The organism is Enterobacter sp. ECC-249, assembly GCF_043965265.1.
GTDB classification, from domain to species: Bacteria; Pseudomonadota; Gammaproteobacteria; order Enterobacterales; family Enterobacteriaceae; genus Enterobacter; species Enterobacter quasiroggenkampii.
Genome location: NZ_CP143660.1, coordinates 4,252,268 through 4,367,610, shown reverse-complemented (window position 1 = coordinate 4,367,610; position 115,343 = coordinate 4,252,268). Strand labels below are relative to the sequence as shown.

Genomic DNA, 115,343 nt, shown 5'->3' with positions numbered 1-115,343 from the left:
CTGAGAGCGCCGTCGTCAGAAAAGCGACCGCGAGAGAAAAATTACGGGACATCTTACACTCCGTGTCAAAACGAGCCCGCAACGTAACGAATGTTGTTCCTGTATGCAATCAGTCAGATCAGGAAAGTTCCTGAAAGTTCAGATGATTATTCGGCCACCAGCGGCTCGCCGCATTTGACGCAGCGGTAGGTCGCCTCGCCGCGCACCACGCGATTATGGCGACGGACGGTAAGCTGGTGCTGCTGGCACTGACAGCGGTAGGGGAAGGTATTGCGGCGTACCGATTCCAGCTCGAACTGATGCGTGCGGCGGGCCGGAACGCCGAGCACCGCCTCCATCATCCACTTCCACTCTTTTCCATGCGGCGCGACGCGGCCAAAGTGCTTCCACACCAGCAGATGCGCCAGCTCGTGCGGCACCACTTCCTCGATAAACGCCTGCTGGTTTTCCATCATCAGCACCGGGTTAAGGCGGATCTCATACGACTCAAGCCAGGCGGTACCGGCCGAGGTGCCACGCTGCTGGTAGACGAGTTTTGGTTCAGGGTAGTTGCGACCGAGCTTCAGGTTCGCCTGGGCGAGTTTTTCCCGCAGGCTGCGCATAATGGCCTGCTGAATGGCGATGGGGAGACGGGGAGCTTTCATAGGGGCAGAGCATAAAGCGCGAAGCGGGGAGGTGCAAGGGGCACCTCCCGAGTGAGGATTAGTCGTGGGCGCCGATTTCGCGCAGAGGACGACCTTTCATCAGGTTACGTTCAATATGTTCCAGGGACACATGTTTGGTTTCTGGAACCAGCCAGATGGTCAGAACAATAAAGAAGATGTTCAGACCGGCGTAGACCCAGAAGGTGTTCGCGTTGCCCAGGGTATTAAGCATGGTCAGGAACGTTGCGCCGACGATCATGTTGGCAATCCAGTTCGTTGCGGTAGAGCAGGTGATACCAAAATCACGCCCTTTCAGCGGCTGGATCTCAGAGCACAGCACCCAGATCAGCGGGCCGGCGCTCATCGCAAACCCGACGATAAACATCAGCAGCATGCCTACCGCAAAGTACTGGGCGGTTGGGGAGTGAATGCCCACATGCATCATGGTACCGAGGACGCCCATACCGGCCGCCATTACCAGGAAGCCCAGCGTCAGCGTTGGCTTACGTCCCCAGCGGTCTACCAGACCGATGGCGATAAAGGTCGCCAGCACGTTGGTCAGACCCACGATAACGGTCCCCCACATCTGCTCGGTAGTATTGGTATAACCCGCCAGCTCGAAGATTTTTGGCGCGTAATACATGATGACGTTCATCCCGGTGAACTGCTGCATCACCTGAAGCAGCACGCCGAGGAACACCGCGCGGCGGAAGTTGCTGTTCTCTTTAAACAGCGCCCAGCCGGACTGTTTGACCTTCAGGCTTTCGCGGATCTCTTCCAGCTCGTTTTTCGCTTCTGCGCTGGTATCGCGCAGGCGAAGCAGCACGCGTTCAGCATCAACGAAGCGCCGTTTGGCGGCGAACCAGCGCGGGCTGTCCGGCAGGAAAAAGACGCCAATCAGCAGCAGGATGGCCGGGATGATAATCACGCCGAGCATCCAGCGCCACGCGCCGCTGTAGCTAAACGCCGTATCAGAAAGGTACGCGCCCAAAATACCGATGGTGATCATGAGCTGGTACATCGAAATCATACTGCCGCGGATTTTCTCCGGCGCGATTTCGGACAGGTAAAGCGGGGCGGTATAAGACGCCACGCCCACGGCAAGACCGAGCAGCACGCGGGAAACTAGCAGGACCTCAACGTTAGGCGCTGCGGCAGAGAAGAGTGAGCCGGCAACGAACAGGATCGCGCCAATCATCAGGCTCTTTTTACGCCCGAGCTTGAAGGAGAGCCAGCCGCTGCCGACGGCCCCGACGGCAGCGCCAAACATCATTGAGCTGACCACCCACTCCTGAGTGTGAGCGCTGATCTGGAACTCGTCAGTGATGAAAGGTAATGCACCGGCAATGACGCCGATATCCAGGCCAAAAAGTAATCCTGCCAGGGCGGCGAGGAAACAGACAAAGAATGTCATCGCCTTGTTGGACGTACGCCCCTGTTTTTTATTGTCAGGCATTATGCCCTCCAGTTGGGTTATCAGTTTTATTGATGTAAAGGGTAGGTGAGCGACCCGTAAAAATATGTGAGATTAATCACATAGGTGTAATCGGTTACACTAACGTACAACCGTAAATATAATTAAAGCTTTGAAAATATAGAGGTAAACGAGGTGATATGCATCGCGAAAGAACACATTTCAGACTTAACTGAAAGGCGATGTAACAGCAGAAGAAAGACGATCATGCAAAGAGAATAATCTGAAAGCGAAGTTTGTCCGGTGCGGTGTAATCGGTTCCAAATGGTGCGCCTTTCAGCCGGGTGGCGGCTGCGCCTTACCCGGCCTGCAAATACCGTAGAATCCGTAGGCCCGTGCAAGCGAAGCGCCGCCGGGCGAGGATGATCGCACAAATGCAAAAGGCCAGCCCGAAGGCTGGCCTTTTAAAAGCGATGTCAGTCGATTACTTCAGACCGGCAGCTTCACGCAGCAGAGCGGCTTTGTCGGTTTTTTCCCATGGGAAATGTTCACGACCAAAGTGGCCGTATGCAGCGGTTTCTTTGTAGATTGGGTGCAGCAGATCCAGCATCTGAATCAGGCCGTATGGACGCAGGTCGAAGAACTCGCGCACCAGCAGCGTCAGCTGTTCTGAAGGCACTTTCTCGGTACCGAAGGTTTCAACCATGATGGAGGTTGGCTCAGCCACGCCGATAGCGTAGGAAACCTGGATCTCACAGCGGTCAGCCAGGCCGGCGGCAACGATGTTTTTCGCCACATAACGTGCCGCGTACGCCGCAGAACGGTCAACTTTAGACGGATCTTTACCGGAGAACGCACCGCCGCCGTGACGCGCCATGCCGCCGTAGGTATCAACGATGATTTTACGACCGGTCAGACCGCAGTCACCCATAGGGCCGCCGATAACAAAGCGTCCGGTTGGGTTGATGAAGAATTTGGTCGCAGAGCTCAGCCATTCGGTCGGCAGAACCGGCTTGATGATCTCTTCCATCACCGCTTCCTGCAGGGATTTCTGATCGATATCTTCGGAGTGCTGAGTAGACAGAACCACCGCGTCAATACCGACGATTTTGCCGTCGTCGTACTGGAAGGTGACCTGGCTTTTCGCATCCGGGCGCAGCCACGGCAGGGTGCCGTTTTTACGCACTTCAGCCTGACGCTGCACCAGACGGTGTGCGTAGGTGACCGGAGCTGGCATCAGCACATCGGTTTCGTTGGTTGCATAGCCGAACATCAGGCCCTGGTCGCCCGCGCCCTGTTCCAGCGGATCGGCACGGTCAACGCCCTGGTTGATATCCGGAGACTGTTTGCCAATCGCGCTCAGTACCGCGCAGGAGTTGGCATCAAAGCCCATATCAGAATGCACATAGCCGATCTCACGCACCGTATTACGGGTGATCTCTTCGATATCAACCCATGCGCTGGTGGTGATCTCACCGCCAACCAGAACCATGCCGGTTTTGACATAGGTTTCACACGCTACACGCGCTTTTGGATCCTGCGCCAGGATCGCATCCAGCACCGCATCGGAGATTTGGTCAGCAATTTTATCAGGATGTCCTTCTGATACGGACTCGGACGTAAACAGGTGTTTTGCCATGTTTTATTTCACCTAAGAGGAATTTGGTTAGCTCAAGCTGCTGTGTGGAATAGCCAAAGGAGATAATTCTACCAAGGCCTGCAGGTTTTTGACACTGGCAGTATGAGTGTTAATCAGTATAGATGGATTAACATCTGGATGGCTATTTTAGGTCACTTCTTCGCCCGATTTCCAGTTTTTTTTGACTAACCTCTCGCTCGGTTGAAATTGCTGCTGGAAATAATTCCTGACGGCTCCGTCAACGCGCACATTTATCTTTTGCTTTTTACCCCTGTTCTCGGTATAAAACGCGGCGCGCGGCTCATATAAAATAAGCGCTCGATGAACTCATCGTGTCGCCACTTCCAGCCGGGTTAAGCAGTGAACTTTTAGCTTTGGCTTGGGGTCCGTTTCAGCAGAGGCGGCCGTGGAGGTGATACGAGATAATGAACCATCGTTTTCCGCTAATTCAGCGCAGCCGTTCTGGCGCGCATTTGATTCCCGCAACCCGCATTTCTAGTCTGCAAACCTGCCGATGTTATACCCATCTCGGCGCTTCTCAGGATTCCAGGGCCGGTCACGCTTTGTGAAAACTGAACAAGGGCGCTCTTGTTAATACAAGAGTTTTCTCGTGGTTTCGCCGAACCTTGTCATACAGAGTTCGGATACGTGTTTTACAATGATATGAATAAGAAACCGGTCGCACGGTCTGGTTTTCAGCATACTCTGCTGGGAAACGGAGCCGTTTATGGGTTGTTATCGCCGTATAACGCTGCGATAGTAGTCAACTGTTTTACACTTAATACAAAGAGTTGAGGTTCGCTATGTCTGACGACATGTCTTCTTTTTCGCCTTCGTCAGCGGGCGAACAGGGTGTACTACGTTCTATGCAGGAGGTTGCGATGAGCTCCGAGGAAGCCAGCAAGATGCTGCGCACTTACAATATTGCCTGGTGGGGCAATAACTACTACGACGTCAACGAGCTGGGCCACATCAGCGTCTGCCCGGATCCGGACGTTCCTGAAGCGCGCGTGGATCTCGCCAAACTGGTTAAAGCCCGTGAAGCTCAGGGCCAGCGTTTGCCTGCACTGTTCTGCTTCCCGCAGATCCTGCAACATCGCCTTCGTTCTATTAACGCCGCGTTCAAGCGCGCGCGTGAATCCTACGGCTACAAAGGCGACTACTTCCTGGTTTACCCGATCAAGGTGAACCAGCACCGCCGCGTGATTGAATCCCTGATCCACTCCGGCGAACCGCTGGGCCTGGAAGCGGGCTCCAAAGCGGAACTGATGGCGGTTCTGGCACACGCGGGCATGACCCGTTCAGTGATCGTCTGTAACGGCTATAAAGACCGTGAATACATTCGTCTGGCGCTGATTGGCGAAAAGATGGGCCACAAGGTCTATCTGGTTATCGAGAAGATGACCGAAATTGCTATCGTACTGGAAGAGGCCGAGCGTCTGAACGTGGTGCCACGCCTTGGCGTGCGTGCGCGTCTGGCGTCACAGGGTTCCGGCAAATGGCAGTCCTCAGGCGGCGAAAAATCCAAGTTCGGCCTGGCGGCGAACCAGGTGCTGCAGCTGGTGGAAATCCTGCGCGAACGCGGTCGTCTGGACAGTATTCAGCTGCTGCACTTCCACCTCGGCTCGCAGATGGCCAACATTCGCGATATCGCCACCGGCGTGCGCGAGTCGGCGCGTTTCTACGTTGAGCTGCACAAGCTTGGCGTAAATATTCAGTGCTTCGACGTGGGCGGCGGCCTGGGCGTGGACTATGAAGGGACCCGCTCGCAGTCTGACTGCTCCGTGAACTACGGCCTGAACGAATACGCGAACAACATCATCTGGGCTATCGGCGATGCCTGCGAAGAGAACGGCCTGCCGCACCCGACGGTGATCACCGAATCCGGTCGCGCGGTGACCGCGCACCATACGGTGCTGGTCTCGAACATCATCGGCGTTGAGCGCAGCGAAACCACCGAAGCGACGCCGCCGGCAGACGATGCCCCGCGTTCCCTGCAAAGCATGTGGGAAACCTGGCAGGAGATGCACGAGCCGGGCACGCGTCGTTCCCTGCGCGAATGGCTGCACGACAGCCAGATGGACCTGCACGATATTCACGTGGGCTATTCTTCAGGCACATTCAGCCTGCAGGAGCGCGCGTGGGCGGAGCAGCTTTACCTGAACATGTGCCATGAAGTGCAGAAACAGCTCGACCCGAGCAACCGCGCGCACCGTCCGATTATCGACGAGCTGCAGGAGCGAATGGCGGATAAGATTTACGTCAACTTCTCGCTGTTCCAGTCGATGCCGGATGCCTGGGGGATCGATCAGCTGTTCCCTGTTCTGCCGCTTGAAGGGCTGAACCACGCCCCGGAACGTCGCGCGGTGCTGCTGGACATCACCTGTGACTCCGACGGCGCAATCGACCACTACGTTGACGGCGACGGTATCGCAACGACGATGCCAATGCCGGAATACGACCCGGAGAACCCGCCGATGCTGGGCTTCTTTATGGTCGGCGCGTATCAGGAGATCCTTGGCAACATGCACAACCTTTTCGGTGATACCGAAGCGGTGGACGTGTTCGTGTTCCCTGACGGCAATGTTGAAATCGAGCTGTCCGATGAAGGGGACACCGTGGCGGACATGCTGGAATACGTTCAGCTGGACCCGAAAAAACTGCTCACCCAGTTCCGCGACCAGGTGAAAAATACCGGTCTGGACGATGCGCTCCAGCAGCAGTTCCTGGAAGAGTTTGAAGCGGGTCTGTACGGGTACACCTACCTGGAAGACGAGTAAGGCATCCACCTTTCCCCTCACCCCAGCCCTCTCCCCAAAGGGGAGAGGGTGTTCAAATTCCCTCTCCCCTTTGGGGAGAGGGTTAGGGTGAGGGGCAAAGACCACACAATGCCCTATACTCACTTGAACCCGTATGCATTACCGGCGATAATTCGCCCTAATAAGCGATTTACGAATCAATCCCTTCCTCGTCGGGTTTAACGACGCGGAGGGGATTTTTTTTCATCTGTTTTTAATGTATCGACTTTAAAAGAGGTCAGGACATGAGCACTTTAGGTCATCAGTACGATAACTCTCTGGTATCTAACGCGTTTGGTTTTTTACGCCTTCCGATGAACTTCCAGCCGTACGACAGCGACGCGGACTGGGTGATCACCGGTGTGCCGTTCGATATGGCGACATCTGGCCGCGCGGGTGGTCGTCACGGCCCGGCGGCGATCCGCCAGGTTTCCACTAACCTGGCCTGGGAGCACAACCGCTTCCCGTGGAACTTCGACATGCGCGAGCGCCTGAACGTGGTGGACTGCGGTGACCTGGTGTACGCCTTCGGCGACGCGCGTGAGATGAGCGAGAAGCTGCAGGCGCACGCCGAGAAGCTGCTGGCTGCCGGTAAGCGCATGCTCTCCTTCGGCGGCGACCACTTCGTGACCCTGCCGCTGCTGCGCGCCCATGCGAAGCACTTCGGTAAAATGGCGCTGGTGCACTTCGATGCACATACCGACACCTACGCGAACGGCTGTGAGTTTGACCACGGCACCATGTTCTTCACCGCGCCGAACGAAGGTCTGATCGACCCGAACCACTCCGTGCAGATCGGTATTCGCACCGAGTTCGATAAAGACAACGGCTTCACCGTGCTGGATGCGGGCCAGGTTAACGATCGCGGCGTCGATGACATCATCGCTCAGGTGAAGCAGATTGTGGGTGATATGCCCGTGTATCTGACCTTCGACATCGACTGCCTGGATCCAGCATTTGCTCCGGGCACCGGTACCCCGGTAATCGGTGGCCTGACCTCAGACCGCGCCATCAAGCTGGTGCGCGGCCTGAAGGATCTGAACATTGTCGGGATGGACGTGGTGGAAGTGGCGCCTGCGTACGACCAGTCCGAGATCACTGCGCTGGCCGCAGCGACTCTGGCACTGGAAATGCTCTACATTCAGGCTGCTAAAAAAGGCGAGTAAGCCTCGCCTGGCGTGAAAAAAACCTCTCCATGGAGAGGTTTTTTTATTGCCTTTAGAACACGTTAAACGGGTATTCCACGTAAGCGCGGATCTCGTCCCCACCCACGTTGTACTCGCTGGCGTTGCTGGAGACGCGCAGCACGGAGTAGCGCAGTTTCAGTTTCAGATCCTTCGCTGGACCATCCTGCACCTGGTACTGGATCTGGTTAAACCACTCGTGCTCTTTGCCGTTGCTGGTTTCAGAGGTTTTGATGTTGTCGCCACGCACATAGGCGGTGGTCCAGCTCAGGCCCGGCAGGCCAAGGCCGCCAAAGTCCAGACCGTAGGATGCCTGCCAGGAACGCTCATCCTCGCCGTTAAAATCAGACCAGTAGGAGTTCGCCAGCCAGATGGTGTTACCGCCGTCACCCACGCCGCCCTGGTCGCGATAGCCGCCGTAGTTGTAGCCGGTACTGCCGCTGCTCTGCTGGTACGCCACTTTGAACGTATGAATATCCCAGATGTAGCTCGCCGCCAGGCTCCAGATAGCGTTGCTGCGTCCCGTGTCGAGGCTATCCGCGTAACCCTGGTCCAGACGGGAGTTATAACCGTTGAAGTCGAGTACCAGCTGCTGCCCGGTGCTGAACGGCTGTTTGAAGTTCAGGCCCAGGTACTGCTTGTTCATCACCTCTTCATTATGAGAGGCGTAAAACGCGCCGCTGAACTGGTCGTTGAACTGGTAGCTCGCGCCGCCGAAGGAAAGGCTTTTCAGTCCGCTGTCGTGGCGGTCATCGCTTTTACGCTGCTCGTCGGTGAAGTAACCCGCGTTGATTTCCAGGCCGTCGATCTCTTTCGAGGTAAGCATGGTGCCGGTGTAGCTTTCGAACAGCAGGCGAGAGCTGTCGGCATTGACAATAGGCAGCTCAGGACGCTGATTTCCGTAGCTCAGTACGGTGTTGGAGATGCGCATTTTGGCGGTAGCGCCAAACTTTGCCAGATCGGATTTTGCCCGGCCATCCTCTTCCTGTTTAAAAAAGTCGATGCCGCCTGCGCCGCTTTTGCCGCGGCCGCCGTCCAGACGCACGCCGTATTGAGCAATACCGTCCACACCAAAGCCCACCAGCCCTTCGGTATAGCCAGATGCAAACGTGGCGATGATCCCCTGACCCCATTCGGCTTTGTCCTGCTGGCCCTGATGGTAGTCGCGGCTGATATACGCATTGCGGAAAAACAGATCCAGATGGCTGTCGTCAATAAAACCCTGGCTGTCGGATTGCTGGCTTGCGGCGGCAGGTAATGCGGCAAATAAGCTTAAAGCGATTAATGATAATTCTTTTTTCACGGAGGGAACGTCTCTGTCTGGATATATTAATTTGAATAACTGCGGGGTGATAATTACCGGAAAAAGTAACCTTTGCAATAATTATGTGACCAGACATTTCAATGCCCTGGTGCAGATTTGGCGGGGCTTTCAGAGGTGTTATCGATACGTGCTGTTAAGTTAACAATTCATGCGAAATAAAAAGGAGGCAAAACTGCCTCCTTCTGAAATTATTTAATTCCGTCTGCGGCCATACGGTCGCGAATATGCTGTGCGCGCGCTTCCGAAGCCGGGTGATCGTCAAACATAGAGCTTTGACGTCCTGCTTCCAGTTTGGCCAGTTTTTCAAAGCTGGTGGCTAAACCGGATGGATTAATGCCGCGTTTGCGCAACAGATCGTAGGAGTAGTCATCCGCTTCGGACTCCTGACGCTGGGAGAACTGGGAGTTCACCAGTTTTTCACCCACGTCGCCAAGCTGTGACTGGGACAGGCTGCCAACGATACCGCCCGCTGAGGCCGCCGCTGCGCGGATGGCATTGGTGCCTAAGGCAACCTGCATCCCTTTCTTCACGTGGCCCAGCGCAACGTGGCCCATTTCATGGCCGATGACCGCTTCCACTTCGTTGTCGGTCATCATATCCATCAGGCCGCTGTAAACGCGGATACAGCCGTTCGCCATCGCGAAGGCGTTGACGTCTTTCGCCATGTAAACTTTGTAGTTCACCGGCTGGCCGTTGATGTTATCGCCCAGCGCGGAAGCAATCTTATTCAGACGCTGCGTGTAGGTACTGCTAGCCGGCGCAAGCGTGGCTTTTCCGTCCATATCTTTACAGGCCTGGTCGCTCAGCGCTTTAACCTGCGCATCGCTCAGGGAATAGGCCTGAAAGGCCTCTGCGCCTGACGTCATCAGACCGTTAGAATCCATATTCTGACAGCCGCTCAGCAGGAGCGTTGTACCCAGGGCCAGCACTATTGCACGCATTTTCATGAGGTTGCTTCCGTACTCGTTAAACTGAATAAAATCCGAAAAATGCACCGTCAGCGAAGCCGGTGTCGGGCTAAGTATAAGGAATATCTGCAGGGCCGGGCGAGCAGATTGCGCAACATGCGAGCATGATCCAGAGATTTCTTAAGCTGCAAAAGAATGGTCCATGTACATGGCATGCCGCTTGGGTTACATTGTTGGCACTTTTTTCCGGCGTAGCCCAAAACGCGCTGTCGTCAAGGGCATGGCCTTTAACAGTCCGATCTGGAGTTAAAATGTCCTCACGTAAAGAGCTTGCTAATGCTATTCGTGCGCTGAGCATGGACGCAGTACAGAAAGCCAAATCCGGCCACCCAGGGGCTCCTATGGGTATGGCTGATATCGCCGAAGTCCTGTGGCGTGATTTCCTGAACCACAACCCGCAGAACCCGTCATGGGCTGACCGCGACCGCTTCGTGCTGTCCAACGGCCACGGCTCTATGCTGATCTATAGCCTGCTGCACCTCACCGGCTACGATCTGCCTATCGAAGAGCTGAAAAACTTCCGTCAGCTGCACTCCAAAACTCCAGGTCACCCGGAAGTGGGCTACACCGCTGGCGTAGAAACCACCACCGGCCCGCTGGGTCAGGGTATTGCTAACGCTGTGGGTATGGCGATTGCTGAGAAGACCCTGGCGGCGCAGTTCAACCGTCCTGGTCACGACATCGTTGACCACTTCACCTACGCGTTCATGGGCGACGGCTGCATGATGGAAGGCATTTCTCACGAAGTGTGCTCCCTGGCAGGTACCCTGAAGCTGGGTAAACTGGTTGCGTTCTATGACGACAACGGTATCTCTATCGACGGTCACGTTGAAGGCTGGTTCACTGACGACACCGCAGCACGTTTCGAAGCCTACGGCTGGCACGTTGTGCGTGGCGTTGATGGCCACGATGCTGACTCGATTAAACGTGCAGTAGAAGAAGCGCGCGCTGTGACGGACAAACCGTCCCTGCTGATGTGCAAAACCATCATCGGCTTCGGTTCGCCGAACAAAGCGGGTACGCACGACTCCCACGGCGCGCCGCTGGGCGACGCGGAAATCGCACTGACCCGCGAAGCGCTAGGCTGGAAATACCCTGCATTCGAAATCCCATCTGAGATCTATGCTCAGTGGGATGCAAAAGAAGTTGGCCAGGCGAAAGAAGCGGCCTGGAACGAGAAGTTCGCTGCTTACGCGAAAGCCTTCCCACAGGAAGCGGCTGAATTTACCCGTCGTATGAAAGGCGACATGCCTTCCGACTTCGACGCGAAAGCGAACGAGTTCATCGCTAAGCTGCAGGCGAACCCGTCTAAAATCGCGAGCCGTAAAGCGTCTCAGAATGCCATTGAAGCGTTTGGTCCTCTGCTGCCGGAATTCCTCGGCGGCTCCGCTGACCTGGCGCCATCTAACCTGACCCTGTGGTCCGGTTCTAAGCCAATCAACGAAGATACTGCCGGTAACTACATCCATTACGGTGTACGTGAATTCGGTATGACTGCGATTGCCAACGGTATCTCCCTGCACGGTGGTTTCCTGCCGTACACCTCTACCTTCCTGATGTTCGTTGAATATGCACGTAACGCCGTGCGTATGGCCGCGCTGATGAAGCAGCGTCAGGTGATGGTCTACACCCACGACTCCATCGGTCTGGGCGAAGATGGCCCGACTCACCAGCCGGTAGAGCAGGTGGCTTCCCTGCGCGTGACCCCGAACATGAGCACTTGGCGTCCGTGTGACCAGGTTGAATCCGCGGTAGCGTGGAAATACGGCGTTGAGCGTCAGGACGGTCCTACCGCGCTGATCCTCTCCCGTCAGAACCTGGCACAGCAGGAGCGTACCCCTGAGCAACTGGCGAACATCGCTCGCGGTGGTTATGTGCTGAAAGATTGCGCGGGCCAGCCTGAGCTGATCTTCATCGCTACCGGTTCTGAAGTTGAGCTGGCTGTTGCTGCATGGGAAAAACTGACTGCCGAAGGCGTGAAGGCGCGCGTGGTCTCCATGCCGTCTACCGATGCGTTCGATAAGCAGGATGCCGCTTACCGTGAATCCGTTCTGCCTAAAGCGGTTTCCGCTCGCGTGGCAGTGGAAGCGGGTATCGCAGACTACTGGTTCAAATACGTGGGCCTGAACGGCGCTATCGTCGGTATGACCACCTTCGGTGAGTCTGCTCCGGCAGAGCTGCTGTTCGAAGAGTTCGGCTTCACCGTTGAGAACGTTGTCGCGAAAGCGAAAGAACTGCTGTAATCGCCATTTTGCCCGGTGGCGCTACGCTTACCGGGCCTACAAATGGCTCGAAAGTAGGCCGGGTAAGCGCTAGCGCGCCACCCGGCTTTTTTTGCGTCATTATTCCACCTAAAATGTGACGCAAGTCATATAGCTCGCTTATTCATCTGGACAGACATTCCTTTTATTCCCCGATTCGCTTATTCTTGCTGAAGCGTTTCAGTCGATTAAATGTTCGACAATTGACCAATCAATCGCAGTTTGTGATAGCAAAGATTCCCCTTCGGGCGTAGCTGGATTACTCTTTCAGCCACCTCAAACTCAGGGATTGCTTTGCAGGAGATCTATGACCGTACGCGTAGCGATTAATGGCTTCGGTCGCATAGGACGTAACGTGGTTCGTGCTTTGTATGAATCCGGACGTCGGGCGGAAATAACCGTGGTGGCAATCAATGAACTGGCGGATGCTACGGGCATGGCGCATTTATTGAAATATGACACCAGCCACGGACGCTTTGCCTGGGATGTGCGCCAGGAAAGAGATCTGCTTTTTGTGGGTGACGACGCTATTCGTGTGCTGCATGAGAACAGCATCTCCGGGCTACCCTGGCGTGAACTGGGTGTGGATGTGGTGCTTGACTGTACCGGTGTGTATGGCAACCGCGAACACGGCGAAGCGCATCTGACTGCAGGCGCGAAAAAAGTCCTGTTTTCTCATCCAGGCAGTAACGATCTCGACGCGACAGTCGTGTTTGGCGTCAACCAGCATGAGCTGCAGGCCGAACACCGCATTGTTTCCAACGCCTCCTGTACCACCAACTGCATTATTCCGGTCATCAAACTGTTAGACGATGCGTATGGCATTGAATCCGGCACCGTGACCACGATTCATTCCGCCATGCACGATCAGCAGGTTATTGACGCATACCATCCGGATTTACGACGCACTCGCGCGGCGAGCCAGTCAATCATTCCGGTGGATACGAAACTGGCGGCAGGGATCACCCGAATTTTTCCGCAGTTCAATGACCGTTTTGAAGCGATTGCCGTGCGTGTCCCGACGATTAACGTCACCGCAATCGACCTTAGCGTGACGGTGAAAAAACCGGTAAAAGCCTGTGAAGTCAACCTGTTGCTGCAAAAAGCGGCACAGGGGGCATTTCATGGTATAGTTGACTATACGGAATTACCGTTGGTCTCAGTAGATTTTAACCACGACCCGCACAGCGCCATCGTCGATGGCACGCAAACGAGGGTCAGTGGAGCACACCTTATCAAGACGCTGGTCTGGTGTGATAACGAATGGGGCTTTGCTAACCGAATGCTCGACACTACGTTAGCAATGGCTGCTCAAGGTTTCAGGTAAGACGCATCGTGCGTCTGCAAAACTTTAAGAATCAACGAGAGGATTCACCATGTCTGTAATTAAGATGACCGATCTGGATCTGGCTGGTAAACGCGTTTTCATCCGTGCCGATCTGAACGTACCGGTTAAAGATGGCAAAGTGACCAGCGACGCGCGTATCCGTGCATCTCTGCCAACCATCGAACTGGCTCTGAAGCAGGGCGCTAAAGTAATGGTCACCTCCCACCTGGGTCGTCCAACTGAAGGCGAGTACAACGAAGAGTTCTCTCTGCTGCCAGTGGTTAATTACCTGAAAGACAAACTGTCCAACCCGGTTCGCCTGGTGAAAGATTACCTGGACGGCGTTGAAGTTGCGGCCGGCGAGCTGGTTGTTCTGGAAAACGTTCGCTTCAACAAAGGCGAGAAGAAAGACGACGAAACCCTGTCCAAAAAATACGCTGCACTGTGCGACGTATTCGTGATGGATGCATTCGGTACGGCTCACCGTGCACAGGCGTCAACCCACGGTATCGGTAAATTCGCAGACGTAGCGTGTGCCGGTCCTCTGCTGGCTGACGAACTGGAAGCGCTGGGTAAAGCACTGAAAGAACCTGCTCGTCCAATGGTGGCTATCGTTGGTGGTTCTAAAGTTTCTACCAAACTGACCGTTCTGGATTCTCTGTCTAAAATCGCTGACCAGCTGATCGTTGGCGGTGGTATCGCGAACACCTTCGTTGCCGCTCAGGGCCACAACGTGGGCAAATCCCTGTACGAAGCAGACCTGGTTGACGAAGCCAAACGCCTGCTGAGCACCTGCGATATCCCTGTTCCAACTGACGTTCGCGTCGCGACCGAGTTCTCCGAAACCGCAACCGCGACTCTGAAGTCTGTAAACGACATCAAAGACGAAGAGCAAATTCTGGATCTGGGTGACGTTTCTGCACAGAAACTGGCTGAAATCCTCAAAAACGCAAAAACTATCCTGTGGAACGGTCCTGTTGGCGTGTTCGAATTCCCGAACTTCCGCAAAGGGACTGAAATCGTGGCTAACGCTATCGCAGACAGCGAAGCGTTCTCTATCGCAGGCGGTGGTGACACCCTGGCAGCAATCGACCTGTTTGGTATCGCTGACAAGATCTCCTACATCTCCACTGGTGGCGGCGCATTCCTCGAATTCGTGGAAGGCAAAGTACTGCCAGCAGTAGCAATGCTCGAAGAGCGCGCTAAGAAGTAAGCCATTCAAGGGCAGGGAAACCTGCCCAATTTTCAGCGCGCTTTTAAGAGCTCGCACCTTTTCTAACGGCCGAAGATACAGGACTAAGCAACATGTCTAAAATTTTTGATTTCGTAAAACCTGGCGTTATCACTGGTGATGACGTACAGAAAGTGTTCCAGGTAGCTAAAGAAAACAACTTCGCTCTGCCAGCAGTTAACTGCGTGGGTACCGACTCCATCAACGCCGTACTGGAAACTGCTGCTAAAGTTAAAGCTCCAGTTATCGTTCAGTTCTCTAACGGCGGCGCTGCGTTCATCGCAGGTAAAGGCGTGAAAACTGACATTCCTCAGGGTGCTGCAATCCTGGGTGCTATCTCTGGTGCGCACCACGTACACCAGATGGCTGAACACTACGGTGTTCCTGTTATCCTGCACACTGACCACTGCGCGAAAAAACTGCTGCCGTGGATCGACGGTCTGCTGGACGCAGGTGAAAAACACTTTGCGGCAACCGGTAAGCCACTGTTCTCTTCTCACATGATCGACCTGTCTGAAGAGTCACTGCACGAAAACATCGAAATCTGCTCCAAATACCTGGCGCGCATGGCCAAAATGGGCATGACCCTGGAAATCGAACTGGGTTGCACCGGCGGTGAAGAAGACGGCGTGGACAACAGCCACATGGACGCTTCTGCACTGTACACCCAGCCAGAAGACGTTGATTACGCTTACACCGAGCTGAGCAAAATCAGCCCACGCTTCACCATCGCAGCGTCCTTCGGTAACGTACACGGCGTTTACAAACCAGGTAACGTGGTTCTGACCCCGACCATCCTGCGTGATTCTCAGGAATACGTTTCCAAGAAACACAACCTGCCGCACAACAGCCTGAACTTCGTCTTCCACGGCGGCTCCGGTTCTTCTGCTCAGGAAATCAAAGACTCCGTAAGCTACGGCGTAGTGAAAATGAACATCGATACCGACACCCAGTGGGCAACCTGGGACGGTATCCTGCAGTACTACAAAGCGAACGAAGCTTACCTGCAGGGCCAGCTGGGCAACCCGAAAGGCGAAGACCAGCCGAACAAGAAATACTACGATCCACGCGTATGGCTGCGCGCTGCCCAGACATCTATGATTACTCGTCTGGAGCAGGCATTCAAAGAGCTGAATGCGGTAGACGTTCTGTAATTTGAGCTGCTAACAGCATCAGAAGGCCCGCAAATGCGGGCCTTTTTTTATGCTTTTTCAATACCCTGCCGGGCCGGTTTTTGTGATCTGTTTGGCAAACCCGGCGCTTTTTGTTTACCCTTTACGGACCTGCCTGTCTCCATGGGGGATGGATTTTGTGTTTTGGTTTAACAAAAGGAAGAATAAATGGAACAACTCGATGTTGTAGACAGCATCAATAACGCCGGTAACTGGCTGGTGCGCAACCAGGCTCTGCTGCTGAGCTATGCCGTGAACATCGTCGCGGCGATTGCCATCATCATCGTCGGGATGATCGTGGCGCGTATCGTATCGAACGCGGTTAATCGCGTAATGCTGGCCCGTCACATTGACGCCACGGTGGCTGACTTCCTCTCCGCGCTGGTGCGTTACGGCATTATCGCCTTTACGCTGATTGCGGCGCTGGGCCGTGTTGGGGTGCAAACCGCTTCCGTCATTGCCGTTCTCGGTGCCGCCGGTCTGGCTATTGGTCTGGCGCTGCAGGGCTCGCTTTCAAACCTGGCGGCAGGCGTTCTGCTGGTCACCTTCCGTCCGTTCCGTTCCGGCGAATACGTTGACCTTGGCGGCATTGCCGGGACCGTGCTGCAGGTGCAGATTTTCTCAACGACCATGCGTACCGTCGATGGCCGCATCGTGGTTGTGCCGAACGGGAAAATCATCGCGGGCAACATCATTAACTTCTCCCGTGAACCGGTGCGTCGTAACGAACTGATTATCAGCGTGGCGTACGACTCCGACATCGATCAGGTGAAATCGCTGATTAGCAACATCATTGCTTCAGACGATCGTATTCTGAAAGACAAAGAGCAGACCGTTCGCCTGAACGAACTGGGCGCGTCCTCGATTAACTTCGTGGTGCGTATCTGGAGCAAGAGCAGCGATCTGCAAAACGTGTACTGGGACGTGCTGGAACGCATTAAGCGCGACTTCGATGCCAACGGCATCAGCTTCCCGTACCCGCAGATGGACGTGAACGTCAAAAAAGTCAAAGAAGCAGAATAACTTCACCCGTAGGCCCGGTAAGCGCTAGCGCCACCGGGCTTTACTTTCATAAGCTCCGCTAATACCCAATTAATATTATCCATTTCCTCTAATGTGATTCGCGCAGTATAGTCTGCTTCCAGAACAACACTGCGAGAAAATCGTCATGCTATCTTATTATTTTCAAGGGCTTGCATTAGGTGCGGCCATGATCCTTCCGCTCGGCCCGCAAAATGCGTTCGTGATGAACCAGGGCATCCGCCGCCAGTATCATCTGATGATTGCGCTGCTGTGCGCGGTAAGCGATTTACTGCTGATCTGTGCCGGGATTTTTGGCGGCAGTGCATTGCTGATGCAGTCTCCGTGGCTGCTGGCGCTGGTCACCTGGGGCGGCGTGGCGTTTCTGCTCTGGTACGGTTTTGGTGCCCTGAAAACGGCGATGAGCAGCAACCTCGAGCTGGCGAGCGCGGAGGTCATGAAGCAGGGCCGCTGGAAGATTATCGTCACCATGCTGGCGGTCACCTGGCTTAATCCGCATGTTTATCTCGACACCTTTGTGGTGCTGGGCAGCCTGGGCGGACAGCTGGACGTTGAGCCGAAACGCTGGTTTGCGCTCGGTACGGTCAGCGCCTCATTCCTCTGGTTCTTCGGTCTCGCCATTCTGGCGGCATGGCTGGCTCCTCGTCTGCGTACGGCCAAAGCCCAGCGCATCATTAATACCCTGGTCGGCCTGGTGATGTGGTTTATCGCTTTCCAGCTGGCGAAAGAGGGGATTCATCACGTTCAGGAATTGTTCAACTAATCCTTGTCTTATGGACAACTGAACAAGACCCGCTAAGCTTGCTGGCATGCGCCCTGTTATTGGGCACTCTTCGCAACATGGAGGAATAACAGTGAAGTTTAAGGTGATGGCCCTGGCGGCATTAGTAAGTTTTGGTGCGGTGTCGGCGCAGGCAAGTGAACTGCCGGATGGCCCGCACATCGTCACTTCAGGCACCGCAAGCGTGGATGCGGTACCCGATGTTGCAACCCTGGCAATTGAGGTGAATGTGGCTGCGAAGGATGCGGCAACTGCCAAGAAGCAGGCTGACGACCGCGTTGCGCAATACCTCTCTTTCCTCGAGCAGAACGGTGTCGGTAAAAAAGATATCAACTCTGCGAACCTGCGTACTCAACCCGATTACGACTACCAGAATGGCAAAAGCATCCTGAAGGGCTACCGTGCAGTGCGTACCGTCGAAGTGACCGTGCGTCAGCTGGATAAGCTCAATGCGCTGCTGGATGGCGCGCTGAAGGCGGGTCTGAACGAAATTCGTTCCGTGTCGCTGGGCGTTGCGCAACCGGAGAAGTACAAAGACGAAGCGCGTAAAGCGGCGATTGATGATGCCATTCACCAGGCGGAACAGCTGGCTTCTGGCTTTAAGAGCAAGCTTGGACCGGTTTACAGCGTGCGTTATCACGTCTCTAACTACCAGCCAAGCCCGATGGTTCGTATGATGAAGGCTGATGCCGCCCCGGTGTCCGCTCAGGAAACTTACGAGCAGCCAACCATTCAGTTCGACGATCAGGTGGATGTGGTCTTCCAGCTGGAGCCAGTTGCAGCACAGCCGAAACCGGCTCAGTAATCTTCAGGCCGGGTAAGGCGAAGCCGCCACCCGGCTTATTTTTTAATCCTGTCTCAACACCTTGTGCCCGTATGCCAGCAGCGCGTCGGTAACGTTGCGCATCATCCGGCTTTCCGGCGCAAAACGGTGCCAGTAGAGCATCCGGCGCTGATACAGCCCCGGCGTCAGGTCAATCAGCTCACCGCTTTTCAACTCTTTCTCAATCTGCAGATGCGGGATCATGCAGCAGGTGGTGCCCTGACGCGCAAGCTGCACGAAGGCTTCAGACGAGTTAACGATATGGCACGGCACGCTGCCAGGCGGCAGATCGAAGTTTTGCTGCAGGAACGCCTGATGCATATCGTCCAGATGGTCGAACGCGACGGCGGGGGCTTTCAGCAGCGCCGCGCGGGTCACCCCGTTCGGGAAGTAGCGCTCGGCAAAGGCTTTTGAACCCACAAACAGGTAATCCAGGGCACCTAGCTGATCGACCAGACAGCTTGGCAGTGCCTGAGGCTGAATACTGACCGCCCCAACTACCTCACCGCGACGCAGGCGCTCCTGGGTACGGGTTTCATCTTCAACCTGTAAATTCAGGCGGATAGGGGAGTCCGCTAATACCGGCGCCAGGGCCGGCAGCAGCCAGGTTGCCAGACTGTCGGCGTTGACCGCCAGAGAGAGCAGCAGCGGCGTAGAGCCCGTTTGTTCGTCACCCAGCCACTCGTCTTCCAGCAATTCAACCTGGCGCAGCAGGGCGAGGAGCTTTTGCCCTTGCTCGGTTGGACGTGGCGGCACGGTACGCACCAGCAGCGGCTGGCCGAACATATTTTCAAGCTGTTTAATACGCTGTGATACGGCGGACTGGGTGATGCAAAGCTTTTGCGCCGCGCGCTCAAAACCTCGTTCACGAATAACTGCATCAAGTGCCTGTAGTGTTCTGTAGTCCGGACGTTTCATTGCTCTGGCTGGCTCCTTAATTTTGCTTATTCTGCACTATGACACAATTTTCCCTTTGTGGCAGACGAATTCCATTCGACGTGTTCTATAATGCGCCCTGAGTTTTCACACGACAGGCAAAACGATCATGACGCAGGATGAACTGAAAAAAGCAGTAGGATGGGCCGCTCTCCAGTACGTACAGCCGGGTACCATTGTCGGTGTCGGTACGGGATCAACCGCGGCACACTTTATCGATGCGCTGGGCACGATGAAAGGGCAAATCGAGGGCGCGGTGTCCAGCTCTGATGCTTCCACGGAAAAGCTGAAAAGCCTCGGCATTACCGTTTTCGATCTCAACGAAGTGGACCGTCTGGGGATTTACGTTGATGGCGCGGATGAAATCAACGGCCACATGCAGATGATCAAAGGCGGCGGCGCGGCGCTGACGCGTGAAAAGATCATTGCCTCCGTTGCGGACAAGTTCATCTGCATCGCCGACGCCTCCAAGCAGGTCGACATTCTGGGTAATTTCCCGCTGCCGGTTGAGGTGATCCCGATGGCCCGCAGCGCGGTTGCCCGTCAGCTGGTGAAGCTGGGCGGTCGTCCGGAATATCGTCAGGGCGTAGTGACCGACAACGGTAACGTGATCCTCGACGTTCACGGTCTGGAAATTCTCGACGCGATTGCGCTGGAAAATGCCATCAACGGCATTCCCGGCGTCGTGACCGTAGGGCTATTCGCCAACCGTGGCGCGGATGTGGCGCTGATCGGCACCGCTGACGGCGTGAAAACCATCGTAAAATGATCTGACGGGGGGAGTCCTCCCCCCGCTAAAAAATTTTTGAAACGCTAAATTCGGTGACTTGTGTCACGTTTTTATGCCTCTTTTGCCGATCCTTCCGCGTTTGTAAATTTCCATAGCATTTTCATCTGCCATTTTGCGCTGTATGACTTTCCTTCAGCGTGCCGACGCAAACGTTCATATTGCTGCAATAGTTTTTTTTGATATGTTGGCTACAGCGGATTTATATCCAGCACAACATCAGTTCAGACAAAAACAGGGTCGGGTAAATGGCAAAGGTATCACTGGAGAAAGACAAGATTAAATTCCTGCTGGTCGAGGGCGTGCACCAAAAAGCAATCGATAGCCTTCGTGCGGCAGGTTACACCAACATCGAATTTCACAAAGGCGCGCTCGATACCGAAGAGCTGAAAGCGTCCATCCGTGATGCCCACTTCATTGGCCTGCGATCCCGTACTCACCTGACTGAAGACGTTATTGCCGCGGCGGAAAAGCTGGTGGCTATCGGCTGCTTCTGCATCGGTACCAACCAGGTTGACCTGAACGCTGCCGCGAAACGCGGTATTCCCGTCTTCAACGCCCCGTTCTCCAACACCCGTTCCGTGGCGGAGCTGGTGATTGGGGAACTGCTGCTGCTCCTGCGCGGCATTCCAGAGGCGAACGCCAAGGCTCACCGCGGCGTGTGGAACAAGCTGGCGGCGGGCTCCTACGAAGCCCGTGGAAAAAAACTGGGTATCATCGGCTATGGCCACATCGGTACCCAGCTGGGGATTCTGGCGGAATCTCTCGGTATGCATGTCTATTTTTACGATATCGAAAGCAAGCTGCCGCTGGGCAATGCGACCCAGGTTCAACACCTGTCTGACCTGCTGAACATGAGTGACGTAGTGAGCCTCCACGTTCCGGAAAATGCGTCCACCAAAAATATGATGGGCGCGGAAGAGCTGGCTCTAATGAAGCCGGGCTCACTGCTGATTAACGCCGCGCGCGGTACGGTTGTCGATATCCCGGCACTGGCGGATGCGCTGAAGCGCAAGCACCTGGCGGGCGCGGCCATCGACGTCTTCCCGACGGAGCCAGCCACCAACAGCGATCCGTTTACGTCTCCGCTGTGCGAGTTCGACAACGTGATCCTGACGCCGCATATCGGCGGTTCTACCCAGGAAGCGCAGGAGAATATCGGTCTGGAAGTAGCGGGTAAGCTGAGCAAATACTCCGACAACGGTTCTACGCTTTCTGCGGTGAACTTCCCGGAAGTGTCTCTGCCGCTGCACGGTGGCCGTCGTCTGCTGCACATCCACGAAAACCGTCCAGGCGTCCTGACCGCGATTAACCAGATCTTTGCCGAGCAGGGCGTCAACATTGCCGCGCAGTATCTGCAGACCAACTCGCAGATGGGCTATGTAGTTATTGATATCGAAGCGGATGACGATGTGGCCGAGAAAGCACTGCTGAGCATGAAGGCCATTCCGGGGACGATTCGCGCGCGTCTGCTGTACTGATCGTGCGAAGGAAATGAAAAACGGTAACGATAGTTACCGTTTTTTATGTTTTCACCCTCTCCCTGTGGGAGAGGGCTGGGGTGAGGGCATCAGGCTGCACGCCTGTTTCACCACTCCCATAACTTCGATGGCGTCACCACCGCCGGCAACGGCACATCCCATTTTTCTACCGGCAACGCCTCCACGCCCTGGCAATCATGCGCATAGCCCACCGGCTGTAACCCATACTGCTGCCAGTTTTGCAGCGTTCGGTCGTAAAAACCACCGCCCATTCCCAGGCGCTGTCCCTGTTCATCAAACGCGACCAGCGGCGTAATCAGCACATCCAGCTGTGACAGCGGGAGCACATCGCGCACGTCGAGTTTCGGTTCAGTGATTTTCAGACGATTCACCACCAGCTCGCTGTGCGGGTGATAGTGCAAAAACAGCAGATTGCCTTCGCTGAACGGGTGAAGCACCGGCAGGTATACCTTCTTCCCGGCGCGCCAGAGTTGTTCTATCAGCGGCTGGGTGTCCAGTTCGCCGTCAAACGATAGAAACAGCGCAACGGTATGCGCCATCACGACAGGGGGATACGCCATCATACGGGCGGCGGCCTGCTGGGCAAAATGCGCTTGCTGAACGGAGGTTAACGCACGGCGGCGTTGACGAATTAACTGACGGATATCCTGGCGTGAAGCGGAAACTTCAGGGAATTGAGTCATGGTAGTCGGTAGAAGAAAAGAGTGGGAATCTCCGAGATGCCGCCGCAGGCTGTAACCCTTGAACCCTTGGTTCAAGGTGAATGTGTCGTCATAGTTTTAAGGCTTCTCGGACGGACCGAGCATGCTCACCAACCATGGAGCGCCACATTCTTGTGGTATGAAATATCGGCTCAGGGGACTGGCCCGCTTGCGAACATCTCAGAGAAATTTTGTCTTCACAGTTACTCTACCATAGTCAACTGAGAAGTGTTATTCAAACTTAGGTCCCGGTCTTTCGGGATTGCGACCTTGATCAAGCAATGCCTGTTCTATAGTCTGCTGGAGCATTTTAATGCGCTGCTCCATGCTTGCCGCGTAGTCGCGGGTCTTCGCTTTTTCCTGAGTCAGTTCATAGCTGATGTTCAACGCGGCGATGAAAACCAGCTGCTCAGTATTTGTGACTCTAGTGCGTTCTTTTAGATCTTGCAACCGCTGATTCAAATCGTCCGCAGCCTGATTCAAAGCATCCCTTTGTTCAGGCGGACAATTCACTCGCAGTGAACGGCCAAAAATCTGGAGATCGACGGGTTGTGCAGACATGCCACCTTCCTGCTGATTGACTGCGCTGCCTTCGCCTGATGCCCCGGGGGCTGCGAAGGGGCGACACTATAGCTACCCTGATGTGAAGATACAAGCCCTTTTCTGGTATCACCAGGGTCCAAAGTGGTAGCATATCATGAAACTTCCCCCCAATGATGACGAATGCGCATGTCTATACAGAACGAAATGCCTGGTTACAAGGATTTAAACCAGTTACTGAACCAGCAGGGAGTCGGTTTAACCCCTGCCGAAATGCACGGTCTGATCAGTGGCATGCTGTGCGGCGGAAACAGCGACAGCTCATGGCAGCCGCTGATCCACGACCTCACGAATGAAGGGCTGGCGTTTGGTCACGAGCTGGCGGAAGCGCTGCGTAAAATGCACGCCGCCATCAGTGATTCGCTGGAAGACGATGGCTTCCTTTTTCAGCTTTATCTGCCTGAAGGCGACGACATCAGCGTGTTCGATCGCGCCGATGCGCTGGCGGGGTGGGTAAACCACTATCTGCTGGGTCTGGGCGTCACGCAGCCTAAACTGGATAAAGTGACCGGCGAAGCGGGTGAAGCGATCGACGACCTGCGCAACATTGCCCAGCTTGGCTACGATGAAGACGAAGACCAGGAAGAGCTGGAAATGTCTCTCGAAGAGATCATCGAGTACGTGCGCGTGGCGGCACTGCTGTGCCACGACAACTTTACGCGCTCACAGCCGACCGCACCGGAAGTTCGTAAGCCAACCTTACATTAAAAAAATAACGCACAGGAGGGTGTCATGGTTATCTCGAGTCAAGAGTATTCGCGCCGCCGTCAGGCGCTGCTGGCAAAAATGCAGCCGGGCAGCGCCGCGCTGATTTTTGCCGCGCCCGAAGTGACGCGCAGCGCCGACAGCGAATATCCCTATCGCCAGAGCAGCGACTTCTGGTACTTCACTGGCTTTAACGAGCCGGAAGCGGTGCTGGTGTTGATTAAGAGCGATGACACCCACAACCACAGCGTGATTTTCAACCGCGTACGAGACTTAACCGCTGAAATCTGGTTTGGCCGCCGCTTAGGGCAGGAGGCCGCACCGGAAAAGCTGGGCGTTGACCGTGCGCTGGCGTTTAGCGAAATCAACCAGCAGCTCTATCAGCTGCTTAACGGCCTTGACGTGCTCTATCACGCGCAGGGCGAATATGCTTACGCCGATGAGATTGTCTTCACCGCGCTGGATAAGCTGCGCAAAGGCTCGCGGCAGAACCTGTCCGCACCGGCCACGCTGACGGACTGGCGTCCAGTGGTGCATGAGATGCGCCTGTTCAAGTCTGAAGAAGAGCTGAACGTGATGCGCCGCGCGGGCGAAATCAGCGCGCTGGCGCACACTCGCGCGATGGAGAAATGCCGTCCCGGGATGTTCGAATACCAGCTGGAAGGCGAAATTCACCACGAATTTAACCGCCACGGCGCGCGTTATCCCTCTTACAACACCATCGTTGGCGGCGGGGAAAACGGCTGCATTCTGCACTACACCGAAAACGAAAGCGCGCTGCGCGACGGCGATCTGGTGCTGATTGACGCCGGTTGCGAATATCAGGGCTACGCGGGGGACATCACCCGTACCTTCCCGGTGAACGGTAAATTCTCGCCAGCACAGCGCGCGATTTATGACATTGTTCTCGAATCCCTTGAGACGGCGCTCAGGCTGTATCGTCCGGGTACCTCCATCCAGGAAGTGACCGGCGAAGTGGTGCGTATCATGATTACCGGTCTGGTCAGGCTTGGTATCCTGAAAGGGGACGTAGATACCCTGATTGCTGAAAATGCGCATCGACCTTATTTTATGCACGGCCTGAGCCACTGGCTGGGGCTGGACGTGCATGACGTTGGCGCATACGGCACCGACCGTTCGCGCGTGCTGGAGCCGGGCATGGTGTTAACCGTGGAGCCAGGTTTGTATATCGCTCCGGATGCAGACGTGCCTGAAGAGTACCGCGGGATTGGCATTCGTATTGAAGACGACATCGTGATTACCGAGACCGGTAACGAAAACCTGACCGCCAGCGTTGTGAAAAACGCTGACGATATCGAGGCGCTGATGGCAGCGGCGCGCGCATGAGCGTGATTATCGTTGGCGGCGGCATGACCGGGGCCACGCTGGCGCTGGCCATTTCGCATTTGACGCAGGGGCAGCTTCCGGTGCACCTGGTGGAAGCCGTTGCGCCAGAGGCGTCCAACCACCCCGGTTTTGATGCCCGCGCCATTGCGCTGGCGCAGGGCACCTGCCAGCAGCTTTCCCGCATTGGCATCTGGCAGGCCATTGCTGACCGCGCCACGGCAATTAAAACCGTTCACGTCAGCGATCGCGGCCATGCGGGGTTTGTCACCCTGGACGCGCAGGATTACCGAATTGATGCCCTGGGTCAGGTCGTTGAGCTGCACGACGTCGGATTACGTCTGTTCCGCCTGCTCCAGGACGCGCCGGGCGTCACGCTGCATTGCCCCGCGCGCGTGGCCAGCGTGAGCCGAAGTGAAGCGTCGGTCAGCGTGACGCTGGAAAACGGCACCGTCCTTGAAGGCCAGCTTCTGGTCGCCGCGGACGGTTCGCGCTCGTCGCTCGGCGCCCAGTGCGGCGTGGAGTGGCGCCAGCAGCCTTACGGCCAGGTGGCGGTCATTGCGAACGTCGCTACCGCAGCTGACCACAGCGGCAGGGCGTTTGAGCGCTTTACGCAGCATGGCCCGCTGGCGATGTTGCCGATGTCGGACGGGCGCTGTTCCCTGGTGTGGTGTCATCCGCAGGATAAGGCTGAAGAGGTGAAGGCCTGGTCCGACGAACGTTTTTGTACCGAGCTGCAAAAAGCCTTTGGCTGGCGGCTGGGGCGTATTACCCATGCCGGCAAGCGGACGGTCTATCCGCTTTCGCTCACCACGGCATCTCAGTCCATCTCCCATCGTCTGGCGCTTGTCGGTAATGCCGCGCAGACGCTGCATCCCATCGCGGGGCAAGGCTTTAACCTTGGCTTACGCGACGTCATGAGCCTGGCCGAATCACTGGCGCAGGCGTGGAGCGAGCAAAAAGACTGCGGGGCGTATTCGGTGCTGAGTCATTACCAGAAGCGCCGTCAGGCGGATAAAGAGGCCACCATCGGTGTGACCGATGGCCTGGTCCATCTCTTTGCCAATCGCTGGGCACCGCTGGTTGCGGGCCGCAACCTCGGGCTGATGGCGATGGAACTATTCATTCCGGCACGTGACGTGCTGGCGCAGCGGACCCTGGGTTGGGTCGCGCGTTAAGGAGTTATCACCGTGCAAAATGTTGATGTCGCCATCGTTGGCGGCGGAATGGTCGGACTGGCATTGGCCTGTGGTTTACAGGGCAGCGGCCTGCGCGTGGCGGTGCTGGAGCAAAAACAGCCCCAGCCCGTTGCCCCGGATGCGCCGCCGGAACTCCGCGTATCGGCCATTAATGCGGCCAGCGAAAAGCTGCTGACGCACCTTGGCGTCTGGTCAGATATTGTGGCGAACCGCGCCAGCTGCTATCACGGCATGGAAGTGTGGGATAAAGACAGCTTTGGTCATATTGCTTTTGATGATGAAAGCATGGGCTACAGCCATCTGGGTCACATCGTTGAAAACGCGGTGATCCACCACGCTCTGTGGCAGAAAGCACTGCAGTGCAGCGACGTGACCCTGATTGCGCCTGCGCAGATCCAGCAGGTGGCATGGGGCGAAAACGAGGCGTTTATCACCCTGCAGAGCGGCGATATGCTGACCGCGCGTCTGGTTGTCGGTGCTGACGGTGCCAACTCCTGGCTGCGTAATAAAGCCGATATCCCGCTGACCTTCTGGGACTATCGCCATCACGCTCTGGTCGCGACGATCCGCACCGAAGAGCCACACGGCGGCGTGGCGCGCCAGATTTTCCACAACGACGGCATACTGGCGTTCCTGCCGCTTGCCGATCCGCACCTGTGCTCGATTGTCTGGTCCCTGGTGCCGGAGAAAGCCCGGCAGATGCATGAGGCAACGCCAGACGCCTTTAACCAGGCGCTGTGCGTGGCGTTTGATAACCGCCTTGGCCTGTGCACGCTTGAAAGCGAGCGTCAGGTATTCCCGTTAACCGGCCGCTACGCGCGTCAGTTTGCGGCGCACCGTCTGGCGCTGGTGGGGGATGCGGCGCATACCATTCATCCGCTGGCCGGGCAGGGCGTTAACCTTGGCTTTATGGACGCGGCGGAGCTGGTTGAGGAGCTGCGTCGCCTGCATCGCGAAGGGAAAGACATCGGTCAGCATCTCTATCTGCGTCGCTACGAGCGCAGCCGCAAGCACAGCGCGGCGATGATGCTGGCTGGCATGCAGGGCTTCCGCGAGCTGTTTGCCGGGGCGAACCCGGCGAAAAAACTGCTGCGCGATATCGGCCTCAAGCTTGCTGACACCCTTCCGGGCGTTAAGCCCCAGCTCCTCCGTCAGGCGATGGGTCTTAACGACCTGCCGGACTGGCTACGTTAAAATACACGTCATCCTTCAAGCTGCCTCTGCGTTGGCCGCGTCTGCTTACCCCAGTCACTTACTTATGTAAGCTCCTGGGGACTCTCAGACTTGCCGCCTTGATGCAACTTGAATGATTTTGTGTATTGACCCCTGTCACACTTTCTTTTCCCGGCCTCTGCGCCGGGGAAATTCCCTCGTTTGAAATATTCTAATTTCACGTCATTTTTCGCATTAGATAATCTAATGTCGCGTTTTTCTCGTTACGGAAATTCGGCCCGATTTTCCGCACGAAATATCACCATGTGCTAAATCCTGTTAGATCATTGTTAATTTTGTGCGGGGTTAATCGCATTTTTCCAGTGAATAACTCTGTAGGCTTTTTAGCGTTTTTTGGTCATAAGCTAATGTGATGACCCATTTTGCCTTATGGTTAACCGCCGGTTTCGGTGGTAAGTTCAGGTAAAAGAGAACGTTTGCGTCGGTGCCCGAACGCGGGGCCGATACCGGGTTTCACGGTGAATTTTTCAACGAGGACAAGATGGCTCAACAGACTCCTTTGTACGAACAACACGTGTTATGCGGCGCCCGCATGGTGGACTTCCACGGCTGGATGATGCCGCTGCACTACGGCTCGCAGATTGATGAGCACCACGCGGTGCGCACCGATGCCGGTATGTTCGACGTGTCCCACATGACGATTGTCGATCTGCGCGGTAGCCGCACCCGGGAGTTTTTGCGTTATCTGCTGGCAAACGACGTCGCCAAACTGAAGACGCCGGGTAAAGCGCTCTATACCGGCATGCTGAATGCCTCGGGCGGCGTGATTGATGACCTTATCGTCTATTACTTCACTGAAGATTTCTTCCGCCTCGTTGTAAACTCCGCCACCCGCGAAAAAGACCTCTCCTGGATCACCCAACACGCCGAACCTTATGCCATCGACATCACCGTCCGTGACGATCTGTCGCTGATCGCCGTGCAGGGGCCGAACGCGCAGGCGAAAGCCGCCTCTCTGTTTAACGACGAGCAGCGCAACGCCACCGCTGGCATGAAGCCGTTCTTCGGCGTGCAGGCGGGCGATCTGTTTATCGCCACCACCGGCTACACCGGTGAAGCGGGCTACGAAATTGCGATGCCGAACGAGAAGGCCGCTGATTTCTGGCGTGCGCTGGTGGAAGCGGGCGTGAAGCCTGCGGGTCTGGGCGCGCGCGATACGCTGCGTCTGGAAGCGGGGATGAACCTTTACGGTCAGGAGATGGATGAAGGCGTCTCTCCGCTGGCCGCCAACATGGGCTGGACCATCGCGTGGGAACCGGCTGACCGTGACTTTATTGGCCGTGAAGCGCTGGAGATGCAGCGCGAGAAGGGCACTGAACAGCTGGTGGGCCTGGTGATGACCGAGAAGGGCGTACTGCGCGGCGAACTGCCGGTGCGCTTTACCGATGCTGACGGCAATCCTCGCGAAGGCGTGATCACCAGCGGTACCTTCTCCCCGACGCTGGGCTACAGTATTGCACTGGCACGCGTGCCGGCGGGGATTGGCGAAACGGCGGTGGTGCAAATCCGCAACCGCGAAATGCCGGTCAACGTAACCAAACCGATTTTTGTTCGCGCCGGTAAGCCGGTCGCCTAATCATTTTTATCAGGAGAACTTCAATGAGCAATGTGCCAGCAGAACTGAAATACAGCAAAGAACACGAGTGGCTGCGCAAAGAGGCGGACGGCACTTACACCGTAGGGATCACCGAGCACGCGCAAGAGCTGCTGGGCGACATGGTGTTTGTTGACCTGCCTGACGTGGGTACGACCGTTAGCGCGGGCGACGACTGCGCCGTGGCGGAGTCCGTAAAAGCGGCATCCGATATCTACGCGCCGGTAAGCGGTGAGATTGTGGCCGTTAACGACGCGCTGAGCGATTCGCCAGAGCTGGTTAACAGCGAGCCTTATGAAGGCGGCTGGATCTTCAAGATCAAAGCCAGCGACGAATCCCAGGTTGCCGCGCTGCTGGATGCGACCGCGTACGAAGCACTGTTAGAAGACGAGTAAGCCATTACCCTCTCCCCTTTGGGGAGAGGGTAGGGTGAGGGGAACAGACGACACCTTCACCCCAGCCCTCTCCCTAAATGAGAGGGAGAAAACACATTCACTGCACGTTTCAGGAACCATCGCTCATGACACAGACTTTAAGCCAGCTTGAAAACCGTGGCGCCTTCATTGAACGTCACATTGGGCCGGATGCTCAGCAACAGCAGGAGATGCTGAAGACGGTTGGCGCGGATTCATTAAACGCACTGATCGGCCAGATTGTGCCAAAAGACATCCAGCTTGCCACGCCGCCTCAGGTGGGGGAAGCCACTACGGAATTCGCCGCGCTGGCGGAGCTGAAGGCTATTGCCGGCCTCAACAAGCGCTATAAGTCTTACATTGGCATGGGCTACACCAACGTGCAGCTGCCGCCGGTTATCCTGCGCAACATGCTGGAAAACCCGGGCTGGTACACCGCTTACACCCCATATCAGCCAGAAGTTTCCCAGGGCCGTCTGGAAGCGCTGCTGAACTTCCAGCAGGTGACGCTGGATCTGACCGGCATGGATATCGCCTCTGCTTCTCTGCTGGATGAAGCGACCGCCGCCGCTGAAGCGATGGCGATGGCAAAACGCGTGAGCAAGCTGAAAAATGCCAACCGCTTCTTCGTCGCGGCGGACGTGCATCCTCAGACGCTGGACGTGGTGCGCACCCGTGCGGAAACCTTCGGCTTTGACGTGATCGTCGACGACGCTGACAAAGTGCTGGATCATCAGGACGTCTTCGGCGTGCTGCTGCAGCAGGTGGGCACCACCGGTGAAGTTCACGACTACGGCGCGCTGATTGCCGAGCTGAAATCCCGCAAAGTGGTTGTCAGCGTTGCCGCCGATTTTATGGCGCTGGTGCTGCTGACGGCGCCGGGTAAACAGGGCGCAGATATCGTATTCGGCTCCGCACAACGCTTCGGCGTACCGATGGGCTACGGCGGCCCGCACGCGGCGTTCTTCGGCGCGAAAGATGAATTCAAACGCTCCATGCCTGGCCGTATTATCGGCGTCTCCAAAGATGCTGCCGGTAACACTGCGCTGCGCATGGCGATGCAAACTCGCGAGCAGCATATCCGCCGCGAGAAAGCGAACTCCAACATCTGTACCTCACAGGTGCTGCTGGCTAACATCGCCAGCCTGTACGCCGTGTTCCACGGTCCGGCTGGCCTGAAACGCATTGCCAGCCGCATTCACCGCCTGGCCGATATCCTGGCCTGCGGCCTGCAGCAGAAAGGTCTTAAGCTGCGCCACGCTCACTACTTCGACACCCTGTGCGTGGACGTGGCGGACAAAGCCGCCGTGCTGGCCCGCGCGGACGCGGCAAAGATCAACCTGCGCAGCGACATCCACAACGCCGTCGGCATTACGCTGGATGAAAGCACCACCCGTGACGATATCCTGAACCTGTTCAGCGTGCTGCTGGGTGACGCGCACGGTCTGGACATTGATGCGCTCGACAAAGAAGTTGCGCTCGACAGCCGCTCCATTCAGGACAGCATGCTGCGTAACGACGCCATCCTGACGCACCCGGTCTTTAATCGCTACCACAGCGAGACCGAGATGATGCGTTATATGCACTCTCTGGAGCGCAAGGATCTGGCGCTGAACCAGGCGATGATCCCGCTGGGCTCCTGCACCATGAAGCTGAACGCCGCGGCAGAGATGATCCCGATCACCTGGCCTGAATTCTCCGAGCTGCACCCGTTCTGCCCGCCGGAGCAGGCGGAAGGTTATCACGTGATGATTAACCAGCTTTCAGACTGGCTGGTGAAGCTGACCGGTTACGACGCGCTCTGCATGCAGCCGAACTCCGGCGCGCAGGGTGAATACGCGGGCCTGCTGGCAATCCGTCACTATCACGAGAGCCGCAACGAAGGCCATCGCGATATCTGCCTGATCCCAAGCTCCGCCCACGGCACCAACCCGGCCTCTGCCCAGATGGCCGGCATGGAAGTGGTAGTGGTGGCGTGCGATAAGAACGGCAACATCGATCTGGCCGACCTGCGTGCGAAAGCCGAGCAGGCGGGCGACAAGCTATCCTGCATCATGGTGACCTATCCGTCTACCCACGGCGTGTACGAAGAAACCATCCGTGAAGTGTGTGAAGTGGTGCACCAGTTTGGCGGTCAGGTTTACCTCGACGGCGCAAACATGAACGCTCAGGTGGGCATTACCTCCCCGGGCTTTATCGGCGCGGACGTATCGCACCTCAACCTGCACAAAACCTTCTGCATTCCGCACGGCGGTGGCGGCCCGGGCATGGGGCCAATTGGCGTGAAAGCGCACCTGGCGCCGTTTGTGCCGGGCCACAGCGTGGTGCAGATTGAAGGCATGCTGACCCGTCAGGGCGCGGTCTCTGCGGCACCGTTCGGCAGCGCCTCTATCCTGCCAATCAGCTGGATGTATATCCGCATGATGGGCGCGGAAGGGCTGAAGCAGGCAAGCCAGGTGGCCATTCTGAACGCAAACTATATTGCGACGCGCCTGAAGTCTGCCTTCCCGGTGCTCTATACCGGCCGCGATGGACGCGTGGCGCACGAGTGCATTCTCGATATTCGTCCGCTGAAAGAGCAGACCGGCATTAGCGAGCTGGATATTGCCAAGCGCCTGATCGACTACGGCTTCCACGCGCCTACCATGTCGTTCCCGGTTGCGGGCACGCTGATGGTGGAGCCAACGGAGTCTGAAAGCAAAGCCGAGCTGGACCGCTTTATCGACGCGATGCTGGCCATCCGCATGGAGATCGATCGCGTGCAGGACGGCGAGTGGACGCTGGAAGATAACCCGCTGGTCAACGCCCCGCACACCCAGCACGAAATGGTAGCAGAGTGGAACCACGGTTATTCCCGCGAGCTGGCGGTCTTCCCGGCAGGCGTGGCGAACAAATACTGGCCGACCGTGAAGCGTCTCGATGACGTCTACGGCGACCGTAACCTGTTCTGCTCCTGCGTGCCGATGAGCGAATACCAGTAATATTGCTGATGTAGTAACGTAGGCCGGGTAAGGCGAAGCCGCCACCCGGCTTTTTTATTGGGAGAAACGAATGGCAATTGCACTGGTCACCGGCGCCAGCCGCGGAATCGGGAAAGCCACCGCGCTGCAGCTGGCTCGCGAAGGCTACACCGTGGCGGTGAACTATCATCACAACATTAAGGCCGCAACGGACGTGATCAATCAGATCGTTGAGGCGGGCGGGAAAGCCTTTGCCGTACGTGCAGACATCAGCGATGAAGCTCAGGTGCTGGCGATGTTTAACAGCCTCGATCGCGAAGGCGAGCCGCTGACCGCGCTGGTCAATAATGCGGGGATTCTGTTTGAGCAATCCACCATCGAGAATCTCTCCGCCGAGCGCATTAACCGCGTCCTGGCGACCAACGTTACGGGCTACTTCCTCTGCTGCCGGGAAGCGGTAAAACGCATGTCCTTCAAACATGGTGGCAAGGGTGGGGCGATAGTGAATGTCTCTTCCGCGGCGTCGCGCCTGGGCGCGCCGGGTGAATATGTGGATTATGCCGCGTCCAAGGGGGCGGTGGATTCGCTAACAACCGGGCTGTCGCTGGAGGTGGCGGCGCAGGGCATTCGCGTTAACTGTGTCCGTCCGGGTCTGATCTATACCGATATCCATGCTTCCGGCGGAGAGCCGGGGCGAGTGGATCGCGTAAAATCGTTACTGCCGATGCAGCGCGGCGGCCAGCCGGAAGAGGTCGCCCAGGCGATTGTCTGGCTGCTGAGCGAGAAAGCGTCGTACGTGACGGGCAGTTTTATAGAGCTGGCGGGCGGGAAATAAGCCGGGTGGCGGCTTCGCCTTACCCGGCCTACGATTCGTGTAGGCCCAGTAAGCGTAGCGCCACCGGGCAAAAATTACAGCACCTCGCCGTTGCTGGCAATCACGCCTTTATACCACTCGAAGCTCTTCTTACGGGAACGCGACATGTCGCCCGTGCCGTCGTCGTGCTTGTTCACGTAGATAAAGCCATAGCGCTTACTGTACTGGCCGGTGGTGAACGACACGCAGTCGATACAGCCCCATGGCGTATAGCCCATCAGATCTACGCCATCGTGGGTGACGGCTTTGATCATCTCTTCCACGTGGGCACGAAGGTAGTCGATACGATAGTCATCGTTGATGCTGCCGTCTTCTTCCACCTTGTCGTAGGCGCCGAAGCCGTTTTCCACGATAAACAGCGGCTTCTGGTAACGCTCGTACAGTTCGCACAGGGAATAGCGCAGGCCTACCGGGTCAATCTGCCAGCCCCAGTCGGAGGCCTTCACGTGCGGATTCGGCACGCTGCCTTCGAAACCGGAGATCGCATCGCCGGTACCGCCTTCCGCCTTCACCGCGTTGGTCATGTAGTAGCTGAAGCCCAGGTAGTCGCAGGTGCCTTCACGCAAAATCTGCTCATCGCCTGCTTCCATTTTGATGGAGAAGCCGCGGCGTTCCCACTCGTTCAGCACGTAGGACGGGTAGTAACCGCGCAGCTGGACGTCGGTAAAGACGTAGCGCTCGCGCATCGATTCCTGGGCGAACATCACGTCTTCCGGTTTACAGGAGAACGGATAGAGGGCCACCATCGCCAGCATGCAGCCGACTTTCATCTCCGGGTTGATGCGGCGCGCGGCTTTCACCGCCAGGGCGCTGGCCACAAACTGGTGGTGCAGGACCTGGTACATGGTCTCTTCCGGATTGCCATGTTCGGTATAGACCACGCCCGAGCAGCAGTAGCCGAACAGCGGCGCGCGCCAGTTGCGCTGGTTGTTGATTTCGTTGAAGGTCATCCAGTATTTGACCTTGTTTTTGTAGCGCTCAAAAACCACTTCCGCGAAGCGCACAAAGAAATCGACCACTTTACGGTTGGTCCAGCTACCGTACTCCTGCACCAGGTGCAGCGGCATTTCGAAGTGGGAGAGGGTGATCACCGGTTCGATGTTGTATTTCAGCAGCTCATCGAACATATCGTCGTAAAACTTCAGCCCTTCTTCGTTTGGCTGCGCTTCGTCACCTTTCGGGAAGATGCGCGTCCAGGCGATAGAGGTGCGGAAACACTTGAAGCCCATCTCGGCAAACAGCTTGATGTCTTCTTTATAGTGGCCGTGGAAGTCGATGGCCTCGTGGTTTGGGTAGTATTTACCCGGCACTACTTCCTGGGTGATTTCGCGCGGCACGCCGTGCGCGCCGCCGGTCAATACGTCACAAATGCTTGGCCCTTTGCCGCCTTTGTTCCAGCCGCCTTCAACCTGGTGAGCGGCAACCGCGCCGCCCCATAAAAAATCTTTTGGTAAGGTCAGTTTTTTCATCGCTGCTATTCTCAATAAATGGCTTATTGGCATCGAGTCTAGCAAAGCGAAATTAAATGTCACGATATAACAATTCACAGTAAATGTGATTTGTTACATCAAAAAAACAGGATGTTTTATTCTGTGAGTTTCTTCGCCAGTTTACGCCCGAGAGATTCCAGAATATAAATGACGGGAATTTGCGTGGTGATGTCGTAGACGCCTGCAATACGCGTCTGAGGAACGTGCCAGGAGAGATTAAAGTCCGCTAATTTTGCGAGTCGCGAGTGCTCGTGGCTGGTAATGGAGAGCACCTTGCAGTGATGCAGGCTGAACTGGCTGGCGAAGCGCAGGATCTCCTCTGTCTCTCCCGAGACGGAGAGCACGATCGCCAGCGCATTTTTCGCCATATCATTGGTGACCGGAAAATAAGGGTCGTCAATATGGTTACTAAATTTCCCGATATTAGAAAAGAAACGTGCGCCATATTTTGCCAGCGAACCTGATGTCCCGGCACCGACAAATATAATGCGTTCCGACGATAAAATAATATCGACCGCATTATCTAATAACGCGTCGAACTCTTCATTGTTCACGCTTTTAAAAAAGCTGATAATTTCGCTGGCGCCGAAGTTCGCCTGCTGGGGCTCGTTCTGTTCAAGATAAAGCTTAAATCGCACGCGGAATTCTGAATACCCTTCGCAGTTAAGCTTGCGGCAAAAGCGCAGGATAGTGGTGGTTGAGACGTCTGCCGCATCCGCCAACTCGCGGATGGTCATGTACATGACTTTGTCACGATTTTTTATGACATAGTTGTAGACCATCATCTCCAGGTTGTTGAGACTGGCAATGGCGGAGTGGGTGAACATACTCACAATGGCATAACTCTCATTCTGACCTCATCGTCATATCATAACATGCACCCAGAGGGCAGGATCCATTTTTATGCTCTTGATTCATAATGATTAAATTTTTATGTGAACAATTGTTAGGTGAAAGATTTCTTTATATCTATGATTTTTAGGTATTAATTTTGAAATGAAATTATTTTAGCTAACAGGTGTTCACTGGAATCATTCTCAGTTAGCATAGTTATGCGATGAATAATCATCTTTTGTTTTCCCGGAGTTTTGTATGGTGAGCAGACCATTAATCGCACAGGGATATTCGCTGGCTGAGGAAGTGGCCAACAGCATCAGCCACGGCATTGGCCTGGTGTTTGGGATTGTCGGTTTAGTGTTATTGCTGGTGCAGGCGGTGGACGCCAATGCCAGCGCGATGGCTATTACCAGCTACAGCCTGTATGGCGGGAGTATGATCCTGCTGTTCCTGGCATCGACGCTGTATCACGCGATCCCGCATCAGCGGGCCAAGACGTGGCTCAAGAAATTTGACCACTGCGCTATCTATCTTCTTATTGCAGGCACCTACACGCCGTTTCTGCTGGTGGGGCTCAACTCACCGCTGTCTCGTGGCCTGATGATTGTTATCTGGAGCCTGGCCCTGCTGGGGATCCTGTTTAAGCTGACCATTGCGCACCGGTTTAAGGTTCTGTCACTGGTCACCTATCTGACTATGGGCTGGCTGTCGCTGATTGTGGTGTATCAACTGGCGGTCAAACTGTCGGTAGGGGGCGTGACGCTTTTGGCCCTGGGCGGCGTGGTGTACTCGCTCGGCGTGATTTTCTACGTCTGCAAGCGCATCCCTTACAACCATGCCATCTGGCATGGCTTTGTGCTGGGCGGCAGCGTGTGCCACTTTTTGGCGATTTATTTGTACGTGGGGCAGGCGTAGTTTTTCCACCGCGCGGGCGGTTGCCTTCACCCCGGCCCTCTCCCACAGGGAGAGGGAAGACACCAAAACAGTAGGCCCGGTAAGCGCAGCGCCACCGGGCGATACAGCATTACTCTTCCAGTGAATACGGCAGCGGCTCGATGCTCAACGTATTCGCATCGTCACGCACGCGGAACACGCTGTCGGCTTCCATGTCGTTGTTCATGACGGCCTGTACCAAAAGGCGTCCATCATCCAGCTGTACGGCAGCTAACACGGTGCCGGTGCGGCGCCAGTTATCACCCATCTTCAGCTCTAAATCTTCACCCGCCTCAGGTACGCGGCTGGCATGGCCCGCCAGCGTCCACAGCGCTCGTTTGTTTGCCCCGCGGAATTTCGCTCGTGCGACCATCTCCTGACCGGTGTAGCAGCCTTTTTTAAAGCTGATGCCGCCCAGCGCCTGCAGGTTCGTTGCCTGAGGAATAAACTGCGCGCTGTTAGCGGCGTCAATCACCGGCAGACCCGCTTCGATGTTCAGCGCCAGCCACTGCTGACTGTTGTTGAGCTGCGCTTCGCCGCGCAGCGCTTCGGTCACGCGTTCGGCCGTTGCCGCATCCGTGACTAACAGGAAACGCTCCGCCGGGTGTTCAAACCACAGGATGGAGGTTGCTCCTTCGCTGACCACCTGCTTTTCTGCATCCGGCAGTTCGCTGAAGAGATTTTTCAGCGCCGCACGCGCCTGGAACCCGGCTACCCCCAGCAGGACATGTTCGTCGTCCGGGGCGATAGTGACTTTGGAAAAGACCGCGTACTTTTTCAGCTCCTTGAGCTGGGCCTCTTGCAGGCTGCGGCGCTCAATAAAGGCGAAGCCGTCCTGACGGCGGAAGAGGCGCAGGTTGCTCCACATTTTGCCTTTTGGGTCGCAATGCGCGGCCAGCAGGTGCTGGTGTTCGGTCATCTGGCTGACGTCGGCGGTCACCTGGCCCTGCAGATATTTTTCGGCGTCGGCACCGGTGAGCGTTGCCAGCGCCCAGTCATCAAGAGAAATAAGCGTCAGCGGCAGACGCGCAGAGGCGGCGGGCTGGCGAGGAGAAAATGGTGTAAATGCCATAACGATATCCTGAATTGCTTAACGCTTTGATAATGCCTAATGGTAAAAGAGCCTGCAGGCAATGCAAGCGCTTTCAACAGACCATTTGTGCCCTAAACCGGTTATGCGTAGCGCTACGCAAAATAATGTAATCCTCTGTCTTTGTAGGGATTATTCTGGAAGCCTGCTCGGCGATCGCAATATTCCAGTAATGAAACGGTCAAAAACACGTTACACTAGCTGGTGTCCCCGTAGAGAAATAAAGAACACTGAACGGGGTACCGACTGTGCCAAACGTAATGCAGGAAACTGAACATGGATATTAAAAACAAGGCCCGTATTCACTGGGCGTGCCGTCGCGGCATGCGTGAACTTGATATTTCCATCATGCCTTTCTTCGAATATGAGTATGACAGCTTAAGCGATGATGATAAGCGTCTGTTTGTTCGCCTGCTTGAGTCTGACGATCCGGATTTATTCAACTGGCTGATGAACCACGGCAAACCCGCCGACACCGAGTTGCAACGGATGGTGCAATTAATTCAAACACGGAATCGGGAACGTGGTCCTGTGGCAATCTGATCTTCGCGTCTCGTGGCGCTCGCAGTGGATGTCTTTGTTGCTCCACGGCCTGGTTGCGGCCTTTGTGTTACTGATGCCGTGGCCGCTGAGCTATACGCCGCTGTGGCTGCTGTTACTCTCGTTTGTCGTGTTTGACAGCGTACGCAGCCAGCGTCGCATTAATGCCCGCCAGGGAGAGATTAAATTACTGATGGATTCCCGCCTGCGCTGGCAGGGTAAAGAGTGGGATATTCTCGGTATGCCCTGGATGCTCAACTGCGGCATGATGTTACGGTTACGCAAGGTGGACGGCGGGCGTTGCCAGCATCTGTGGCTGGCGGCTGACAGTATGGATGCTGCCGAGTGGCGAGACCTGCGCCGGATGCTGTTGCAACAGACGACGCAGGGGTAGCGCGCGTTAGCTAAATTTTTCAGCCATTTCGCCCAGAATCTGCTCGCACCAGCTTTGCAGGCGTTCATCGCTGAGATCGTACTGGTTGGTTTCATCCAGCGCGAGCCCAACAAACAGCTCGCCGTCGGCAATAATCGGCTTTTTACTGGTGAACTCGTAACCTTCGGTTGGCCAGTAGCCGATGAACGACACCCCTTTCGGCGCCAGCTTGTCATGCAGCATGCCGAGCGCGTCCAGGAACCACTCCCCGTAACCCAGCTGATCCCCCATGCCGTACATGGCGATGATTTTGCCGTCGAGGTTGACTGAATCGAGTTGATCCCAGATGGCTTCCCAGTCTTCCTGTATCTCACCAAAATCCCAGGTCGGGATGCCGAGGATCAGTACATCGTACTGTTCCATCAGCGCGACCGGGTCATCTTTCAGGTTATGCAACGTCACCAGTTCCGGGCCAATGATGTCGCGAATTTTCTCTGCCGCCATTTCGGTGTAGCAGGTGCTGGAACCGTAGAACAGACCAATATTCATCGCGTAACTATCTCAATTCTTGCTTTCACTATGCGCGTAGTGTACCAGAAACCGGTCGCAATCAGGCATAATGGCCTGACTGCAGAATCAAAGGGGCTGATGTGGAAAAGGATCTCGCACTGATCGAACAGTTTCTCGACGCGCTGTGGCTGGAGAAAAATCTGGCCGAGAATACCCTCAGCGCCTACCGTCGCGATCTCACCATGCTGGTGGAATGGCTTGCGCACCGGGGGTTATCCCTTGCGAGCGCGCAACGTGACGATCTGCAGGCGCTGCTTGGGGAACGTATCGCGGGGGGCTACAAAGCCACCAGTTCCGCTCGTTTGCTCAGCGCCATGCGTCGGCTGTTCCAGCACCTCTACCGTGAGAAGATTCGCGAAGACGATCCCAGCGCGCTGCTGGCATCTCCTAAGCTTCCGCAGCGGCTGCCGAAAGATCTCAGCGAAGCACAAGTTGAGAGATTATTACAGTCACCGGCTGTTGACCTGCCGCTGGAGTTACGCGATAAAGCCATGCTTGAGCTATTGTATGCTACCGGCCTGCGCGTTTCGGAACTGGTTGGCCTGACGATGAGCGACATCAGCCTGCGTCAGGGTGTGGTGCGCGTCATCGGTAAAGGAAACAAGGAAAGGCTGGTTCCGCTGGGTGAAGAGGCGGTTTACTGGCTGGAAACGTATCTGGAGCATGGTCGCCCGTGGCTGCTCAATGGTACGTCTATCGACGTCCTGTTTCCTAGCCAGCGCGCCCAGCAGATGACGCGGCAAACGTTCTGGCATCGCATCAAGCATTACGCCACACTGGCCGGTATCGACAGTGAAAAGCTTTCGCCGCACGTATTGCGTCACGCCTTCGCGACGCATCTGTTAAACCACGGCGCAGATTTACGCGTGGTGCAGATGCTGCTGGGCCACAGCGATCTTTCCACGACGCAAATTTACACCCATGTCGCGACGGAACGCCTGCGGCAGCTACACCAACAGCACCACCCTCGTGCGTGAGTGCCGACGAATTGTAATAGGATCACATATGAAAAAGACTTTCGCGCTGTTCACCCTGCTGGCAGCCTCCTTTGCCGGTTTCGCCCATGCGGACGATGCCGCTATCAAACAGTCGCTGGCTAAGCTTGGCGTCACCGGCAGCGATATTCAGCCTGCACCGGTTGCCGGCATGAAAACGGTGCTGACCAACAGCGGCGTGCTGTACGTCACCGAAGACGGCAAACACATTATTCAGGGACCAATGTACGACGTGAGCGGCGCGCAGCCGGTTAACGTGACCAATCAGCTGCTGATGAAAAACCTGAACGCGCTCGAAAAAGAGATGATCGTCTATAAGGCGGCGCAGGAAAAACACGTCATTACCGTCTTCACCGACATCACCTGCGGCTACTGCCACAAGCTGCATGAAGAGATGAAAGACTACAACGCGCTGGGCATTACCGTGCGCTACCTGGCCTTCCCGCGCGCGGGCGTGCAGAGCCAGCCGGAGCAGGACATGAAGGCTATCTGGTGTGCGAATGACCGCAACAAAGCGTTTGACGACGCGATGAACGGCAAAGGCGTTAAGCCAGCCTCCTGCGACATTGATATTGCTAACCACTACGCGCTGGGCGTGCAGTTTGGCGTGAGCGGTACGCCAGCGATTGTTCTGAGCAACGGGTATGTTGTTCCGGGCTATCAGGGTCCAAAAGAGATGAAAGAGTTTCTCGACGCGCACCAGAAACAGTTTGGTGGTAAATAATCCGCGTGAAAGCCCCGATAAAATTGCGCCGCCGCGAGGCGGTTGAACACGTTGATTTGCCGGACGATCTCCCGGCGCTGCTTAAGCGTCTCTACGCCAGCCGAGGCGTGCGTAGCGCTGAGGATCTTGAACGCAGCGTGAAAGGGATGCTGCCCTGGCAGCGGTTGAGCGGTATCGAAAAAGCCGCTGAGATGCTCTACCACGCCCTGCGTGAAGGCACGCGCATAGTGGTGGTAGGTGATTTCGACGCCGACGGCGCAACCAGCACCGCGCTGAGCGTGCTCAGCCTGCGCGCGCTGGGCTGCGATAACGTCACGTATCTGGTGCCGAACCGTTTTGAAGACGGCTACGGACTCAGCCCGGAAGTGGTCGATCAGGCCCACGCCCGCGGTGCGCAGATGATCATGACCGTCGATAACGGGATCTCTTCCCATGCGGGGGTCGATCATGCCCATGCGTTGGGGATCCCTGTGCTGGTTACCGATCACCACCTGCCGGGCGAAACGCTGCCGGATGCGGAAGCGATTATTAACCCTAACCTGCGCGACTGCGATTTCCCATCGAAATCCCTCGCAGGCGTGGGCGTGGCGTTTTATCTGATGCTGGCGTTGCGTACCCTGCTGCGCGACAAGGGCTGGTTCGAATCCCGCGGCATTGCCGTACCGAACCTTGCCGAATATCTCGATCTGGTGGCGCTGGGCACCGTCGCGGACGTGGTGCCGCTCGATACCAACAACCGTATTTTGACCTGGCAGGGCTTAAGCCGCATTCGGGCAGGCAAGTGCCGTCCGGGGATCAAGGCGCTGCTGGAAATCGCCAACCGCGACCCGCTCAAGCTGGCGGCAAGCGATTTGGGCTTCGCCCTTGGGCCGCGCCTGAACGCGGCCGGAAGGCTGGACGATATGTCCGTTGGCGTGGCGCTGCTGCTGTGCGACAACATCGGTGAAGCGCGCGTGCTGGCCAACGAGCTGGACGCCCTGAACCAGACTCGTAAAGAGATTGAGCAGGGGATGCAGGCCGAAGCGCTGACCCTGTGCGAAAAGCTTGAACGCAGCGGCGATACGCTGCCGGGCGGCCTGGCGATGTACCATCCCGAGTGGCATCAGGGCGTGGTCGGCATTCTGGCGTCGCGCATTAAAGAGCGCTTCCACCGCCCGGTGATCGCGTTCGCACCCGCGGGCGACGGCACGCTGAAAGGATCTGGCCGCTCGATTCAGGGTCTGCACATGCGCGACGCGCTGGAGCGTCTCGATACGCTGTATCCGGGCCTGATGATCAAGTTCGGCGGCCATGCGATGGCGGCTGGCCTGTCGCTGGAAGAGGCGAAGTTCGACGAGTTTCAGCGCCTGTTTGGCGAGCTTGTCACCGACTGGATTGACCCGGCCCTGCTGCAGGGAGAAGTGGTGTCCGATGGCGAACTCTCACCGCTTGAAATGACGATGGACGTGGCGCAAATGCTCCGTGATGCCGGCCCGTGGGGACAGATGTTCCCGGAACCGCTGTTCGACGGTCGTTTCCGTCTGCTTCAGCAACGCATCGTCGGCGAACGTCATCTGAAGGTGATGGTTGAACCGGTCGGCGGCGGCCCGCTGCTGGACGGCATTGCCTTTAACGTTGACACGGCGGTATGGCCGGACAACGGCGTGCGCGAGGTCGAGCTGGCTTACAAACTGGACATCAACGAGTTTCGCGGTAACCGCACCCTTCAGATCATCATCGACAATATCTGGACAATTTAGCGGCAGTAATCTCTATAAAAAAGGGCGTGGATTCGGTACAATCCCGCTCTTATCACCGCATTTTGACAAGTCCATAAAAGAAAACAGACCATGTTTGAAATTAATCCGGTAAAAAACCGTATTCAGGACCTCACGGAGCGCTCTGACGTTCTTAGGGGGTATCTTTGACTACGATGCCAAGAAAGAGCGTCTTGAAGAAGTAAACGCCGAGCTGGAACAGCCGGACGTCTGGAACGAACCTGAACGCGCACAGGCGCTGGGTAAAGAGCGTTCCTCTCTCGAAGCTATCGTAGATACGCTGGATCAAATGGCCCAGGGGCTGGAAGATGTTTCCGGTTTGCTGGAGCTGGCCGTCGAAGCCGACGACGAAGAAACCTTTAACGAAGCCGTGGCAGAACTCGACGTGCTGGAAGAGAAGCTGGCGCAGCTGGAATTCCGTCGCATGTTCTCCGGCGAATACGACAGCGCTGACTGCTATCTCGATATTCAGGCTGGTTCTGGCGGCACCGAAGCGCAGGACTGGGCCAGCATGCTGACGCGTATGTACCTGCGTTGGGCAGAAGCGCGCGGTTTCAAAACCGAAATTATCGAAGAGTCTGAAGGTGAAGTCGCGGGTCTGAAATCCGTCACCATTAAGATCATCGGTGATTACGCCTACGGCTGGCTGCGTACCGAAACCGGCGTTCACCGCCTGGTGCGTAAGAGTCCGTTTGACTCCGGCGGTCGTCGTCATACCTCCTTCAGCTCCGCGTTCGTTTACCCGGAAGTTGACGAAGATATCGATATCGAAATTAACCCGGCGGACCTGCGTATCGACGTTTATCGCGCATCCGGCGCGGGCGGTCAGCACGTTAACCGTACGGAATCGGCGGTGCGTATTACCCACATTCCAACCGGGCTGGTAACACAGTGCCAGAACGACCGTTCCCAGCATAAGAACAAAGACCAGGCCATGAAGCAGATGAAAGCGAAGCTTTATGAGCTGGAGATGCAGAAGAAAAATGCTGAGAAACAGGCGATGGAAGACAACAAGTCCGACATCGGTTGGGGCAGCCAGATCCGTTCTTACGTCCTTGATGACTCCCGCATCAAAGACCTGCGTACCGGGGTTGAAACCCGCAACACGCAGGCGGTGCTGGACGGCAGCCTGGACCAATTTATCGAAGCAAGTTTGAAAGCAGGGTTATGAGGAACCAACATGTCTGAACAACAAGCACAGGGCGCTGACGCGGTAGTCGATCTTAACAACGAACTGAAAACCCGCCGCGAGAAGCTGGCAGCGCTGCGCGAGCAGGGCGTGCCGTTCCCGAACGATTTTCGTCGTGACCACACCTCAGACCAACTGCACGCTGACTTCGACGCGAAAGAGAACGAAGAGCTGGAAGCGCTGAACGTTGAAGTGGCCGTTGCAGGCCGCATGATGACCCGTCGTATCATGGGTAAAGCTTCCTTCGTGACCCTGCAGGACGTTGGCGGTCGTATTCAGCTGTACGTTTCCCGTGACGATCTGCCGGAAGGCATCTACAACGAGCAGTTCAAGAAGTGGGACCTGGGCGATATCCTGGGCGCGAAAGGTAAACTGTTCAAAACCAAAACCGGTGAACTGTCTATCCACTGCACCGAGCTGCGTTTGCTGACCAAAGCCCTGCGCCCGCTGCCGGACAAATTCCACGGCCTGCAGGATCAGGAAGCGCGCTATCGTCAGCGCTACCTGGATCTCATCTCTAACGATGAATCCCGCAAGACCTTCAAAATTCGCTCCCAGATCATGGCCGGTATCCGCCAGTTCATGGTTAACCGCGACTTTATGGAAGTGGAAACCCCAATGATGCAGGTGATCCCAGGCGGCGCGTCTGCGCGTCCGTTCATCACCCATCACAACGCCCTGGACCTGGACATGTACCTGCGTATCGCGCCGGAACTGTACCTGAAGCGTCTGGTGGTTGGTGGTTTTGACCGCGTGTTCGAGATCAACCGTAACTTCCGTAACGAAGGTATCTCCGTTCGTCATAACCCAGAGTTCACCATGATGGAACTCTATATGGCGTATGCGGATTACAAAGATCTGATCGAGCTGACCGAATCCCTGTTCCGTACGCTGGCGCAGGATATTCTGGGCACCACGCAGGTTCCTTACGGTGAAGAAGTCTTCGACTTCGGCAAGCCGTTCGAAAAACTGACCATGCGCGAAGCGATCAAGAAGTACCGTCCGGAAACCAACATGGCGGATCTGGATAACTTCGATTCTGCGAAAGCGATCGCCGAAAGCATCGGTATCAAGGTTGAGAAGAGCTGGGGTCTGGGCCGTATCGTGACCGAGATCTTCGAAGAAGTGGCCGAAGCGCACCTGATTCAGCCGACCTTCATCACCGAGTACCCGGCTGAGGTCTCTCCGCTGGCGCGTCGTAATGACGAGAACCCGGAGATCACCGATCGCTTCGAATTCTTCATCGGCGGCCGTGAAATCGGCAACGGCTTTAGCGAGCTGAACGATGCGGAAGACCAGGCTCAGCGCTTCCAGGATCAGGTTGACGCGAAAGCAGCAGGCGACGACGAAGCGATGTTCTTCGACGAAGACTACGTGACCGCGCTGGAGCACGGCCTGCCACCAACGGCGGGTCTGGGGATTGGTATCGATCGTATGGTGATGCTGTTCACCAACAGCCACACCATCCGCGACGTGATCCTGTTCCCGGCGATGCGCCCGGTGAAGTAAGACGTTAAGATGTAAAAAAAGCCCCAAAAGGGGCTTTTTTTATTGCGCCGCGAAGGTTTTGAGTTTTTCGCGGGCGGTTGTCGCTTCCATGACCATCCACGGGCTAAAGGCCCAGGGCGTCGCGTCCAGCGCGCGGAATAGCGCGTCCAGCTCAACCCACTGATAGTCCATTACTTCATCTTCGTTTATCGTCACGTCATTGGTGATGCGGGCGGCGAACACCGGGCAAATTTCGTTTTCCACGATCCCGGATGGGTCGGTTTCCCGATAGCGAAATTCAGGGGCGACGGCGGTGATATCGGTCAGTTCCGCGCCCACTTCAAAGCGGCAGCGGCGGATTATTGCCTGTATCGTCTCTTCGCCCGACTGCGGGTGGCCGCAGACGGAGTTGGTCCAGACGCCGGGCCATGCTTTTTTAGTTAAGGCGCGTCGGGTGATCAGACATTCGCCTTTTGCATTAAAAAGCCAGGAGGAGAAAGCCAGATGCAGCGGGGTATGCAACGTGTGCGCGGCATATTTTTCCTGAGTGCCAATCACCATTCCCTGGTCGTTTACCAAAATAACGTGTTCTTGAATACTCATTGATGCTCCAGTGCCAAAATGCCGAGTGGTTCAGCACCATCAGCCGGATCATTATACTGCATTCTTATACGAACGGTTTGGCGCGTAGAGCGGAAAAGGGCATGACCCATATTCGTTTTGGCTGTTATCATAGTGCGCCATTCACGCTGACCGAGGATCTGTTTTGTTTGCAGGAAGCCTGACGAGAAACCCCATCACCGCCATTTTTTGCCTGACGCTGACGCTATTACTGGCGGGCTGTTCAGGGAGCAAATCTTCGGATATGGGTAGCTATTCCGGTTCGGTCTACACCGTTAAGCGCGGGGACACCCTGTACCGGATTTCGCGCGCAACGGGGACCAGCGTGAAGGATCTGGCGCGGCTGAATAACCTTTCTCCGCCCTACACCATCGAGGTGGGGCAGCAGCTGAAGGTCAGCGGCGGATCGTCCTCGGGCAAAAAATCCTCTTCGAAAGGCAAAACCGCTAAAGTAACGCCGTCCTATCAGGTGCCGCAATCGTCATGGCCGCCGGTTGGACAGCGCTGCTGGATTTGGCCTGCCAGCGGTAAAGTGGTCGCCCCTTACTCACTCTCTGAAGGTGGCAACAAGGGTATTGATATCGCCGCTGCGCGCGGGACGCCGGTTTATGCCTCCGGGGCAGGGAAGGTGGTTTACGTCGGTAACCAGCTGCGCGGCTACGGTAACCTGATCATGATTAAGCATGGCGAAGACTACATCACGGCCTATGCGCACAACGACACGATGCTGGTCAACAACGGGCAAAACGTCAAAGCCGGGCAGAAGATTGCAACCATGGGCAGCACCGGTACGGACGCGGTGAAGCTGCATTTCCAGATTCGCTATAAGGCGACGGCCATCGATCCGCAGCGTTATCTTCCTGCGCCCGGCAGCAAACCGAAGTGCTAAGTGATTATTTTATCGCCTGTTAGTTGTGAAGAGGCTTGTATGAAGGTGCGTAAGGTCTATAATGCTTTACGCACCTCAAAGCGGGCGTAGTTCAATGGTAGAACGAGAGCTTCCCAAGCTCTATACGAGGGTTCGATTCCCTTCGCCCGCTCCAGTTTCAACTCTTCTGAAGTCTTCCAAAAGCAACTTTCGTTTGATAACTCAGCGTCTCTTGCGTATGAAATATTTCCGCTCTGAAATATGTCGATTAAAAATCCAGACTGTCACCCGATTCAAAAAGAGTAGGGTGGATATTAAATGTGCGGAACTTCCTTTTTTCGGACCCTGGCAAACCTGGGGAATAGAGTTGTGAATGACGCCTGTCGGAATTTTACGATCGCAGGTCGCTGCTGTCGGGCTGGTCATTTTCGCAGGGGAATGGGCCGTGTTTAGTGGTACGGCCCTGGCAAAAATCAGTATCGACGAGGTATTTTTCGTATTTCTTTCAGATACCCTCTTTCCATAACAATATACCCTCCAGTTTTCAGATCCGCGAGAACCCGCAAAACGGCCGAGCGGGAAAAACGTAATTTACCGCGAATATAAGTCTCTGCCGAAATAGAATTACGCACCTGTTCCGGCTTTCCCATTAGCTCATAAAGCTGAAACCTGACGCCATCATACACTGACGGGGAGGTCAGCTTCAGGATCACTTCCACCGCAGCACTGCAGGAAAGTTGAAGATGGCGGGAGAAGTTTTCCCATAGATTGAATTCTGTCAGTTTCTTATAGAACTCCTCACGATCCATAACGGCTATTTCGGCAGATAACATGACCTTGAGCGTATAGACTGAGCGGGATTCCGGATGCAAAGGTATTAATCCTCTCAATGTGGGCGCAGTTATAATATCAATAAGTATGTCATCGGGCTGACGGGAAACTGAAATCACCCCCGTTCTTATAAAATAAAGACGCGGTGCCGTGTCTCGGGAAAAAGAAATACGGTATCCCGGGGGGAATGACTGGTAATTAAGCCAGGGATCCAGCTTCTCAAATATGAGATCCAGATACTGTGAATCCACTTTAACTGTTCTGGGGCCGGTGAGTTTATCGTCAGGCATGGGTGTTAATCCGCAGATCATGATGTAGAAGCATAGCAGGAAAAAATTTCAGCGTTCAGACAGGGGCGTAAAACACTGTGTCTCAGGGACTGGGGTATAGATATCGCCGGGGCGTTTCGGTGTGCGAACTGCACCCCGGCGATGTATCAGTCAGGGGTAATTGATGGAAAACTGAGCTGTCGCATTTGCCGTTCCCGGCCTGACATCGCTTTTGCCGACCAGGGTCTGATACTGGGCCGTGAAATTTAACTTATTCTGACCTGAAATCAGATTCCGCTCTGCAGAGGGCTTGTTCAGGGGGACCTGTGTTTGCCCGTCTACTTCGTTTATTCTTACCGCCACTCCCGAGGCTGCACCGGCAACGTCATCAAGTGCCAGCAGCGTATTATCGGAAGCGGGAGTGCCGCTGAACGTTATGGTGGCACCCTCCGGGCCGTTTTCGGGACAGCTCAGCTGGATTGAAAAGGTTCTGCCTGTTGAGAGCGAACCGATTGAACCAAAAGAGGTAATAGCAACCTGCCCCAGATCGACGTCCTGGTCTTTCAGGGAAACCTCACAGGCACTGGCGATGATCTCGCCCTTAAAGTTTATCGGCAAAGGTTCGTCCGCATACGCATGAGGGACAGCCGATATTACCTGAATAGCAGTAGCGAATAGCCACTGGTAGAATGTTTGTTTACGGATGAAAGGCTTCATGGCTGAATTCTATTCAATAGCAGTGGTTATCGTTGCCGAGGCATTGAAAACGCCTGGCGCTGGAGTATTACCCGTGACATTCACCGGGTAACTTTTAAAACTGGCGGATCCTTTCTGCGTAGCATAGTCAAACTGCGTGGCCAGCTTGCCCGTGTTCGGCGAGATCACCTGACTGTTCATATCTTCAATACGAATGCCCGTATCCTCATTACTGGTTTTCAGAGACTGCGGATCGGTGGCAGACGATTCACCATTAAAGGTAAAGGCTATTTTCACACCGGAATTAATATTCGTGCAGACATAGGCGACCTGGGTGGTCACGGCCGTAAATCCTTTCGGGGCTGCACCTTTTGTTTTCATGGCAGAAGCCATGATTTTGCCATAATCAATGTTAATAATCTGGCCGTCGTTTATTTTGCACGTCTGAGGAACTGTAATTGACCCGCTAATTATAACTCGCGCTATCGGCTGTGACGGATAAGAACTTTTTGTCCGAGACGCATATAAATTTGCCACTATAGTGGATGGGATAGTAATCTTGCCAATAAAAGCTTTGGGAAAGTAGAGACTTAACATACCGCTACTCCCCGTCGAATACATACTGGACGTGCATGGCACTGCTGTGTTGGTGTTGATATCTTCAAATGGTACAGGTTTATACTGCTGCAGCGCTCCTCCAAGAAATATAGATGTAGCAACCCCGAGATATTCGTTAAACTTATAAAAGGTATTCTGTGCGTCGGTATACAGGACTTCTGTAAGGCTGCCCGGTGTTGCCTTGAAAAACGAGGTGCTGCCACCAGTACAATCGCAGGTTACTGGATAAGTGGCGCCAATATTCCAGGAGTATGCATTTGGAATAATATTTGCCTGACCATTGCCATTTTTAGTGTAGTTATACGTAAAGTTCGCATTGAAGTTATTAGTGCCTCCATTTGTTGAGCACCAGCCTGTTTCGGCATGTACACTGATCGTGTACCCGAAAAATATAATAATTATGGCGATTAGCTTTCTGAAATATATAGAGCGTATCATAATATCCACTTCGAATAGATTAGTTGCAGTTCACGTTAATAAACTGAATGTTAGTTGCAGGGGAGTCATTGCTTTTCCGTGATGTGCTCATATCAAACGGCGCATGACATTGCTGTGTTTTTCCCTCACCCCACGTGGCGAGCAGTTCACCTTTATCAGGCATACCACTCATATAAACCTGACCATCGTCACCCATAATCCCCGTGATGTTGTCCGAATCGCTTTTGAGGGTTACAAGAGCGCCAAACGGCACCTTCTCTCCGTTTTTTAAGACGGTAATAAGCGCGCGAGTCCCGATGCTGGTTTTGAAGACTGCCGGCACAACTGCACCTGAGGTCGGTACAACAGAAACAACGTTTTCCTTCAGTTCAACGTTGTCACCCAGCGTTGTGGGATCGAGCCCTATGCGGGAGCGTTTATAGGAACTGATGTAAGGGACGATGGTGTAACCCCGCCAGTCGGTCCGAACCCCGGAGCCATTCTGGACTTTCACACCCGCAGCACCCGGCGCTTCAACCAGCGCGACCGCACTGTTATCCCCGCCCAGTGACTGACCAAAGGTCACCCCGTGCTCATGCGCGATAAGAGAACCGCTGGCACCGTAGTTAATCTGGTTCGATCCGGCTGAGTGACTGTAGCCGCCATTTACCTCGCCATAGGCACCTTTGTAGTCGACATGCAGATTGCTGCTGGCCTCTTCGCCTTTGTTTCCGTAACCCTGTGCGAGGCTGTATGACAGGTTATTATCTTCCAGGGCGGTACCGCTCAGGCCTGCCTGATTATGTACTTTTCCGTGCATGTCAGTAACGGTACTGGAACTTACGTAGGCGCTGGAAAGCCATCTGGAAAGCGGAACGCTGATACTGAGTGCCAGCTGCTGATTCTTTGGTTCACTGGAATCTGTCAGTTCGCTGTAGGTATACATCAGCGTCCAGTTAACACCTTCCCAGACGGAATTGCTGTAACTGGCACTCAGGTTTCGTTCATTACCCTGACGATTCCAGTAATTTTGCTGATAACCTGACAAGGTCAGCGAACCCCAGTCACCGTTATTTAAACTTTGCGTCAGCTCCAGCTGCAGCCTGCTGCGTTTGTTATTCTGAAAATTCAGCTCTGAACCATCAGCATTCTGCTGATAATCCGTCGCTTCCTGGAAGGTATAGAAACCTTTCGTGGAATAGCGGTAGCCTGCCAGGGTAACTGTCGAATCTGTAGCGGCAAAATCCTTGGAATACTGAAAACGGTAAGACTGACCACTTTTGTTGACGGTGTCCGTATTAAGATCCGGCTGAATATTCGCATAAGACTGCGTCGCATCGAGCGACACTGAGCCATACTCACCCAGACCAAGTCCCATCCCTAGTGCTGCCGCTTTATAGTTATCGGATGCCTGAATGCCGCCATAGGTTGTCAGGTCATGAGGAAGACCGTACATCACCGTGCTCTGCCCGAGAACGGGTTCATCGCTATGGCTGTCCTGGGAACGATATTTACCGATTGTCATACTGTATTTCAGGTGCCCTTCACGCTGCATTACTGGCACGTTCGAGAACGGCTGCACAAAGCTTCGTTCTGTGCCATCAGCCTCAGTGATCGTAACCAGCAAATCCCCGCTTGAAGATGTGGGATATAAATCAGAAATGGTGAAGGCGCCAGGTGACACGTTGCTCTGGTAAATCAGGCTGCCATTCTGTTTGATGGAGATCCTGGCATTCGTGTTCGCGATCCCGCGGATTGTGGGAGCGAATCCCCGCAGACTGTCCGGAAGCATGTTATCGTCTGAACTGAGCTGTGCTCCTCGGAACTGTACGCTTTCAAACACCTCAGAAGGCGTGAAACTGTCACCGATAATCAGTTGTGCTTTCAGATCCTTAATGTCGCGCTGCAGGAAAGTGTTTATCGAATCCCATTTGCTGTGAGTGCTGCTACCTTCACCATTGTCGGCGTTTTTCTGATAGTTCCAGGTGCTGTAGTTACGAAGACGCCAGGCCCCAAGGTTGAGCCCGTTATGAAGGTTGAGGAAGTAACTGTCGCCTGAAGCACCCTCTCCGTTTTGGGTTGCACTGGAGCCTGAAAAATTGTAGTCCACCAGAAGCGCAGGCAGTCCCTCATCCCAGTATTTGGGATCGACGTAACCCTGCGCAGAGGCACGCATTGAAGCCTGAGGTATTGAGATGTTCAGCGCCTGATGCGAAAAATCAAAGTTGTAGGCGGCCTGAGGTATAAAATGAGCAATATCAGTGAGTACGGTATCCCTGGGGAGTGCAGCCATTTCCGGAATTGCACTGACTTTAACCCCCCAGGAATCAAGCTGGGCGATTGTCAGTTGCGGAACCAGTGAGCCTTTTTCGTTGCTGATGAAAGTTATATCCAGCGTATCCTGCTTTTCACCGTTCAGAAAAATATCAGTTCTGTAAACTCCCGGAGCCTGGGCGCCGGTTGTTGAAAATTGTGAGAGATCCACTGCAGTGCCAGAAGGATTGTCAATTTCCAGCGCGTTTGGGTTAAAGGAATACTCCTCTGCGCATCCGCGTTTGGTTATAAAAATGGAGATTATTGCCAGAGTGAGAATGGCAACTTTCTTTTTCCTGAATTGCTTAATATTTGAATGTAAAGGAAGGCTCATAGCAATAAACCATTAATTTTGGTGTTCATTATGAAATAATGCGGATCGCGGAGTTATAATTTAAAGCTAGAGCAGCGGAGAATTTATTTGTTCAGAACTTCCGCCATAATCATTTATAATCTTCCAGGATACAGTGTTACCTGATGACGACGGAGTAGTTTTGTATTCCGCACTTCCCTTTGGCGGGACCATGATATTGCTTGTGTCGATGTTTGCTCCGCTAACATTCATAGAATAAAAAGTAATATAATAAGGTGTTGGGTTATCAACATGAATATTTCCACCATTTTTACGGAACTGGAGTTTCTTATAATCATCCATAGTTGGTTCACCTACCTTTTCAGGTCGGTAAAAAAGTTTAATACGCGTTTTCACAGAAATCTGGAGAACATTTTTATCTCCTTTCACCGTGGCAGGGATAGATTTTATATCCATCCAGTACACTGATTCTCTGTCTTCCGGCAGATTTCCTCCGGTTCGAATGATGCGAAGCATGTTTTCGTTACCGGGATCAAGACGAAAAACGGGTGGGGTGACCAGAAAAGGTGATTTTGGGGCAGATTTATCATCGCCCTTAACGCCAGCAGCATCAGACCAGGCCTGAATAAGGTACGGATACTTATCCGGGTTTTTAACCGAAAGAAATGTCTCTTTGTGCCCGCCGTTATATATCACCCTGGTTGCGCCGACAATAACACCAGCATGAGCACACTGTCCGCACAGAGCGAGGATAATAAAAATGAAGGATGTTGAGATTTTTTTAATAAACATATAAATCTGTTACCGTGAATTTTAAAACTGATGTGTGACTTGCACACATCAGTTTGATTAATGGCGTAACTGATCGTCTACGTAAATGCGATATTAGTTGTAGAGAACAGTAAACTGACTGGTAGCATTCGCGGTACCGGCACCAACAGTGGCGGCGGTTGCCTGATACTGACCGACATACTTCAGGGTTGCACTACCATCTGCTGCTACGGTTACACGTTTCGCTGATGCTGTGTCGTTAATTTTTACCTGAGAAAAATCGTCAGCATTATTGATACGAACGGCTACACCCGTTGCCGTCATACCGGAATCCAGCTGAAGTAAATCATCAGTGACAGAGGAACCGCCAAACACAACTGCTACCGTACCAGTCGGACAGTCAGTCAGTTTGATGTCAAATTTTTGTGCTGAGGAGGCATCACCGGCTTTGCTAAACGAACTGGAGGCAACAGTACCCAGAACAACAGACTGATCGGCACTGCCGGAATCGACTTTACAGGCAGTATCAACAATATTTCCGATAAATTTAACAGTCCCGTCAGAGGCCTGAGCCACACCAGACATGATCATCAGAGAACCAATTACGGAAGCCAAAACGATATTTTTTTCATAACCTAATGAACCTTGGATTAATGGTATGCAATATTAAATTATTGCAAGCCCAGATCAATATTAAATAAAATTACGCTCAGTTGTTTTAAGAACCAGGTGGAGTGCGAGGTATAATAAAATGACTGAAATAACTCCTGTTCCGGAGTGGTTAAAATATAAGAATATCTAGTTTTTATTTAAATATAAAAAAAGTGTCTTTTGACACAAAATTCTTAACTTATTGATTTTAAATACTTACATTGTATTTAGTGCTTTGTTTTTTGCGCAAAACTTTATTTCTGATGTTGTTTGTTGTAAATAATTTGTTGTGTTTTAACAATTTATTTTCAGGAGGGCGGGGGGCGGAGTGAAATTGCAGGTATAGAGGGTATTTGTCGGGGTGTGCTCCGCGACTCTCGGGTGACTATCTTCTCTATATCCTGTTCAGAGAAAAATCTTCGTAAAAAGACACACAGTCTTTTTTGGGAGTAAAAATTGAATGCCTATTATATGAGCTAATGCTATTTTTTTATTAATTACACCTGTATCAGAGTTCGACGTGTTTAAGATGAATAACATTCACAGTAACCGCAGTATAATATTGTATGAACCCAGGATGCTGCATCGCAATGCGGTTTGCTCCTGCCTTGAGGCGCAGGGTTACCAGGTAAAAATCATTAACGATGTTAATGCTGACGACATAATGTTAGCTACCGATAGTGAATCTGAACCAGTCATTGTCGGAATTGGAGGGGCGGGAGCGGATTTCTTTATGGTTCTGCACTGGATTTACCGCCTGGTCGAGCGCAGCGCAAAGACAGCCGTCTTGCTCCATGAATATGATACCCTGCTTGCCCGGATGATGAATGAACTGGGTGTCAGCTCGCTCCTCTGTGAACCCTTTCTACAGCAGGAGCTGAAACAATTCCTTGAACTTCCGCTCTACCGTTCCACTTCCTTTCCCGGTCCCGTGCGCCACTTTAGCAATGAAATTAAGCGCTACCTGTCCCTGAATGAACTTAACTACCTCACTGAATTTGCACGTGGAATGACTGCTCACGAGATTGCGGCACATCGGCAGGTTAACTACAAGACAGTATATGCACACAAACGGAATATACGCTTGCGGCTGGAACTTATGAAAACAGAGGATTGGCTGGCTTTGCTGTCAAGGATTGAGAAGTTATACCGTACCGGAGGGAGGCTCCCTGATGTTTATGTATAAAATTTTTACCGATGTGACTAATCAGACGTTGTACCACGGTCTTATTGTCTGTCTTGACACGCTGCGCAAGAAGAATCCAGGGTGGGATTATCACATTACCGAGGATAAAGATGTTCATCTCAGGGTGCTGGATTTTACCGCATATCGGTCACTGGATGAGATACCTGCCAGGCTTACTGAGCTGATTCCTGCCGCTGACGCGTTTAAGACGCTCATACTGCTTTCTTCAGGCCAGGACATTCTTGCCCATCACCTTATACAGACACATCAATCTTCTTTATTGTGTGTAGATGAGCGACAGATACATTTGCGCGAGATAATTGAAAGTACCGTAAAGAAACGCCGCTATATCAGCCCGTTATTTTGTAATCTGCATCAACCGATGGAAAAAGTCAGTTTCACTAAAGCAGAAAAAAAAGTCATTGCAGGTTTGAAAGAGGGCTGCAGTGGGGCTGAAATAGCGCATAAATGTCACCGCAGCCAGAAAACAATCAGTTCACACAAGAGGCGGATCATGCAAAAGCTCGGCGTAAAGAATGATGTCGGGCTATACAGTGCGCTCACTGGTGGCTGAGCTGGTTGTAGTTAATGAAATTCTAAAATGTGATTCACATCTAAAATATATGCCTTGAAAATGCTCAAATTAAACCTCACATAATTTGTGGGTATAAGCCCGAATATAATAGTGAAGGAAAACAAGATGGCATTTTATGAAGACAAAAAATCTGTAAAAGAAACTGATAATGCAGAGCAGTATAAAAAAGAACGTTCAATTGGCTCTGAACCCGGAGGTCCAGGTATCTATAAGTGTCAAAAATGTGGTTATGAAGATGTTATTAACCGCGAATGCGAAAAATTGCCGCCTTGTTCTAACTGCAAAAAGCAAGGAAGCAGCAACACCTGGAAGTTTTTGGTAAAAGCAACGGACAAGTAACCAGCATTAAAGCCCTGCGGTATGGATTAGATTAAAACCCTGCAGGGCTTTTTGACTTACTTACTATGTTCAGCAAAGCAAAAAATACCTTTTCACTGAACTCTTGTAAGCTCACCTGTCACGTCGCTTTTTATGTACATCAACCACGGGTAAACTTGTTGCCCTGAACATTGCCTGGGTGAGCTTTCCACCTGCACTGGGCTGGAAAGCATTCCACCTGCAGAAGACTATTTTCCTGAAGTCTGGATAGACATCAAAACAAGAGCCACTTTGGCTTTAACACCCCATCCCGCAGCCTTTGCCTCTCACATTCACCCTTTCGGGAACACCCACACGTGCTTCTCCGGCAGCGAAAGATGGCAGTGCTGCGGATCCCGGACCTCATGCCCATACGCGCGGATGACAAAATCATCCCCCACCGTGCGGAACAGGTACTCCCAGCGGTCGCCGAGATACATGCTGGTGAGCAGCGGCAGCTCAAGCTGATTTTCTCCTGGCCCCTCGACCACCGCCACGCGCTCGACGCGGATCACCGCCGTGGCGTCAGCACCGCTCTGCACCCCTTCACCGGCCTGGCCCCACAGCACCCAGCCTTTCCCCTCGACACGCGCTCTGCCGTCGCGCACTTCGGTAACCTTTCCGTGCAGGCGGTTGTTGCTGCCCATGAACTCGGCGGTAAACAGCGTTTTCGGCGAGCCGTACATCTCCTGCGGCGTGCCCTGTTGCTCAATTTTACCGTTGTTGAGCAGCAGGATGCGGTCGGAGATGGACATCGCTTCGTTCTGGTCGTGCGTCACCATCAACGCCGATAGCCCGAGCTTGATAATCAGCTCACGCAGGAACACGCGGGCCTCTTCGCGCAGCTTGGCGTCGAGGTTGGAAAGCGGTTCGTCCAGCAAAATCACCGGCGGGTTGTACACCAGCGCACGGCCAATCGCAACGCGCTGCTGCTGCCCACCGGAGAGCTGGTGCGGGTGACGTTTGCCAAGATGGCCCAGACCAAGCTGGTCCAGCACGTCCTGCACGCGCTGCTGGATCTCTTTGGCCGGGACTTTGCGTAGCTTGAGCGGATAGGCCACGTTCTCAAACACGGTTTTATGCGGCCACAGGGCATAGGACTGGAATACCAGCCCCAGGTTACGCTCTTCCGCCGGGACCTCGCTGCGCGGCGTGCCGTCGTAAACTTTATTGTTGCCAATCACAATCGACCCCTGGGTCGGTTTTTCCAGACCCGCGACGGCGCGGAGCAGGGTGGTTTTGCCGCTGCCGGAGGGGCCTAACAGGGAGACCACTTCGCCGCGCTTCAGGTTCATGGAGACACCTTTTAAAACAGGATTGTCGCCGTAGGTTAAGTGCAGATCGTCAACCGCTAATTCAATCATGTATTTTCACTCCGAAACGAAGGGCAATGCCCAGACCTACCACGACCAGCAGGATGTTAATGAAAGAGAGCGCCGCCACGATATCGATGGCACCCGCGGCCCAGAGGGAAACCAGCATCGAGCCAATGGTCTCCGTGCCGGGTGAAAGCAGGTACACACCCGTTGAGTATTCGCGTTCAAAGATCAGGAACATCAGCAGCCACGAACCGATAAGACCGTAGCGGGAGAGCGGGATGGTGACGTGGCGGGTGATCTGCCCGCGCGTCGCCCCGGTGCTGCGCGCCGCCTCCTCAAGCTCCGGCCCTACCTGCAGCAGCGTGGAAGAGATGAGCCTCAGACCGTAAGCCATCCACACCACGGTATAGGCCAGCCAGACGCTGAAAATGGTGCTGCGCAGCGAACGCAGCCAGACGATGACGTTTTCGCGCATCCAGTCGGTCCAGGCAAACCCGGAAAGCCAGCCGGATTTCAGCGAGTTATCGAGCCACATCGGCAGGAACAGGAACACCCACAGGAACGCCAGACCCGCCAGCAGGCCAGGCACGGCGCGCGGCACCAGCACGCTATAGTCCAGGAAACGCGTGGTGTTGTCCGGCTTACGGTGCATGGCAATGCCGACAAACAGGTAGCACACCACGGCCAGCGCGCCGCCAATCACGCCAATCGCCATTGAGTTGACGATGGCGCGCAGCAGGTTGGGCTGCGCCCAGATGGTGCGGAAGGTGTTCAGAGAAAGCTCGTCCCACAGCGAAACGCCCACGCCCCAGTTGGAGATAAACGCGCGCAGCACCACGCCGAGCAGCGGAACGCCGATGGTGACGGTGAGCCAGAAGGCAATTACCGCGCCAGCCACCCAGCGCCATTTACCCAGCGGTAGCGCACGGGCCTGCGAGGCTTTGCCCTTCATGGTGACGAAGCGGTTGGCGGTGCGCATCAGTCGACGCTGGAGCATCACCAGCGGGATGGTGATGCAGATCAGCACCACGGCAACCGCCGCCATCAGGTTATAGGATGGGGTGCCCATCTTGTTCGTCAGCTTATAGAGATAGGTCGCCAGCACCATGTTGCCTTCCGGGTCGCCGAGGACCAGCATCAGGCCAAACACTTCGAGCCCGAGGAAGAACAGCAGCACGGTGGCGTACAGAATGGACGGGCGCACCATCGGCAGGCTGACGGAGGTCATCACCTGCCAGGGCGACGCGCCCGCGGTGCGCGCGGCTTCTTCCACGTCGGAGCCCACGCTGCGCAGCGCTGACGAGATATACAGATAGGCGTGCGGGACGTGCGTCAGGCCGGCGATGACCACAATGCTCGACATGTCGTAGATATTCCACGGCACAAAGCCAATCAGCGCCTCCGCCCACCGGGAGAGAAAGCCCACCGGACCAGTGGCCACCACGTAGCCGAAGCCCAGCACCATCGGTGAAACGAAAATCGGGACCAGGATCAGCGGCTCAATCAACCGGCGACCGGGCAGGTCGGTACGCACCATCAGAAACGCCAGCACGCCGCCCAGCGGAATGGAGATAAAGACCAGCCCGAAAGCCAGAATAAAGCCGCTTTTCAGGGCCTTATAAAAATCAGGATCGGTGAAAATAAAATCAAATGATTCAAAGCTCCACTCTTTTGACGGCGAAAAGAACGGCGCGGACAGGAAGCTCTGTATCACGATAAACGACAGCGGCGTGTAGATAACCAGGGCGGTTATCAGCACGACGATGCCTCGCGGCAGGCTTTGCCACTTTCTGCGTAATGTATTCATGGGGTATCCCTGGTGTTGCAGCCCAGAAAAACGAACTCAGTCGATAAGGAAGCGCGGCGACCAGCGCCGCGCTCAGACGCTTATTTACCGGCGGCGGTACGCCACTCTTTGATGTACTCGAGGCGTTTTTTCGGCTGCAGGTATTCCAGCAGCGTTTCATCAACCGGGATCGGCTTCAGCGCGTTGCCGAGGATTTTGGTCAGGCCGTCGATATCATTCTTGCCTTCGATATCGTTACGAATGGAGGGGATGTCCGCCTGACTGGCCAGAATGCTTTGCCCTTTTTCAGACAGCACGTAGTCCAGCCACAGCTTCGCGGCGTTGCTGTTTTGCGATTGCTGGCTAATGAACGACACGCGAGACAGCACCAGGGTGTAATCTTTTGGATAGGCAATGCCGAGCGACGGATCGTTCTTCGCACGCGCTTCCGCATAAGAACCGAGGATGTTGAAGCCAATCAGGTTTTCACCGGAGGAGACGCGCTCCATCATGGTGCCGGTAGACGACTGCACCGACAGGCCACCTTTGGCGACGTCGGCCAGGGTCTTAAAGTAATTAGGATCGGCGTTGTGATCCTGCACCGAGAGCATAAAGCCCAGACCCGATTTTTCGATGTCGTAGGTGGTGACTTTGTTCTTGAATTTGTCCGTCTGGCTGGCGATAAGCTTCGCCAGCGCGGCGTGAGAATCCGGCACGTCACCGGCCGGGATCAGGCGCTTGTTGTAGATAAAGACCACCGGCTCATAGGTGGTGCCGTAGGCCTTATCTTTCCAGACTGCCCATTTCGGCAGCTGGCTTTGCTCCGGAGATTTGTACTCCATGGCGTAGTCGGTGGCGAGCTTCAGGCCGGTGTCCATCGAGGAGCTCCAGACCACGTCGCCGCTCACGCCGCCGGAAGCCTGTTCGCTGATGAAACGGTTGTACAGCTCGGTGCTGTTCATGTCGTTGTATTCGACTTTAATGCCCGGGTAGGTTTTTTCGAAGCCCTGGATCAGCGGACCGGCAGCTTTGATGTCGGTGGTGGAATAGATGACAACCTTGCCCTCTTTCGTGGCGGCATCAACCACTTTTTGATACTCAGCAGGATAGCCCTGCGGCAGGGCAGACAGTGCAGAAGCAGAGAACAGTACGGTAGCGGTAAGCAGAGAAATTCGGAACGTGTTCGACATTATAGTTAACCTTTTAGTTACATTTGAGGAACTAATTGTCAACATAGCGTAAAGCGCGCCTCCGACAATAGGGAGGCGTGGGCAATGATTCCGAAGTGTGATTGTCGCCGTCGTTTCAGCAATTAACACCATAAAATCCGCGAACGTTAGCCTGTGAACGGTTTCGGATTACGGTTTATCGGGCGCTTTGCGGTATAACCGGCGTGGATGACCAATGTTACCGTACAGCATTTCGATGCTGATTAACCCGCTCTCCACGCAGTACTCAAGGTAGCGTCGTCCCGTGGTTTTGCTGATCCCCACGTTTTCCACCACCTCTTCAACCGACATCGCACTATCGGGATGCTCGGCGAACAGGCGTTTAATGCGTTCCAGCGTCTGTGGCTCAATGCCCTTTGTGGACGGCGTAACGGAGGCTTCCGCGGCAGGCAGATTAAACAGGCGATCCAGCGCATGCTGGTCGACCACCTTCACCTGCTGCACGGTGTGGATGAAGCGCATAAACCGCTCCAGCGATGCGTGCAGGCGCTGAAAAAAGACGGGCTTGATGAGGTAGTCAAACGCGCCGCTGCGCATGGCGTGGCTGCAGGTCTGCATATCGCTCGCGGCGGTGATGAAGATCACCGAGCACTCATAGCTTTTCAGCAGCGGGTTATCGATGAGCTCCACGCCTTTACCGTCCGGAAGATAGTTGTCCAGCAGGATAAGCCGCGGCTGATGCTGACGAATCAGGCTGCATGCCTGCTCAATCGACGCGGCGATGCCCACCACGCGCAGATGAAAATTCTGCTCGATATACTCGCGATGCAGCTCCGCGAGATGCGGCTCATCTTCAACGATCACAACATCAAGTGCTTGGGTCATGCTTTAGCCCATTCGGAATAAACACAGAAAAAATAGTCCCTTGTGGCGTGTTATCGGCAATCTCAATGCTGCCGCCAGCCTTGTCGATATATCCTGCCACCAGATAAAGGCCAATACCGTGCTCGGTACCCACAATGTCGTTTTCACGTTCCGGTTTGCTGCTGAATCCCTGGCGGAAAATATGCGGCTTCATCGCATCCTCCACCCCGCAGCCCCGGTCGGCCACCTCGATCAGCAGCTCCTGGTTACGGTCAGAAATGTAGAGTTCCACCGGCGCAGGGACCGGAGCCTTAAGGGTCGCGTCCACCGCGTTATCCAGCAGGTTACCAATAATGGACATCAGCTCCGTTTCGTTGAGCGTGGCGGGCATGCGGGTGAGCTGGCAGGCGGGGTCAAACAGCAGCTCGATGCCTTTTTCGCGCGCGCTGACGTATTTTCCGAGCAGCAGCCCACACAGCGCGGGAGAGGAAAAACGGCCGGAGACAAAGTCCAGTACCCGCTGCGCGCCTTCGGACTGCACCTGGATGTAACGAATCGCCTCGTCATAGTGTTTCATCTGCAGCAAGCCCACCAGCGTGGCGGTCCAGTTCAGCTGCTCGTGGCGCATAATGCGCAGGTTATCCGCATAGCGTTTGATTTGACTGAGCTGGCTGCTGAGGGTGTTAATGTCGTTTTTGTCGCGAAAGCTGTAGACCCAGCCGCTTTCAACGCCGGGTTCGACCTCAATCGCCACCCGGTTGACGATCACCTCGCGCTGGTTCAGCACGGCAATCTGGTCGTGGCTGCCAGCGCTCACCGAGGCGTAGCGCTGGGATAAAAAGCCCGGCGACGTCTGCAGAACGTCTTCCACCGGTTTGCCGATAAGCTCTTTCTCACTTTGCCGAATATCCAGCATTTCTCGTGCGGCGCGGTTAATTAAAATCAGCTGCTTCTCTTCATTGACGGCAAATACCCCCTCATACATGGCTTCTAATAGCGCGCGCTGCTGCAAAACCAGCTGAGCGATATCTTTCGGCTCCAGTCGGAACATCTGTTTTTTAAGATTGCGGGTAAACAGCCAGGAGAACATAAACAGCAGCAGAAGAAGAGCCGCGCCGTACAGCCCGGACTGCCAGAGAATGCGGGCATTAATATTAGCAATATAGGAGGTCAGATAGCCGACCGAGACAATACCAATCACCTGGTGCTGCGCGTTAAAGATCGGCGCTTTGCTGCGCAGTGAAACCCCAATCCCGCCCTGGCGCACGGAAATAATGGTTTTGCCCTTTAATACCTCCGCATTATCCCCGCCGATCATCGGTAAATTAATCCGCTCCGGGGATTCCGAATGATAGAGGTGCTGTTCCTCGGTATCGCCAATCACAATGTAGCTGGCATCGCTTTCGGCGCGCAGCGGCTGAATTAACCGGGCGATGCCGGGGATATCTCTGGCCGCGACCATGGCCGCCAGACCCGGCATCAGCGCAATCTGGCTGGCCTGCACCCGGGCGCGCTGGCCGAGATCGTGATGAAGCTGCCGGTCAATAAAATGAAACAGGATCGTTCCCAGCAGAACTAACAGCAGGCAGGAGAAGCACACCAGCGCTAAAAACAGCTTTACCTGAAAAGAGAGTCTGCGTTTCATTCAACCTGCGGAAGTTATGCAAAAGTGACATTTGCCGAGCCTGACATGGGCCCATAGCGGACGCAATCTGGCATTAAAAGAGTTGTGACCTGGCTTTTCGTTTTCGGCGTTATACCCTAAATAATTCGAGTTGCGGGAAGGCGGCAAGGGAACGAATCCCCGGGAGCGTACATAAGTACGTGACTGGGGTGAGTGAGTGCAGCCAACGCACCTGCAGCTTGAAATATGACGGGTATATAGCCATCAGGATCCCGTCAGGCTATTCTTCATTCAGCACGATAATAATTACAGAGGCAATGTCATGGATAAAGAGCTACTGGATGCGGGGTACCGGGCCTATACCGGCGAGAAAATTGACGTTTACTTTAACACCGGGATCTGCAAACACTCCGGCAACTGCGTGCGTGGCAGCGCAAAGCTGTTTAATCTGAAACGTAAACCGTGGATTATTCCCGATGAAGTGGACGTTGAAACGGTTGTACGCGTAATTGATACCTGCCCGAGCGGTGCGCTGAAGTATCGCCAAAAATAAGCGAGGAACCATGGATATTCTGGAAGGCCATAACAAGTTTTACGTGAATGATGCGAACGGCAACCAGGTCGCGGAGATTGTCTTCGTGCCGACCGGCGAGCACCTGAGCATTATCGAGCACACCGATGTGGATGAGAGCCTGAAAGGGCAGGGTGTCGGTAAACAGCTGGTTGCGAAAGTGGTGGAGAAGATGCGCGGTGAGAACCGCAAAATTATTCCGCTGTGTCCGTTTGCGAAACATGAGTTTGATAAAACGCGGGAATATGACGATATTCGGGCGTAAATAACACCGGCGATGGCCGGTGTTATTTCAGACTGCTGACAACGTGCGATTTGTGAGTTTCGCCCGGCGGCACTACGCTTGCACGGGCCTACAATGAATTGTGCAATTAATTGATATCGTTGTGAAATGTAGGCCGGGTAAGCGCAGCGCCACCCGGCAAAAAAAGACAGTTATCTCACCTGCTCAAACAGCAATATCATCGCGATCAGCACCATTGTCCCTCCCGACGCCCTGCTCACCAGACGCGCCGCCTGTGGCCGGGTCGCCAGCACCGCTTTCGAACCATACCCCACCAGCAGATAGACCAGCGTACAGGTGATAAGATGCATCATCCCAAGCGCGGACATCTGCATCGCTAACGACCAGCTCCCGGTCGGGTCTGTAAACTGCGGAAGCAGGGCCAGGAACAGCAAAAACACTTTCGGGTTCAGGCCGCTAATGCAGAGCCCTTTCACCGCCCACTGTCTCCAGTTTCCCGCGTGTTGGGTGGCCTTTTCCGGTGCGGCCGGGTGACGCAGCAACGTTATGCCAAGCCACAGGAGATACAGAGCTCCCGCTACGGTCAGCCCGGTTAACGCCAGCGGATGTTGAGCAATCACGACCCCCACGCCAGCCACCACAATCAACGTGGCTAACAGATGCCCGGACATCAGCCCCATCACCGCCGGTACCACGCGTCGTCCGTTAATCCCGGCGCTAATGGCGTAGGCCCAGTCGGCGCCTGGCGTCATGATAAGCAGAAACGAAACCACCCAAAAGCCGGCCACAATACTCATTTCCATCGTCCTGAAGACTCCCGCAGTGCGTCAAACGTTGCGAAAAAGAATATCGCTAACCCTGCGAAATAGGCTTTCAATGTTATGCTCATAACACGGTGAAATTGAGAAAATCTTCCAAATGGACAGCATCGATCGAAAAATTCTTGCGGCGCTACAGTCTGATGGCCGCTTATCGCTTACCGAGCTGGCTGAGCGGGTCAATCTGAGCCTCTCGCCCTGCCATCGTCGCGTGCGGGCGCTGGAGCAAAGCGGGGCCATAACGGGATACCGTGCCAGCCTCGACCCCGCCAAAATGGGGTTTAATTTCCTGGCGATCGTCTTTGCGACGCTGAAAGAGGGTGACCGAAAGGCGGTTAGCGCGTTTGAAGAGGCGGTGGAGGAGATCCCGCAGATCGTGCTGGCGCAGCGTCTGTTTGGCGATCCCGATTATCTGATGCACGTCGTGACCCGCGACCTCTCCGCTTTCCAGAAGCTCTATGACGAGAAGCTCTCCGCCATGCCTGGCGTGCAGCATCTTCGCTCTACGCTGGTGATGAAAACGGTGGTACAGGACAGACCTTTTCCGCTGGACGTTACGGGACGAGACTGAATAGCATGCCCGGCAGAGCGCCGGGCACGAAAGGGGACTTAGCCGACAAACATCACCGACACGCACAGCACCCCGACAATCAGCGTCAGCAGGTTGCCAATGGAACGGTACGGTTTCAGGCTGGGGATCAGATACGTCGACAGCGTCGGCATGATAAACAGGATCATGGCGATAAGCGGGCCGCTGATGGCGTAAATCATCGAAATGGCGTTCGGGTTAATGCAGCAGACGGCAAAGGTGATTAACGACACCCCCATAATGGAAATCGCGCGGTTAAAGGCGCGGCTTTTTTTCACCCCCACCTGATTCAGCGACGACTTCACGATCTCCGTCGCCCCTTCAATTACCCCAAAATAGGTGCCGAGGAACGATTTCGACATCGCAATTATCGCCACGACAATCCCGGAAATCCCCAGCCACGCCGGTGAAGAGGGCATCATCGACAGCGCAGACAGGATCGTCACCCCTTCCTCTTTGGCGGCCACAATGTACGACGGCGGAATAGAGAGCAGGCAGCTGAAGACAAAGAACAGCACGCTCAGGCAGATAATCAGGTACGCCACCTTCATGATTTTCTTACATTTATCCATAGCGCCGTCGGCAAACTTCTCGCGGCGGTCAACGGCAAACGTGGAGATAATCGGGGTATGGCTGAACGCAAACACCATCACCGGAATCGAAATCCAGACCTGGTGCAGCGTATGGCGATCGACGGCCATCTGGCTGGTCAGCAGCGAGGGCTGCCAGCTGCCGATCAGGTAGAGCGAGACAAACAGGAAATAGGCAATCAGCGGAAACACCAGGAAGCCCATCACTTTTATCGTGATATGCCGTCCCATCAGGAAGATCAGATTCAGGACCAGCACCACGCCCAGGCTGACCAGTACGCGAACGGTGGTATCCACCGTCAGGTGTTTTGCCAGCTGCTCGGTTAACGAGTTGGTGATGGCCACCGCATAAATCTGCACCACCACAAAGAAGGCGATGAAATAGAGCGTGGTGATCAGGTTGCCGATCTTCCTGCCGTAATAGTGCGAAACGGCGCCGGTGATCCCTTCGTTGCCTTTTGTTTTCGACGACAGGATAAATTGCGCCAGCGCTTTGTGCGGCCAGTAGGTTAAGGGATAGGCCACGAGGGCAGTAATAAACAGGACGATTGCGCCTGCGGAGCCCAGCTGAATGGGCAGGAAGAGCGTTCCTGCGCCCACGGCCGTGCCGTAGAGAGCGAAACTCCAGAGAGTCTCATCTTTTGACCAAATTTTCGACATTAGAGCAACGTATCAACTATCAAACCATCGGAATGGAGTGCAATTTACCATAGTTATGCACGGAGAGCGCAGTTGCTTCGAAGGCGTTTGGCCGGAACGGACGTCCGGCCAGAAGGCGTTTAGCCTGCCAGGGCGCGTCGTTGCTGGCGGCGCTTAAGAAATTTCTCGCGAAGGCAATCGTACGCCCAGTTATAGAACATGGTGTACGGCAGGAAGAACAGGAAGAAACCTATTTCCAGTGTGAATGCCTGCAGCAGGGTGACGCCCAGCACGGCGGCAACAATCGACACGCCAATCACAATAAACCCGCATTCGAACCCCAGCGCATGCAGCGCACGCACTTTTGCCGTACGTTTGACGCGCTGAACGGGCCAGAAACGGTCGAAGCCGAAGTTATAAATAATGTTCCACAGCATGGCGGTGGTCGCCAGAACAATGGTCAACCCGCCCATTTCCACCACGGAACGCTGCATGAGCCACGCCGCCGTAGGGGCGAGGATCGCCGTTGCAATCCCTTCAAAACAGACAGCATGAAAGATCCGCTCCGGCAGTTTACGTTGGAGTGCATCCTGATGTTGCATAGTTATAGACCTCATTAATTCGCCGGTATGGGCGGTGATGTGGCCTATTTTCATCGCTAAAGCTGATATATTAAAGATAGTATCCATCGCTAAAGTAGATAGATTATGCGCTATTCACCCGAAGCCCTTATCGCGTTTGTCGAGACCGTTGCGGCTGGCTCTTTCTCCGCGGCCGCACGCCGGCTGCGTAAAAGCCAGTCGACGATCAGCACGTCCATTGCCAATCTTGAAGCCGATCTCGGTTTCGAGCTGTTTGACCGCTCGGCACGCCAGCCGGTGTTAACGGCCCAGGGGGAACAGGTGCTGGGCTATGTGCAGGCTATTCTCGCCGCCAGCACGCGGCTGGATGAGCTGGCGGTGTCGCTATCGGCGCAAACGGAGGCGCGTCTGACGTTTGTCCTTTCCGATACCCTCAACCCGGACGTGCTGGAAGAGATGATGAAACAGTTTGACGCGCGTTTTCCCCATACGGAATTCGAATGTCTGATTGGCGAGGAGGAGGACGTGATCGATCTGCTGCAAAAGGAGCGCGCGCAGGTTGGCCTCACCGAAGCGCGAGACGGTTATCCTACGGATATCGGCGCCATCCGGCTGCCGATGCAGACCCGCATGGCGATCTATGTCGCGACCACGCATCCGCTGGCCGGGCAGCATGACGTTCAGCGTGACGAGCTGCACGGCTGGCGAGAGCTGAGGCTGAGCACCTATCTTGAGCGCGAGGCGGAGATCGCGCGCGGGCCCGTCTGGTCAGCCCCGAATTACCTGTTACTCTTGAGTATGGCGGTACAGGGATTTGGCTGGTGCGTCTTGCCGTGCGCGCTGGTGGATGAATTTGCCGCCGCGAAATCCCTGGTACAACTCAATGTTCCCGGCTGGCCGCGGGAGATCGGCATCGATCTGCTGTGGAATAAACGATCCCCTCCCGGCGTTGCCGGAAGCTGGCTGCGGCAGTATCTGCAGGATGCACGCTGATCCTTGTGATTAAACTCACTATTTTTAAACAATTAAGATAATTGCCAGTAACAATCCTCTACTATCGTCATGTCATTTAACACAGAGGTCGTGATGAAAGATGTCGTAATAGTGGGTGCGTTGCGTACAGCTATCGGCTGTTTTCAGGGAGCGCTTGCGCGTCACTCGGCGGTTGACCTGGGAAGCGTGGTGGTGAAAGCGCTGGTGGAACGTAGCGGGATCGCAGCACATGAAGTTGATGAGGTGATTCTGGGACAGGTCCTCACGGCCGGTGCCGGGCAAAACCCTGCGCGTCAGGCGGCGCTGAAGGGCGGGCTGCCCAATACCGTCTCCGCCATCACCATTAACGACGTCTGTGGCTCAGGATTAAAAGCGCTGCATCTCGCGACACAGGCCATTCAGTGTGGCGAGGCGGATGTGATCATTGCAGGCGGGCAGGAGAATATGAGCCGCGCGCCGCACGTGTTGACCGACAGCCGTACCGGCGCACAGCTGGGCAACAGCCAGCTGCTCGACAGCCTGGTGCATGACGGGCTGTGGGATGCCTTCAACGATTATCATATGGGCGTGACGGCGGAAAACCTGGCGCGCGAGTACGGCATCAGCCGTGAAGTGCAGGATGCCTATGCGCTAAGCTCGCAGCAAAAAGCGCGCGCGGCGATTGATTCCGGCCGTTTTCGCGACGAAATTGTCCCGGTCAGCGCGCTGCGGCAGAACGGCGAAGCTATGGTTGTGGATACCGATGAACAGCCGCGCACCGACGCCAGTGCTGAAGGGCTGGCGAGGCTGAATCCTGCGTTTGAGATGCAGGGCTCGGTGACGGCTGGAAATGCCTCTTCCATTAACGACGGCGCTGCCGCCGTCATGATGATGAGCGAAAGCAAAGCCCTCGAACTCGATCTTCCCGTGTTAGCCCGCATTAAGGCATTCGCAAGCGTAGGGGTTGATCCTGCGTTAATGGGGATCGCGCCGGTTTATGCGACCCGTCGCTGTCTGGAACGCGCGGGGTGGCAGCTTTCTGATGTGGATCTGATCGAAGTAAACGAAGCCTATGCCGCGCAGGCAATCTCCGTCGGAAAAATGCTGGAGTGGGATCCGCTGCGGGTCAACGTGAACGGCGGGGCGATCGCGCTGGGGCATCCGATCGGGGCGTCCGGCTGCCGGATCCTGGTTTCGCTGGTCCACGAAATGAAGAAGCGCAATGCCCGCAAAGGGATTGCCACGCTCTGTATAGGCGGCGGACAAGGGGTGGCGCTGGCCATCGAACGCTAACTTTTCCTCATTGAAAATGACCTCCTCCGGGAGGTTTTTTTATCGTCCTGTTTTATCTCCCGACGGTTTTAGCGTGATCCGGGCGTCATTTCCGTGATAAACAAAAATAAAAATGAAACGTTGTTTTAAATAGAATTGAAAAGCCCACTTTATGCCGATAGTATGTGCTCATTATGAAAAACGGAACGCTGTTTCGTTTTTATCCCGCCTTCGGGCATGACCACATCTGGAGGTTATCGTGGACGTCAGAGAAAGCATCCACAGCGCGCACGCCAAAACGCTGGATACTCAGGGGCTGCGCAAGGCATTTTTAGTCGAGCAGGTATTCGAGGCCGATAGATACACCATGGTTTACAGCCATATCGACCGCATTATTGTGGGCGGCATTATGCCCGTCACGAAAACCGTCTCCGTGGGCGGCGAGGTCGGTAAACAGCTGGGCGTGAGCTATTTCCTCGAGCGTCGCGAGCTGGGGGTGATTAACATCGGCGGACCGGGCACCATCACCGTAGACGGACAGTGCTATGAGATTGGCCATCGCGAGGCGCTTTACGTGGGGAAAGGGGCGAAAGACGTGGTCTTTTCCAGCATCGACGCCAGCAAGCCTGCGAAGTTTTACTACAACTGCGCGCCGGCGCACTCCACCTACCCAACCAAAAAAGTGACCAAGGCAGACGTCGCCCCCGTGACCCTGGGCGACAACCTCACCAGCAACCGCCGCACCATCAATAAATACTTCGTGCCGGACGTGCTGGAGACCTGCCAGCTCAGCATGGGATTGACCGAGCTGGCGCCGGGCAACCTGTGGAATACCATGCCGTGCCATACCCACGAGCGTCGCATGGAAGTCTACTTCTACTTCAATATGGATGAAGACGCCTGCGTGTTCCACATGATGGGACAGCCGCAGGAAACGCGCCATATTGTGATGCACAACGAGCAGGCGGTGATTTCACCGAGCTGGTCTATTCACTCCGGCGTAGGGACGAAAGCCTACACCTTTATCTGGGGAATGGTGGGCGAAAACCAGGTCTTCGATGATATGGACCATGTTGCGGTCAGCGATCTGCGCTAGTCGCGGGCGGTGAAGCATAAACCTGCCTGTGAGTGACAGGCTCTGAAAGAGTAAGGAATAAACATGATTCTGGATGCATTCTCTCTGCAGGGGAAAGTGGCGGTGGTTTCCGGATGTGATACCGGGCTGGGTCAGGGGATGGCGTTAGGCCTGGCGGAAGCGGGCTGCGATATCGTCGGGATTAATATCGTTGAGCCGACGGAAACCATCGAACGCGTGACGGCGCTGGGTCGCCGTTTCCTGAGCCTGACTGCCGACCTGCGTAAAATCGATGCCATTCCTGAACTGCTGGATCGTGCGGTGGCGGAATTCGGTCATATCGACATTCTGGTCAATAACGCAGGGCTGATTCGCCGTGAAGATGCGATCAACTTCAGCGAGCGCGACTGGGATGACGTGATGGATTTGAACATCAAGAGCGTATTTTTTATGTCCCAGGCGGCGGCGAAGCACTTTATTGCGCAGGGGAACGGCGGCAAGATCGTGAATATTGCCTCCATGCTCTCGTTCCAGGGCGGTATCCGCGTCCCGTCTTACACCGCGTCCAAAAGCGCCGTGATGGGCGTGACCCGCCTGCTGGCAAACGAGTGGGCGAAACACAACATCAACGTGAATGCGATTGCGCCGGGTTACATGGCGACCAACAACACGCAGCAGCTGCGTGCAGACGAGCAGCGTAGCGCGGAAATCCTCGACCGCATTCCGGCGGGACGCTGGGGTCTGCCGCGCGATCTGATGGGGCCGGTGGTATTTCTGGCCTCCTCCGCATCGGATTACATCAACGGTTACACCGTGGCTGTAGACGGCGGCTGGCTGGCGCGTTAATTCCACCTGTATTAAGAACCTCTGCCCATGGGCGGAGGTTTTTTTGCGCAATAATTGGCTTAGTCCATATTGCAAAAGATGAAAAATCCATACTAAAAAATCACCAATGACGGCAATCACACTTTTATTGCTTAAATATTAACTGATTAGTAAAAATACGTGATTATTCGCCGTGAGTTGAAATTGTAATGTCCATCACAGAACCGTATGCCGTAGCGGAATAATCCATAACTTCGCGATTTCCGGCCTGACACTTTTCCTCGCTTTCTCGTAATTTCAGTTAACGAATTTGCTGTTGAGGCAGGAAAAATATGACATCTATAAATGACTCTACCCTAATGCCCGCTGCGCTGCGTGATACTCGCCGCATGAACCAGTTTGTCTCCATAGCCGCCGCCGTGGCGGGTCTGTTATTTGGACTGGATATCGGCGTCATTGCCGGCGCATTACCGTTTATTACCGATCACTTTACCCTCAGCAGCCGCCTGCAGGAGTGGGTGGTGAGCAGCATGATGCTTGGCGCGGCCATCGGGGCGCTGTTCAACGGCTGGCTGTCGTTCCGCCTGGGGCGCAAATACAGCCTGATGGTCGGGGCGATCCTGTTCGTCGCGGGTTCGATCGGTTCGGCGTTTGCCGCTAACGTTGAAATCCTGCTGCTCTCCCGCGTGCTGCTGGGCGTGGCGGTGGGGATTGCCTCCTACACGGCACCGCTTTATCTCTCCGAAATGGCAAGCGAAAACGTGCGCGGCAAGATGATCAGCATGTATCAGCTGATGGTCACGCTGGGTATTGTGCTGGCGTTTCTGTCTGACACCTACTTCAGCTACAGCGGCAACTGGCGCGCGATGCTGGGCGTGCTGGCCTTACCGGCGCTGGTGCTGATCGTCCTCGTCATTTTTCTGCCGAACAGCCCGCGCTGGCTGGCGCAGAAAGGGCGCCACGTGGAGGCAGAAGAGGTGCTGCGCATGCTGCGCGACACATCAGAAAAAGCCCGCGAAGAGTTGAATGAGATCCGCGAAAGCCTGAAGCTCAAGCAGGGGGGCTGGGCGCTGTTTAAAATCAACCGCAACGTGCGCCGGGCGGTCTTCCTCGGCATGTTGCTGCAGGCGATGCAGCAGTTCACCGGCATGAACATCATCATGTACTACGCGCCGCGCATTTTCAAAATGGCCGGGTTCACCACCACGGAACAGCAGATGATCGCCACCCTGGTGGTCGGGCTGACCTTCATGTTCGCCACCTTTATTGCGGTGTTCACCGTGGACAAAGCCGGCCGTAAACCGGCGCTGAAAATTGGCTTCAGCGTGATGGCGCTCGGCACGCTGATCCTGGGCTACTGCCTGATGCAGTTTGATAACGGCACGGCCTCAAGCGGGCTTTCCTGGCTTTCTGTCGGGATGACCATGATGTGTATCGCAGGCTACGCGATGAGCGCCGCGCCCGTGGTGTGGATCCTGTGCTCCGAAATTCAGCCGCTCAAATGCCGTGACTTTGGCATTACCTGTTCCACGACCACCAACTGGGTGTCGAACATGATCATCGGCGCGACCTTCCTGACGCTGCTGGACGCGATTGGCGCAGCGGGAACGTTCTGGCTCTATACGGTGCTGAACGTGGCGTTTATTGGCGTCACGTTCTGGCTGATCCCGGAGACCAAAGGCGTGACGCTGGAACACATCGAGCGCAAGCTGATGGCCGGAGAGAAGCTGCGAAATATCGGCGTGTGATCGTATTGCCTGTTTACTCGTTATAACCTATGCCAAAGGTGGACAAAGAGATGAATCACAATAATAACGTGACGAAACTCTCTACCAACTTTGGCAGGGTGTAGTCAGATAAAGAGATTTGCAATTAGGATTTTTCTCAATCTATTGTATTATTGGCCACCGCGATCAATGAACAAAGATGCGTTGCATCAAGAAAAAGAAGAATTCCTATGTCAGAAATGGATTTCAAAAAAAACACAGATATTGATTTTTCCCGTTATACCTCCCGTATAGAACACGCTAAAGAAATAGATCTTTTCGGTTTATTAGCTGTTTTAGTGGCAGCGAAAAAGCGCATCGTCGCCGTTACGCTTGCTTTTGCACTGGCGGGGCTGGCCATTTCATTTTTACTGCCGCAGAAGTGGACCAGCAAAGCGGTGATCACCCCGGCAGAACAGTCGCAGTGGAACCCGCTGCGCCAGATGATGGTAGCGTTACAGGTGCTTGATGTGGACGTGAATATTACCCGTCCGGAAGTCTTTGACCTGTTCATTAAAAAGTTTCAGTCGCAGTCATTGCTTGAAGAGTATCTGAAATCCTCTTCTTACGTGATGTCGCAGCTTAAAAATACTGAGGTGGATCCACTTGAGCTGCATCGGGCGATAGTCAACATCTCTGACAGAATGATAGCGGTGAATAACGCTCAGGGAAAAGACGCGGATAAAATCCCCTATGTCTCCTGGACATTAAGCTTCACTGCGCCGACAGCAGGCGATGCGCAAAACGTTCTGGAGGGATACATCGATTATATCGCGGCTATCGTCGAAAAAGAGACGGTACAGAATATCCGCAACCAGATCGCCCTGAAAAAGAACGTCGTTGAGCAGCAGCTGGAACTGGATCGCGTCCGTCTGACCACTATTCACAATACCAACCTGCAGCGGCTCAATTATTCGCTGGAAGTGGCAAATGCGGCCGGCATTAAGAAACCGGTTTATAGCAACGGACAGGCGGTAAAAGACGATCCGGATTACTCCGTTGCGCTCGGTGCTGACGGTATCGCGCAAAAGCTGCAGATTGAAAAAAATCTTAAGGACGTGACCGAGCTGAATGCGGATTTCCAGAACCGGGAATACCATCTGGCGCAACTTAAAAAGCTCTCCTTTGCTGATGTTAAACTTGAGCCATTCCGGTACCAGCTTTCTCCTTCCATGCCGGTGAAAAAGGATGGTCCGGGCAAGGCCCTGATTGTCGTTCTGGCGGCGCTTCTGGGGGGGCTGTTTGCCTGCGGCAGCGTTTTACTGCGCGAGGCAATGCTTAATCGTAATCCACTCCCCGAGCCGGTGACGGAATAAACGCTGCAGTTTAAAAAGGCGCTGAATACAGCGCCTTTTTTTATGCGCATCGGTTGTGTTAAAAAAGAAACAAAGATAAGGAGGGATGATGAAAACGATCGGCCTGTTAGGTGGAATGAGCTGGGAATCGACAATCCCTTATTACCGCCTGATCAATGGAGGGGTAAAACAGCGTCTGGGTGGTCTGCACTCCGCCAGTCTGCTGCTGCACAGCGTTGATTTCCATGAAATCGAGGCCTGCCAGTCGAGCGGTGAGTGGGATAAAGCCGGGGAGCTCCTGGCCCAGGCGGCACTGGGACTGGAGCGTGCCGGTGCCGAGGGGATAGTGCTTTGTACCAATACCATGCACAAAGTGGCGTCGCATATTGAGGACCGCTGCTCGCTGCCGTTTCTGCATATCGCGGACGCGACCGGTCGTGCGATTGCGGCATCCGGGATGCGCCGCGTAGCGCTTTTGGGTACACGCTATACTATGGAACAGGATTTTTATCGCGGGCGTTTGCACAGTGAATTTGGGATCGAGAGCCTGATCCCGGATGAAGAAGATCGGGCGCGCATCAACCAGATTATCTTTGACGAGCTCTGCCTCGGTACCTTCAGCGAATCTTCCCGCGCGTATTACGTCAGCATCATCGATAAACTCGCGCAGCAGGGAGCCGAAGGGGTGATATTCGGCTGCACCGAGATCGGTTTGCTAGTACCCGTCGAGCAAAGCCCCGTCCCGGTATTTGATACCACCGCCATCCATGCCGCGGATGCCGTGGAATTTATGCTGTCATAACGGGTTTTGCAGGTCAGGTAAGCGAAGCGCCACCTGACGCGCGTGCTCCTTTAAGTGTTCGGTGAAAGCGTCCACCAGCGCTGAGGCCGGACGGTGCTGCGGGCGGATCAGGCTCACGGTGAACGGGACGGACACGCTAAAGCGGCGGATGACAATCCCGCTTCCGGCATAGTCCAGCGCCGTGAGTGGATTCACCACCGCGACGCCGACGCCAGCACGCACCATCGAGCAAATCGAAGCCGCGCTGTGCGTTTCCACCACCAGTCTCCGTTTGACCTGATGCTCGGCAAACAGGGTATCCAGCAGCTGTCTGTAACTGTCGGTCTGCGACAGGCTAATGTAGTTTTCCCCGTGGAAATCCTCCGGTGTGAGCACCGCCTTACCGGCAAGCCGATGCCCGGCGGGCAAAACACACACTTCATCTAACGAGATCAACTCCGTTCGCGTCGTGCCCGCTGGCGTGGAGAGCGTTTCGGTTAGGCCTAGATCATGGCGCTGGGCCGAAAGCCACTCTTCAAGCAGAGGTGATTCCTGAGGCACGATGGTGAGGCTGACCTCCGGGTATCGGGCCAGAAAGGGCTGGAGCAGCATCGGCAAAAAGGATTGCGAGAAGACGGGCAGGCAGACGATCGACAGCTCGCCCTGGCGAAACTCGCGCAGGCTTTCCGCAGCGCTCACTATTCTGTCCAGTCCGTACCAGGAACGCTGTACTTCTTCGAACAGGCGTAACCCCTGAACCGTCGGGTGAAGCCTGCCTCGGGTGCGTTCGAACAGCTTCAGCCCCAGCACTTTCTCAAAGCGCGCCAGCTCGCGGCTTACCGTCGGCTGCGAGGTATGCAGCATCTGTGCGGCTTCGGTGAGATTGCCGGTGGTCATCACGGCGTGAAAAATCTCGATATGGCGTAAATTGACGGCGGGCATAGGGCACCTGAAAGTAGATAACTGTCCATATCATTTTTGCATAGACTCGCGATAAAACGATATTTTTTATTCTCTTTGCGCTGTGGCGTAATCATCAAAACGCATATACCCGGAGAAGACCATGCCACGCCCGCTGAACCAGACTGATACCGATTTAAACGCCGACAACCTGCTGCGCCTGCCTGCCGAGTTTGGCTGCCCGGTGTGGGTCTACGACGCGCAGATCGTTCGCGAGAAGATCGCCGCCCTGCATCAGTTTGACGTGGTGCGTTTTGCCCAGAAGGCCTGCTCCAATATTCATATTCTGCGCCTGATGCGCGAGCAGGGCGTGAAGGTTGACTCTGTTTCACTCGGCGAAATCGAGCGCGCGCTGGCGGCCGGATACGATCCGAAAGCCGACGGCGACGCGATCGTCTTTACCGCAGACGTTATCGACGATGCGACGCTTGCGCGCGTCCACGAACTGCAGATCCCGGTGAATGCCGGTTCTGTGGATATGCTGGAGCAGCTGGGTCAGGTTTCTCCCGGCCATCGCGTCTGGCTGCGCGTGAACCCGGGCTTTGGTCATGGCCACAGCCAAAAAACCAATACCGGCGGGGAAAACAGCAAGCACGGGATCTGGTATGCAGATATGCCTGCCGCGCTGGAGGTATTACAGCGCTACGGCCTGAAGCTGGTCGGGATTCATATGCACATTGGCTCTGGCGTCGATTACGGCCACCTGGAGCAGGTGTGCGGTGCGATGGTGCGCCAGGTTATCGACTTCGGCCAGGATCTGGAGGCGATCTCTGCCGGCGGCGGTCTCTCCATTCCTTATCGCGAAGGTGAAGAGGCGATCGATACCGATCACTATTACGGTCTGTGGAGCGCCGCGCGTGACCAAATTGCCGCGCATCTGGGCCATGCGGTGAAGCTGGAAATTGAGCCGGGTCGTTTCCTGGTGGCGGAAGCCGGCGTGCTGGTTTCGCAGGTGCGCAGCGTGAAAGAGATGGGGTCTCGCCACTTCGTCCTGATTGATGCAGGCTTTAACGACCTGATGCGTCCGTCCATGTACGGCAGCTATCACCACATCACCGCCCTGGCCGCAGATGGCCGTGACTTAACGCAGGCGCCGCGGATTGAGACGGTTGTTGCGGGGCCGCTGTGCGAATCGGGCGACGTGTTTACCCAGCAGGAAGGCGGCAAAGTGGAAACCCGCGCGCTGCCAGAGGTCAAACCGGGTGATTATCTTGTGCTGCATGATACCGGTGCCTATGGGGCATCTATGTCATCTAACTACAACAGCCGTCCGCTGCTGCCGGAAGTGCTGTTTGATAACGGTAAAGCACGGCTGATCCGTCGTCGTCAGACCATTCAGGAACTGCTGGCTTTAGAACTCATCTGATGAGAGTACGGCCCCGTTGTGACCGAGTCGCGTAACACCAGCGTTCCGGTAAACGGCGGGATGGCATCGACCGGCTGGTTTCTTGCCAGCCGGATCGCCTGATCGATGGCGGTGACAATCATATTGTCGATGGGCAGATAAACCGATGAGAGCGCAGGCTCCAGCCACTTCGCGCTTGGGGCATCGTCAAAACCAAACAGTGAAATATCCTGCGGAATTTTAAGCCCCGCCTGGTGTAACGCTTTGGACGCACCCAGCGCCATATCGTCGTTACAGGCAAACAGGGCGCTAAACGGCACACTGTCGGCAATCAACTCCTTGCACAGTTCGTATCCCCGCGTCATTCCCGCATCGCCGTACTTTATCCGACGCTCGTCCAGGCGAATGCCGTGCTTTTCCAGCGCCTTACGGTAGCCCATCAACCGCGCTTTACCCGTGGGGGTATGGATCGGAACGGTGATACAGGCGATCTCCCGATGGCCCTGGGCGATCAGGTAATCCACGGCCTTAAACGCGGCATCCTGCTGTTCGAAAAACACGCAGCGATCCGGCGCCTGGCTCACTTCACGGTTAATGACCACCAGCGGCGTTTTCACGGTGTTCATCAGTTTGACGATCGCTTTTTCGCTCATGTAGCGCGTGTAAAGTACGATGGCATCGCACTGGCGATCGGCCAGCATCTGCACCGCCTGTTCTTCCTGTTCCGGCGCGTCGTGACCGTCGGTGACGATCAGCTGTTTCCCGTGAGTTTCAGTCTGCCGGGACGCCTGCTGGAGAAGACGACCAAAGTAAAAGCCGTCGAAGGTCGAGACGACCAGACCAATGCTGTTGCTGGTCTGGTTTGCCAGTGAACGCGCGAGAAAGTTCGGGCGATAGCCCAGCTCTTCCATCGCAGCAAACACCTGCTGACGCGTACTCTCTTTAACCTGACCCGTGCCGTTCAGCACGCGCGAGACGGTAGCCTTCGACACGCCCGCACGCAGTGAGACATCCAGCATTGTTGCCATTCTACATTCCTGCTTCCACGTAATGCTTTGCAGTTTAACACAGACCTCACGGCGTATAAGCGATGCGGGAAGCGCAAAACTTCCGCCACGATCACGCTTTTTGGTCGCGATTCGTCTGGCCCGCGTGAAGTAAAACTAAATAGTCTGACTCTGGTAAAATAATCGCCGAACCGAGCTGGGGCGACAGGCCAGCAAGTACATGAGAAAACGCAGGTGAAACGTGAAAAAGATAGCCATCCTCCCGCTTTACCAGGCACCGCACTATGCGGAGCAGGTCACCGACTGGCTCTGGCAGGCCTTTGGCGAAGGGCTTTCTCGGGAGTTTTTTCACAGTATTGTTGAGCACAGCCAAACGCCGGGGGCATTACCGCTGACTTTTATTGCCGTTGAGGACGAAAAGCTTCTTGGTACGGTGGGTCTCTGGCGCTGCGATTTGATCACCCGACAGGATCTCTTTCCGTGGCTGGCGGCGCTCTACGTTGACGACGCGGCGCGAGGCAAGGGGCTGGCAGGAGAACTTCAGCGGCATGTTATCGCTTACGCCGCGCAGTCCGGGTATGAGGAACTCTATCTGTGGTCTGCCTGCCGCGACTTTTACGAACGTTACGGCTGGCAGTATATCGGTGATGGGCTCGAATACCCGAACACGCGGGTTCACCTCTACCGTTATTCGCTCTGCGCTTCCGCAGGTGACGCAACGGAGTGACGGCGTACCAGCGTCGGGCTAAACAGATGCGTAATTTCCGGTGGCTGACGCTGTTCAGCCAGCGCTAACGCCAGCTCTGCGGCCTGCGTTGCCATGGTGATAATCGGGTAGCGCACGGTGGTCAGACGCGGGCGCACGTAGCGGGAGACCAGCACGTCGTCGAAGCCAATCAGCGAAATTTCTGCCGGTACCTCAATCCCGTTGTCATTCAACACCCCCATTGCCCCTGCGGCCATAGAGTCGTTATAGCTGGCAACCGCCGTGAAATTCCGTCCGCGACCCAGCAGCTCGGTCATGGCCTGTTCACCGCCGCTCTCATCCGGTTCACCGTAGGCAACCAGACGGTCATTACACGGCAGTCCGTTTTCGCGCAGGGCGTCGTAGTAGCCCTGCAGGCGGTCTTCTGCATCAGAGATCGGGTGGTTGGAACAGAGATAGCCAATTCGGGTATGACCCTGTTGAATCAGATGACGGGTCGCAAGCCATGCGCCGTAGCGGTCATCGAGCGCCACGCAGCGTTTTTCAAATCCGGGAATAATGCGGTTGATAATCACCATGCCCGGGATCTGCTTCATCAGATGAATCAGTTCGGCGTCCGGGATCATTTTGGCGTGTACCACCAGCGCCGCGCAGCGGTGGCGGATCAGCTGCTCGATGGCCTGACGTTCCTTTTGTTCGTTATGATAGCCATTGCCGATCAGCAAAAAATTGCCCGTCTGATAAGAGACTTGTTCAACCGCTTTCACCATCGCGCCGAAAAAGGGATCGGAAACATCGCCCACCACCAGACCAATGGTTTCTGTGGACTGCTGGGCGAGCGCGCGGGCATTGGCATTGGGATGATAGTTCAGGGATTCCATGGCGTTTTGTACCGCCTGGCGTGATGCGTCACTGGCTTTTGGTGAGTCATTAATCACGCGGGAGACGGTTGCCACCGACACGCCTGCCAGACGGGCCACATCCTTTATTGTCGCCATTCATTACCTTCTTATTGGGGGTAAGCGTTTACACACCAAATAGTGTTGCGGAAAAGCGGCGTGCATTCAAGGGGAGCGGATTTTCGCGCTCCACAAACGTGACGCAGAACAACCCTGGCGGTGTAATCGTTACACGCGCAGTCATGTCTGAAGAATGTCAATCTGAACCTTTGGTTACACTTTGCCTCAGGCTGTTGCGATTGTCCGATGGCGAGGATGTTAATGAGATTGATACAGTTGAGATCCCAGAGGTATTGATTGGTGAGAATTCTTAGTACGATTTCGTACTCATCTCTTGCACCAACCTGCGCGGATGCGCAGGTTTTTTTTCGCCTCCACTTTTGCTGTCGCTCCCGTATCACTTCTCGTGTAATCTGCCACCATTTACTATCAACCCTCCACACTGGCTGGCAAAGGGAGTTGAGATGCTATTTGGGTTCTTCCGTACACTGTTCCGTATTCTCTTTCGCATCCGCGTCACTGGCGATGCCCAGGCGCTTCGCGGCGAACGCGTTCTTATCACACCAAATCATGTTTCCTTTATAGATGGCATCCTGCTGGCGCTGTTTCTGCCTGTGCGCCCGGTATTTGCGGTCTATACCTCTATTAGCCAGCAGTGGTACATGCGCTGGCTCACGCCGCTGATTGATTTTGTGCCGCTCGACCCGACAAAGCCGATGATGATTAAGCATCTGGTGCGTCTGGTTGAGCAGGGGCGTCCGGTGGTCATTTTCCCTGAAGGGCGTATTTCAGTGACCGGTTCGCTGATGAAAATCTACGACGGCGCGGGGTTTGTCGCGGCGAAGTCAAAAGCGACCGTGGTGCCGCTGCGCATTGAAGGCGCAGAGCTGAGCCATTTCAGCCGGCTGAAGGGGCTGGTGAAGCAGCGTCTGTTCCCAAAAATCACGCTGCATATTCTGCCGCCCACGTCGTTACCGATGCCGGAAGCGCCGCGTGCCCGCGAGCGCCGTAAAATCGCCGGGGAAATGCTGCATCAGATTATGATGGAAGCGCGTATGGCCGTGCGCCCGCGCGAAACGCTGTACGAATCTCTGCTTTCCGCGCAGTACCGCTATGGCGCGAAGAAAAACTGCATCGAAGACATCAACTTTACCCCGGATACCTATCGCAAACTGCTGACCAAAACCCTGTTTGTGGGCCGCATTCTCGAGAAGTACAGCAAGAAGGGCGAAAAGATTGGCCTGATGCTGCCTAACGCGGGCATCAGCGCGGCGGTGATATTTGGGGCGGTTTCCCGGGGGCGGATCCCGGCGATGATGAACTACACGGCGGGCGTGAAGGGGCTGACCAGCGCCATTACCGCCGCTCAAATCAATACCGTCTTTACCTCCCGTCAGTTCCTCGACAAAGGCAAGCTCTGGCACCTTCCCGAGCAGCTCACCCAGGTGCGCTGGGTCTTCCTGGAGGATCTGAAAGCCGACGTGACCACCGGCGACAAGCTGTGGATTTTTGCGCATTTGCTGATGCCGCGTCTGGCGCAGGTCAAACAGCAGCCGGAAGATGACGCGATTATCCTCTTCACGTCGGGATCGGAGGGCAACCCGAAAGGCGTCGTTCACAGCCACAAGAGCATCCTGGCGAACGTTGAGCAGATCAAAAGCATTGCCGACTTTACCGCAAATGATCGTTTTATGTCGGCGCTGCCGCTGTTCCACTCCTTTGGCCTGACGGTGGGGCTGTTTACGCCGCTGCTGACCGGCGCAGAAGTGTTCCTCTATCCAAGCCCGCTGCATTACCGGATCGTGCCGGAGCTGGTGTATGACCGTAACTGCACCGTCCTGTTCGGCACCTCAACCTTCCTGGGCAACTATGCGCGTTTTGCTAATCCGTATGATTTCTATCGCGTGCGGTATGTGGTGGCCGGTGCGGAAAAACTGCAGGAGAGTACGCGTCAGATCTGGCAGGACAAGTTTGGCCTGCGCATTCTCGAAGGTTATGGCGTTACCGAGTGTGCGCCCGTGGTCTCGATTAACGTACCGATGGCGGCGAAACCGGGCACGGTTGGCCGAATTCTGCCGGGAATGGATGCGCGTCTGCTGGCGGTGCCGGGTATTGAGGACGGTGGCCGTCTGCAGCTTAAAGGGCCAAACGTGATGAACGGCTATCTGCGCGTGGAAAATCCGGGCGTGCTGGAAGCGCCGACGGCGGAAAACGTCAACGGTGAGGTTGAAACCGGCTGGTACGACACTGGTGATATCGTCCGTTTCGATGAACAGGGCTTTGTACAGATTCAGGGACGCGCGAAACGCTTCGCCAAAATCGCCGGTGAAATGGTCTCTCTGGAAATGGTTGAGCAGCTGGCGACGGCCGTGTCCGCGGATAAAATGCATGCGACCGTGGTGAAGAGCGATGCCAGCAAAGGCGAGGCGCTGGTGCTGTTTACGACCGACGCTGAGCTTAAGCGCGACAGGTTACTAAGCTATGCGCGTGAACACGGTATTCCTGAACTGGCCGTGCCGCGCGATATTCGCCACCTCAAGCAGCTTCCGGTGCTGGGTAGCGGTAAGCCCGATTTCGTGACCCTGAAAGGCATGGTTGAAGAGGCGGAACAGCAAAATGCGTGAGTCAGTACACACTAACACATCGCTCAGGTCGAAAGGCATGATGGCCGTCATCGCCGCGCAATTTCTCTCTGCGTTCGGTGATAACGCGCTGTTGTTTGCCACGCTGGCGCTGCTGAAAGCAGAGTTTTACCCCGACTGGAGCCAGCCGATCCTGCAGATGGTGTTTGTGGGCGCTTACATTATCTTTGCTCCGTTCGTCGGGCAGGTGGCGGACAGTTTTCCCAAAGGCCGGGTGATGATGTTTGCCAACGGCCTCAAGCTGCTGGGGGCCGCCAGCATTTGCTTTGGCTTCAATCCGTTTATTGGCTACACGCTGGTGGGCATTGGGGCCGCCGCCTACTCTCCGGCGAAGTACGGCATTCTCGGCGAGCTGACCACCGGGGATAAGCTGGTGAAGGCCAATGGTCTGATGGAGTCGTCAACCATTGCCGCTATCCTGCTTGGTTCGGTCGCGGGCGGCGTTCTGGCCGACTGGCATGTCCTTGCGGCGCTGGGCGTATGCGCGGTGGTGTATGGCGGCGCGGTCGTGGCGAACCTGTTTATTCCCAAACTGCCGGTGGCTCGCCCGGGGCAATCCTGGCGCTTTAAACCGATGACCGGCAGCTTCTTTACCGCCTGTCGCGTGCTATGGCGTAACGGTGAAACGCGTTTCTCATTGATGGGGACCAGTATGTTCTGGGGCGCTGGCGTCACGCTGCGCTTCCTGCTGGTGCTGTGGGTGCCTGTGGCGCTGGGGATTACTGACAACGCGACGCCGACCTATCTTAATGCGATGGTGGCCATCGGCATTGTGCTCGGAGCTGGTGCTGCGGCGAAGCTGGTGACGCTGGAGACGGTAGCACGCTGCATGCCTGCAGGGATTCTGATTGGCGTCGTGGTGCTGATTTTCTCGCTGCAGCATGCGTTATTGCCCGCGTATGTCCTTCTCATCCTGATTGGTATTCTGGGAGGCTTCTTCGTGGTGCCGCTGAACGCGCTACTGCAGGAGCGGGGCAAGCAGACCGTCGGGGCAGGGAATGCCATCGCGGTACAAAACCTGGGTGAAAACCTGGCAATGCTGTTAATGCTGGGGCTCTACTCGTTGGCGGTAAAAGTGGGTGTGCCGGTAGTGGGAATTGGCGTCGGGTTTGGCGGGCTGTTTGCGCTGGCGATTGCGGGTTTGTGGATCTGGCAACGCCGTCGCTGATATATAGCCGGGTGGCGGCTTCGCCTTACCCGGCCTACGTTTACGCACTTGTAGGCCCGGTAAGCGTAGCGCCACCGGGCAAAAGCATCAGGCTACGGCGCAGGATACGTATAAACCTGATGCACCGCTTCAATCTCCGCTAACACCTCTTCACTCAGGTTCAGGTTGAAACTCTCAATATTGGTTTTCAACTGTTCCATCGTTGTCGCGCCCAGCAGGGTGCTGGCAACAAACGGCTGACGGCGCACGAAGGCCAGCGCCATCTGCGCAGGGTCAAGACCGTGACGCTTCGCGATATCCACATAGGCGGCAACGGCTTTCTGCGTCTGCTCGCCGCTGTAGCGGGTGAAGCGGCTAAAGAGGGTATTTCGCGCTCCGGCCGGTTTCGCGCCGTTCAGGTATTTCCCCGTCAGCGTGCCGAAGCCGAGACAGGAATAGGCGAGCAGTTCCACTTCTTCATACTGCGTCACCTCGGCCAGACCCACTTCATAGCTGCGGTTAAGCAGGCTGTACGGGTTCTGAATAGTCACGATACGCGGCAGATCGTGCTTATCCGCCAGGTGCAGATAGCGCATTACGCCAAAGGCCGTTTCGTTAGAGACGCCAATGTAGCGGATTTTTCCCGCGCGCTGGCATTCGGTCAGCGCTTCCAGCGTTTCCAGCAGCGTCACCGCGGGGGCGCTCTCATTCCAGCTGTACCCGAGCTTGCCAAAACAGTTGGTTGGCCGCTGCGGCCAGTGTACCTGGTAGAGATCGAGATAGTCGGTTTGCAGGCGCTTGAGGCTGGCGTCCAGCGCGGCGCGGATATTTTTGCGATCGAGGATCTGGTTCGGGCGGATCCCGGTATCGTTGTTGCGCGCGGGGCCGCTGACTTTGGAGGCAATCACCAGCTTTTCACGGTTGCCGCGTTTTGCCAGCCAGTTACCAACGTAGGTTTCGGTAAGTCCCTGCGTCTCAGGACGTGGCGGAACAGGATACATCTCTGCGACATCAATCAGGTTAATCCCCTGGCTGACGGCATAATCGAGTTGTGCATGGGCATCGGCTTCGCTGTTTTGTTCACCAAATGTCATCGTGCCCAACCCCAGTTGGCTAATTTCCAGAGCGCTGTGGGGGATACGGTGATAATGCATAGCCGGCTTCCTCAGTAGACATATAAACCGCGTCAGGATGTACCCGACAAAGGAATATAAACATGGCAGAGGGGAAGCAAAAGGGGAAGAAAAAAATCAAAAAGGCCAGCAAGCTACTGACCTCTCTCTGTTTATCGCTCGATAATTTGCGAGACTTCGTCGCGATTGATCTGCATTTTATTGCCTTGCTGATCGCGATAGCTGACCAGACCGGTATCATCGTCGACTTCGGGTTTACCGTCAGTCAGGATCATTCGCCCATCTTTTGTCGCCATAACGTAATCACTACTACATCCGGATACGGCAAATGCTAAACCGACTGCTGAAACTAACACTGCCCATTTTTTCATCGTTATCGTCCTCATCTGGCTCGTATCAAATCATAGTTTAGTTTTAACCCGATATGGCAACAGGAGGAAGCGGTAAAATCTTAAAAAGCAGTCGATTATGTTTGAGAGCTCGCAAAATAAGTAAAAAACTATGTTTTTAACAGGAAATGACGGGCAAGGAGTGCGCCGGTGAAATTCTTTTTTAGATAAAAACCGCGCGGCAACGTCAGTATCGGCTCACCCTGCGCGCCGATTGCCTCGGTAAGCGCTTTACTATTGGCCGCTTTTGGGCGCAGCTGTAATACCTCTCCGTGTCGGGCGGTGATGCGCTCTACCTGCCCAAGAACAATCATGTCCATCAGCTCCTCCCAGTCCAGACGAAGCTGACGCTCCTCATCGTCGTCCGGGCTCCAGAGCAGCGGCGCGCCAACGCGACGCTCAGCCAGGGGGATCTGACGCTCACCTTCGACTGGTACCCACAACACGCGCTTCAGCTTATGGCGAACGTGACTGGTTTCCCAGGTCACGCCGGTGTTGCCGGTTAATGGCGCAACGCAAACAAAGGTGGTCTCAAGGGGTTTGCCCTGGCTGTCTATTGGGATGGTTTTTAACTCCACGCCAAGCGCTGCAAAATCCTGCTCCGGTTTGCTCCCTGCGCTGGCACCCAGCCATAGCTCAAGCAGCATGCCGATCCAGCCTTTATCCCGTTTCAGATCCTTCGGGATCTGAAGCCCTGCCATTGCCGCCAGCTCGCCAAGCGAAAAGCCTGCAAGACGCTGTGCCTGCTGTAGCAACTGGTCTTCGCTGGACGGCGGTGAGAGCAAGGGTGTAAGCGGATGCATGAAGGTAACCTTTTGATTAAAAAATAAACGAAGAAATTGTCCCCTGTGGATAGAGTTTAACTATTTCTGTACCAATAATCCATGTCTATGATTTATAGGTTTTTTTATGGGTTTTAAATCGTTTCACCAGACTCAGAAAACCGGTTGTTCAAATCTGGTCACTGACAATGAACAGGATCTTACACCATGTTATCCACAGAAAAATGGGATAACTGGGCATAACCCTGACTACTGTTTCAATTTACAGCCTTGACGTGCGATGAAAATCGAATTTTCAAACAAATTGTGACTAACTTATTTGCACAATCTGTGGATAAAACCGACGCTGTTCGATCTTTCATCAGCGCGACGATCCGTGATGTGATGATCGTCACGCTATCCTTTTTTGCCTTCATGAAAATGTATTTAACAATATGAAAATAAATGAATTATCGAATTCTGGTGAAAGAGGGGATAGGGCAGCGTTTAAGGTTGTTCATCGGTAATCAGACACTTCTTCACAACTATATCCACAGAAAAGGTGAATAAAATTCCCTTCACTGCCTCTCATCTGTTCATAACTCAGCACTTATTTGTGAGTTATTCAATTGTTATTAGGTTGCAGGCCTGTAAGAGAGTGGTTTACCGCCTCCCTGTAGTGTGAAACAATCATTCATATATAAGGTTTAGTTTGGGGTAGTCCGGTGATTGATGACGATGGCTACCGCCCGAACGTAGGAATAGTAATTTGTAATCGTCAGGGTCAGGTAATGTGGGCCCGGCGATATGGTCAGCACTCCTGGCAGTTCCCGCAAGGCGGGATCAATCCGGGAGAGTCCCCAGAACAAGCGATGTACCGGGAGCTTTTTGAAGAGGTCGGTTTAAGCCGAAAAGATGTTCGCATCCTGGCTTCGACCCGCAACTGGTTGCGTTACAAGTTACCGAAACGTTTGGTGCGTTGGGACACAAAGCCGGTTTGTATCGGCCAGAAACAGAAGTGGTTTCTGTTGCAGTTGGTGGGCAACGATTCAGACATCAATATGCAAACCAGCAGTACGCCGGAGTTCGATGGCTGGCGCTGGGTGAGCTATTGGTATCCTGTTCGTCAGGTCGTGTCATTTAAACGCGATGTTTACCGTAGGGTGATGAAAGAGTTTGCAAGTGTGGTCATGCAGCTTCAGGAGATCCCGCCTAAGCCGCAGAGCGCACCTGCATGGCGACGTAAAAGAGGTTAAGCTACGCAAATCATGCTCACCCGCTTGCGAGAAATAGTCGAGAAGGTGGCCAGTGCTCCGCGTCTGAACGAGGCGCTGAATATTCTGGTCACTGACATCTGTCTTGCGATGGAGACCGAGGTCTGTTCGGTGTATCTGGCCGACCACGATCGCCGCTGCTATTACCTGATGGCGACCCGTGGTTTGAAAAAACCACGTGGACGCACCGTCACGCTGGCATTTGATGAAGGTATCGTGGGGCTGGTTGGGCGACTGGCTGAACCCATTAACCTTGCTGACGCGCAAAAACACCCCAGCTTTAAATACATCCCCTCCGTAAAAGAAGAGCGCTTCCGCGCTTTCCTTGGCGTGCCGATTATCCAGCGTCGCCAGCTGCTCGGCGTGCTGGTTGTCCAGCAGCGTGAGCTACGTCAGTACGACGAGAGCGAGGAGTCTTTCCTCGTCACGCTGGCCACGCAGATGGCGGCGATCCTCTCTCAGTCTCAGCTTGCCGCGCTCTTTGGTCAGTATCGCCATACGCGCATTCGTGCCCTTCCGGCATCGCCAGGCGTAGCGATTGCTGAAGGCTGGATGGACGCCACGCTGCCCCTGATGGAGCAGGTTTACGAAGCCTCAACGCTTGATGAAGCGCTTGAGCGCGAACGTCTGACCGCCGCGCTGGAAGAGGCGGCGAATGAATTTCGTCGTTACAGCAAGCGTTTTGCCGCAGGCGCACAGAAAGAGACGGCGGCCATCTTCGACCTCTATTCGCACCTGCTCTCCGACGCGCGTCTGCGTCGTGAGCTTTTTGCGGAAGTGGATAAAGGCTCGGTCGCGGAGTGGGCGGTTAAGAAGGTTATCGAAAAATTTGCCGAACAATTTGCGGCATTGACCGACGGTTACCTGAAAGAACGGGCTGGCGATCTCCGCGCCCTGGGACAGCGCCTGCTGTTCCATCTTGATGACACCATTCAGGGGCCGAATGCCTGGCCAAAACGGTTTGTTCTGGTCGCCGATGAACTGTCGGCAACGACGCTGGCTGAGCTGCCTCAGGACAGGCTGGCCGGTGTGGTGGTGCGCGATGGCGCCGCCAACTCGCATGCCGCCATTATGGTGCGCGCGCTGGGTATTCCAACCGTTATGGGAGCGGATATCCAGCCGTCGGTACTGCACCGCCGTACGCTGGTGGTTGACGGCTATCGCGGAGAGCTGCTGGTCGATCCTGAGCCGGTTCTGCTTCAGGAGTACCAGCGTCTTATCAGCGAAGAGAATGAATTAAGCAAGCTGGCGGAAGATGACGTTAACCTGCCCGCCCAGCTTAAGAGCGGAGAGCGGATTAAAGTCATGCTCAACGCCGGTTTAAGCCCTGAGCATGAAGAAAAGCTTGGCAGCCGCATCGACGGTATTGGCTTATACCGTACTGAAATTCCATTTATGCTGCAGAGCGGTTTCCCCTCAGAAGAGGAGCAGGTGGCGCAGTATCAGGGGATGCTGCAGATGTTTAACGACAAACCTGTCACCCTGCGAACCCTGGACGTCGGGGCGGATAAACAGCTGCCCTATATGCCGATCAGCGAAGAAAACCCGTGCCTGGGCTGGCGTGGGATCCGCATTACGCTCGATCAGCCGGAGATCTTCCTGATCCAGGTCCGTGCGATGCTGCGCGCCAACGCGGCGACGGGTAATCTCAGCATCTTACTGCCGATGGTCACCAGCATTGATGAGATCGACGAGTCCCGGCGACTGATCGAACGTGCAGGCCGTGAAGTGGAAGAGATGATCGGCTATGCGATCCCGAAACCGCGGATCGGTGTGATGCTTGAAGTGCCGTCTATGGTCTTTATGCTGCCGCAGCTGGCAAACCGCGTTGATTTTATCTCTGTCGGCACGAACGACCTGACGCAATATATTCTGGCCGTCGATCGTAACAATACGCGTGTCGCCAGTATCTACGACAGCCTGCATCCGGCGATCATTCGCGCCTTAGCGATGATTGCCCGTGAAGCGGCTCAGTACGGCATTGATTTACGCCTGTGCGGTGAAATGGCCGGCGATTCAATGTGCGTAGCGATCCTGATTGGTCTGGGATACCGCCATCTGTCGATGAACGGTCGCGCTGTCGCACGCGTGAAGTACCTGCTGCGGCATATCGACATCGATGATGCCCGCGAGCTGGCAGAACGCAGCCTTGAGGCGCAGCTGGCAACTGAGGTTCGTCATCAGGTCGCGGCGTTTATGGAACGGCGCGGTATGGGCGGCCTGATCCGCGGCGGTCGCTAAAGCCTTTCTCCCTTTCCCTTGAGGGAGGGGGCTGGGGTGAGGGCATCAGCGCGCATAAAACCCTATACACATCTTTTACATCTCTGGCGCATCCTCCGCGCCCGCCTTATGCTATGATTCGCAACTTTGGAGCCTCTGCTTACGGCAGAATCGCATTTCTACCGCTGTCCACTTTCAGCGGAATAACAACATCTTGTGGTGACAGATGAACAGTGGTTATCTGCATTTTCCGGAATTTGATCCGGTCATTTTCTCAGTAGGACCTGTTTCGCTTCACTGGTACGGTCTGATGTACCTGGTGGGCTTCATTTTTGCCATGTGGCTCGCTGGCCGTCGCGCCAGTCGTCCGGGCAGCGGCTGGACGAAAAACGAAGTTGAAAACCTGCTCTATGCGGGCTTCCTCGGCGTGTTCCTCGGTGGCCGTATTGGGTACGTGCTGTTCTATAACTTCCCGGTATTCCTGAACGATCCGCTCTATCTGTTCCGCGTGTGGGACGGCGGCATGTCCTTCCACGGCGGCCTGATTGGGGTGATCCTGGTAATGGTGATTTTTGCCAAACGCACCAAACGCAACTTCTTCCAGGTTTCAGATTTTATCGCACCGCTGATCCCGTTTGGTCTGGGCGCCGGCCGTCTGGGTAACTTTATCAACGGTGAGCTGTGGGGCCGCGTCGACCCGAGCGTGCCGTACACGATGCTTTTCCCGGGCTCCCGCGCAGAAGATATCGCGCTGTTGCCATCACACCCGGAGTGGCAGTCCATCTTTGATACCTACGGCGTTCTGCCGCGCCATATGTCTCAGCTTTACGAGCTGGCGCTGGAAGGCGTGGTGCTGTTTATCATCCTTAACCTGTTTATCCGCAAACCGCGTCCGATGGGCGCTGTCTCCGGCCTGTTCCTGATTGGCTATGGCGCATTCCGTATTATCGTCGAGTTCTTCCGTCAGCCAGACGCACAGTTCACCGGTGAATGGGTACAGTACATCAGCATGGGGCAGATCCTCTCCATTCCGATGATTGTCGCGGGTGCCATAATGATGATTTGGGCGTATCGTCGTCGTCCACAGCAACAAATTTCCTGAGGAACCATGAAACAGTATCTTGAATTGATGAAAAAAGTGCTCGATGAGGGCACGCCGAAAAACGACCGCACCGGTACCGGTACGCTCTCCATTTTTGGCCACCAGATGCGCTTCAATCTGCAAGAAGGCTTCCCACTGGTGACGACAAAGCGCTGCCACCTGCGCTCGATCATTCATGAACTGCTCTGGTTCCTGCAAGGCGATACTAACGTTGCGTATCTGCACGAAAATAACGTCTCAATCTGGGACGAGTGGGCAGATGAAAATGGCAACCTGGGCCCGGTTTACGGCAAGCAGTGGCGCGCCTGGCCTACGCCTGATGGTCGCCATATTGACCAGATCACAACCGTGATGAACCAGCTGAAAAACGATCCGGACTCGCGCCGAATCATCGTTTCCGCCTGGAACGTCGGCGAGCTGGATAAAATGGCGCTGGCACCGTGCCACGCGTTCTTCCAGTTCTATGTGGCGGATGGAAAGCTTTCCTGTCAGCTCTACCAGCGCTCCTGTGACGTGTTCCTCGGCCTGCCGTTTAACATTGCCAGCTATGCGCTGTTGGTCCACATGATGGCGCAGCAGTGCGACCTGGAAGTGGGTGATTTTGTCTGGACCGGTGGCGACACCCATCTTTACAGCAACCATATGGAACAGACGCATCTCCAGCTGACCCGCGAACCGCGTGCGCTGCCGAAGCTGATTATCAAGCGCAAACCGGCATCAATCTTCGATTACCGCTTTGATGATTTCGAGATTGAGGGCTATGACCCGCATCCGGGCATCAAAGCGCCCGTCGCTATCTGATGCGATAAAGCGTGACACAACCGGTGCTCTTTAGCGCCGGTTTTTTTTCGCCTTTCTCTCGTTTCCCGAAGCGCTATCCAGAAAGCGTGTAACGCGCTGCAACTCACTCAATTCTTCGGATAACGCCTCGTAAAACGAGGATCCGTCGCTCGTCATGTTCACGGCGCTTCGCCACACTGCCGGTATGAAAAAAGAGAACGGTTTTACGCTTATCGAAACGCTGGTCGCGATTTCGATTGTCGTCATCCTTAGCGCCTCAGGTCTTTACGGCTGGGACAGCTGGCAACGGCAGCAGCGGCTGTGGCAAACCGCCAGCCAGGTGCGAGATTACCTGCTGTTTCTGCGCAACCATGCAAACCGCCACAACCGCGATCATCAAATTACCCGTCAGCGGATGGGGGACCGGGACTGTCTGGCGAGCTCTGCCGTGCAAGGCTGTGAGAAGGGCAGTCCCTTTGTACTGATTCCACTCTGGTCTGAGGTCGAGGTCAGTGAGGTCACGCCGTCGCTCGCGTTCTATGGATTAAGGGACACGGCATGGGCAGGGCGGATACGCGTTCAAAGCCGTGCAGGAGCATGGCTGATTATTGTCTCAAATGGAGGACGCATCAGAATGTGTAAATTCTCGGAGGGAGGTGCATGTCTATGAAGCAGCGCGGTTTCTCACTGACTGAAGTGCTGATTGCCACGGCGATAAGCAGCCTTTTGCTGATATGCGCTTCGCGTTTTTTACCCGGCTTGCAGCGGGCGGTCTTAGTGCAATCTGGCCAGAGACAACTGGAGGAAGAGGTCTGGCACCACCTTTTTGCCTTGGGCAAACAGCTTCAGCGTGCAGGGTACTGCGCGGGAAACTGTCAGGGACAGGCGCTGGTGACTGCCAGGCAAGGAAGTTGCGTTATTGTGCGGTGGGATGCCAACAGTAACGGCAACTGGGATAACAGCGCATCAGAAAATGACAGCACCGGCTTTCGTCTGGAGTCGGGCGCGCTTGAAACCCAGCGTGGAGCGACCTCATGCGAAGGAAAAGGATGGGAAAAGCTTACTGACCCGGGCAGACTTACTATCGCGCGTTTCGTTGTGAGGAGAGTTGAACATGCCGGTTTTGCGCCAGAGGTGAATATCGAACTGGCCGCGATTCATAAAGGCGAGCAGGGGGAGCCATGGCAGGCGTTGTATACGGTTACGGGGTACAACCTGTGAATCGACAACGCGGCATATCTTCGCTGGCGCTGGTTCTGCTTTTACTGGTGCTCGGCACCCTGATCCTCACGGGTCTCAATCAGCAGCTCACAACGTTTAGTGTGCTCGTTGGCGGCGAGAGCCGCTCGCTTCAACAGCAGGCGACGGTACAGTCAGCGCTTGAGTGGGGACGGGTTCAGAGCTGGTCGTCAGAGCCCCAGGTTCAGTGCAAAAAGACACCTGCGTGGCAGGTATGTTTGCGCCTGCTGAGCGGGGGGCGCGCGTTGCTGATTGCCGGAGAAAGTGACCTGCTGCTCTGGCGAGCAGCAGAGATTGTCGACGGGAACGTTCGCTTTTCGCTTCACGGCTGGAGTGATTTTTGTCCCCTTAAGGAGCGCGCGTTATGCCAGCTGCCGTGAGCAAAGAAAAAGGGTTTAGCATGGTGGAAGTCCTGCTGGCGATGATGCTGCTGGTAATCGTCGTGACGGCTCTGTCTGGTTATCACCGGGCGCTGGCGGCTCGGTTTACCCTGTTTAACCAGTATCGCCAGCTCTGGCACCATGCCTGGAATCAGTCCCAGCTTTCAACAAATGTTCTTCCCGCAGGCTGGCAGGCCAGTCGGGTGCAGACAACGCGCGCAGGATGTGTCAGCATCACGGTTACACTCATTTCTCCTCTGGGGCGGCGCGGTGAGATAACGCGTCTGCATTGCCCGGTTAGCCAGTAGTCGGGAGCGTCTATGTTAAGGGTCTACCACTCAAATCGTCTGGATGTGCTGGAAGCACTGATGGAATTTATCGTTGAGCGCGAGCGGCTTGACGATCCTTTTGAGCCTGAAATGGTGCTGGTGCAGAGCACCGGTATGGCGCAGTGGCTGCAAATGTCGCTTTCCCGTAAATTTGGCATAGCCGCGAATATTGATTTCCCGCTGCCCGCGAGCTTTATCTGGGAGATGTTTGTCCGCGTGTTGCCGGACATCCCGGAGCAGAGCGCCTTCAACAAGCAGAGCATGAGCTGGAAGCTCATGGCGCTGCTGCCGGAAATGCTGCAGCACGATGAATTTGCCATGCTGCGCCACTACCTCAATGACGACACCGATAAGCGCAAGCTGTTCCAGCTGGCGTCGCGCACCGCCGATCTCTACGACCAATACCTTGTTTATCGCTCTGACTGGTTAATTCGTTGGGAAGCGGGCGAGTTGATTGAAGGGCTGCCGGAGGCGCAAATATGGCAGGCACCGCTGTGGAAAGCGCTGGTTGAGCATACGGAGAAACTTGGCCAGCCTAAGTGGCACCGTGCCAACCTGTACGAGCGATTTATCTCTTTACTGGAAAATGCGTCGGAGCGCCCGGCCCGACTGCCGTCACGCGTCTTTATCTGCGGGATATCCGCATTACCCCCTGTTTATCTGAAGGCGTTAAATGCGCTGGGTAAGCATATTGATATCCATATTTTATTTACCAACCCCTGCCGACAATACTGGGGGGATATCCTCGACGAACGTTGGCTTGCCCGGCTGGTTACCCGCCAAAGAAAACGCCTTTTTGAAGAGCGTGCCGTCCCGCTGTTTAAAGACGGCTCAACTGCCGGGCAGCTTTTCGATGAAGACGGTATCCAGAACCTGCCCAATCCGCTGCTTGCCTCATGGGGAAAGCTGGGGCGTGACTATATTCATATGCTCTCAGACATCACTTCATCAGGTGAAGGCGACGTGGATGCCTTTGTCGATATTGCCCCGGATAGCCTGCTGCATCATATTCAGCTGGATATCCTCGATCTGGAAAACCGTGCCGTCATGGGCGTGACGGCGAACGAGTTCGAACGCAGCGACAGCAAGCGGAAGCTGGAGGCTGACGATCGCAGCATCACGATCCATGTTTGCCATAGCCCACAGCGTGAGGTCGAAGTGCTTCACGACCAGCTGCTGGCGATGCTGCAGGAGGACCCCGACCTGACGCCACGCGATATCGTGGTGATGGTGGCGGATATCGACAGCTACAGTCCCTTTATTCAGGCCGTCTTTGGCAGTGCGACGGGCGAGCGATACCTGCCTTACGCTATCTCTGACCGTCGTGCCCGCCAGTCGCATCCGGCATTGCAGGCATTTATCACCCTGCTTTCGCTGCCGGATAGCCGCTTTATCTCCGAGGATGTCCTTGCGTTGCTGGATGTTCCCGTGCTGGCTGCACGCTTCAACATCAATGAAGAGGGCCTGCGCTACCTTCGCCAGTGGGTGAATGAGTCTGGCGTTCGCTGGGGGATCGATGACGATAACGTTCAGGAGTTCGAACTACCCCCAACCGGGCAGCACACGTGGCGATTTGGCCTGACGCGTATGCTGCTGGGCTACGCCATGGAGAGTAGCCAGGGCGAGTGGAACGAGGTGCTGCCTTACGATGAGTCCAGCGGGTTAATTGCTGAACTGGTCGGGCATTTAGCGTCACTCCTGATGCAGCTTAACCGCTGGCGATATGCGCTGTTGCAGCCGCGTCCACTTGAAGAATGGCTCCCGGTCTGCAGGGCGTTACTCAATGATTTCTTCCTGCCAGACAGTGACACCGAAGCGGCAATGGCGCTCATTGAAACGCAGTGGCAGGCTATCATTGACGAAGGCGTGAATTCCCACTATCAGGAGGCCATCCCGCTGTCTCTGTTACGGGATGAGCTGACGCAGCGGCTCGATCAGGAGCGAATCAGCCAGCGTTTCCTGGCAGGCCCCATCAATATCTGCACCCTGATGCCCATGCGTTCTATTCCGTTTAAAGTGGTCTGTCTGCTTGGCATGAACGACGGCATCTATCCGCGCGCGCTGCCGCCGCTGGGGTTCGACTTGATGAGCGCAAACCCAAAGCGGGGCGACCGTAGCCGCCGTGATGATGACCGTTACCTCTTCCTTGAGGCACTCATTTCTGCCCAGAATAAGCTCTATATCAGCTATATCGGCCGTTCCATTCAGGACAACAGCGAGCGTTTCCCCTCCGTTCTGGTGCAGGAGCTGGTGGACTATATCGGCCAGAGCCACTATCTGCCGGGAGATGAAGATCGCAACTGCGATGAAAGCGAGCAAAGGGTTAAAGCCCATATCACCTGTTTCCACAGCCGCATGCCGTTTGACCCGGTGAACTATATTGCCGGCGAGCGCCAGAGCTATGCCCATGAGTGGTTACCGGCGGCGAAAAAAGAGGGGAATGCGCATACTGATTTCATTCAGGAACTTGACCCGCGCCCCATCGACACCCTGACCTTCGAGCAGCTTCAGCGGTTTTGGGCACATCCGGTGCGGGCCTTCTTCCAGCAACGATTGCAGGTCAACTTCCGTTCTGAAGAGAGCGAAATTCCGGATGCAGAGCCTTTTACGCTGGAAGGGCTGGAGCGCTATCAGCTAAACCTCCAGCTGCTGAATGCGCTGGTTGAAGAGGAAGACGCTGACAAACTTTATCGCCGCTACCGTGCTGCAGGGCAGTTGCCCTATGGAGCGTTCGGGGAAATTGTCTGGGAGGCGCAGTGTCAGGAGATGACCGCCCTGGCAGAGCGCGTAAGAGCGTGCCGACAGCCGGGCAAAAGTATTGAAATCGATCTCAACTGCAATGGCGTAGAGCTCACGGGCTGGTTAACTCAGGTTCAGCCGGATGGGCTGCTGCGCTGGCGGCCCTCTATGCTGAGCGTTTCACAGGGGTTGCAACTCTGGCTGGAACATCTTGTCTACAGTGCGGGTGGTCATGAAGGTGAAAGCCGGATTTTCGTGCGCAAAGAGGGCGAGTGGCGCTTCCCGCCGATGGAGTCTGAACAGGCGTTACGGTATCTGTCTTTGTACATTGAGGGCTACCGTCAGGGAATGAACAAACCGCTCCTGTTACTGCCGGAAAGTGGCGGGGCGTGGATAAAAGCCTGTTATGACGCGCAGAATGATGCGATGTTAACGGATGAGTCTTCGCTGCAGAAAGCACGCAGTAAATTTATGCAGGCCTACGAAGGTAACATGATGGTGCGGGGAGAAGGTGAAGATGTCTGGTATCAGCGCTTATGGCGAACCCTTGAGCCAGAGTACTTCGAGGCTATCACGGAAGAGGCGCAGCGCTACCTGCTGCCATTGTTTAAATTTAATCAGTCCTGAGTGCTGTATAAAAATTGCGCAGCATGGGGTGTTCATTTATGATGCACTTCTTATCACGGACTGATGTACCCAATAAAGAGATGTTGGCGTGTCCAGCACGCAATGTGTTAATGATGTAGCCGTGATAAAGAGGTCGTAATGCCAGGCAGCACCTTGTTTAAAGCGTTTGTTTTGTTTGTCGCCCTCTGTGCACCTGTCACTCAGGCAGACTCCGGTTGGCAACCCGTTCAGGAAACTATCCGTAAGAGCGAAAAAGATACCCGTCAATATCAGGCTATTCGTCTTGATAACGGCATGACCGTACTGCTGGTTTCCGATCCGCAGGCGGTGAAATCCCTGTCGGCATTAGTGGTGCCGGTTGGATCGCTGGAAGATCCTGACGCTCATCCTGGTCTTGCGCACTATCTGGAACATATGACGCTGATGGGGTCAAAAAAATACCCGCAGCCAGATAGCCTGTCCGAATTTCTGAAGATGCATGGCGGCAGCCACAATGCCAGTACGGCACCGTACCGCACGGCCTTTTATCTCGAAGTCGAAAATGATGCGCTGGAAGGGGCGGTCGATCGCCTTGCTGATTCTATCGCCGCGCCGTTGCTGGATAAAAAATACGCCGAACGTGAACGCAATGCGGTGAATGCCGAGCTGACCATGGCCCGCACGCGAGACGGTATGCGCATGGCGCAGGTCAGTGCAGAAACCATCAACCCTGCGCACCCGGGCTCGCGCTTCTCCGGCGGTAACCTGGAAACTTTGAGCGACAAACCCAACAGCCCGGTGCTGGATGCCCTGCACGCGTTTCGCGATAAATACTACTCAGCCAACCTGATGAAAGCGGTCATCTACAGCAATAAACCGTTGCCAGAACTGGCAGGCATGGCGGCTAAAACGTTTGGCCGGGTGCCGAATAAAAATATCGACCTGCCGCAAATAAACGTTCCGGTGGTCACGGATGCGCAAAAAGGCATCGTGATCCACTACGTTCCTGCCATGCCTCGTAAAGTGCTGCGCGTGGAATTCCGCATTGATAACAACACCGCACAGTTTCGCAGTAAAACCGATGAGCTGGTGACCTACCTGATCGGTGACCGTAGCCCGGGCACGCTGTCTGACTGGCTGCAAAAACAGGGGCTGGTGGAAGGTATTCGCGCCGATTCCGATCCGGTTGTGAACGGCAATAGCGGCGTGCTGGCGATCTCCGCGACGCTGACAGACAAAGGACAGGCCAACCGCGATGAGGTCGTGGCGGCTATCTTTAGCTACCTCGCTTTACTGCGCGAGAAAGGCGTTGATAAGCGCTATTTTGATGAACTTGCGCACGTGCTGGATCTCGATTTCCGCTACCCGTCCATCACCCGAGACATGGATTACGTTGAGTGGCTGGCGGATACCATGATCCGCGTGCCGGTGGAACATACTCTCGACGCGGTGAATATTGCCGACCGGTATGACGCAGAGGCGGTAAAAGCCCGCCTGGCGATGATGACGCCGGAGAATGCCCGCATCTGGTACATCAGCCCGAACGAACCGCATAACAAGACGGCCTATTTTGTCGATGCTCCTTATCAGGTGGATAAAATCAGCGCTCAGACCTTCGCCGACTGGCAGAAAAAGGCCGGGGAAATTGCGTTGAAGCTGCCGGAGCTGAACCCCTATATTCCGGATGACTTCTCGCTGATCAAAACAACTAAAGATTACCCGCACCCGGAACTCATCATTGATGAGCCAACGCTGCGCGTCGTGTATACCCCAAGCCGCTATTTCGCCAGTGAGCCTAAAGCCGATGTCAGCGTGGTGCTGCGTAACCCGAAAGCGATGAACAGCGCTAAAAATCAGGTGATGTTCGCGCTCAATGACTATCTCGCCGGGATTGCGCTCGATCAGCTTAGCAACCAGGCGGCCGTGGGCGGCATCAGCTTCTCTACCAACGCCAACAACGGTTTGATGCTCAATGCAAACGGCTATACCCAGCGCTTGCCTCAGCTGTTCCAGGCCCTGCTGGAAGGGTATTTCAGCTACACGCCGACGGAAGAGCAGCTTGAGCAGGCCAAATCGTGGTATGCGCAGATGATGGATTCTGCCGAGAAAGGCAAAGCTTACGATCTGGCGCTTATGCCAGCGCAAATGCTGTCGCAGGTTCCTTATTTCCAGCGTGAGGATCGCCGCGCGCTGCTGCCTTCCATCTCCTTAAAAGACGTGCTGGCGTACCGCGATGCGCTGAAAACCAACACGCGCCCGGAGTTCCTGATCGTCGGCAACATGAGTGAGGAGCAGGCCAAAACCCTGGCGGAGGATGTTCGCACACAGCTTGGTTCGAAAGGTGACGAGTGGTGCCGCAACCAGGACGTGCTGGTTGAGAAAAAACAGAATGTGATTTTTGAAAAGGCGGGCAACAGTACGGATTCCGCGCTGGCCGCGGTCTTTGTGCCAACGGGCTATGATGAATTCGCCAGCTCAGCGCAGAGCGCCGTGCTGGGGCAAATTATTCAGCCGTGGTTCTATAACCAGTTACGCACAGAAGAGCAGCTTGGCTACGCGGTATTTGCCTTCTCCATGAACGTAGGCCGACAGTGGGGGCTTGGCTTCCTGCTGCAAAGCAGTGATAAACAGCCGGCGTATCTCTGGCAGCGTTACCAGGCCTTCTTCCCGCAGGTGGAAGCAAAACTGCGCGCCATGAAGCCGGAAGAATTTGCCCAGATCCAGCAGGCCGTCATCGCGCAGGTGATGCAGCCGCCGCAAACGCTGGGTGAAGAAGCCTCGCAGCTGAGCAAAGATTTCGATCGCGGTAATCTGAAATTTGATTCGCGTGATAAAGTAGTGGCCGAGATAAAACAGCTGACGCCGCAAAAGGTTGCCGACTTCTTCCATCAGGCGGTCATTAAGCCGCAGGGAATCACCATCCTGTCTCAGGTTTCCGGTAGCCAGAACGGGAAAACGGAGTATGTGAACCCGAAAGGCTGGAAAGTCTGGAAAAGCGTCAGCGCGCTGCAGCAATCTATGCCCTGGAGTAAGAAAGAATGACCGATACCGCTGAGTCCCTTGATCCCTTACGTTTACCTCTGCAGGGTGAACGATTGATTGAAGCCTCAGCGGGAACGGGAAAAACCTTCACCATCGCCGCCCTCTATCTGCGTCTGCTGCTGGGGCTTGGCGGCAACGCAGCTTTTCCACGCCCCTTAAGCGTGGAAGAGCTGCTGGTGGTAACCTTCACCGAGGCCGCTACAGCTGAGCTGCGGGGCCGTATTCGTACCAATATCCACGAGCTGCGCATCGCCTGTCTCCGTCAGAGCACGGATAATCCCCTCTACGCGAGCCTTCTGGAAGAGATTGCCGATAAGCAACAGGCCGCCCAGTGGCTGCTGCTCGCTGAACGGCAGATGGACGAAGCGTCCGTCTTTACCATTCACGGTTTTTGCCAGCGCATGCTGAGCCTGAATGCGTTCGAGTCCGGTATGCTGTTCGAACAGCAGCTTATTGAAGATGAATCCGTGCTTCGCTATCAGGCCTGTGCGGATTTCTGGCGTCGCCACTGTTACCCGTTACCGCGCGATATCGCCGAAGCGGTACATGCGTTGTGGAAAGGACCGGAGGCGCTGCTGCGCGCGATCGATCGTTATCTGCAGGGGGAAGCGCCGGTCATCAAATCCCCGCCGCCGGCAGATGAAACCCTGGCCTCACGGCATGAAAAAATCATCGCGCAGGTTGCTGACATCAAGCAAAAATGGATAGAGTCCGTTGGCGAGATTGACGCCATCATCGAAAACTCCGGGATTGACCGACGCAAGTTTAACCGTGGCAATCAGGGAAAATGGATCGACAAGATCAGCGCCTGGGCGCAGGAAGAGACGCGAGGCTACCAGCTCCCGGACGCGCTGGAGAAATTCTCCCAACGTTTCCTGGCTGAGCGGACCAAAGCCGACGGCATTGTGCCTGAGCATCCTCTGTTTGTGGCGATTGAAAACCTGCTGGCGGAGCCCCTCACGCTCAACCATCTGATGATCGCCCGCGCGATGACCGAAATTCGTGAAGCCGTCGCGCGCGAGAAACGCCGCCGGGGGGAACTGGGTTTCGACGATATGCTGAGTCGCCTTGATGCGGCGCTGTGCAGTGAAAACGGCGAAGCGCTTGCCGCCGCGATTCGCACCCGTTTCCCGGTGGCGATGATTGACGAATTTCAGGACACCGACCCACAGCAGTACCGCATTTTTCACCGTATCTGGCGCCAGCAGCCCGACACCGCGCTGCTGTTAATTGGCGATCCGAAACAGGCCATCTACGCCTTCCGCGGTGCGGATATTTTCACCTACATGAAAGCCCGCAGCGAGGTTGACGCGCACTACACGCTCGATACCAACTGGCGCTCCTCTCCCGGCATGGTGGAAAGCGTCAACGCGCTGTTTAGCCGCATGGATACGGCGTTTATGTTCCGGGAGATCCCGTTTCAGCCGGTAAAATTTGCCCCGAAAAATGCCTCGTTGCGCTTCGAGTTTAACGGAGTGACGCAGCCTGCCATGAACTTCTGGCTGCTGGATGGGGAAGGCTGCGGCGTTGCCGACTATCAAAATGCCATGGCCCAGCACTGTGCCGCGCAAATCCGTGACTGGCTCAGCGCGGGGGCGCGCGGTGAAGCGCTGCTGTGGAAGGGGGATAAACCAACCCCTGTAAAGGCATCAGACATTACGGTACTGGTGCGTAGCCGTCAGGAGGCCGCGCTCATCCGCGACGCCCTGACGTTACTGAATATCCCCTCCGTCTACCTCTCAAACCGCGACAGCGTCTTTGAAACGCTGGAGGCGCAGGAGATGCTTTGGCTGCTACAGGCCGTGCTGGCCCCGGAGCGGGAAAGTACGCTGCGCAGCGCATTAGCCAGCGCGATGCTCGGACTGAACGCGCGCGATATTGATGCGCTCAACAATGACGAAGCCGCGTGGGATGCCGTGGTAGAAGAGTTTGTTCGCTATCGCGAAAAATGGCAGAAGCGCGGCGTGATGGCGATGGTGCGCGAGCTCATGGCACAGCGCCATATTGCGGAGAATATGCTGGCGACAGCAGGTGGCGAGCGGCGTTTGACCGATATTTTACACATCAGCGAACTGTTGCAGGAAGCGGGTACGCAGCTGGAGAGCGAGCACGCCCTGGTGCGCTGGCTGGCGCAGCAGATTGCCGATCCGAACAGCAATTCCTCCAGCCAGCAGATGCGCCTCGAGAGTGATAAACATCTGGTGCAGATCGTCACCATCCACAAGTCGAAAGGCCTGGAATATCCGCTGGTCTGGCTACCGTTTATCGCCAATTACCGCGTGCAGGATCAGGCTTTTTACCACGATCGCGAGTCGTTTGAGGCGGTGCTCGATCTCAGCAACGCGGAGTCCAGCGTTGAGCTGGCAGAGGCCGAACGTCTGGCGGAAGATTTACGCCTGCTCTACGTGGCGCTAACCCGCTCGGTCTGGCACTGCAGCCTGGGTGTTGCGCCGCTGTTCCGGCGTCGGGGCGAAAAGAGCGGGGAGAGCGATTTTCATCTGAGCGCGCTGGGGCGGCTTATTCAGCAGGGTGAACCCAAAGACGCGGCGGGCCTGCGCCAGTGCATCGAATCCCTATGCTCTGAGCATGTTGCCCTGCATATTCCTTCGCTGCCCGACAACAGCCGCTGGCACATGCCGGAGCCGCACGAGTCAGATCTCCATGCCCGTCGGGTGATACGCACTATTGCGGACGACTGGCGCGTGACCAGCTACTCCGGCTTACAGCAGCACGGGCAGAGTATTGCGCAGGATCTGATGCCAAAACTGGACGTGGATGCCGCAGGCGCCGGTAGCGTACCCGTTGAGCCGGTGCTGACGCCGCACCAGTTCCCGCGCGGCGCCTCGCCGGGCACGTTTTTGCACAGCCTGTTTGAAGAGCTGGATTTTACCCAGCCGGTTTCCGAAGAGTGGGTGCTAAAGATGTTACAGAGTGGCGGCTACGACGCACAGTGGCAGCCAGTTCTCACCGACTGGATCCGCGCGGTTCTGCACGCGCCGCTCACCGCGCAGGGGATCTCGCTTAGCCAGTTGACCGCCAAAGATAAGCAGGTGGAGATGGAGTTTTACCTCCCTATCGCCAGTCCGCTCAGGGCCGAGGCGCTTGATGCGCTGATCCGCGAGTACGATCCGTTATCCGCCGGGTGCCCTCCGCTGAACTTCCGCCAGGTGCAGGGGATGCTAAAAGGCTTTATCGACCTCGTTTTCCGCCACGAAGGGCGCTACTACCTGCTGGATTACAAATCGAACTGGCTGGGCGAAGACAGCACAGCCTATACCCAACAGGCGATGGCATCGGCTATGCAAATGCATCGCTACGATCTGCAGTACCAGCTTTACACCCTGGCGCTGCATCGTTACCTGCGCCATCGTATTGCCGATTACTGCTACGACGCCCATTTTGGCGGCGTGATTTACCTGTTCCTGCGAGGCGTGGACGCCAACGACCCGCGTTCCGGCGTCTTTAGCACGCGTCCGGCTGTGGAACTGATTGAAAAAATGGATAACCTGTTTGCTGCAGGCACGGAGGAGGTGGCATGACGATGCAGGCGCTACTGCTTGACGCGGTTGAACAACGATTACTGCGCCACCTGGATGTGCAGTTCGCCATGATGGTGGCAGGCGAGGAGCCTGCCGTCATGCTTGCCGCCGCTATTCTGAGCAAAGACGCGGGGGAAGGGCACGTATGTCTGCCGCTGTCGCGTCTGGCGGTGGATGAGAAAATGCCTCCGGCTTTACAGGCGTGTTTCGCGCTGCTGGGTGACGCCGTGGACTGGCAGGGGATTTTACTTAGCTCGCCTGCCGTGAGCGGAGCCGATACCGGGACGCCGATGATCCTGGTCGGCGAGCGTTTGTATCTTAACCGGCTGTGGCGTAACGAACTGACGGTAGCGCGCTTCTTCAGCGAGACCAACGCCCCGCTTCCCTGCGATGAAGCGCAGCTCCGGCAAACGCTGGATACGCTGTTTTCCTCTGACGAGGCGACAGACTGGCAGAAAGTGGCGGCAGCCGTGGCCTTAACGCGACGGATCTCGGTGATTTCTGGCGGCCCGGGCACCGGGAAAACGACTACAGTGGCAAAACTGCTTGCTGCGCTGATTCAGCTATCGGGTGAGCAAAAGTGCCGTATTCGCCTGGCGGCCCCCACCGGTAAAGCGGCGGCGCGTCTGACGGAGTCGTTAGGCGGCGCGCTGCAAAAGCTGCCGCTAACCGGGGATCAGCTTGCGCTTTTCCCTAGTGAAGCCAGCACGCTGCACCGTTTGCTTGGCGCACAGCCAGGTAGCCAGCGTCTGCGCTACCACGCCGGTAACCCGCTGCACCTGGATGTGCTGGTGGTGGATGAAGCGTCGATGATTGACCTGACGATGATGTCGCGTTTGATCGATGCGCTACCGCCGCACGCGCGCGTCATTTTCCTCGGCGATCGTGACCAGCTCGCCTCCGTGGAGGCGGGGGCCGTACTGGGCGATATCTGCACCTATGCCAGTCTGGGATATACCGCTGAACGCGCTCAGGAGCTAGCCCGCCTCACAGGATGTACGCTCACCTCTGAAAGCCACTCGCTTGCGGGCGCGCTGCGCGACAGCCTGTGCCTGCTGCAAAAAAGCTATCGTTTCGGCAGAGACTCCGGCATCGGCCAGCTTGCGGCGGCAGTTAACCGGGGTGACCGGCGCACCACCACTGCTGTATTTGACGGAACCTATACGGATATTGAGAAAAAATCGCTGCAAAGCGGGGAAGAGTATCAGGCGATGCTTGATGACGCCCTGCAGGGGTACCAGCGCTTTCTGACGGGCGTACAACAGCAAAGTACGCCGGAGCAGGTCATTGCCGCGTTTGGTGAATATCAGCTGCTCTGTGCGCTGAGGGAAGGCCCCTTTGGCGTCCGGGGTCTGAACGACAGGCTGGAACAGCTGCTGGCGCAAAAACGCAAAATTAACCGTACCCCGCACTCGCGCTGGTATGAAGGGCGACCGGTGATGATCTCCCGCAACGACAGCGCGCTGGGGCTCTTTAACGGGGATATCGGGATTGCGCTCGACTGCGGCCAGGGCCTGCGCGTCTGGTTCCAGATGCCGGACGGCAGCGTGAAGTCCTTCCAGCCCAGCCGTTTGCCCGAGCATGAAACCGCCTGGGCGATGACGGTACATAAATCTCAGGGCTCCGAATTTAACCACGCGGCGCTGATCCTGCCCACGCAGCTTTCCCCCGTCATTACCCGCGAGCTGATCTATACCGCCATTACGCGCGCGCGCCAGCGTCTGTCGCTGTATGCCGATGAGCGGGTGCTGGTGCAGGCGATCGCCACCCGCACGGAACGCCGAAGCGGGCTGGGCGCGATATTTGAGTCCCTCTGAACGAACGCCCTCGCCGGACGGTGAGGGCGTCGTATTATCCCAGGTCAGCCATCAGCACTTTTGAACGACGCTGATAGTTGTACATCTCTTTCTTCGTTTCCGGCAGCGAATCGATATCCACCGGCGTGAACCCGCGCTCCTGGAACCAGTGAATGCTGCGCGTCGTCAGGACGAACAGCTTGCTCAGCCCCATCTGGCGCGCCTGTGCCGCCACGCGCTCAAGCAGCATTTCGCCGCGTGAAGAGCTTCGGTAATCAGGATGCACCGCCACGCAGGCCATTTCGCCGATCTTCTCTTCCGGGAACGGATAGAGCGCGGCGCAGGCGATGGTCAGGTTATCACGCTGAATAATGGTGAATTTGTCGATCTCCATCTCCAGCTGCTCGCGTGAGCGACGCACCAGAATACCCTGCTGTTCCAGTGGGCGAATCAGCTCCAGAATACCGCCGATGTCGTTGATGGTGGCGCGGCGAATCTGCTCCGCACTCTCCATCACAATCTGCGTACCAATACCGTCGCGGGAGAAAAGCTCCTGCAGCAGGGCCCCGTCTTCCTGATAGCTGATCAGGTGGCTGCGGCGCACGCCGCTGCGGCAGGCCTTCACGGCGCCACGCAGGAAGCGCACGGTGCCGGAGTGGTAATCGCCTTCGGCTTCCAGCGCCTCCACGCGGGCCTGGGCTTCATTCGGGAAGAGTTCCGGCACGATCGTTCCTTCATCGTTCACGACGCCCTGGGACGAGCAAAACCCAATCATTTTTTCCGCCTTCAGCTTGATCGCCAGCTGCGTGGCGATCTCTTCGGACGTCAGGTTAAAGCTTTCGCCGGTCACGGAAACGGCGACCGGGCCCATCAGCACGATGGCGCCGCTGTCCAGCTGGCGGTGAATGGCTTCTTCATCAATACGACGAATGCGGCCGCTATGGCAGTAATCCACGCCATCGTCCACGCCGAGCGGCTGGGCAATGATGAAGTTGCCGCTCACGACGTTGATATGCGCGCCCTGCAGCGGCGTGTTGTTGAGGCTCATGGAGAGGCGAGCGGTAATATCCAGCTGCAGCAGACCTGCCGCCTGCTTCACCAGCTCAAGGGTTTTGGCATCCGTGACGCGGGTATGCTTGTGGTAAATCGGCTCGTGGTGGTGAGCGGCCAGGTTGGCGTCGATCTGCGGTCGCGCGCCATAGACCACCACCAGGCGGATCCCCAGGCTGTGCAGCAGGCCAATGTCATTGACGATGCTGGAAAAATTTTCATGCTCAATGGCTTCGCCGCCAAGCATGATGACAAACGTTTTTCCCCGATGGGCGTTGATATAGGGAACAGAATGGCGGAATCCCTGGACCAGTTCGGTTCTACGTTCCTTCACCATGGCACAACCCTTAATGAATGTTTATTCGTAATTTCTGTATTTTTATTCGATTGTGGCCGCGTGTGCAAGCGCAAATTTTCCGCGACCCACAGAAAATGATAAGTAATCCGTGCGTTAGCGTATGATTGTTTACCCTTTTATAGATGACAGTTTATGCGTCATTCGTTAAAGTTTTCGGTCAATCTGGACTTTTTGTATATCAGTCAGTGTTCTTGCTCGGGAGAAGCATGTCGGGATCCAATTCAGCAATAAGCCGCCGCCGTTTGTTAAAAGGGGCAGGGGCAATGTGGTTGCTTAGCGTCAGTCAGGTCGGTCTTGCCGCCACCAGTCAGGTCGTGGCGGTGCGCGTCTGGCCATCGTCGACCTATACGCGCGTGACGGTCGAATCCAATCGCGTGCTGAAATATAAGCAATTTGCCCTCAGCAACCCGGAACGTGTGGTGGTGGATCTCGAAGGCGTTAACCTCAACTCCGTGCTGAAAGGGATGGCGGCGCAAATCCGCGGCGACGATCCGTTTATTAAATCGGCGCGCGTCGGGCAGTTCGATCCGCAGACCGTGCGCATGGTGTTTGAACTGAAGCAGAACGTTAAGCCGCAGCTGTTTGCCCTCGCGCCTGTTGCGACCTTCAAAGAGCGTCTGGTGATGGATCTCTACCCGGCCAATGCGACGGATATTCAGGATCCGCTTCTTGCCCTGCTGGAAGATTACAATAAAGGCGATCTGCAGCGTCAGGTTCCCCCTGCGCAAAGCGGTCCGCAGCCGGGGAAAGCAGGGCGCGATCGTCCGATTGTGATCATGCTCGATCCAGGCCACGGCGGCGAAGACTCCGGCGCTGTGGGGAAATATCGCACGCGTGAAAAAGACGTGGTGCTGCAAATTGCCCGCCGTCTGAAGGCCTTAATCGATAAAGAAGGCAATATGCGCGCCTATATGACGCGTAATGAGGACGTCTTCATTCCGCTGAAGGTCCGGGTGGCGAAAGCGCAGAAGCAGCGCGCCGATTTGTTCGTGTCGATACATGCGGATGCGTTTACCAGCCGTCAGCCAAGTGGCTCGTCGGTGTTTGCGCTATCAACGAAAGGCGCGACCAGTACCGCCGCGAGATACCTGGCGGACACCCAGAACGCCTCGGACCTGATCGGTGGCGTGAGCAAAAGCGGCGACCGCTACGTCGACCACACTATGTTCGATATGGTGCAGTCGCTGACCATTAACGACAGCCTGAAGTTTGGTAAAGCGGTGCTGGGCAAGCTGGGCAACATCAATAAGCTGCATAAAAACAGCGTTGAACAGGCCGGGTTTGCGGTACTCAAGGCGCCGGACATCCCGTCCATTCTGGTAGAAACCGCGTTTATCAGTAACGTGGAAGAGGAGCGTAAGCTCAAGACGGCAAAATTCCAGCAGGAGGTTGCGGAGTCGATTCTGGCGGGGATTCGCGCGTATTTCTCTGACGGGGCGACGCTGGCGCGGCGCGGGTAAACCTTTCAGCCGGGTTCACGCCCGGCAAATTCACAAACGACAGATACAAAAAAACACCCTTAAGGGTGTTTATTGTTTTAGAAGTGTTGGTTGCGGGGGCCGGATTTGAACCGACGACCTTCGGGTTATGAGCCCGACGAGCTACCAGGCTGCTCCACCCCGCGTCCGTCTTTCTACTCTTGTAGAAGCTTACTTCTTCAAATTTGATTGGTTGCGGGGGCCGGATTTGAACCGACGACCTTCGGGTTATGAGCCCGACGAGCTACCAGGCTGCTCCACCCCGCGTCCGTCTTTTTGCTTCGTATTTCAAACCACATCTGCGTTGACTTTCCTCGTTCACCTTAGTCACTTACTAGTGTAAGTTCCTAAGGATTCACTGCGTCGTCGCCTTGCTGTGATTCGAACTACTTCGCAAAAATTTCTACTGTCGTAGAAGATACTTCATCAAATTTTAATTGGTTGCGGGGGCCGGATTTGAACCGACGACCTTCGGGTTATGAGCCCGACGAGCTACCAGGCTGCTCCACCCCGCGTCCGTGGATGCGCACTATACTCGGATAGGTTTGTGATGCAACCCCTTTTTCACATTTATCATGATTTTGTATGCAAATTGAACGACATGGCGTTGTTTGGACTATTTTTTGCGCAAAATTTGCCAAAGGGCATGCGATCGCATTTCATTAGCCCTGGCGGTTTGTTATCTTCATCACGCGGAAATGGGCAACTTAAAGACGAGATATAATGAAAGGACGTTGGGCGAAGTATCTGATGGCGGGCGCAATGGTAGCGATTCTTGCGGCCTGTTCTTCCAAACCGACCGATCGCGGTCAACAGTATAAAGACGGGAAGTTATCCCAGCCTTTCTCTTTAGTTAATCAGCCTGATGCGGTCGGCGCACCGATTAATGCCGGTGATTTCTCCGAGCAGGTCTACCAGATCCGCAACGCGTCGCCGCGTCTGTATGGCACCCAGAGTAGCGTGTATAACGCAGTCCAGGACTGGCTGAAAGCAGGTGGCGATACGCGCAACATGCGCCAGTTTGGTATCGACGCGTGGCAGATGGAAGGAGCCGATAACTACGGCAACGTTCAGTTTACCGGCTATTACACCCCGGTTATCCAGGCACGACACTCCCGTCAGGGCGAATTCCAGTATCCTATCTACCGTATGCCGCCAAAACGCGGTCGTCTGCCGTCTCGTGCTGAGATCTACGCCGGTGCGCTGAGCGAAAACTACGTTCTGGCCTACAGCAACTCCCTGATGGATAACTTCATCATGGACGTGCAGGGCAGCGGTTACATTGATTTTGGCGACGGTTCGCCGCTTAACTTCTTCAGCTATTCCGGTAAAAACGGCCACGCCTATCGCAGTATCGGCAAGGTGCTGATCGACCGCGGCGAAGTGAAGAAAGAAGACATGTCGATGCAGGCTATTCGCGAGTGGGGCGAGAAACACAGCGAAGCCGAGGTGCGCGAGCTGCTGGAGCAGAACCCGTCGTTCGTCTTCTTCAAACCGCAAAACTTCGCGCCGGTGAAAGGGGCGAGTGCGGTACCGCTGATTGGCCGCGCGTCGGTAGCATCGGATCGTTCGATTATTCCTGCTGGCACCACGCTGCTGGCAGAGGTCCCGCTGCTGGACAACAACGGCAAGTTCAACGGCCAGTATGAGCTGCGTCTGATGGTGGCGCTGGACGTCGGCGGGGCGATTAAAGGCCAGCACTTCGACATCTACCAGGGTATTGGCCCTGATGCAGGCCATCGCGCGGGCTGGTATAACCACTACGGACGCGTGTGGGTACTGAAGGCGGCGCCGGGCGCTGGAAACGTATTCAGCGGCTGATTGTGGTATTCTGAGCGCAATACGGATTACTGTTCAGGGTGAGGAAAACCTCACCCTTTTTACATCTGAGGTTTTATGTCTGTGGTAATCAGCGAGGCCTGGCGCCAGCGTTTTGGCGGAACGGCACGTTTATATGGTGAAAAAGCCCTGCAGCTGTTTGCGGATGCGCACGTCTGCGTCGTGGGCATTGGCGGTGTGGGGTCGTGGGCGGCAGAAGCGCTGGCGAGAACCGGTATTGGCGCAATCACGCTGATTGATATGGATGACGTTTGCGTCACCAACACCAACCGTCAAATCCATGCCCTGCGCGATAGCGTCGGGCTGGCGAAGTCTGAGGTCATGGCGGAGCGTATCCGTTTGATCAACCCGGAGTGCCGCGTGACGGTGATCGACGACTTTGTGACGGCAGATAACGTCGCGGAGTACATGAGCAAAGGCTACAGCTATGTGATTGATGCCATCGACAGCGTGCGTCCAAAAGCGGCGTTGATCGCGTACTGCCGCCGCTACAAGGTGCCGCTGGTCACGACGGGCGGCGCGGGCGGGCAAATCGATCCGACGCAGATCCAGGTGGCCGATCTGGCGAAAACCATTCAGGATCCTCTTGCCGCCAAGCTGCGTGAACGCCTGAAGAGCGACTTTAACGTCGTGAAGAACAGCAAAGGTAAGCTGGGCGTCGACTGCGTGTTCTCGACCGAAGCGCTGGTCTACCCGCAGGCGGATGGTTCCGTGTGTGCGATGAAAAGCACGGCGGAAGGGCCAAAGAGAATGGATTGCGCCTCAGGCTTTGGCGCGGCCACCATGGTGACCGCTTCCTTTGGCTTTGTGGCGGTGTCTCACGCCCTGAAAAAGATGATGGCGAAGGCGGAACGTCAGGCCTGAGCCTGACGTGCGGCCTCCTGTACGGCTTCGCTGAGCGCGATCAGCCCCTGACCGCGCGAAGCGCTGAGCTGCGCGCGCAGCCCCAGCTCATCAAATAACGCCAGCGGCGAATGCGCCAGCAATTCCGCCGCGCTTTTCCCTTCCACAGCGGTCAACAATACGGCCAGCAGGCCCCGGACGATGCGGCCTTCGCTGTCGCCGAAGAAGTGCAGCTTCTCGCCGGAGACGCTCACGCCCAGCCAGACGCGGTTTTCACAGCCTGCAATCTCTTTCGCCTGCGCCTTGAGATCGTCAGAGAGGGTTGGTAATTGCTTACCGAGAAGAATCAGCTGGCGATATTTATCTTCCCACTGTGAAAGCGGGGCAAAGGTCTGTTTTAACGTCTCTTCAGTGATGACGGTGCCAAACGGATGTCCGGCTAAAGCAGCGCTAGTCATTAATCCACCAGTATTTCAAGCGCGCGGTCAACGGCGGCGACCAGCGCGTCAACATCGCTTTGTGTGTTATAGGGCGCGAACGAGGCACGCAGCGTACCGTTAACGCCGAGCGCCGCCAGCAGCGGCTGCGCGCAGTGCTGCCCGACGCGCAGGGCGATGCCATACCCGGCCAGCAGCGTCACCATGTCGCTGTGATGCACGCCTGCAAAATCAAAGGCGAGCAGGCTTGAGTCCTGAACGCGGAACGAGCGGAAACCCGGGCGCTTTTTCAGTTCTTCCTCTGCCAGCGTCGCCAGTCCCCGACTCCAGCTTTCAGCCTGAACAATGTCGGTTTCAGCCAGCCACTCCAGCGCCGCGCTTAAGCCAATCACCCCCGCCACGTTCGGCGTACCGGCTTCCAGACGATAGGGAACATCCTGAGTTTTGAAGCCATCGAACGACACTTCGGTAATCATTTTGCCGCCACCGAGCCATGGCGTCATTTTTGCCAGCAGTTCTGGCTTGCCGTACAGCGCCCCTATACCGGTTGGCCCATAAAGCTTATGTCCTGAGAAGGCATAGAAGTCTATATCCAGCGCCTGCACATCAGCGGGGAAGTGCACCACGCCCTGAGCGCCGTCTACCATCACCACCATCCCGCTGGCATGGGCAATGCGAATAGCCTGAGCGAGGTCCGGGCAACCACCCGTAACGTTCGACATCTGCCCGAGCGCCAGAATGCGGCTGCGGGGAGTAATCAGCTCGGGGAGACGGACCACATCGGGCAGAAGGTCTGCACCTAGCGGGAGTTTCACTACGCGCGCACCCGTCTGCTCGGCCACCATCAGCCATGGTACCAGGTTGGCGTGATGTTCCGCTTCGCTGACGACGATCTCATCGCCCGGCTGAAGCAGCGGGCGCGCGTAGCACTGGGCCACCATATTGATGGCCTCGGTCGTGCCGCGCGTCCAGACGATGTTTTTCCCGCTTTCGGCATTGATCAGGCGCGCGACCTGATCGCGAGCGGCTTCGTAGCGCGCGGTTAATCGCTGCGCTTCGGCAAACTGGCTGCGATGCACGTTCCCGGCGCTCAGGCTGTAGAACCGCTGCGTGGCTTCAATCACCGCCTGTGGCTTAAGGGCGGTGGCGGCGCTGTCCAGGTAAATACCGGCATCGGCCAGGGCCGGAAACTGTGCGCGAAACTGCGCAGGACTGAAAGCGTTCATGGGATTCCTCATTTCAATATAGCGATCGTCGCGCAATTTCAGCGGCAGGGCAAGGAGGTTGATATCTATCAGAATTGTCTGCTTATCCATACGACCTCAAAAAAGCAGGTTATGCTAAATAGTGTTAGGCGGATGTTTTAGCCTGTTATAAATCGAGGTTTGAATAGCATTAATTGCTAAAGGAGAATAATCATGAATAAGACAGCTGCAATCATTTCTGCCTGTGCGTTTACCTTTGCCCTGAGCGCGTGTTCTGGTAATAACTACGTGATGCACACCAACGATGGTCGTTCTATCGTTTCGGAAGGGAAACCGACTACCGATAATGATACCGGGATGATTTCGTACAAAGATGCTAACGGGAACAAGCAGCAGATTAACCGCACGGACGTGAAAGAGATGAAAGAGATCGAGCACTAACAGATCGCAGGCGAAAAAAAAGCACCGCAAATTGGCGGTGCTACATTAATCACTATGGACAGACAGGGTAAATGTACAGGAAGTGAAAAATTGGTAGCGTTGCTACCGTGGTCTGAATCGCAGACCAATTGCAAACACAACAACACAACATCACAACCGTAAGCCAAAAGCCCTTCAGAACACGCATTCCGAAAAAAGCTCTTCGTTCCGGCTCAGGAAGTGCCGCCACTATAGGTATTTGCTGGTAGTTCCTCAACGGACAAATTATAATGGCTCAGATAAAAAAAACTAATAGGTTAAACGTTGTTTCCTGTTTGTTAAAATCCGTTAACATCTAAGCCAGATAACCATGTCAAAGCGATTGCCACCCCTTAATGCATTACGTGTTTTTGATGCAGCAGCACGTCACCTGAGCTTTACCCGCGCAGCAGATGAGCTTTTTGTGACACAGGCCGCAGTAAGTCACCAAATCAAGTCTCTGGAGGATTTTCTGGGCCTTAAGCTGTTTCGTCGACGCAACCGTTCGTTGCTGTTGACCGAAGAGGGGCAGAGCTATTTTCAGGATATTAAAGAGATTTTTTCCCAGCTTACGGAAGCCACGCGTAAGCTGCAGGCTCGCAGTGCAAAAGGTGCCCTGACTGTTAGTTTATTGCCCAGTTTTGCCATTCATTGGCTGGTGCCAAGACTCTCAAGCTTTAACTCAGCTTATCCGGGGATCGACGTTCGAATCCAGGCGGTCGATCGCCAGGAGGACAAGCTGGCCGATGACGTGGATGTCGCTATTTTTTATGGTCGCGGTAACTGGCCGGGCTTGCGTGTTGAGAAATTATACGCAGAATATCTCCTGCCGGTCTGTTCTCCCCTGCTGTTAACAGGTGAAAAGGCGCTGAAGTCACCCGCCGATCTGGCTCAGCATACACTTTTGCATGATGCCTCTCGCCGCGACTGGCAAACTTATACCCGTCAATTAGGTCTTACTCATATAAACGTGCAGCAGGGACCCATCTTTAGCCACAGTGCGATGGTGTTACAGGCTGCCATTCACGGGCAGGGCGTGGCGTTGGCGAACAACGTCATGGCGCAGTCCGAAATTGAGGCAGGCCGCCTGGTTTGCCCTTTTAATGATGTACTGGTCAGCAAGAATGCGTTTTATCTGGTTTGTCATGACAGTCAGGCAGAACTGGGTAAAATAGCCGCCTTCCGGCAGTGGATACTGGCGAAAGCGGCAACCGAGCAAGAAAAATTCCGCTTCAGGTATGAGCAATAACGTTTGTGTGCCGGGCACGCATCAATTCAGGACTTAAACATGACCAGCCGATTCATGCTGATTTTTGCCGCGGTGAGTGGCTTTATTTTTGTTGCACTGGGCGCCTTTGGCGCACATGTATTAAGCAAGTCTTTGGGCGCAGTAGAGATGGGCTGGATCCAGACCGGCCTTGAATATCAGGCGTTCCATACGCTGGCTATTTTTGGGCTGGCGGTGGCGATGCAGCGTCGTATCAGTATCTGGTTTTACTGGAGCAGCGTGTTTATGGCGCTGGGTACCGTGTTGTTTAGCGGTAGCCTGTACTGCCTTGCGCTCTCGCATCTGCGCCTGTGGGCGTTCGTTACACCTGTCGGCGGCTTCAGCTTCCTGGCAGGTTGGGTATTAATGTTTATCGGAGCTATCCGTCTGAAACGCAAGGGCGTTGTTCATGAATAAGGTTGTTTTATATTGTCGCCCGGGGTTTGAGAAAGAGTGCGCCGCGGAAATTACCGATAAAGCGGCGAAGCGCGAAGTCTTCGGCTTTGCCCGCGTAAAAGAGAACGCGGGCTATGTGGTATTCGAGTGCTATCAGCCTGAAGACGCAGACAAGCTGGCACGCGAGCTGCCTTTCAGCTCGCTGATCTTTGCTCGCCAGATGTTTGTTGCGGGTGAGCTGCTGAAGGATCTTCCGCCGGAAGACCGCATCACGCCAATTGTCGGCATGCTGCAGGGCGTGGTGGAAAAGGGCGGCGATCTGCGCGTTGAAGTGGCGGATACCAACGAAAGTAAAGAGCTGATGAAGTTCTGCCGTAAGTTCACCGTGCCGCTGCGTGCGGCGCTGCGTGACGCGGGCGTGCTGACGAACTACGAAACGCCGAAGCGTCCGGTGGTGCATATCTTCTTTATCGCACCGGGCTGCTGCTATACGGGCTATTCGTACACCACCAACAACTCTCCCTTCTTTATGGGCATCCCGCGTTTGCGCTTCCCGGCCGATGCGCCAAGCCGTTCCACGCTCAAGCTGGAAGAGGCGTTCCACGTCTTTATCCCGGCGGATGAGTGGGACGAGCGTCTGGCAAACGGCATGTACGCCGTCGACCTTGGCGCGTGCCCGGGCGGCTGGACCTATCAGCTGGTGAAACGCAATATGTGGGTATCGTCCGTTGATAACGGCCCAATGGCGCAAAGCCTGATGGATACCGGGCAGGTCACCTGGCTGCGTGAAGACGGTTTCCGCTATCGCCCGAACCGTAACAACATCTCGTGGATGGTGTGCGATATGGTTGAGAAGCCGGCAAAAGTCGCCGCGCTGATGGCCTCCTGGCTGGTCAACGGCTGGTGTCGTGAGACCATATTCAACCTTAAGCTGCCGATGAAAAAGCGCTATGAGGAAGTGTCGCAGAATCTGGCCTATATTCAGGAGCAGATGGATGAACACGGTATTAACGTGGAGATCCAGGCGCGTCAGCTTTATCACGACCGCGAAGAGGTGACGGTGCATATTCGTCGCTGGTGGGCTGCGGTCGGTGGACGTCGCGACGAGCGATAGTGCGCTGATTGCCCCTCACCCCGGCCCTCTCCCCAAAAGGGCGAGGGGGAAAAGACCGCACCGAGCAGTTCCCTC

General features: G+C 55.3%; 102 protein-coding genes, 4 tRNA genes and 1 other RNA gene (1 of these 107 cut by a window edge). 66 read left to right on the top strand and 41 right to left on the bottom strand.

Translation table 11 applies throughout. The features are described 5' to 3' along the window. The 4 genes from endA to metK form a co-directional block, all read right to left on the bottom strand. Positions 1-52: the 5' end (the start) of a deoxyribonuclease I gene (endA, locus tag V1587_RS20720; RefSeq protein ID WP_021242074.1), read on the bottom strand. The gene continues 656 nt to the left of window position 1, outside the view; only the first 52 of its 708 coding nucleotides appear in the window; the start codon lies at positions 50-52; its stop codon lies off the left edge, out of view. Between the two features lie 94 nt (positions 53-146). Next, complete coding sequence (locus V1587_RS20715) at positions 147-644, bottom strand: SprT family zinc-dependent metalloprotease (protein WP_371897842.1); 498 nt, start codon at positions 642-644, stop codon at positions 147-149. 58 nt (positions 645-702) lie between these two features. After that, entirely contained in the window at positions 703-2,100 is a 1,398-nt protein-coding gene (galP, locus tag V1587_RS20710) for a galactose/proton symporter (protein WP_129345383.1), read from the bottom strand. A 442-nt stretch (positions 2,101-2,542) separates the two neighbouring features. Continuing rightward, positions 2,543-3,697: a methionine adenosyltransferase gene (gene metK, locus V1587_RS20705; protein ID WP_010435443.1), complete on the bottom strand. Its 1,155-nt coding sequence runs from the start codon at positions 3,695-3,697 to the stop codon at positions 2,543-2,545. 663 nt (positions 3,698-4,360) lie between these two features. Between metK and yqgB the strand changes: the two genes are divergently transcribed. The 3 genes from yqgB (at position 4,361) to speB (ending at position 7,661) form a co-directional block, all read left to right on the top strand. Beyond that, on the top strand, positions 4,361-4,492 hold the full coding sequence (gene yqgB, locus V1587_RS20700; RefSeq protein WP_127312443.1) for an acid stress response protein YqgB: 132 nt from the start codon (positions 4,361-4,363) through the stop codon (positions 4,490-4,492). Between the two features lie 8 nt (positions 4,493-4,500). After that, positions 4,501-6,477, top strand: a complete 1,977-nt coding sequence (gene speA / locus V1587_RS20695; RefSeq protein WP_248228173.1) for a biosynthetic arginine decarboxylase — start codon at positions 4,501-4,503, stop codon at positions 6,475-6,477. A 263-nt stretch (positions 6,478-6,740) separates the two neighbouring features. Beyond that, complete coding sequence (gene speB / locus V1587_RS20690; RefSeq protein WP_014071686.1) at positions 6,741-7,661, top strand: agmatinase; 921 nt, start codon at positions 6,741-6,743, stop codon at positions 7,659-7,661. A gap of 52 nt (positions 7,662-7,713) precedes the next feature. Here speB and V1587_RS20685 read toward each other — a convergent pair whose 3' ends face one another. After that, positions 7,714-8,982 (bottom strand): OprD family outer membrane porin, encoded by a 1,269-nt coding sequence (locus V1587_RS20685; RefSeq protein ID WP_371897845.1) that lies wholly within the window; start codon positions 8,980-8,982, stop codon positions 7,714-7,716. Between the two features lie 209 nt (positions 8,983-9,191). Continuing rightward, positions 9,192-9,950 carry a M48 family metallopeptidase gene (locus tag V1587_RS20680; protein WP_371897846.1) on the bottom strand — a complete coding sequence of 253 codons (759 nt, stop codon included), beginning with the start codon at positions 9,948-9,950 and terminating at the stop codon, positions 9,192-9,194. 272 nt (positions 9,951-10,222) lie between these two features. On the opposite strand from V1587_RS20680, the gene tkt reads away from it, so the two are divergent. From tkt to V1587_RS20645, 7 genes are all read left to right on the top strand, one after another. Beyond that, entirely contained in the window at positions 10,223-12,214 is a 1,992-nt protein-coding gene (gene tkt, locus V1587_RS20675; RefSeq protein ID WP_021242065.1) for a transketolase, read from the top strand. 325 nt (positions 12,215-12,539) lie between these two features. After that, complete coding sequence (gene epd / locus V1587_RS20670) at positions 12,540-13,559, top strand: erythrose-4-phosphate dehydrogenase (RefSeq protein ID WP_371897847.1); 1,020 nt, start codon at positions 12,540-12,542, stop codon at positions 13,557-13,559. Positions 13,560-13,608: 49 nt separating this feature from the next. Beyond that, positions 13,609-14,772, top strand: a complete 1,164-nt coding sequence (pgk, locus tag V1587_RS20665; RefSeq protein WP_023333323.1) for a phosphoglycerate kinase — start codon at positions 13,609-13,611, stop codon at positions 14,770-14,772. Positions 14,773-14,864: 92 nt separating this feature from the next. Continuing rightward, the gene (fbaA, locus tag V1587_RS20660; protein ID WP_014885155.1) at positions 14,865-15,944 is read left to right on the top strand and encodes a class II fructose-bisphosphate aldolase; all 1,080 of its coding nucleotides are present in this window, start codon (positions 14,865-14,867) and stop codon (positions 15,942-15,944) included. A gap of 186 nt (positions 15,945-16,130) precedes the next feature. Further along, complete coding sequence (gene mscS, locus V1587_RS20655) at positions 16,131-16,985, top strand: small-conductance mechanosensitive channel MscS (RefSeq protein ID WP_024906566.1); 855 nt, start codon at positions 16,131-16,133, stop codon at positions 16,983-16,985. Between the two features lie 145 nt (positions 16,986-17,130). Further along, positions 17,131-17,766 carry an arginine exporter ArgO gene (argO, locus tag V1587_RS20650; RefSeq protein WP_021242063.1) on the top strand — a complete coding sequence of 212 codons (636 nt, stop codon included), beginning with the start codon at positions 17,131-17,133 and terminating at the stop codon, positions 17,764-17,766. 91 nt (positions 17,767-17,857) lie between these two features. Beyond that, complete coding sequence (locus V1587_RS20645) at positions 17,858-18,589, top strand: oxidative stress defense protein (RefSeq protein ID WP_371897848.1); 732 nt, start codon at positions 17,858-17,860, stop codon at positions 18,587-18,589. Positions 18,590-18,631: 42 nt separating this feature from the next. Here the strand turns inward: V1587_RS20645 and argP are convergent, their stop codons facing one another. After that, a complete protein-coding gene (gene argP / locus V1587_RS20640; RefSeq protein ID WP_008499727.1) occupies positions 18,632-19,525 on the bottom strand; it encodes a DNA-binding transcriptional regulator ArgP in 894 nt (297 codons plus the stop codon). A 127-nt stretch (positions 19,526-19,652) separates the two neighbouring features. On the opposite strand from argP, the gene rpiA reads away from it, so the two are divergent. Together rpiA and serA are read left to right on the top strand one after the other, a co-directional pair. After that, complete coding sequence (gene rpiA, locus V1587_RS20635) at positions 19,653-20,312, top strand: ribose-5-phosphate isomerase RpiA (RefSeq protein WP_003860091.1); 660 nt, start codon at positions 19,653-19,655, stop codon at positions 20,310-20,312. A 266-nt stretch (positions 20,313-20,578) separates the two neighbouring features. Beyond that, positions 20,579-21,811 carry a phosphoglycerate dehydrogenase gene (serA, locus tag V1587_RS20630; RefSeq protein WP_032643292.1) on the top strand — a complete coding sequence of 411 codons (1,233 nt, stop codon included), beginning with the start codon at positions 20,579-20,581 and terminating at the stop codon, positions 21,809-21,811. Positions 21,812-21,918: 107 nt separating this feature from the next. Here serA and V1587_RS20625 read toward each other — a convergent pair whose 3' ends face one another. From V1587_RS20625 to zapA, 3 genes are all read right to left on the bottom strand, one after another. Next, entirely contained in the window at positions 21,919-22,515 is a 597-nt protein-coding gene (locus V1587_RS20625; RefSeq protein ID WP_371897849.1) for a 5-formyltetrahydrofolate cyclo-ligase, read from the bottom strand. A gap of 24 nt (positions 22,516-22,539) precedes the next feature. Further along, a non-coding RNA gene (gene ssrS / locus V1587_RS20620) (6S RNA) lies at positions 22,540-22,723 on the bottom strand. Between the two features lie 41 nt (positions 22,724-22,764). Next, a complete protein-coding gene (zapA, locus tag V1587_RS20615) occupies positions 22,765-23,094 on the bottom strand; it encodes a cell division protein ZapA (RefSeq protein WP_006811891.1) in 330 nt (109 codons plus the stop codon). Between the two features lie 168 nt (positions 23,095-23,262). Here zapA and V1587_RS20610 point away from each other — a divergent pair, with 168 nt between their 5' ends. The 8 genes from V1587_RS20610 to V1587_RS20575 all read left to right on the top strand — a co-directional run bounded on the left by V1587_RS20610 (position 23,263) and on the right by V1587_RS20575 (position 33,416). Continuing rightward, entirely contained in the window at positions 23,263-23,841 is a 579-nt protein-coding gene (locus V1587_RS20610) for a YecA family protein (protein WP_371897850.1), read from the top strand. Positions 23,842-23,871: 30 nt separating this feature from the next. Further along, positions 23,872-25,185, top strand: coding sequence for a Xaa-Pro aminopeptidase (gene pepP, locus V1587_RS20605; RefSeq protein WP_371898020.1), 1,314 nt, complete (start codon positions 23,872-23,874; stop codon positions 25,183-25,185). Next, positions 25,182-26,360 carry a 2-octaprenyl-6-methoxyphenyl hydroxylase gene (gene ubiH / locus V1587_RS20600; RefSeq protein ID WP_371897851.1) on the top strand — a complete coding sequence of 393 codons (1,179 nt, stop codon included), beginning with the start codon at positions 25,182-25,184 and terminating at the stop codon, positions 26,358-26,360. Before pepP ends, ubiH begins: the two co-directional genes overlap by 4 nt. A 12-nt stretch (positions 26,361-26,372) precedes the next feature. Continuing rightward, a complete protein-coding gene (gene ubiI, locus V1587_RS20595; RefSeq protein WP_371897852.1) occupies positions 26,373-27,575 on the top strand; it encodes an FAD-dependent 2-octaprenylphenol hydroxylase in 1,203 nt (400 codons plus the stop codon). Positions 27,576-28,095: 520 nt separating this feature from the next. Further along, positions 28,096-29,190: a glycine cleavage system aminomethyltransferase GcvT gene (gcvT, locus tag V1587_RS20590; protein WP_045910150.1), complete on the top strand. Its 1,095-nt coding sequence runs from the start codon at positions 28,096-28,098 to the stop codon at positions 29,188-29,190. A gap of 23 nt (positions 29,191-29,213) precedes the next feature. Beyond that, positions 29,214-29,603, top strand: coding sequence for a glycine cleavage system protein GcvH (gene gcvH, locus V1587_RS20585; RefSeq protein WP_008499718.1), 390 nt, complete (start codon positions 29,214-29,216; stop codon positions 29,601-29,603). 125 nt (positions 29,604-29,728) lie between these two features. Continuing rightward, positions 29,729-32,602 carry an aminomethyl-transferring glycine dehydrogenase gene (gene gcvP / locus V1587_RS20580; RefSeq protein ID WP_371897853.1) on the top strand — a complete coding sequence of 958 codons (2,874 nt, stop codon included), beginning with the start codon at positions 29,729-29,731 and terminating at the stop codon, positions 32,600-32,602. A 70-nt stretch (positions 32,603-32,672) separates the two neighbouring features. After that, positions 32,673-33,416 (top strand): SDR family oxidoreductase, encoded by a 744-nt coding sequence (locus V1587_RS20575; protein WP_371897854.1) that lies wholly within the window; start codon positions 32,673-32,675, stop codon positions 33,414-33,416. A gap of 74 nt (positions 33,417-33,490) precedes the next feature. Here the strand turns inward: V1587_RS20575 and bglA are convergent, their stop codons facing one another. Then, a complete protein-coding gene (gene bglA / locus V1587_RS20570; protein WP_371897855.1) occupies positions 33,491-34,924 on the bottom strand; it encodes a 6-phospho-beta-glucosidase BglA in 1,434 nt (477 codons plus the stop codon). 116 nt (positions 34,925-35,040) lie between these two features. Beyond that, complete coding sequence (locus V1587_RS20565; protein WP_063144934.1) at positions 35,041-35,772, bottom strand: MurR/RpiR family transcriptional regulator; 732 nt, start codon at positions 35,770-35,772, stop codon at positions 35,041-35,043. A gap of 265 nt (positions 35,773-36,037) precedes the next feature. Here V1587_RS20565 and V1587_RS20560 point away from each other — a divergent pair, with 265 nt between their 5' ends. Continuing rightward, positions 36,038-36,697 (top strand): hemolysin III family protein, encoded by a 660-nt coding sequence (locus tag V1587_RS20560; protein WP_148243533.1) that lies wholly within the window; start codon positions 36,038-36,040, stop codon positions 36,695-36,697. 109 nt (positions 36,698-36,806) lie between these two features. Here the strand turns inward: V1587_RS20560 and ygfZ are convergent, their stop codons facing one another. Further along, on the bottom strand, positions 36,807-37,787 hold the full coding sequence (ygfZ, locus tag V1587_RS20555; RefSeq protein ID WP_029739202.1) for a tRNA-modifying protein YgfZ: 981 nt from the start codon (positions 37,785-37,787) through the stop codon (positions 36,807-36,809). A 294-nt stretch (positions 37,788-38,081) separates the two neighbouring features. Between ygfZ and sdhE the strand changes: the two genes are divergently transcribed. Together sdhE and V1587_RS20545 are read left to right on the top strand one after the other, a co-directional pair. After that, the gene (sdhE, locus tag V1587_RS20550; protein WP_371897856.1) at positions 38,082-38,348 is read left to right on the top strand and encodes an FAD assembly factor SdhE; all 267 of its coding nucleotides are present in this window, start codon (positions 38,082-38,084) and stop codon (positions 38,346-38,348) included. Continuing rightward, on the top strand, positions 38,329-38,739 hold the full coding sequence (locus V1587_RS20545; RefSeq protein ID WP_021242050.1) for a protein YgfX: 411 nt from the start codon (positions 38,329-38,331) through the stop codon (positions 38,737-38,739). Before sdhE ends, V1587_RS20545 begins: the two co-directional genes overlap by 20 nt. Positions 38,740-38,745: 6 nt before the next feature. On the opposite strand, the gene fldB is transcribed toward V1587_RS20545, so the two are convergent. Beyond that, positions 38,746-39,267, bottom strand: coding sequence for a flavodoxin FldB (gene fldB / locus V1587_RS20540; RefSeq protein ID WP_371897857.1), 522 nt, complete (start codon positions 39,265-39,267; stop codon positions 38,746-38,748). A 101-nt stretch (positions 39,268-39,368) separates the two neighbouring features. Between fldB and xerD the strand changes: the two genes are divergently transcribed. From xerD to lysS, 5 genes are all read left to right on the top strand, one after another. Further along, complete coding sequence (xerD, locus tag V1587_RS20535; RefSeq protein ID WP_023309098.1) at positions 39,369-40,265, top strand: site-specific tyrosine recombinase XerD; 897 nt, start codon at positions 39,369-39,371, stop codon at positions 40,263-40,265. Positions 40,266-40,293: 28 nt separating this feature from the next. Then, entirely contained in the window at positions 40,294-41,007 is a 714-nt protein-coding gene (gene dsbC, locus V1587_RS20530; protein WP_371897858.1) for a bifunctional protein-disulfide isomerase/oxidoreductase DsbC, read from the top strand. Positions 41,008-41,012: 5 nt separating this feature from the next. Then, complete coding sequence (gene recJ, locus V1587_RS20525) at positions 41,013-42,746, top strand: single-stranded-DNA-specific exonuclease RecJ (RefSeq protein ID WP_395314475.1); 1,734 nt, start codon at positions 41,013-41,015, stop codon at positions 42,744-42,746. A 90-nt stretch (positions 42,747-42,836) separates the two neighbouring features. Beyond that, a protein-coding gene (gene prfB, locus V1587_RS20520; RefSeq protein ID WP_096151315.1) for a peptide chain release factor 2 occupies positions 42,837-43,935 on the top strand; the annotation gives its coding sequence in 2 pieces (ribosomal slippage) (positions 42,837-42,911 and positions 42,913-43,935; 1,098 coding nt in all). 9 nt (positions 43,936-43,944) lie between these two features. Next, positions 43,945-45,462, top strand: a complete 1,518-nt coding sequence (gene lysS, locus V1587_RS20515) for a lysine--tRNA ligase (protein WP_023309094.1) — start codon at positions 43,945-43,947, stop codon at positions 45,460-45,462. A 39-nt stretch (positions 45,463-45,501) separates the two neighbouring features. Here lysS and idi read toward each other — a convergent pair whose 3' ends face one another. Continuing rightward, positions 45,502-46,044 carry an isopentenyl-diphosphate Delta-isomerase gene (gene idi / locus V1587_RS20510; RefSeq protein ID WP_371897860.1) on the bottom strand — a complete coding sequence of 181 codons (543 nt, stop codon included), beginning with the start codon at positions 46,042-46,044 and terminating at the stop codon, positions 45,502-45,504. 163 nt (positions 46,045-46,207) lie between these two features. On the opposite strand from idi, the gene actS reads away from it, so the two are divergent. Both actS and V1587_RS20500 read left to right on the top strand, forming a co-directional pair. After that, positions 46,208-46,951: an amidase activator ActS gene (actS, locus tag V1587_RS20505; protein WP_039262983.1), complete on the top strand. Its 744-nt coding sequence runs from the start codon at positions 46,208-46,210 to the stop codon at positions 46,949-46,951. 80 nt (positions 46,952-47,031) lie between these two features. Further along, positions 47,032-47,105, top strand: a tRNA-Gly gene (locus tag V1587_RS20500). Positions 47,106-47,403: 298 nt separating this feature from the next. On the opposite strand, the gene V1587_RS20495 is transcribed toward V1587_RS20500, so the two are convergent. The 6 genes from V1587_RS20495 to V1587_RS20470 form a co-directional block, all read right to left on the bottom strand. Then, a complete protein-coding gene (locus V1587_RS20495; RefSeq protein ID WP_371897861.1) occupies positions 47,404-48,051 on the bottom strand; it encodes a helix-turn-helix domain-containing protein in 648 nt (215 codons plus the stop codon). A 150-nt stretch (positions 48,052-48,201) separates the two neighbouring features. Then, positions 48,202-48,747 carry a fimbrial protein gene (locus tag V1587_RS20490; RefSeq protein WP_371897862.1) on the bottom strand — a complete coding sequence of 182 codons (546 nt, stop codon included), beginning with the start codon at positions 48,745-48,747 and terminating at the stop codon, positions 48,202-48,204. 9 nt (positions 48,748-48,756) lie between these two features. Continuing rightward, positions 48,757-49,782: a fimbrial protein gene (locus tag V1587_RS20485; protein WP_371897863.1), complete on the bottom strand. Its 1,026-nt coding sequence runs from the start codon at positions 49,780-49,782 to the stop codon at positions 48,757-48,759. Between the two features lie 19 nt (positions 49,783-49,801). Further along, positions 49,802-52,408: a fimbria/pilus outer membrane usher protein gene (locus V1587_RS20480; protein WP_371897864.1), complete on the bottom strand. Its 2,607-nt coding sequence runs from the start codon at positions 52,406-52,408 to the stop codon at positions 49,802-49,804. Positions 52,409-52,474: 66 nt separating this feature from the next. Then, positions 52,475-53,179, bottom strand: coding sequence for a molecular chaperone (locus V1587_RS20475; protein ID WP_371897865.1), 705 nt, complete (start codon positions 53,177-53,179; stop codon positions 52,475-52,477). Positions 53,180-53,272: 93 nt separating this feature from the next. Then, on the bottom strand, positions 53,273-53,773 hold the full coding sequence (locus tag V1587_RS20470) for a fimbrial protein (protein ID WP_395314474.1): 501 nt from the start codon (positions 53,771-53,773) through the stop codon (positions 53,273-53,275). 613 nt (positions 53,774-54,386) lie between these two features. Here V1587_RS20470 and V1587_RS20465 point away from each other — a divergent pair. The 3 genes from V1587_RS20465 (at position 54,387) to V1587_RS20455 (ending at position 55,929) form a co-directional block, all read left to right on the top strand. Continuing rightward, positions 54,387-54,995 (top strand): hypothetical protein, encoded by a 609-nt coding sequence (locus V1587_RS20465; protein WP_371897867.1) that lies wholly within the window; start codon positions 54,387-54,389, stop codon positions 54,993-54,995. Next, entirely contained in the window at positions 54,982-55,569 is a 588-nt protein-coding gene (locus tag V1587_RS20460) for a LuxR C-terminal-related transcriptional regulator (protein WP_371897868.1), read from the top strand. Before V1587_RS20465 ends, V1587_RS20460 begins: the two co-directional genes overlap by 14 nt. Positions 55,570-55,695: 126 nt before the next feature. Beyond that, positions 55,696-55,929, top strand: coding sequence for a hypothetical protein (locus V1587_RS20455; protein WP_371897870.1), 234 nt, complete (start codon positions 55,696-55,698; stop codon positions 55,927-55,929). 311 nt (positions 55,930-56,240) lie between these two features. Here V1587_RS20455 and V1587_RS20450 read toward each other — a convergent pair whose 3' ends face one another. The 5 genes from V1587_RS20450 to V1587_RS20430 form a co-directional block, all read right to left on the bottom strand. Beyond that, positions 56,241-57,311, bottom strand: coding sequence for an ABC transporter ATP-binding protein (locus V1587_RS20450; RefSeq protein ID WP_371897872.1), 1,071 nt, complete (start codon positions 57,309-57,311; stop codon positions 56,241-56,243). Then, a complete protein-coding gene (locus V1587_RS20445; protein ID WP_371897873.1) occupies positions 57,304-59,073 on the bottom strand; it encodes an ABC transporter permease in 1,770 nt (589 codons plus the stop codon). Before V1587_RS20445 ends, V1587_RS20450 begins: the two co-directional genes overlap by 8 nt. A gap of 80 nt (positions 59,074-59,153) precedes the next feature. Beyond that, positions 59,154-60,242: an ABC transporter substrate-binding protein gene (locus V1587_RS20440; RefSeq protein WP_371897874.1), complete on the bottom strand. Its 1,089-nt coding sequence runs from the start codon at positions 60,240-60,242 to the stop codon at positions 59,154-59,156. A 168-nt stretch (positions 60,243-60,410) separates the two neighbouring features. Beyond that, positions 60,411-61,106, bottom strand: a complete 696-nt coding sequence (locus tag V1587_RS20435; protein ID WP_371897875.1) for a response regulator — start codon at positions 61,104-61,106, stop codon at positions 60,411-60,413. Beyond that, positions 61,090-62,730, bottom strand: a complete 1,641-nt coding sequence (locus V1587_RS20430) for an ATP-binding protein (protein ID WP_371897876.1) — start codon at positions 62,728-62,730, stop codon at positions 61,090-61,092. The genes V1587_RS20435 and V1587_RS20430 overlap by 17 nt, the downstream gene beginning before the upstream one ends. A gap of 301 nt (positions 62,731-63,031) precedes the next feature. Here V1587_RS20430 and yjdI point away from each other — a divergent pair, with 301 nt between their 5' ends. Both yjdI and V1587_RS20420 read left to right on the top strand, forming a co-directional pair. Next, the gene (yjdI, locus tag V1587_RS20425) at positions 63,032-63,262 is read left to right on the top strand and encodes a 4Fe-4S mono-cluster protein YjdI (protein ID WP_008499689.1); all 231 of its coding nucleotides are present in this window, start codon (positions 63,032-63,034) and stop codon (positions 63,260-63,262) included. Between the two features lie 10 nt (positions 63,263-63,272). Next, on the top strand, positions 63,273-63,545 hold the full coding sequence (locus V1587_RS20420) for a GNAT family N-acetyltransferase (protein WP_008499687.1): 273 nt from the start codon (positions 63,273-63,275) through the stop codon (positions 63,543-63,545). A 170-nt stretch (positions 63,546-63,715) separates the two neighbouring features. Here the strand turns inward: V1587_RS20420 and V1587_RS20415 are convergent, their stop codons facing one another. Then, a complete protein-coding gene (locus tag V1587_RS20415; protein WP_371897877.1) occupies positions 63,716-64,327 on the bottom strand; it encodes a LysE family translocator in 612 nt (203 codons plus the stop codon). A gap of 115 nt (positions 64,328-64,442) precedes the next feature. On the opposite strand from V1587_RS20415, the gene V1587_RS20410 reads away from it, so the two are divergent. Further along, complete coding sequence (locus V1587_RS20410; RefSeq protein WP_008499685.1) at positions 64,443-64,913, top strand: Lrp/AsnC family transcriptional regulator; 471 nt, start codon at positions 64,443-64,445, stop codon at positions 64,911-64,913. A 38-nt stretch (positions 64,914-64,951) separates the two neighbouring features. Here V1587_RS20410 and V1587_RS20405 read toward each other — a convergent pair whose 3' ends face one another. Beyond that, positions 64,952-66,181 carry an amino acid permease gene (locus V1587_RS20405; RefSeq protein WP_395314473.1) on the bottom strand — a complete coding sequence of 410 codons (1,230 nt, stop codon included), beginning with the start codon at positions 66,179-66,181 and terminating at the stop codon, positions 64,952-64,954. Between the two features lie 119 nt (positions 66,182-66,300). Further along, entirely contained in the window at positions 66,301-66,762 is a 462-nt protein-coding gene (locus V1587_RS20400; RefSeq protein ID WP_115876214.1) for a multidrug/biocide efflux PACE transporter, read from the bottom strand. 105 nt (positions 66,763-66,867) lie between these two features. Here V1587_RS20400 and V1587_RS20395 point away from each other — a divergent pair, with 105 nt between their 5' ends. The 7 genes from V1587_RS20395 to V1587_RS20365 all read left to right on the top strand — a co-directional run bounded on the left by V1587_RS20395 (position 66,868) and on the right by V1587_RS20365 (position 74,748). Beyond that, positions 66,868-67,734, top strand: a complete 867-nt coding sequence (locus tag V1587_RS20395) for a LysR family transcriptional regulator (RefSeq protein ID WP_371897879.1) — start codon at positions 66,868-66,870, stop codon at positions 67,732-67,734. Between the two features lie 93 nt (positions 67,735-67,827). Next, positions 67,828-69,006 carry an acetyl-CoA C-acetyltransferase gene (locus V1587_RS20390; RefSeq protein ID WP_371897880.1) on the top strand — a complete coding sequence of 393 codons (1,179 nt, stop codon included), beginning with the start codon at positions 67,828-67,830 and terminating at the stop codon, positions 69,004-69,006. 238 nt (positions 69,007-69,244) lie between these two features. Continuing rightward, a complete protein-coding gene (gene kduI, locus V1587_RS20385; RefSeq protein ID WP_371897881.1) occupies positions 69,245-70,081 on the top strand; it encodes a 5-dehydro-4-deoxy-D-glucuronate isomerase in 837 nt (278 codons plus the stop codon). Between the two features lie 63 nt (positions 70,082-70,144). Beyond that, complete coding sequence (gene kduD / locus V1587_RS20380) at positions 70,145-70,906, top strand: 2-dehydro-3-deoxy-D-gluconate 5-dehydrogenase KduD (RefSeq protein WP_048224726.1); 762 nt, start codon at positions 70,145-70,147, stop codon at positions 70,904-70,906. 311 nt (positions 70,907-71,217) lie between these two features. Next, a complete protein-coding gene (locus V1587_RS20375; protein WP_032660200.1) occupies positions 71,218-72,633 on the top strand; it encodes a sugar porter family MFS transporter in 1,416 nt (471 codons plus the stop codon). A 209-nt stretch (positions 72,634-72,842) separates the two neighbouring features. Further along, positions 72,843-73,967: an LPS O-antigen length regulator Wzz(fepE) gene (wzz(fepE), locus tag V1587_RS20370; RefSeq protein WP_371897882.1), complete on the top strand. Its 1,125-nt coding sequence runs from the start codon at positions 72,843-72,845 to the stop codon at positions 73,965-73,967. A gap of 88 nt (positions 73,968-74,055) precedes the next feature. Beyond that, positions 74,056-74,748, top strand: coding sequence for an aspartate/glutamate racemase (locus V1587_RS20365; protein WP_371898021.1), 693 nt, complete (start codon positions 74,056-74,058; stop codon positions 74,746-74,748). On the opposite strand, the gene V1587_RS20360 is transcribed toward V1587_RS20365, so the two are convergent. Further along, a complete protein-coding gene (locus tag V1587_RS20360; RefSeq protein ID WP_371897883.1) occupies positions 74,743-75,669 on the bottom strand; it encodes a LysR family transcriptional regulator in 927 nt (308 codons plus the stop codon). The two genes, V1587_RS20365 and V1587_RS20360, sit on opposite strands and share 6 nt — an antisense overlap. A 121-nt stretch (positions 75,670-75,790) precedes the next feature. On the opposite strand from V1587_RS20360, the gene lysA reads away from it, so the two are divergent. Continuing rightward, positions 75,791-77,053: a diaminopimelate decarboxylase gene (gene lysA, locus V1587_RS20355; protein ID WP_371897884.1), complete on the top strand. Its 1,263-nt coding sequence runs from the start codon at positions 75,791-75,793 to the stop codon at positions 77,051-77,053. Here lysA and V1587_RS20350 read toward each other — a convergent pair. Continuing rightward, positions 77,023-78,060 (bottom strand): LacI family DNA-binding transcriptional regulator, encoded by a 1,038-nt coding sequence (locus tag V1587_RS20350; protein WP_395314472.1) that lies wholly within the window; start codon positions 78,058-78,060, stop codon positions 77,023-77,025. The two genes, lysA and V1587_RS20350, sit on opposite strands and share 31 nt — an antisense overlap. A 229-nt stretch (positions 78,061-78,289) precedes the next feature. Between V1587_RS20350 and V1587_RS20345 the strand changes: the two genes are divergently transcribed. Then, the gene (locus V1587_RS20345; protein WP_371898022.1) at positions 78,290-78,766 is read left to right on the top strand and encodes a GNAT family N-acetyltransferase; all 477 of its coding nucleotides are present in this window, start codon (positions 78,290-78,292) and stop codon (positions 78,764-78,766) included. Here V1587_RS20345 and galR read toward each other — a convergent pair. Then, the gene (gene galR, locus V1587_RS20340) at positions 78,727-79,743 is read right to left on the bottom strand and encodes an HTH-type transcriptional regulator GalR (RefSeq protein WP_371897886.1); all 1,017 of its coding nucleotides are present in this window, start codon (positions 79,741-79,743) and stop codon (positions 78,727-78,729) included. The two genes, V1587_RS20345 and galR, sit on opposite strands and share 40 nt — an antisense overlap. Positions 79,744-80,168: 425 nt before the next feature. Here galR and aas point away from each other — a divergent pair, with 425 nt between their 5' ends. After that, positions 80,169-82,328 (top strand): bifunctional acyl-ACP--phospholipid O-acyltransferase/long-chain-fatty-acid--ACP ligase, encoded by a 2,160-nt coding sequence (gene aas / locus V1587_RS20335; RefSeq protein ID WP_371897887.1) that lies wholly within the window; start codon positions 80,169-80,171, stop codon positions 82,326-82,328. Beyond that, positions 82,321-83,514 (top strand): lysophospholipid transporter LplT, encoded by a 1,194-nt coding sequence (gene lplT, locus V1587_RS20330; RefSeq protein ID WP_371897888.1) that lies wholly within the window; start codon positions 82,321-82,323, stop codon positions 83,512-83,514. The genes aas and lplT overlap by 8 nt, the downstream gene beginning before the upstream one ends. 92 nt (positions 83,515-83,606) lie before the next feature. Here the strand turns inward: lplT and V1587_RS20325 are convergent, their stop codons facing one another. From V1587_RS20325 to mutH, 3 genes are all read right to left on the bottom strand, one after another. Then, positions 83,607-84,647, bottom strand: a complete 1,041-nt coding sequence (locus tag V1587_RS20325; RefSeq protein ID WP_371897889.1) for an NADP(H)-dependent aldo-keto reductase — start codon at positions 84,645-84,647, stop codon at positions 83,607-83,609. Between the two features lie 131 nt (positions 84,648-84,778). Next, positions 84,779-84,997, bottom strand: a complete 219-nt coding sequence (locus V1587_RS20320; protein WP_032643191.1) for a YgdI/YgdR family lipoprotein — start codon at positions 84,995-84,997, stop codon at positions 84,779-84,781. A 128-nt stretch (positions 84,998-85,125) separates the two neighbouring features. Next, positions 85,126-85,818, bottom strand: a complete 693-nt coding sequence (mutH, locus tag V1587_RS20315; protein WP_371897890.1) for a DNA mismatch repair endonuclease MutH — start codon at positions 85,816-85,818, stop codon at positions 85,126-85,128. A 683-nt stretch (positions 85,819-86,501) separates the two neighbouring features. Here mutH and rppH point away from each other — a divergent pair. From rppH to recD, 12 genes are all read left to right on the top strand, one after another. Then, positions 86,502-87,032 (top strand): RNA pyrophosphohydrolase, encoded by a 531-nt coding sequence (gene rppH, locus V1587_RS20310; protein WP_013098553.1) that lies wholly within the window; start codon positions 86,502-86,504, stop codon positions 87,030-87,032. A gap of 12 nt (positions 87,033-87,044) precedes the next feature. After that, the gene (ptsP, locus tag V1587_RS20305; RefSeq protein WP_371897891.1) at positions 87,045-89,291 is read left to right on the top strand and encodes a phosphoenolpyruvate--protein phosphotransferase; all 2,247 of its coding nucleotides are present in this window, start codon (positions 87,045-87,047) and stop codon (positions 89,289-89,291) included. Between the two features lie 205 nt (positions 89,292-89,496). Continuing rightward, positions 89,497-90,372 (top strand): prolipoprotein diacylglyceryl transferase, encoded by an 876-nt coding sequence (gene lgt / locus V1587_RS20300; RefSeq protein WP_023309046.1) that lies wholly within the window; start codon positions 89,497-89,499, stop codon positions 90,370-90,372. A 6-nt stretch (positions 90,373-90,378) separates the two neighbouring features. Beyond that, a complete protein-coding gene (gene thyA, locus V1587_RS20295; protein ID WP_014885081.1) occupies positions 90,379-91,173 on the top strand; it encodes a thymidylate synthase in 795 nt (264 codons plus the stop codon). A 184-nt stretch (positions 91,174-91,357) separates the two neighbouring features. Continuing rightward, positions 91,358-91,822: a prepilin peptidase-dependent protein gene (locus V1587_RS20290; RefSeq protein WP_371898024.1), complete on the top strand. Its 465-nt coding sequence runs from the start codon at positions 91,358-91,360 to the stop codon at positions 91,820-91,822. Continuing rightward, positions 91,813-92,373: a prepilin peptidase-dependent protein gene (locus tag V1587_RS20285; RefSeq protein ID WP_371897892.1), complete on the top strand. Its 561-nt coding sequence runs from the start codon at positions 91,813-91,815 to the stop codon at positions 92,371-92,373. The genes V1587_RS20290 and V1587_RS20285 overlap by 10 nt, the downstream gene beginning before the upstream one ends. Next, positions 92,370-92,771, top strand: a complete 402-nt coding sequence (locus tag V1587_RS20280) for a DUF2509 family protein (protein ID WP_395314471.1) — start codon at positions 92,370-92,372, stop codon at positions 92,769-92,771. Before V1587_RS20285 ends, V1587_RS20280 begins: the two co-directional genes overlap by 4 nt. Then, positions 92,756-93,079, top strand: a complete 324-nt coding sequence (locus V1587_RS20275) for a prepilin-type N-terminal cleavage/methylation domain-containing protein (protein WP_371897894.1) — start codon at positions 92,756-92,758, stop codon at positions 93,077-93,079. Before V1587_RS20280 ends, V1587_RS20275 begins: the two co-directional genes overlap by 16 nt. Positions 93,080-93,091: 12 nt before the next feature. Next, positions 93,092-96,466 carry an exodeoxyribonuclease V subunit gamma gene (recC, locus tag V1587_RS20270; RefSeq protein ID WP_371897895.1) on the top strand — a complete coding sequence of 1,125 codons (3,375 nt, stop codon included), beginning with the start codon at positions 93,092-93,094 and terminating at the stop codon, positions 96,464-96,466. 138 nt (positions 96,467-96,604) lie between these two features. Beyond that, positions 96,605-99,487: a pitrilysin gene (gene ptrA / locus V1587_RS20265; RefSeq protein WP_395314470.1), complete on the top strand. Its 2,883-nt coding sequence runs from the start codon at positions 96,605-96,607 to the stop codon at positions 99,485-99,487. Then, positions 99,484-103,026, top strand: coding sequence for an exodeoxyribonuclease V subunit beta (recB, locus tag V1587_RS20260; RefSeq protein WP_395314469.1), 3,543 nt, complete (start codon positions 99,484-99,486; stop codon positions 103,024-103,026). Before ptrA ends, recB begins: the two co-directional genes overlap by 4 nt. Next, positions 103,023-104,843 carry an exodeoxyribonuclease V subunit alpha gene (gene recD / locus V1587_RS20255; protein WP_371897898.1) on the top strand — a complete coding sequence of 607 codons (1,821 nt, stop codon included), beginning with the start codon at positions 103,023-103,025 and terminating at the stop codon, positions 104,841-104,843. Before recB ends, recD begins: the two co-directional genes overlap by 4 nt. Positions 104,844-104,877: 34 nt before the next feature. On the opposite strand, the gene argA is transcribed toward recD, so the two are convergent. Then, positions 104,878-106,209, bottom strand: a complete 1,332-nt coding sequence (gene argA, locus V1587_RS20250; RefSeq protein WP_008499655.1) for an amino-acid N-acetyltransferase — start codon at positions 106,207-106,209, stop codon at positions 104,878-104,880. 227 nt (positions 106,210-106,436) lie between these two features. Here argA and amiC point away from each other — a divergent pair, with 227 nt between their 5' ends. Continuing rightward, a complete protein-coding gene (amiC, locus tag V1587_RS20245) occupies positions 106,437-107,690 on the top strand; it encodes an N-acetylmuramoyl-L-alanine amidase AmiC (protein WP_021242006.1) in 1,254 nt (417 codons plus the stop codon). An 87-nt stretch (positions 107,691-107,777) separates the two neighbouring features. Here the strand turns inward: amiC and V1587_RS20240 are convergent. The 3 genes from V1587_RS20240 to V1587_RS20230 form a co-directional block, all read right to left on the bottom strand. Then, positions 107,778-107,854, bottom strand: a tRNA-Met gene (locus V1587_RS20240). Between the two features lie 44 nt (positions 107,855-107,898). Then, positions 107,899-107,975: transfer RNA gene (locus V1587_RS20235), tRNA-Met, on the bottom strand. A 171-nt stretch (positions 107,976-108,146) separates the two neighbouring features. Next, a tRNA-Met gene (locus V1587_RS20230) sits at positions 108,147-108,223 on the bottom strand. A 208-nt stretch (positions 108,224-108,431) separates the two neighbouring features. Here V1587_RS20230 and mltA point away from each other — a divergent pair. Together mltA and tcdA are read left to right on the top strand one after the other, a co-directional pair. Continuing rightward, positions 108,432-109,529, top strand: coding sequence for a murein transglycosylase A (gene mltA / locus V1587_RS20225; RefSeq protein ID WP_023309035.1), 1,098 nt, complete (start codon positions 108,432-108,434; stop codon positions 109,527-109,529). A gap of 75 nt (positions 109,530-109,604) precedes the next feature. Continuing rightward, entirely contained in the window at positions 109,605-110,411 is an 807-nt protein-coding gene (tcdA, locus tag V1587_RS20220; protein ID WP_371897899.1) for a tRNA cyclic N6-threonylcarbamoyladenosine(37) synthase TcdA, read from the top strand. Here the strand turns inward: tcdA and csdE are convergent. Both csdE and csdA read right to left on the bottom strand, forming a co-directional pair. Beyond that, on the bottom strand, positions 110,402-110,848 hold the full coding sequence (gene csdE / locus V1587_RS20215; protein WP_371897900.1) for a cysteine desulfurase sulfur acceptor subunit CsdE: 447 nt from the start codon (positions 110,846-110,848) through the stop codon (positions 110,402-110,404). The genes tcdA and csdE overlap by 10 nt on opposite strands. Further along, a complete protein-coding gene (csdA, locus tag V1587_RS20210) occupies positions 110,848-112,053 on the bottom strand; it encodes a cysteine desulfurase CsdA (protein WP_371897901.1) in 1,206 nt (401 codons plus the stop codon). Before csdA ends, csdE begins: the two co-directional genes overlap by 1 nt. 192 nt (positions 112,054-112,245) lie before the next feature. Between csdA and V1587_RS20205 the strand changes: the two genes are divergently transcribed. The 4 genes from V1587_RS20205 to rlmM all read left to right on the top strand — a co-directional run bounded on the left by V1587_RS20205 (position 112,246) and on the right by rlmM (position 115,268). Next, positions 112,246-112,473, top strand: coding sequence for a YgdI/YgdR family lipoprotein (locus V1587_RS20205; protein ID WP_008499648.1), 228 nt, complete (start codon positions 112,246-112,248; stop codon positions 112,471-112,473). Between the two features lie 349 nt (positions 112,474-112,822). Then, complete coding sequence (gene gcvA / locus V1587_RS20200) at positions 112,823-113,740, top strand: glycine cleavage system transcriptional regulator GcvA (RefSeq protein ID WP_023309032.1); 918 nt, start codon at positions 112,823-112,825, stop codon at positions 113,738-113,740. Between the two features lie 39 nt (positions 113,741-113,779). Next, complete coding sequence (locus tag V1587_RS20195; protein WP_023309031.1) at positions 113,780-114,175, top strand: DUF423 domain-containing protein; 396 nt, start codon at positions 113,780-113,782, stop codon at positions 114,173-114,175. After that, a complete protein-coding gene (gene rlmM, locus V1587_RS20190; protein ID WP_112780981.1) occupies positions 114,168-115,268 on the top strand; it encodes a 23S rRNA (cytidine(2498)-2'-O)-methyltransferase RlmM in 1,101 nt (366 codons plus the stop codon). Before V1587_RS20195 ends, rlmM begins: the two co-directional genes overlap by 8 nt. The last annotated feature ends 75 nt before the right edge of the window (positions 115,269-115,343 follow it).

Bases quoted from the DNA above. Each gene is read 5' to 3' on its own strand.
- V1587_RS20430 (WP_371897876.1), bottom strand. From the start codon at position 62,730: ATGAAACGCAGACTCTCTTTTCAGGTAAAGCTGTTTTTAGCGCTGGTG.
- V1587_RS20465 (WP_371897867.1), top strand. From the start codon at position 54,387: ATGCTGCATCGCAATGCGGTTTGCTCCTGCCTTGAGGCGCAGGGTTAC.
- gcvH (WP_008499718.1), top strand. From the start codon at position 29,214: ATGAGCAATGTGCCAGCAGAACTGAAATACAGCAAAGAACACGAGTGG.
- V1587_RS20325 (WP_371897889.1), bottom strand. From the start codon at position 84,647: ATGCATTATCACCGTATCCCCCACAGCGCTCTGGAAATTAGCCAACTG.
- V1587_RS20435 (WP_371897875.1), bottom strand. From the start codon at position 61,106: ATGACCCAAGCACTTGATGTTGTGATCGTTGAAGATGAGCCGCATCTC.
- lplT (WP_371897888.1), top strand. From the start codon at position 82,321: ATGCGTGAGTCAGTACACACTAACACATCGCTCAGGTCGAAAGGCATG.
- V1587_RS20490 (WP_371897862.1), bottom strand. From the start codon at position 48,747: ATGAAGCCTTTCATCCGTAAACAAACATTCTACCAGTGGCTATTCGCT.
- V1587_RS20405 (WP_395314473.1), bottom strand. From the start codon at position 66,181: ATGTCGAAAATTTGGTCAAAAGATGAGACTCTCTGGAGTTTCGCTCTC.
- V1587_RS20365 (WP_371898021.1), top strand. From the start codon at position 74,056: ATGAAAACGATCGGCCTGTTAGGTGGAATGAGCTGGGAATCGACAATC.
- lysA (WP_371897884.1), top strand. From the start codon at position 75,791: ATGCCACGCCCGCTGAACCAGACTGATACCGATTTAAACGCCGACAAC.
- V1587_RS20460 (WP_371897868.1), top strand. From the start codon at position 54,982: ATGTTTATGTATAAAATTTTTACCGATGTGACTAATCAGACGTTGTAC.
- V1587_RS20450 (WP_371897872.1), bottom strand. From the start codon at position 57,311: ATGATTGAATTAGCGGTTGACGATCTGCACTTAACCTACGGCGACAAT.
- V1587_RS20275 (WP_371897894.1), top strand. From the start codon at position 92,756: ATGCCAGCTGCCGTGAGCAAAGAAAAAGGGTTTAGCATGGTGGAAGTC.
- V1587_RS20560 (WP_148243533.1), top strand. From the start codon at position 36,038: ATGGTGAGCAGACCATTAATCGCACAGGGATATTCGCTGGCTGAGGAA.
- V1587_RS20680 (WP_371897846.1), bottom strand. From the start codon at position 9,950: ATGAAAATGCGTGCAATAGTGCTGGCCCTGGGTACAACGCTCCTGCTG.
- V1587_RS20445 (WP_371897873.1), bottom strand. From the start codon at position 59,073: ATGAATACATTACGCAGAAAGTGGCAAAGCCTGCCGCGAGGCATCGTC.
- gcvP (WP_371897853.1), top strand. From the start codon at position 29,729: ATGACACAGACTTTAAGCCAGCTTGAAAACCGTGGCGCCTTCATTGAA.
- dsbC (WP_371897858.1), top strand. From the start codon at position 40,294: ATGAAAAAGACTTTCGCGCTGTTCACCCTGCTGGCAGCCTCCTTTGCC.
- ptsP (WP_371897891.1), top strand. From the start codon at position 87,045: ATGCTCACCCGCTTGCGAGAAATAGTCGAGAAGGTGGCCAGTGCTCCG.
- ubiH (WP_371897851.1), top strand. From the start codon at position 25,182: ATGAGCGTGATTATCGTTGGCGGCGGCATGACCGGGGCCACGCTGGCG.
- lysS (WP_023309094.1), top strand. From the start codon at position 43,945: ATGTCTGAACAACAAGCACAGGGCGCTGACGCGGTAGTCGATCTTAAC.
- V1587_RS20360 (WP_371897883.1), bottom strand. From the start codon at position 75,669: ATGCCCGCCGTCAATTTACGCCATATCGAGATTTTTCACGCCGTGATG.
- V1587_RS20400 (WP_115876214.1), bottom strand. From the start codon at position 66,762: ATGCAACATCAGGATGCACTCCAACGTAAACTGCCGGAGCGGATCTTT.
- pgk (WP_023333323.1), top strand. From the start codon at position 13,609: ATGTCTGTAATTAAGATGACCGATCTGGATCTGGCTGGTAAACGCGTT.
- argA (WP_008499655.1), bottom strand. From the start codon at position 106,209: ATGGTGAAGGAACGTAGAACCGAACTGGTCCAGGGATTCCGCCATTCT.
- argO (WP_021242063.1), top strand. From the start codon at position 17,131: ATGCTATCTTATTATTTTCAAGGGCTTGCATTAGGTGCGGCCATGATC.
- fldB (WP_371897857.1), bottom strand. From the start codon at position 39,267: ATGAATATTGGTCTGTTCTACGGTTCCAGCACCTGCTACACCGAAATG.
- metK (WP_010435443.1), bottom strand. From the start codon at position 3,697: ATGGCAAAACACCTGTTTACGTCCGAGTCCGTATCAGAAGGACATCCT.
- speA (WP_248228173.1), top strand. From the start codon at position 4,501: ATGTCTGACGACATGTCTTCTTTTTCGCCTTCGTCAGCGGGCGAACAG.
- kduD (WP_048224726.1), top strand. From the start codon at position 70,145: ATGATTCTGGATGCATTCTCTCTGCAGGGGAAAGTGGCGGTGGTTTCC.
- thyA (WP_014885081.1), top strand. From the start codon at position 90,379: ATGAAACAGTATCTTGAATTGATGAAAAAAGTGCTCGATGAGGGCACG.
- csdE (WP_371897900.1), bottom strand. From the start codon at position 110,848: ATGACTAGCGCTGCTTTAGCCGGACATCCGTTTGGCACCGTCATCACT.
- galR (WP_371897886.1), bottom strand. From the start codon at position 79,743: ATGGCGACAATAAAGGATGTGGCCCGTCTGGCAGGCGTGTCGGTGGCA.
- V1587_RS20395 (WP_371897879.1), top strand. From the start codon at position 66,868: ATGCGCTATTCACCCGAAGCCCTTATCGCGTTTGTCGAGACCGTTGCG.
- V1587_RS20480 (WP_371897864.1), bottom strand. From the start codon at position 52,408: ATGAGCCTTCCTTTACATTCAAATATTAAGCAATTCAGGAAAAAGAAA.
- V1587_RS20715 (WP_371897842.1), bottom strand. From the start codon at position 644: ATGAAAGCTCCCCGTCTCCCCATCGCCATTCAGCAGGCCATTATGCGC.
- V1587_RS20350 (WP_395314472.1), bottom strand. From the start codon at position 78,060: ATGGCAACAATGCTGGATGTCTCACTGCGTGCGGGCGTGTCGAAGGCT.
- fbaA (WP_014885155.1), top strand. From the start codon at position 14,865: ATGTCTAAAATTTTTGATTTCGTAAAACCTGGCGTTATCACTGGTGAT.
- V1587_RS20575 (WP_371897854.1), top strand. From the start codon at position 32,673: ATGGCAATTGCACTGGTCACCGGCGCCAGCCGCGGAATCGGGAAAGCC.
- V1587_RS20285 (WP_371897892.1), top strand. From the start codon at position 91,813: ATGTCTATGAAGCAGCGCGGTTTCTCACTGACTGAAGTGCTGATTGCC.
- V1587_RS20475 (WP_371897865.1), bottom strand. From the start codon at position 53,179: ATGTTTATTAAAAAAATCTCAACATCCTTCATTTTTATTATCCTCGCT.
- V1587_RS20410 (WP_008499685.1), top strand. From the start codon at position 64,443: ATGGACAGCATCGATCGAAAAATTCTTGCGGCGCTACAGTCTGATGGC.
- recC (WP_371897895.1), top strand. From the start codon at position 93,092: ATGTTAAGGGTCTACCACTCAAATCGTCTGGATGTGCTGGAAGCACTG.
- aas (WP_371897887.1), top strand. From the start codon at position 80,169: ATGCTATTTGGGTTCTTCCGTACACTGTTCCGTATTCTCTTTCGCATC.
- V1587_RS20420 (WP_008499687.1), top strand. From the start codon at position 63,273: ATGGATATTCTGGAAGGCCATAACAAGTTTTACGTGAATGATGCGAAC.
- ygfZ (WP_029739202.1), bottom strand. From the start codon at position 37,787: ATGGCATTTACACCATTTTCTCCTCGCCAGCCCGCCGCCTCTGCGCGT.
- lgt (WP_023309046.1), top strand. From the start codon at position 89,497: ATGAACAGTGGTTATCTGCATTTTCCGGAATTTGATCCGGTCATTTTC.
- argP (WP_008499727.1), bottom strand. From the start codon at position 19,525: ATGAAACGTCCGGACTACAGAACACTACAGGCACTTGATGCAGTTATT.
- amiC (WP_021242006.1), top strand. From the start codon at position 106,437: ATGTCGGGATCCAATTCAGCAATAAGCCGCCGCCGTTTGTTAAAAGGG.
- ptrA (WP_395314470.1), top strand. From the start codon at position 96,605: ATGCCAGGCAGCACCTTGTTTAAAGCGTTTGTTTTGTTTGTCGCCCTC.
- V1587_RS20440 (WP_371897874.1), bottom strand. From the start codon at position 60,242: ATGTCGAACACGTTCCGAATTTCTCTGCTTACCGCTACCGTACTGTTC.
- galP (WP_129345383.1), bottom strand. From the start codon at position 2,100: ATGCCTGACAATAAAAAACAGGGGCGTACGTCCAACAAGGCGATGACA.
- V1587_RS20195 (WP_023309031.1), top strand. From the start codon at position 113,780: ATGACCAGCCGATTCATGCTGATTTTTGCCGCGGTGAGTGGCTTTATT.
- mltA (WP_023309035.1), top strand. From the start codon at position 108,432: ATGAAAGGACGTTGGGCGAAGTATCTGATGGCGGGCGCAATGGTAGCG.
- V1587_RS20495 (WP_371897861.1), bottom strand. From the start codon at position 48,051: ATGCCTGACGATAAACTCACCGGCCCCAGAACAGTTAAAGTGGATTCA.
- gcvA (WP_023309032.1), top strand. From the start codon at position 112,823: ATGTCAAAGCGATTGCCACCCCTTAATGCATTACGTGTTTTTGATGCA.
- V1587_RS20565 (WP_063144934.1), bottom strand. From the start codon at position 35,772: ATGTTCACCCACTCCGCCATTGCCAGTCTCAACAACCTGGAGATGATG.
- csdA (WP_371897901.1), bottom strand. From the start codon at position 112,053: ATGAACGCTTTCAGTCCTGCGCAGTTTCGCGCACAGTTTCCGGCCCTG.
- gcvT (WP_045910150.1), top strand. From the start codon at position 28,096: ATGGCTCAACAGACTCCTTTGTACGAACAACACGTGTTATGCGGCGCC.
- recB (WP_395314469.1), top strand. From the start codon at position 99,484: ATGACCGATACCGCTGAGTCCCTTGATCCCTTACGTTTACCTCTGCAG.
- tcdA (WP_371897899.1), top strand. From the start codon at position 109,605: ATGTCTGTGGTAATCAGCGAGGCCTGGCGCCAGCGTTTTGGCGGAACG.
- V1587_RS20415 (WP_371897877.1), bottom strand. From the start codon at position 64,327: ATGGAAATGAGTATTGTGGCCGGCTTTTGGGTGGTTTCGTTTCTGCTT.
- V1587_RS20610 (WP_371897850.1), top strand. From the start codon at position 23,263: ATGTCTATACAGAACGAAATGCCTGGTTACAAGGATTTAAACCAGTTA.
- serA (WP_032643292.1), top strand. From the start codon at position 20,579: ATGGCAAAGGTATCACTGGAGAAAGACAAGATTAAATTCCTGCTGGTC.
- V1587_RS20290 (WP_371898024.1), top strand. From the start codon at position 91,358: ATGAAAAAAGAGAACGGTTTTACGCTTATCGAAACGCTGGTCGCGATT.
- sdhE (WP_371897856.1), top strand. From the start codon at position 38,082: ATGGATATTAAAAACAAGGCCCGTATTCACTGGGCGTGCCGTCGCGGC.
- epd (WP_371897847.1), top strand. From the start codon at position 12,540: ATGACCGTACGCGTAGCGATTAATGGCTTCGGTCGCATAGGACGTAAC.
- rlmM (WP_112780981.1), top strand. From the start codon at position 114,168: ATGAATAAGGTTGTTTTATATTGTCGCCCGGGGTTTGAGAAAGAGTGC.
- V1587_RS20205 (WP_008499648.1), top strand. From the start codon at position 112,246: ATGAATAAGACAGCTGCAATCATTTCTGCCTGTGCGTTTACCTTTGCC.
- speB (WP_014071686.1), top strand. From the start codon at position 6,741: ATGAGCACTTTAGGTCATCAGTACGATAACTCTCTGGTATCTAACGCG.
- zapA (WP_006811891.1), bottom strand. From the start codon at position 23,094: ATGTCTGCACAACCCGTCGATCTCCAGATTTTTGGCCGTTCACTGCGA.
- recD (WP_371897898.1), top strand. From the start codon at position 103,023: ATGACGATGCAGGCGCTACTGCTTGACGCGGTTGAACAACGATTACTG.
- idi (WP_371897860.1), bottom strand. From the start codon at position 46,044: ATGAGTATTCAAGAACACGTTATTTTGGTAAACGACCAGGGAATGGTG.
- V1587_RS20455 (WP_371897870.1), top strand. From the start codon at position 55,696: ATGGCATTTTATGAAGACAAAAAATCTGTAAAAGAAACTGATAATGCA.
- bglA (WP_371897855.1), bottom strand. From the start codon at position 34,924: ATGAAAAAACTGACCTTACCAAAAGATTTTTTATGGGGCGGCGCGGTT.
- V1587_RS20320 (WP_032643191.1), bottom strand. From the start codon at position 84,997: ATGAAAAAATGGGCAGTGTTAGTTTCAGCAGTCGGTTTAGCATTTGCC.
- V1587_RS20375 (WP_032660200.1), top strand. From the start codon at position 71,218: ATGACATCTATAAATGACTCTACCCTAATGCCCGCTGCGCTGCGTGAT.
- mscS (WP_024906566.1), top strand. From the start codon at position 16,131: ATGGAACAACTCGATGTTGTAGACAGCATCAATAACGCCGGTAACTGG.
- V1587_RS20625 (WP_371897849.1), bottom strand. From the start codon at position 22,515: ATGACTCAATTCCCTGAAGTTTCCGCTTCACGCCAGGATATCCGTCAG.
- V1587_RS20390 (WP_371897880.1), top strand. From the start codon at position 67,828: ATGAAAGATGTCGTAATAGTGGGTGCGTTGCGTACAGCTATCGGCTGT.
- V1587_RS20485 (WP_371897863.1), bottom strand. From the start codon at position 49,782: ATGATACGCTCTATATATTTCAGAAAGCTAATCGCCATAATTATTATA.
- mutH (WP_371897890.1), bottom strand. From the start codon at position 85,818: ATGCATCCGCTTACACCCTTGCTCTCACCGCCGTCCAGCGAAGACCAG.
- tkt (WP_021242065.1), top strand. From the start codon at position 10,223: ATGTCCTCACGTAAAGAGCTTGCTAATGCTATTCGTGCGCTGAGCATG.
- rpiA (WP_003860091.1), top strand. From the start codon at position 19,653: ATGACGCAGGATGAACTGAAAAAAGCAGTAGGATGGGCCGCTCTCCAG.
- yqgB (WP_127312443.1), top strand. From the start codon at position 4,361: ATGAATAAGAAACCGGTCGCACGGTCTGGTTTTCAGCATACTCTGCTG.
- yjdI (WP_008499689.1), top strand. From the start codon at position 63,032: ATGGATAAAGAGCTACTGGATGCGGGGTACCGGGCCTATACCGGCGAG.